Below are 83,850 nucleotides of genomic sequence, written 5' to 3' on the forward strand. Positions count from 1 at the left end.
AGCACGAGGCTTGCAGATGCGCGCAGATCGGTCGCCATAACCTGTGCGCCGGAGAGCGTTTCCACGCCGTGGCAAATCACGGTATTGCTTTCGATTTCTGCGTGAGCGCCCATACGGCTCAGCTCAGGCACATGCATAAAGCGGTTCTCAAACACGGTTTCCGTGATGAAACCCGTCCCTTCTGCCACCAGGTTCAGCAACGTGAACTGGGCCTGCATATCGGTAGGGAACGCCGGGTGCGGTGCCGTGCGCACATTGACCGCTTTCGGACGTTTACCGTGCATGTCCAGGCTGATCCAGTCGTCACCGACTTCGATATCCGCTCCCGCATCACGCAGCTTCGCCAGAACGGCATCCAGCGTGTCAGGTTGTGCATTACGACAGATAATTTTGCCGCGAGAAATTGCCGCTGCGACCAGGAAAGTACCGGTTTCGATGCGGTCAGGCAGAACGCGATACACACCGCCGCCGAGGCGCTCAACGCCTTCGATGGTAATACGATCGGTACCCTGGCCTGTGATTTTTGCGCCCAGCGCAATCAGGAAGTTCGCGGTATCCACGATCTCCGGTTCACGCGCGGCGTTTTCGATGATGGTAGTGCCTTCGGCAAGCGTTGCTGCGCACATGATAGTGACCGTCGCGCCGACGCTCACTTTGTCCATGACGATATGCGCGCCTTTCAGGCGGCCATCAACGGACGCTTTCACATAGCCTTCTTCAAGCTTAATAGTCGCGCCTAACTGCTCCAGACCAGTAATGTGCAGGTCAACCGGACGCGCGCCGATGGTGCAGCCGCCCGGCAGTGAAACCTGGCCCTGGCCAAAGCGGGCAACCAGTGGCCCAAGCGCCCAGATGGATGCACGCATGGTTTTGACCAGATCGTACGGCGCACAGAAGACGTTCACGTCACGTGCATCAATGTGCACAGAACCATTACGCTCAACTTTCGCCCCCAACTGGCTCAGCAGCTTCATTGAGGTGTCAACATCCTTCAGTTTCGGGACGTTCTGGATCTCTACAGGTTCTTCAGCCAGCAGCGCCGCAAACAGGATCGGCAGCGCGGCGTTTTTAGCGCCTGAAATTGTGACTTCGCCCTGGAGCTTGGTTGGCCCCTGAACACGAAATTTATCCATTATTCTGTTCTCTGTTAAGAATTTATCTTCGCTACCGGCATATCACCCGTAGCTCAAAAACCGTTAAGTTTGCGATCGCGCGCCCATTCCGCTGGAGTAAACGCCTTAATCGACACGGCATGAATGCGGTTGTCCGCAATGTACTCCATCAACGGGCCATAGACCGATTGCTGTTTCTTGACCCGGCTCATGCCTTCAAACATCTCACCCACGGCAATAACCTGAAAGTGACTGCCGTCGCCAGAAACGTGGACTTCCTGGAGGGAGAGTGCATTCATCAGCACGCTCTGAATTTCATTATTTTCCATGGGCTCTTCATTCGTCAGATAGTGAAAACAGCCCAACATCTTAGAGCAAAGTGGCGCTGTCATAAATAAGCAAAAAGCCCCGCTGATAAATCAGACAAGGCTTTAGTGGCAGATCCCCCGCAGAGGAGTTGCCGGATGGCGGCACAAGACCTTATCCGGCTTACAAAAATTAACGCGGAAGAATGTCGTCAGGCAAATTGTAAAGCTGCGCCAGCGTGTACACTTTATCGTTAACGCCAGCGAGCGAAACGCTGTTCCCCTGCTGCTTGCCCTCATTAATCAGGTGCAGCAGTAATGCCAGACCACCGGTATCCACCCGGGAAATCTGGTTCAGGTCGATGCAGGATATCCCTTTCATCGCCTCAACTCGCGCATCCCATAATGGGTTTAACACGTCCTGATCCAGCTCTCCCACCAGCACCAGCTTGTCGCCTTCACGCATCCAGGTGAGTGACTGCGTCATTATTTTTTCTCTTCCAGCGTGATTTTCTGCTGAGAAATAGATTTCAGCTGTGCCGTCAGGCCATCAATACCTTTCGTACGCAGCAGGTCGCTCCACTCATTCTGTTTGGTGGTGATCATACTTACGCCTTCAGCAATCATGTCATACGCCTGCCAGTTACCCGTCTGGGAATTTTTACGCCACTGGAAATCCAGACGTACCGGAGGACGACCGTTTGGATCGATGATGGTTACGCGGATAGGCACGATGGTCGCATCACCCAGCGGCTGCTCAGGGGCAATCTGATAGGTCTGGCCGTGGTACATCGCCAGCGCCTGACCGTAAGCCTGCTTCAGATATTCACGGAATGCGGCAAAATAGGCGTCACGCTGAGCCGGTGTCGCATCTTTGTAGTAGCGGCCCAGTACCAGTGCGCCTGCATACTTAACCTGCACGTAAGGCAGCAGTTCCTGATCGACCACCTGACGCAGGTAATCCGGGTTGGAACGGATTTTAGGTTGCTCGTTCTTCAGACGGTCAAACGTCTTCTGCGCCGCCTCATCCATCAGTTTGTACGGGTTCGTCTGGTCCGCTGCGGTTGCCGCGCTAAGTGGAGCAATCACCAGCATAGCCACCATCATCAATCGTTTAAACATACGTCGATTCTCCTGAGATTATTTCGTTGCGCCCGCAGGCGTAGTGGCTTCATTATTGCCTTCAGTTGCGGCTGGCGCATCGCCAGAATTCTTATTGTCATCACCTTTACTGTTGCTGTTGTAAAGGAACTGACCAATCATATCTTCCAGCACCATCGCAGATTTCGTGTCCTGAATCGTACCGCCATCTTTGAGGATAGACGTTCCCAGCTCAGGATCTTCAAAACCTACGTTCAATGCCAGATACTGTTCGCCCAACAGACCGGAAGTACGGATGCTCAGAGAACTGGTGTCAGGAATATGGTTAAAACGCGATTCAATTTCCAGCGTCACGCGCGGCAGGTACGTTTTCTGATCTAACGAGATGTCCGATACGCGTCCTACCACGACCCCGCCAATCCGCACCGGAGAGCGCTCTCTCAGGCCGCCGATATTGTCAAAGGTCGCATAAATCGTATAAGTCGGTTCAGTACGCATTGAGGTGACGTTCGCCGCCTTCAGGCAGACAAACAGCGCGGCCAGCAGCGCAACCAGCAGGAATAACCCGACCCAAATTTCATTTTTTTTCGTTTGCATGAACTCAATTCCCAAACATCAGTGCGGTCAGCACAAAATCCAGCCCCAGAACGGCAAGAGAGGCGTGCACTACGGTGCGTGTCGTTGCCCGGCTAATCCCGGCAGAGGTCGGGATAGCATCATAACCATTGAACAATGCAATCCAGGTGACCGTAATGGCAAACACCACGCTCTTAATCAGGCAGTTGACCAGATCCAGACGCCAGTCGACGGCATTTTGCATAGCCGACCAGAAAAAGCCTGCATCAATACCTTTCCAGCTTACGCCAACCAACGACCCACCCCAGATCCCCACCGCGACAAATATAATCGTCAGCAGCGGCAATGAAATGACACCGGCCCAAAAACGCGGGGAGATCACTCGGCGCAGTGGGTCGACGGCCATCATTTCCAGGCTGGAAAGCTGCTCGGTCGCCCGCATCAGGCCAATCTCTGCGGTTAAGGCCGATCCGGCCCGCCCGGCAAACAACAGCGCCGCAACCACCGGCCCCAGCTCACGTAGCAATGACAGCGCCACCAGCATACCGAGGCTGGTTTCCGCACTGTAGGTCGTCAGCACCAGGTATCCCTGCAACCCCAGCACCATGCCGATGAACACGCCAGAAACAATAATGATCAGCATCGATAAGACACCGACATTATAGAGCTGGCGTATCAGCAGCGGCGCATGTTTGCGAAACTCCGGCTTGCCGACAACTGCATTGAACAACATTAATCCGGCTCGCCCGAACGTCCTGAGGGTTTTTATTCCCCGATGTCCGAGTGATGCCAGCGCATTTAACAACATGGGTGGCTTAACTCCCTGTTTTGAGTAAATCGATGTGGTAGTCGCCCGCCGGGTAACGGAACGGAACCGGTCCATCGGCAATGCCATCGAGGAACTGACGCACACGCGGATCGGCATTTTCTTGCAGCGCCTGAGCACTACCGTAGGCCACTATTTTTTTGTCCGCCATAATATAGGCGTAATCCGCAATACTCAGCACTTCTGGCACATCATGGGAAACCACCACGCAGGTGACGCCCAGCGCGCTGTTCAGTTCAGAAATCAGCTTCACCAGCACGCCCATGGTGATGGGATCCTGGCCGACGAACGGCTCATCAAACATAATAAGGTCTGGCTCCAGCGCGATAGCACGTGCTAACGCGGCACGACGCGCCATCCCACCGGATAATTCAGAAGGCATTAATTTTGCCGCGCCCCGCAGGCCAACGGCCTCGAGCTTCATCATTACCGTGCTTTTCAGCAGCGGCGCAGGCAGTGTTGTATGCTCGCGCAACGGGTATGCAACGTTGTCAAACACATTCATATCAGTAAACAGCGCACCAGACTGGAATAGCATGCTCATGCGCTTACGCACGGTAAATAAACGCGAACGGGACATGGCCGGGACATTTTCGCCGTCAAACAGGATCTCGCCCTTATCGGGGGAGATTTGTCCGCCGATCAGACGCAACAGCGTCGTTTTGCCGATGCCTGATGGCCCCATGATCGCCGTCACCTTACCACGCGGCACCGTCAGGGAAATATTATCAAAGATGCAGCGGTCGCCTCGGGAAAAGCTGACATCGCGCATATCGATTAGATTCGCCACAGACTGACCCATTGATTCATCCTTTACTATTGCCTCGTTGATCGAAGAGTTTGGCGCTCAATTTAGCCCTGAACCCAACATATTTACAGATTATTACCTGTCCTGGTTAGCGAAAGCTGGCATTTGTTTTACTTTTTAGCCGCATAAAGTCAAAATTAAGAATTCGTGACGGCTTCCAGAAATCCTTCAAGTGGACCGGCGAGTATACCTGAAGAAAGGACTTTAGATGCTTTTAGCGACGGCGCTGTTAATAATTGGTTTACTTCTGGTGGTCTACGGTGCCGACCGACTGGTATTTGCCGCATCCATTTTATGTCGAAACTTCGGTATTCCCCCCATTATCATCGGGATGACCGTGGTCAGCATTGGTACATCGTTACCCGAGATAATTGTCTCCGTTGCCGCATCGATGAACGGGCAGCTTGATTTAGCCGTCGGTACCGCCATCGGCTCTAACATTACCAACATTCTGCTTATTTTAGGCCTGTCGGCGCTGATTCATCCTTTTACCGTGCATTCTGATGTTCTGCGTCGTGAATTACCGCTAATGTTGCTGGTAAGCATCTTAGCCGCATCGGTCCTGTATGACGGGCAATTGAGTCGCAGCGATGGTTTCTTTCTTCTGCTTCTGGCCGTGCTATGGCTGTTATTCATTGTTAAAATCGCCCGTCTGGCTGAGCGACAAGGTAACGACAGCCTGACCCGCGAGCAGATCGCGGAACTGCCGCGCGAAGGCGGGTTACCGGTCGCGTTTTTGTGGTTGGGTATTGCGCTAATTATTATGCCAATGGCAACGCGTATGGTGGTAGATAACGCAACCGTACTGGCGAACTACTTCGCCATGAGCGAACTCACCATCGGGCTGACGGTTGTCGCCATTGGTACCAGCCTGCCGGAGCTGGCAACGGCAATTGCGGGTCTGCGTAAAGGTGAAAACGATATTGCCGTCGGCAACATCATCGGCGCGAACATTTTTAATATTGTTATCGTCCTCGGACTGCCGGCGCTGATTACGCCGGGGGAAGTCAATCCGATGGCCTTCACCCGTGACTATAGCGTCATGCTGCTGGTGAGCGTAATTTTTGCACTACTCTGCTGGCGACGTCCGCGCCAGATTGGTCGCGGCGCGGGTGCGCTGCTGACCGGCGGTTTTATCATATGGCTGGCGATGCTGTATTGGTTATCGCCACTTCTCGTTGGATAACTGGAAACGCATTATGTCGCACTTAGAGTTGCAACCGGGTTTTGACTTTCAGCAAGCAGGCAAGGAAGTCCTGGCAATTGAACGTGAAGGCCTGGCGGAGCTTGATCAGTACATCAACCAAAATTTTACTCTCGCCTGCGAGAAAATATTCAGCTGCCCGGGCAAAGTTGTAGTGATGGGGATGGGGAAATCTGGACATATCGGGCGGAAAATGGCAGCAACATTTGCCAGCACCGGCACCCCCTCATTTTTCGTGCATCCAGGCGAAGCCGCACATGGCGATCTGGGCATGGTCTCGCCGCAGGATGTAGTCATCGCCATCTCTAACTCCGGTGAATCCAATGAGATAGCGGCGTTAATCCCGGTGTTAAAACGTCTTCATGTACCGCTTATCTGCATGACCGGTCGTCCGGAAAGCAGCATGGCGCGTGCGGCAGATGTGCATCTGTGTGTTAAAGTGCCCAAGGAAGCTTGCCCGTTAGGCCTGGCGCCGACCAGCAGCACGACCGCAACGCTGGTGATGGGCGATGCGCTAGCCGTGGCATTATTAAAAGCGCGTGGCTTTACCGCGGAAGATTTTGCGTTATCTCATCCCGGTGGCGCACTAGGCCGTAAGCTTTTACTGCGCGTTAACGATATTATGCATACGGGCGATGAGATCCCGTATGTGACTAAAAGCGCCAGCCTGCGTGACGCCTTACTTGAAATCACGCGTAAAAATCTCGGCATGACCGTCATTTGCGATGATGACATGAAGATTGACGGTATTTTCACCGATGGCGATTTACGTCGCGTCTTCGATATGGGCGTTGATGTTCGCCAGTTAGGCATTGCCGATGTGATGACCCCTGGCGGCATTCGCGTGCGTCCGGGCATTCTTGCCGTCGATGCCCTGAACTTAATGCAGTCCCGCCATATCACCTCGGTAATGGTTGCTGATGGCGACCGGTTACTTGGTGTGTTACATATGCATGATCTGCTGCGTGCAGGTGTAGTGTAAGAAACTCAAGGATAAAGAAAATGAGTAAAGCAGGTGCGTCGCTTGCGACCTGTTATGGACCCGTCAGCACAGACGTTATCACCCGGGCAGAAAACATCCGTTTGCTGATCCTGGATGTGGATGGCGTACTGTCTGATGGTCTGATTTATATGGGCAACAACGGTGAAGAGCTGAAGGCTTTTAACGTCCGCGATGGTTACGGAATTCGCTGTGCGCTCACTTCCGGTATCGAGGTTGCCATTATTACCGGACGAAAGGCTAAACTTGTAGAAGATCGCTGTGCCACATTGGGGATCACGCATTTGTATCAGGGGCAGTCAGACAAACTGGTCGCCTTTAACGATCTCCTTAGCAAACTGGCGATCGCTCCTGAAAATGTTGCGTACGTTGGCGATGATCTGATCGACTGGCCGGTGATGGCACAAGTGGGATTAAGCGTGGCGGTGGCGGATGCTCATCCTTTGCTGATCCCGCGGGCTGATTATGTCACCCGCATCGATGGGGGACGCGGCGCGGTACGTGAAGTCTGCGATTTATTACTCCTGGCGCAGGGCAAACTGGACGAGGCCAAAGGGCAATCGATATGAGCAAAACCAGACGTTGGGTTATCATTCTACTGTCGCTGGCTGTCCTTGTGATGATTGGTATTAATCTGGCAGACAAAGACGACACCGCTGAGGTCGTCGTAAATAACAACGAGCCAACCTATAAGAGCGAACATACTGATACCGTTGTGTATAGTCCCGAAGGCGCACTGAGCTATCACTTGATCGCGCAAAACGTTGAATATTATTCGGAACAAGCGGTTTCGTGGTTTACTCAACCGGTATTAACCACATTTGATAAGGATAAAGTACCGAACTGGACGATCAAGGCTGATAAAGCCAAATTGACCAACGATCGGATGCTATATCTGTACGGCCATGTTGAGGTCAACGCCCTGGTGCCCGACTCTCAACTACGCAGAATGACGACCGATAACGCACAGATTAACCTGGTGACACAAGACGTCACTTCCGATGATCTCGTCACGTTATATGGCACAACATTTAACTCCAGCGGACTGAAGATGCGCGGCAACTTACGCAGCAAGAACGCCGAGCTGATTGAAAAGGTTAGAACCTCATATGAAATCCAAAACAAACAAACTCAGCCTTAATCTTGTGCTTGCCAGCTCACTTCTGGCCGCCAGCATCCCGGCATTCGCCGTCACCGGCGATACCGAGCAGCCGATTCACATTGAGTCGGACCAGCAGTCTCTTGATATGCAAGGCAACGTGGTGACCTTTACTGGCAATGTGATTGTGACTCAGGGCACCATCAAAATTAACGCCGATAAAGTCGTCGTAACCCGCCCTGGCGGTGAAGACGGTAAAGAAGTCATTGATGGCTACGGTAATCCTGCAACCTTTTACCAGATGCAGGACAACGGTAAACCGGTTAAAGGCCACGCCTCACACATGCATTATGAACTGGCGAAAGACTTCGTCGTTCTCACCGGTAAGGCTTACCTGGAACAGCTCGATAGCAACATCACAGGCGATAAGATCACCTATCTGGTGAAAGAGCAGAAAATGCAGGCCTTCAGCGATAAAGGCAAACGCGTCACCACCGTTCTGGTACCGTCGCAGTTGCAGGACAAAAACAAGGCTCCGGCAGAGAAAAAAGGTAACTGATTCGTTATGGCAACATTAACTGCAAAGAACCTTGCAAAAGCCTATAAGGGCCGCCGTGTGGTGGAAGATGTCAGTCTGACCGTCAACTCCGGGGAGATCGTCGGTCTGCTCGGTCCTAACGGTGCGGGTAAGACAACGACCTTTTACATGGTGGTCGGCATTGTCCCACGTGATGCGGGCAACATTATCATTGATGACGAAGACATCAGCCTGCTGCCTCTGCATGCGCGCGCGCGTCGCGGCATCGGCTACTTGCCGCAGGAAGCGTCTATTTTCCGTCGCCTGAGCGTGTTTGATAACCTGATGGCGGTGCTGCAAATTCGTGACGATCTTACCAGCGAGCAGCGGGAAGATCGCGCCAACGAGCTGATGGAAGAGTTCCACATCGAACACCTGCGTGACAGCATGGGACAGTCGCTCTCCGGTGGTGAACGACGCCGCGTGGAGATCGCCCGCGCACTGGCCGCGAATCCGAAATTTATCCTGCTGGATGAACCGTTTGCCGGTGTTGACCCGATTTCCGTTATTGATATCAAACGGATCATCGAACATCTGCGCGACAGCGGGCTTGGGGTGCTGATTACCGACCATAACGTTCGCGAAACGCTGGCAGTGTGTGAGCGCGCCTACATCGTGAGTCAGGGCCACCTGATCGCGCATGGCACGCCAACAGAAATACTGCAGGATGAGCACGTTAAACGCGTATACCTTGGGGAAGACTTCAGACTCTGATAGGGTAGAAGACTTCACGTCACCGCAGGAGAGAACAACTCTGAACATGAAGCAAGGTTTGCAACTCAGGCTTAGCCAACAACTGGCGATGACGCCTCAGCTACAACAGGCTATCCGTCTGTTGCAGCTGTCCACGCTGGAACTTCAGCAAGAACTTCAGCAAGCGCTGGAAAGTAACCCACTGCTCGAGCAAACCGATCTTCACGACGAAATTGATACCCAGGAAAAACAGGACAGCGAATCCCTCGACACCGCAGATGCTCTCGAACAAAAAGAGATGCCAGAGGAGCTGCCGCTTGACGCCAGTTGGGATGAAATTTACACCGCCGGTACGCCTTCTGGCACCAGCGGGGATTACATCGACGACGAACTGCCTGTGTATCAGGGGGAGACCACGCAATCACTGCAGGATTACCTGATGTGGCAAGTGGAGCTGACCCCGTTCTCGGATACCGATCGGGCGATTGCGACATCCATTGTTGATGCGGTAGACGAAACCGGTTATCTCACCGTAACCCTGGACGATATTCTCGAAAGCATGGGCGATGACGACGTCGGCATGGACGAAATCGAAGCCGTGCTTAAACGCATTCAGCGTTTTGATCCCGTGGGCGTGGCGGCCAAAGATCTCCGCGACTGCTTATTGATCCAACTTTCACAGTTTGATAAAGCCACGCCGTGGCTGGAAGAAGCGCGCCTGATCATCAGCGATCACCTCGATCTGTTAGCCAACCATGACTTCCGCACGCTGATGCGCGTAACCCGGCTGAAAGAAGATGTGCTGAAAGAAGCCGTCAATCTTATTCAGTCCCTGGACCCCAGACCTGGGCAGTCTATCCAGACCGGGGAGCCAGAATACGTTATTCCGGATGTACTGGTGCGTAAGCATAACGATCGCTGGGTGGTCGAACTCAACGGCGACAGCATTCCACGGTTGCAGATTAACCAGCACTACGCCGCCATGTGCAACAGCGCGCGCAACGATGCTGACAGCCAGTTTATTCGTAGCAATCTGCAGGATGCAAAGTGGCTGATTAAAAGCCTGGAAAGTCGCAATGATACGCTGCTGCGCGTCAGTCGCTGTATCGTTGAACAGCAGCAAGCCTTCTTTGATCAAGGCGAAGAGTTTATGAAACCGATGGTGCTGGCGGATATCGCCCAGGCCGTCGAGATGCACGAATCGACCATTTCCCGAGTGACCACGCAAAAGTATCTGCACAGTCCGCGCGGCATTTTTGAATTGAAGTATTTCTTTTCCAGTCACGTTAACACTGAAGGCGGAGGCGAAGCCTCATCCACAGCTATACGTGCACTGGTGAAGAAATTAATTGCTGCGGAAAACCCCGCGAAACCGCTGAGTGACAGCAAGTTAACCTCTATGCTGTCAGAACAGGGTATCATGGTGGCACGCCGCACTGTTGCGAAGTACCGAGAGTCTTTATCCATTCCGCCGTCGAACCAGCGCAAACAGCTGGTCTGACCCAACCGATAAGGAAGACACTATGCAGCTCAACATCACTGGAAACAACGTCGAAATCACTGAAGCCTTACGCGATTTTGTTAATACAAAATTCGCCAAGCTAGAACAATATTTCGACCGGATTAATCAGGTCTATATTGTGTTGAAAGTGGAGAAGGTGACACATATCTCGGATGCAACACTGCATGTGAACGGTGGCGAAATTCATGCCAGCGCGGAAGGTCAGGATATGTACGCCGCCATTGACGGTTTAATTGATAAACTGGCTCGGCAGTTAACAAAACATAAAGATAAACTGAAACAGCACTAACTTGTCCGGGCAGTTAGCGGGTGCAGGACGGCCTGTTGTGTAGCACAACGGGCCATTTGTACAGTTAGCGCTTAGGTGAAATTATGACAAATAACGATACGACTCTACAACTGAGCAATGTTCTTAACCAGGAATGTACACGCGCTGGCGTTCACTGCCAAAGCAAGAAACGCGCGCTGGAAATCATCAGCGAACTGGCGGCAAAACAGCTCAGCTTGCCCTCTCAGGTGGTATTTGAAGCCATTCTGACGCGTGAAAAAATGGGCAGTACCGGCATCGGTAATGGAATTGCTATCCCGCACGGAAAGCTGGAAGAAGACACGATGCGCGCAGTTGGCGTGTTTGTGCAACTTGAAACGCCAATTGCTTTCGACGCCATTGATAATCAACCCGTCGATCTGCTTTTCGCCCTGCTGGTTCCGGCAGACCAAACCAAGACGCATTTGCATACGTTGTCGCTGGTCGCCAAACGTCTGGCCGATAAAACCATCTGCCGCCGCCTGCGCGCAGCCCAGAGTGACCAGGAGTTGTATCAAATCATCACGGACACCGAAGGTGGACTGGATGAAGCATAACAACCCAATGGCATCCTTTTTTGTCGTTGTGAGGAGAAACAGTACATGGTACTGATGATCGTCAGCGGTCGTTCGGGGTCAGGAAAATCTGTCGCCCTGCGAGCGCTGGAAGATATGGGTTTTTACTGCGTGGATAACCTTCCCGTAGTGCTGTTGCCCGATCTGGCTCGTACTCTGGCCGATCGCCAGATTTCTGCGGCCGTCAGCATTGATGTGCGCAACATGCCTGAGTCCCCAGAGATTTTCGAGCAGGCAATGAACAATCTGCCTGAAGGCTTCTCACCACAGTTGCTGTTCCTTGACGCCGATCGTAACACCCTGATTCGCCGCTACAGCGACACGCGTCGCCTGCATCCTCTTTCCAGCAAGAACTTATCTCTGGAGAGCGCTATCGATAAGGAAAGCGATTTGCTGGAGCCTCTGCGCTCTCGTGCTGACCTGATCGTGGATACCTCCGAAATGTCCGTGCACGAACTGGCGGAAATGTTGCGTACCCGCCTGCTGGGCAAGCGTGAACGCGAATTGACGATGGTATTCGAATCCTTTGGTTTCAAACACGGTATCCCAATTGATGCGGATTACGTCTTTGACGTGCGTTTCCTGCCTAACCCGCACTGGGATCCGAAGCTGCGCCCGATGACCGGTCTTGACCGCCCCGTCGCCGCCTTCCTTGATAGGCACACAGAAGTACACAATTTTATCTACCAGACTCGCAGCTATCTTGAGCTATGGTTACCCATGCTGGAGACCAACAACCGCAGCTACCTCACCGTAGCTATCGGCTGTACCGGCGGGAAACACCGTTCGGTGTATATTGCAGAGCAGCTGGCAGACTACTTCCGCTCACGCGGTAAAAACGTACAGTCACGCCATCGTACGCTGGAAAAACGTAAATCATGACCGTGAAGCAAACCGTTGAAATCACGAATAAGCTGGGTATGCATGCTCGCCCAGCCATGAAACTGTTTGAATTGATGCAGGGTTTTGAAGCAGAAGTTTTGCTGCGTAATGATGAAGGAACGGAAGCCGAGGCAAACAGTGTTATCGCTCTGCTGATGCTGGATTCCGCCAAAGGGCGTCAGATAGAAGTTGAAGCCACGGGTCCACAGGAAGTGGAAGCCCTGGCAGCGGTGATTGCCCTGTTTAATTCAGGATTTGATGAAGATTAGTCGAGTACCTGAAGTGCTGCGCTCATCAGGCCTACACGGCAACGTCACTCTCCCGTAGGCCGGATCCGTATCCGGCAATAAACCCATTAATACAGCTTATTTTCCCGCATAAACGACTCACCGCCTAGCTGGCGCATTTGGCGCATAATCCACGCCTGACGGCTACGTACATAACCAGAAGGCGCATTCGCTTTAAAACGCAAAGGATTGGGTAATACCGCAGCCAGCAAGGCCGCTTCAGACAGACTCAGCCGACTGGCTGGCTTATGGAAATAGCGCTGCGCCGCTGCCTCCACGCCGAAAACCCCATCACCAAACTCAGCAATATTCAGGTAAACGGTCAGAATACGCTTCTTGCTCCAGACGGTTTCCATACCCAGCGTTAGCCCGGCTTCGAGACCTTTACGCACCCAGCTACGTCCATCCCACAGAAAGAGGTTTTTTGCCGTCTGTTGCGATAACGTCGACGCCCCGCGAATACGGTTTTCATTACGTTCGTTGTGCGCCAGCGCTTTCTCTATGGCGGAAACATCGAATCCCCAGTGCTCGGGAAACTTCTGGTCCTCCGCGGCGATCACCGCCAGTCCCATCCACGGTGAGATCTCATCCATGCTCACCCAGTCTGAGTGCGCCACATAACCGAAATCACCGGACAGCCATGCGCTCAGTTGCCGCTCGACCATCACGGCAGAGAAAGGGACTGGCATCACGCTGAAAAGTGCGATGCCCCCGCCCCAGAATACGGCGAGGACAACGACCGCCCGCAGAAAGATACGTCGCAGAAAGGCGGTAACTCCTTTTCTCATTCAGCCAGCACCAGCACACGTGATACCAGTTTATCGATACCACTCGCGGCCTGAGCGATGTCCTGCGCCAGCATATAGGCGGGAGTAGTGACGATTTTGTTGTCTTCATCAACGACAATGTCATCAACCGGACAAGGCACATGCTCAGCGCCCATCACTTCCAGCACCTCTGCCGTATCAATATCAGTACCGATGGTCAGACGCAGCGGAAAGTCAAAAATTTTAGGTAACATGGCAGGCGCAATGCACATAAATCCCAGCGGCTTACCCGCCTGATGCATAGCCACCGCCAGCGCAGCTAAGTCGCTATCAACCCAGCACTCACTTCCCTGGCTGGCAAAATTGCTCAGATTTTTGGCCGCGCCAAACCCGCCTGGCACAATCAACGCATCCAGTTCCGTTGAGACTGCCTGAGCAAGTGGGCGAATATCACCGCGTGTTATACGGGCGGCTTCAATCAGCACATTACGCGTTTCCTGCATCGGCTCACCGGTCAGATGATTAATCACATCCGCTTGTTGTTTATCCGGTGCGAAACAGACGGCCTGAGCACCGTTGCGGGCAATCGCCAGAAGCGTGAGAACAGTTTCATGGATCTCTGCGCCGTCATACACGCCGCATCCGCTGAGCACTACACCCACTTTTTTCATCGTGATACTCCTTTCTCAACTGGCTGAAACATATTAGTTATTATGATTTAAATGCTACGCTTCACACATTTAACTGATTCATGTAACAAATTATTTAAGATTTGCTATCTTAACTGCGTGCGGCCTGAAAATTAGGGCTGCGCCCTTGTAAACAATGATAATAATTTACGGCGCAGCCACGATTTCCCTGGTGTTGGCGCAGTATTCGCGCACCCCGGTCAAGCCGGGGTCATTTTTTTTCCACGCTCGCCACCCAGGCCTTCAATACCGCCACGTCGTGCTGCCACTCCTGCTTCATCTCTTCAATCCATTCAGCAACATTATCTTCCCAGGCTGGAAGGTCTGGCGACTGGATTTGCTGACCTAACTGTTGCAGGTGGCGCAGCCCCACGGAACCTGCCGCGCCTTTAATTTTATGGCCTTCCTCAACAACGCCTTTTTTATCCCGTGCGGTCAGATTGGACTCCAGCACGCTCAAATATCCCGGCATCATCTTCTCAAACACCGCCAGCCCGTCGGTTATTAACTTCGGTCCCACCAGCTCGAGGTATTGTTCCAACATAGGAATATCTAACAGCGCTTGCGATTTACTGCTCTCTTCAGATGTCACAGTGCTCTCCTCTTTGTTTCGGGTATCCCAGTATTTTTTGATCATGGCGGTTAACGCCGGAACCGACAGCGGCTTACTCAGCACATCGTCCATTCCCGCGTCCAGATACTCTTTTTTATCTTTCAGAACGTTGGCGGTAAGCGCAACCAGCGGCGGCAGGTCCTCACGGGCGTATTTTTGCGTCAGCTCGCGCGAGATATCCAGACCGGTCATATCCGGTAGCTGAATATCCAGCAGCACCAAGTCATATTCGCCCGGCGTGAACATTTCCAGCGCGGCTTTCCCGGTCATGGCGACATCCACGCTGTTGCCCAGTTTTTCCAGCACTGAACGCGCGACAATAACGTTCAGTTCGATATCTTCCACCAGCAGCACATTCAGGGCTGGCAGCGGCATGTCGTCGTCTTCAAAGGCGTCCTCAATCTCTTCCGCTACCGCAGGCGCATGCACGGTCAGCGTAAAGATGGAGCCTTTGCCAGCCTGGCTGGAGACCGTAATATCACCGCCCATATTTTTCGCCAGACGCTTCGATACGGCCAGTCCAATCCCGGTTCCCGTTGCCGGTTTGCCGCCATTGCTGTCCTTCACCTGATAATACATGGCGAAGATTTTATCTTGCTCATCCTGCGGAATACCGATCCCGGAATCTTCAACCTCGAAATGCAGTATATTCCCCTGGTCATAGCGCGCCCGCACGGTTACCTGCCCCTGCTGGGTAAACTTCACGGCGTTGCTGATCAGATTCCACAGAATCTGGCGCAAACGCGTGCCGTCGGTAATGACCTTATGCGGTAGTGGTAACGTCGGCTCAAGCACAAAACGCAGCCCTTTTTGCTGCGCCTGCAGGCCAGAGAGGTTTTCCAGATCCGCCATAAAGCTGGTGAAATCGATCGGCTGGTTATCGAGCTGAACTTTACGTCGCTCCATCTTATCCATGTCGATAATATCGTTGAAAATATTCCCCAGCGTCACGGCAGAGACGTGGATTGTTTTCAGGTATTTTTCCTGCTCAGCGGTCAGATCCGTATCCAGCAGGATCCGGCTTAAGCCGACAATGCCGTTAAGCGGAGTGCGCAGTTCGTGGCTGATGGTAGAAATGAAGGTGGTCTTATCGCGGCTGGCACGCTCTAACGCGTCCTGATAACGCTTACGCTCGGTAATATCGCGCCCAAAACCCATCAGACCATGCCGCTTACCTACGCGGTCATAGTAAGGCACTTTGCGAATTTCAAAGCAGGCTTTGCGCCCGTCCGGATAGTCCAGCCACTGTTCGTAGGTGAGCGAGACGTTATGACGGAACACCTTCTCGTCGGTTTCAATGACCTTTTCTGCCGCCTCAGGGGAGTAAACATCAGCCGGTTTTAAATTCACCAACTGCTTTTCGCTCTTGCCGGTCAGCAGTTCCATGGCACGGTTACAGCCGGAAAATTCTTTATCTTCATTACGATAAAAAACCAGATCCGGCGAGGCATCAAGGAAAGAGCGTAAAAAGGAAGACTGCTGCTCAAGCTGAATCTGCGCTTCTTCGCGCTCTTTGATTTCAACCTTCAACTGCTCGAACGTATCCTGGCGCTCCGCTTCGGCTTTTTCGCGCTCAACAATTTCCTGATTAAGCTGGGCAATATTATCTTTCAACTGCACATTGAGCTTGAGATCGCGCTCGCGCATCTCTTCCAGCTTTTGTACCAGTCGTGACAAGCGTTGCCGGGACTCTTCCAGTTGCTCCACCACCACTGACAGAAAATAGACGGCCCAGGGGGTAATTAACAGACCAAAAAAGATAGAGCGGATAACATCAATGCTTTCTACCTGGCCATGCAGCACCATGGTGACAGCCATCTGCACCACAATCGCCAACACGACCAGCGCCAGCGCCAATAACAGCGAAAAGCGCACCAGACCCAATTTCATCATCAGGTCGACGTAATATTGCGCCAGCATACGGATTTGCTTCATAGAGGGTTCCTTCACGACAACTTGGCACAATAATACTCAATTCTCAGCGTGACGTTGAAGATTGTGCAAGAAATGCGGAGGTTATCGGTGAAATGACCGAGGAGAGATTCAACGTGGGCCTGATAAGCGTAGCGTCATCAGGCAAGCAGGCGCAGATTGCCGGATGGTTAGCCCCCAGGCTGAATCCACGGAGTGCCAAGCGCAGAGCCTTGAACACCATGAGCATTGAGATAGCGATCCAGTTCGACCATCCCGGTCCAGCGGTTTTCACACCATAGCGGAGCCAACAGCATTGGGCGACGCGCGCTGGCAGAGATTCGATGATAAATCACCTCTGGCGGCGTATGGCGGATCATCTCCCCGGCGGTAACCGTGTAGTCGTCCAGTTCAATTCCGTTCAGCCGTCCGGCTTCCCAGGCCTTTGCCATCGTACTGCCTTTCACAATATGCAGCGGATGCAGCTTAATACCGTCAACGCCCGTCTCCACCACTCGTTCCATGGTTTGCAGACAGTCTGCCTGTCCTTCTCCCGGCAGACCAACAATCAGGTGTGAGCACACTTTCAGCCCGCGCTCGCGCGCCAGCCGCGTGGTGTTCTGATAGCAGGCAAAATCATGGCCGCGGTTAATCCGGTGCAGAGTTTTGTCATGCGCGGTTTGCAGACCGAGCTCCAGCCATACCTCATAGCCGAGGTCTTTATACTCACAAAGCAGATCGAGTACCGCATCCGGCACGCAGTCGGGGCGCGTCCCAACGCATAACCCGACGATGTTGGCCTGGCTGACCGCCTGTTGATACATCGAACGCAGCACCTGTACTTCCGCAAAGGTGCTGGTATAAGCCTGGAAATAGGCCAGATAGCGTCTGGCGCGATTGACCAACTGCGCCTGATGCTCAAGCTGCTCGGCAATTGAATGGTGCTGCTGTGCTTCATCGGCAAACGAGGCGACATTACAGAAAGTACATCCGCCGCGTCCGATGGTGCCATCACGGTTTGGACAGCTAAAGCCGCCGTGCAGCGTGAGTTTATGAACCTTTTGCCCATAACGGCGAGAAAGATCCCCACCAAACATATTGACTAATTTCTGTAACTGCATAATCTGGTAGACCGCGCCTTGAAAAGAGGCCAAAGCCTGCCATTTTTTGCCCCAGTCGGCGATGACCTGGATCAATCGCCCTGGCGAGCCTTTATTTATTGCATAACAAATCAAAATAATCGAAATTTCATTCACTCAAAATATAATTACTTTTCCTTATATCCAGCTGTTTTTTTTATCTTCTTATACTCTCAGCGTAAAAACAGTATCTTTAAGACGCCAAAACTCTAAAAACCAGCATAAAATGCCAAGTATATCGATAAACAAAGGGAGGACGAGAGATATCCGGCCTCTCTTACAGTGAGACAGATCACACTTCCCAGGGCATCCTCCTCAGGTTATATCAATGTATAAAACCCTTTTATTTCAATATTTTCATAAAGTTAATTGCCCAATAGCACATTTTTGCATAAATAAGATTGCCATTTGACCTGTGTGTGGATTCCCGATAACTTGGAAATCCGCTGGAAGCTTTCTGGATGAGCAGTCTGCTCATCATATTTATGCAGTAATTGAGATTCCCTCTGAAGCAAGTCCTCAAACTTGTTTGACCTGTGCGAAAAGGATAAAGAGGGCGAATGCGAGGTAAGCGTATGACACGCAAACCCCGTCGCCATGCTCTTGGTGTGCCCGTGCGCAACGGTCCAGATGGGAATCCCGCAGAGCCTGGGGAGGTTCACTGATATGTTGTACGATAAATCCCTTGAGAGGGATAACTGTGGTTTCGGCCTGATCGCCCACATAGAAGGCGAACCTAGCCACAAGGTAGTGCGTACCGCCATACACGCACTGGCCCGCATGCAGCACCGTGGCGCAATTCTTGCCGATGGAAAAACCGGCGATGGTTGCGGCCTGCTGTTACAAAAACCTGACCGCTTTTTCCGCATCGTAGCGCAAGAGCGCGGCTGGCGTTTAGCCAAAAACTACGCCGTCGGCATGATCTTTTTAAATAAAGACGCTGAGCTGGCAGCGGCTTCTCGTCGCATTGTAGAAGAAGAATTACAGCAGGAGACCCTGTCGATTGTCGGCTGGCGCGACGTGCCGACTAACGAAGGTGTTCTCGGTGAAATTGCGCTCTCCTCCCTGCCTCGTATCGAGCAAATTTTTGTTAATGCCCCTGCGGGCTGGCGTCCGCGTGATATGGAGCGTCGCCTGTTCATCGCGCGCCGTCGTATCGAAAAACGCCTCCAGGAAGATAAAGACTTCTACGTCTGTAGCTTGTCGAACCTGGTCAATATCTATAAAGGTCTGTGTATGCCGGCGGATCTGCCGCGCTTTTACCTGGACCTGGCGGACCTGCGTCTGGAATCGGCCATCTGCCTGTTCCACCAGCGCTTCTCCACCAACACCGTACCACGCTGGCCGCTGGCGCAACCGTTTCGCTACCTGGCGCACAATGGTGAAATCAACACCATCACCGGCAACCGCCAGTGGGCGCGCGCTCGTACCTATAAATTCCAGACGCCGCTGATCCCTGATCTGCACGACGCCGCACCGTTCGTTAACGAAACCGGCTCCGACTCCAGCTCAATGGATAACATGCTGGAACTGCTGCTGGCTGGTGGGATGGATATCATCCGCGCCATGCGTCTACTGGTGCCGCCGGCCTGGCAGAATAACCCGGATATGGACCCGGAGCTGCGCGCGTTCTTCGACTTTAACTCCATGCACATGGAGCCGTGGGATGGTCCGGCGGGTATCGTTATGTCCGACGGTCGCTTTGCCGCCTGTAACCTTGACCGCAACGGCCTGCGTCCGGCGCGCTACGTCATCACCAAAGACAAGCTGATTACCTGCGCTTCTGAAGTCGGGATCTGGGATTATCAGCCGGATGAAGTGGTTGAGAAAGGTCGCGTCGGCCCAGGGGAGCTGATGGTTATCGATACCCGCAGCGGGCGCATTCTGCATTCGGCTGAAACCGATGACGATCTGAAAAGCCGCCACCCGTACAAAGAGTGGATGGAGAAGAACGTCCGCCGTCTGGTGCCTTTCGAAGACCTGGCTGACGATCAGGTCGGCAGCCGTGAACTGGACGATGACACCCTCGCCAGCTACCAGAAACAGTTTAACTACAGCGCTGAAGAGCTGGATTCCGTTATCCGCGTGCTCGGTGAAAATGGTCAGGAAGCGGTCGGTTCAATGGGTGATGATACCCCGTTTGCCGTGCTCTCCAGCCAGCCGCGCATCATTTATGACTACTTCCGCCAGCAGTTTGCCCAAGTCACCAACCCGCCGATCGACCCGCTGCGTGAAGCGCACGTCATGTCGCTGGCCACCAGCATCGGTCGTGAGATGAACGTCTTCTGCGAAGCCGAAGGTCAGGCGCACCGTCTGAGCTTTAAGTCGCCGATCCTGCTGTACTCCGATTTCACCCAGCTCACCACCATGAAAGAGGAGCATTATCGCGCTGACCGACTGGATATCACCTTCGACGTGACTGAAACCACGCTCGAAGAGACCGTCAAAGCATTGTGCGATAAGGCTGAACAGATGGTGCGTAACGGCACGGTGCTGCTGGTGCTCTCTGACCGTAATATCGCAAAAAACCGCTTGCCGGTTCCGGCACCGATGGCCGTTGGCGCAGTACAAACACGTCTGGTAGAACAAAGCCTGCGTTGCGATGCCAACATCATCGTTGAAACCGCCAGCGCCCGTGACCCGCACCATTTTGCCGTTCTGCTCGGTTTTGGCGCGACGGCCATTTATCCGTATCTGGCGTATGAAACGCTGGGACGTCTGATCGACACTCAAGCGATTGCCAAAGATTACCGGACCGTGATGCTGAACTACCGTAACGGCATCAACAAGGGTCTGTACAAAATCATGTCCAAAATGGGCATCTCGACCATCGCCTCTTACCGCTGCTCGAAGCTGTTTGAAGCCGTTGGTCTGCACGATGATGTTGTGGCTTTATGCTTCCAAGGCGTGGTCAGTCGCATCAGCGGCGCGGGTTTTACCGACTTCCAGCAGGATCTGCTGAACCTCTCCAAACATGCCTGGCTGGCGCGTAAGCCTATCAGCCAGGGCGGTTTGCTGAAGTACGTTCACGGCGGCGAATACCACGCCTACAACCCGGACGTGGTGCGCACGCTGCAACAGGCAGTACAAAGCGGCGAGTACAGCGACTATCAGGAATATGCAAAGCTGGTCAATGAGCGTCCGGCGGCCACGCTGCGCGATCTGCTGGCGATTACACCTGGCGATGAAGCCGTAAGCATTAGCGAAGTAGAACCCGCAACCGAACTGTTTAAACGCTTTGATACCGCAGCGATGTCTATCGGGGCATTAAGCCCGGAAGCACACGAGGCGCTGGCCGAAGCCATGAACAGCATCGGCGGTAACTCGAACTCCGGTGAAGGCGGCGAAGATCCGGCGCGCTACGGCACTAACAAGGTGTCGCGCATTAAGCAGGTGGCTTCCGGTCGCTTTGGCGTAACCCCAGCGTACCTGGTCAATGCTGATGTCATTCAGATTAAAGTCGCTCAAGGCGCGAAGCCGGGCGAAGGCGGTCAGTTACCGGGTGATAAAGTCACCCCGTACATCGCCAAACTGCGTTATTCGGTGCCGGGCGTGACGCTGATCTCCCCGCCGCCGCACCACGATATCTACTCTATCGAGGACTTAGCGCAGCTGATTTTCGACCTGAAACAGGTCAACCCGAAAGCGATGATCTCGGTGAAGCTGGTTTCCGAACCAGGCGTCGGCACTATTGCGACCGGCGTGGCGAAAGCCTATGCGGATCTGATTACCATTGCCGGTTACGACGGCGGTACCGGGGCAAGCCCACTCTCCTCGGTAAAATACGCGGGCTGCCCGTGGGAGCTGGGGCTGGTGGAAACTCAGCAGGCGCTGGTGGCTAACGGTCTGCGTCACAAGATCCGTCTGCAGGTCGATGGCGGTCTGAAAACCGGCGTCGATATCATTAAAGCGGCAATTTTGGGTGCAGAAAGCTTCGGTTTCGGCACCGGCCCCATGGTCGCGCTGGGCTGTAAATACCTGCGTATTTGCCATCTAAACAACTGCGCAACCGGCGTGGCAACTCAGGATGACAAACTGCGTAAGAACCACTATCACGGCCTGCCGTTCAAAGTGACTAACTACTTTGAATTTATCGCCCGCGAAACCCGCGAGCTGATGGCGCAACTGGGCGTGAAACGTCTGGTGGATCTGATTGGTCGTACCGACCTGCTCAAAGAGCTGGAAGGGTTTACCGCCAAGCAGCAGAAACTGGAGCTGTCTCGTCTGCTGGAAACCGCTGAACCGCATCCAGGTAAAGCGCTGCATTGCACTGAAAACAATCCGCCGTTTGATAACGGCGTGCTGAACGCCCAGCTGCTACAGCAGGCGAAACCGTTTGTCGACGAGCGCCAGAGCAAAACCTTCTGGTTCGATATCCGCAACACCGACCGTTCCGTCGGCGCATCGCTGTCGGGCTATATCGCTCAGACGCATGGCGATCAGGGGCTGGCATCTGACCCGATTAAAGCGCACTTCAGCGGTACCGCAGGCCAGAGCTTCGGCGTGTGGAACGCGGGCGGCGTGGAGCTGTATCTGACCGGCGATGCCAACGACTATGTCGGTAAAGGCATGGCGGGCGGCCTGCTGGCAGTGCGTCCTCCGGTTGGCTCTGCTTTCCGTAGCCATGAGGCGAGCATCATTGGTAACACCTGCCTGTATGGTGCTACCGGTGGCCGCCTGTTTGCTGCGGGTCGTGCGGGTGAGCGTTTTGCGGTGCGTAACTCCGGCGCTATTACCGTGGTTGAAGGTATTGGCGACAACGGCTGTGAATATATGACCGGCGGCATCGTGTGTATTCTCGGCAAAACCGGCGTCAACTTCGGTGCAGGCATGACCGGCGGATTCGCCTACGTGCTCGACGAAGACGGTGAATTCCGCAAACGCGTGAACCCGGAACTGGTAGAAGTACTGAGCGTGGACTCGCTGGCTATTCATGAGGAACACCTGCGCGGTCTGATTACCGAGCATGTACAACATACCGGTTCTTCACACGGCGAAGAGATCCTGGCGAACTGGCCAGCATTCTCGGCGAAATTCGCGCTGGTAAAACCGAAATCCAGTGATGTGAAAGCACTGTTGGGTCACCGTAGTCGTAGCGCAGCAGAGCTGCGTGTGCAGGCGCAGTAAGGGGTAGCAGCAATGAGTCAGAACGTATACCAATTTATCGACCTGCAGCGCGTTGATCCACCGAAGAAACCGCTGAAGATCCGTAAGATCGAATTTATCGAGATCTACGAGCCGTTTTCCGAAGGCCAGGCCAAAGCACAGGCTGATCGCTGTCTTTCCTGCGGCAACCCGTACTGCGAGTGGAAGTGCCCGGTACATAACTACATTCCGAACTGGCTTAAGCTGGCGAATGAGGGACGTATTTTTGAAGCGGCAGAACTGTCGCACCAGACTAACACTCTGCCGGAAGTCTGTGGCCGAGTGTGCCCGCAGGATCGTCTTTGTGAAGGATCCTGCACGCTAAACGATGAGTTCGGTGCGGTGACTATCGGCAACATAGAGCGCTATATCAACGATAAAGCGTTCGAGATGGGCTGGCGTCCGGATATGACTGGCGTTCGCCAGACGGACAAGCGCGTGGCGATCATCGGTGCAGGTCCGGCGGGCCTGGCCTGTGCTGATGTGCTGACCCGCAACGGCGTGAAGGCGGTGGTATTTGACCGCCACCCAGAAATCGGCGGTCTGCTGACCTTCGGGATCCCGGCATTCAAGCTGGAGAAAGAGGTCATGACCCGTCGCCGTGAAATCTTCACTGGTATGGGCATTGAGTTCAAACTAAACGTGGAAGTGGGCCGCGACGTGCAGCTTAACGATCTGCTGAAGGATTACGATGCCGTGTTCCTTGGTGTAGGTACCTATCAGTCGATGCGCGGTGGGCTGGAAAACGAAGACGCTTCCGGCGTATTTGATGCCCTGCCGTTCCTGATCGCCAATACCAAACAGTTGATGGGATTTGGCGAAAGCAGTGATGAGCCGTACATCAGCATGGAAGGCAAACGCGTCGTTGTTCTCGGCGGTGGCGATACCGCGATGGACTGCGTGCGGACCTCGGTTCGCCAGAACGCGGCACACGTAATCTGCGCCTATCGCCGCGACGAAGAGAACATGCCGGGTTCCAAACGCGAGGTGAAAAACGCGCGTGAAGAAGGCGTCGAGTTCCAGTTCAACGTCCAGCCTTTAGGCGTGGAAGTGAATGCCAACGGTAAAGTGTGCGGCGTGAAAATGGCGCGCACCGAAATGGGCGAACCGGATGCGAAGGGGCGTCGCCGCGCGGAGATCGTCGCCGGTTCCGAGCACGTTGTTCCGGCTGATGCGGTGGTACTGGCGTTTGGCTTCCGCCCGCACAGCATGGAGTGGCTGAAAGAGCACAGCGTCGAGCTGGATTCTCAGGGCCGTATTATTGCTCCGGAACGCAGCGATAACGCCTTCCAGACCAGCAACCCAAAAATCTTCGCTGGTGGCGACATCGTGCGTGGTTCGGATCTTGTAGTCACCGCGATTGCCGAAGGTCGTAAAGCGGCAGACGGTATCCTGAACTACCTGGAAGTGTAAGTAAGCGTCCTCTGGCATCTCATCTTCAAACGCTGATGAGATGCCAGATTCCTCGCAATACCCCTGCCCCCTCCCCTCTATCAACACCGTGAAAGAGAACTAAAAAAACATACGGAAACGTTTGCTTTATTCTGAGAACTGTATATTATGCGGCGGATTTTTTGGGCAAAATTCATGGAGGCGTTGTGTCGCAGGACAACAATTATAGCCAGGGCCCCGTCCCTCTGGCGGCGCGGAAGGGCGTGATTCCACTAACGTTTGTCATGTTGGGACTCACATTTTTTTCCGCCAGTATGTGGACCGGTGGCACACTCGGTACCGGTCTTTCCTATAATGATTTCTTCCTTGCAGTTCTCTTCGGTAATCTTCTCCTCGGTATTTACACTGCATTTCTCGGTTTTATCGGCGCAAAAACAGGGCTCTCAACCCACCTTCTGGCACGTTACTCATTTGGTTTGAAAGGTTCATGGCTTCCCTCACTGCTCTTAGGCGGTACACAGGTAGGCTGGTTTGGCGTTGGTGTGGCCATGTTTGCTATCCCGGTTGGCAAAGCGACGGGGATTGACGTCAATGTTCTGATTGCGGTTTCCGGTCTGTTGATGACCCTGACTATCTTTTTTGGCATCTCGGCGCTGACCGTTTTATCTATCATCGCCGTACCTGCCATCGTCGTTCTTGGCAGCTACTCCGTCTGGCTGGCGGTGAGCGATGTTGGCGGTTTAGACCATTTAAAAGCGATAGTGCCGCAGACACCGCTGAATTTCTCCACCGCACTGGCGCTGGTGGTCGGCTCATTTATCAGCGCAGGCACGTTAACCGCCGACTTTGTCCGCTTTGGCCGCAACGCCAAAGGTGCGGTACTGATTGCTATGGTGGCATTTTTCCTTGGCAACTCGTTGATGTTTATCTTCGGCGCTGCGGGTGCCGCCGCTGTTGGACAGGCGGACATCTCTGACGTGATGATTGCTCAGGGCCTGCTGCTGCCCGCGATTGTGGTGCTCGGCCTGAATATCTGGACCACCAACGACAATGCGCTCTACGCTTCAGGTTTGGGATTTGCCAATATTACCGGCCTTTCCAGCCGTTCGCTGTCGGTGGCTAACGGTATTATCGGCACACTGTGCGCACTGTGGCTTTACAATAACTTTGTCGGTTGGCTGACATTTTTGTCGGCAGCGATTCCTCCAATTGGTGGAGTGATTATCGCCGACTATCTGCTGAACCATCGCCGATATGCCGACTTCAGCAAAGCACAATTTATTTCCGTAAACTGGATAGCTATCCTGTCCGTTGCACTGGGCATTGCCGCCGGTCACTATATTCCCGGTATCGTGCCCGTCAACGCCGTACTCGGCGGCGTATTCAGCTATATCCTGCTGAACCCACTTTTCAATCGCAGCCTTGCTAAATCACCAGAGGTCAGCCATGCAGAATAATAACATCACCATTCGTCAGGCGCGTTTACAGGGACGCGAAGGATTGTGGCAGCTCACGGTTGAAAACGGACGCTTCAGCCGAATTGAGGCTCAGGACGCCGTTACGTTGCCGCAGGGGGAAGTGCTTGATGCCGAAGGTGGCCTGGCAATCCCACCGTTCGTTGAGCCACATATCCACCTGGATACCACGCAAACCGCGGGGGAGCCGAGCTGGAACCAGTCTGGTACGTTATTTGAAGGCATTGAGCGCTGGGCCGAACGTAAGGCAATGCTCACTCACGATGACGTGAAAGCGCGCGCCATGCAGACTCTTAAGTGGCAGATGGCCAACGGCATCCAGTATGTCCGCACTCACGTTGACGTTTCCGACCCAACGCTGACCGCGCTGAAAGCCATGCTGGAGGTGAAGCAAGAAGTCGCTCCGTGGGTAGAGCTACAGATTGTCGCGTTCCCGCAAGAGGGCATTCTTTCTTATCCCAACGGTGAAGCGTTATTAGAGGAAGCCGTGCGTTTGGGGGCCGACGTCATTGGCGCTATCCCCCACTTTGAATTTACGCGTGAATATGGCGTGGAGTCGTTGCACAAAATTTTCGCCCTCGCGCAAAAATACGACAGACTTATCGACGTGCACTGTGACGAAATTGACGATGAGCAATCACGCTTTGTTGAAACCGTCGCGGCGCTGGCCCATCGCGACAATATGGGCGAGCGCGTGACCGCCAGCCATACTACGGCAATGCACTCCTATAACGGCGCGTATGCTTCCCGTCTTTTCCGCCTGTTGAAAATGTCCGGCATTAACTTTGTCGCGAATCCACTGGTGAATATTCACCTGCAAGGGCGCTTTGACACGTATCCTAAACGCCGCGGCGTCACACGCGTCAAAGAGATGCTGGAGGCGGAGATCAACGTCTGCTTCGGCCATGATGACGTCTTCGATCCGTGGTATCCGCTGGGCACCGCGAATATGCTGCAGGTACTGCACATGGGGTTACATGTGTGCCAGCTGATGGGATACGGACAAATTAACGATGGCCTGAATCTGATCACCACCCACAGCGCGAAAACCCTGCACCTGCAGGACTACGGTCTGAGCGTGGGGAATTCCGCGAACCTGGTGATTTTACCGGCAGAGAATGGGTTTGACGCGGTTCGTCGCCAGACGCCTGCACGTTATTCCATTCGTCACGGGCGAATCATTGCCGAGACTGTGCCGAGCCAAACGACGCTGCATCTGACGCAGCCAGAAGCGGTGACGTTTAAGCGCTAGGTTGTAATATCCGGTGTCGGATGGCGCAAGCCTTGCCATCCGACACCGTCACTCTCATCGTCAGGTGTGTAATAAACTGGCGCGCACCTTGATCACCACCTTTTTGATGTCCATCGGAGCCTGTACCACGCAGCCCGGCTTATGCGGCTCGCCCGGCATAAAAATCACAAATCTTCCCGGCTTCAGTACCATCGCCTGCTCATCGGCAATCTGGCTACACAGCTGATAATCATCCTCCACGTGCATCTCTTCGCACTGACGAGCAGAATCAGCCATCCCGAACAGAATGCGTTCTTCACCAGATAACAGCACCTGAATATCAATGTACTCCCTGTGCAGTTCCGCTTTCTTTTGCTCCGGGCTCTGCGTTGCAAATTGCATAACATTCATAAAAATATTATCGCCCTGCAACTCGTAGCGCCCTGGCGTTTTCTCCTGCGGATTCGCCGCAACAGCCAGCGTTAACGCCTGCTGCAAGACCGGATGTAATCCGGCAGAAGGCAATGAACGCAACTCATCTGACATCATAATCAATCTCCCTGGGCCAACAGCGCGGCCCCCAGTAATCCAGCGTCATGACGGTAATGCGCCGCCCGTAATTCTACGTGGTAAGCCGAAGGCTCTTGTGCCAGATAGTTTTCCACCAGCGCCAGATACCCTTCTGCCAGCCCCACGCTGCCGCCAATCACCACAATCTGGCAATCGATCGTGGCCTTCACATCGGCGACAAGCCTTGCCAATGTACGTGCCGAACGATGGATCAACCGACTGGCCTGCTCATCACCCTGCCCGGCGCGGCTAAAAATGGTTTTGGCGTCGCATCCAGCAAGCGCGCCTTCGGCAGCCGCCGCGATCCCACGACCGGAAGCGATCGCCTCGACACAACCCACACGCCCGCAACCGCACACCGGCCCATGCGGATCAGCCAGCGTATGTCCCAGATGCCCGGCCAGACCGCCAATCCCGGTCAGCAGCTTCCCATCATTTACCACCCCGCCGCCTACACCGGTGGAGACGGTGATAAACACCATATCGCGGTACTCGCCGCCAAGCGCATGATACTCAGCCCACGCCGCGGCCTGCGCGTCATTGACTGCCAGCGTCGGCAAAGCGGTGAGATCTTTTAGCGTTTGCACCAGAGGAAAATGCAGCAGCCCGCCGAGGTTGTGCGGGTTCAGCGCCAGTAGAGAACCGTCGCGGATAATCCCCGTTGAGGCGATCGCCACCCGCGTTGCCTGCCCCTGTAGCAGCGCAACCAGTGCTTGTAACGCGGCACGCAGAGCATCCGGTGTTTTGCTGGCGGGCGTCGGCAATTCATGACGCTCTTGAATTTGCAGGCTGCTGTCTACCAGTGCGACAGCCAGTTTGGTGCCGCCAATATCAATCGACAGCGTGGTCATAGCACCGCCTTTTTAAGCGCTGTGTTGTACCACTGGCAAATGTGCTCCAGCCGGGTAATGGCTGAGCCGACTGTCACCGCCCATGCGCCATGACGCATCGCCTCAGCGGCCTGCGCTGGCGTGTTGTAACGTCCTTCAGCAATCACCCGACAACCCGCGTCGCTTAAAGACTTCACCAGAGCCAGATCCGGCTCTTCGGGCGTTTCTGGCGTGGTATAACCAGAAAGGGTAGTGCCAATGATTTCGGCACCGAGTTTCTGGCAGGCCATGCCATCCGCCATGGACGAACAGTCAGCCATCGCAAGGCGTTGGTGATGATGAATACGTGCCAGTAAGGTTTCTACAGGTACCGGACGTACGCGATCGGTACCGTCGATGGCGATGATGTCAGCGCCTGCCTGCGCTAACGCATCAACATCCTCGAGATATGCGGTGATGCGAACCGGAGAGTCATCAAGGTCACGTTTGAGAATGCCGATAATCGGCACCGAAACTACCGCCCTGGTCGCTTTCAGGTTTTCCACCCCTTCAATGCGTAACGCCACCGCGCCAGCCTGTTCTGCGGCCAGCGCCATCGCCGCAACAATTTCCGGTTTATCTAACGGGCTGTCAGGAACAGGCTGGCAGGAGACAATCAGCCCGCCGTTCGCGGCAATCTTGATATCCAGTTGTTCAAGTAACGACATGCTTATTCCCTTATGACTATTGCCCGGCGCAGGACCGGGCAAACGGATTAACTTTTGGATTTCACCATGGTGCTTTTGTCGCCGCCGAACGGCACGGCCCCGCTAAACGGTTTGCCATCAATGGCATCATGCGTACGCAATGCTTCAGGCCGCAGCCAGCGCTGTACGCGAGACGGCATATCGAGACCAATCAGCAGGATCACCACAAATGTCAGGCCGAAAGAGAGCGATCCCAACGCGGTGCCCAGATCCAGTCGTTGGGCAATCAGCGCACCGATGATCGGTGCCAACGCCCCGCCCAGTGCACCCACGTTGTAGGTGAAGCCCAGACCCGCCGCACGCTGGTCGGTATCGAAATAGCCGCCAATCAGTTTTGGTAAGATCCCGGAGATCCCCTGACCGAGCATTTGCTGGAAAAACAGCAGTAAACCCAGTACCCAGACGTTTGAGCCGCCAATCGCAAACACTGGAATAATCAGCAACTGCGAAGCCAGCAGACTGCAGACATAGGCCTTACGCGTGCCCAGCCAGTCGCCAAGAAAACCACCGACGCAACAACCGACCGCCGCGCCAAAGCCGCTAAAGAAGAGCACCCTGGCGACAGTGGAAGGGTCATACAGCAGTTCAGTTTTCAGATAGGTTGGCAGCAGCGCCTGAATCGGCCATGAGTAAAGGAAGGCAAACAGCACAACCACCATCAGCATGACGCCCGTCGGCCAGCGTTTCCCGCTGCTTTGCACCATAAAACTAATGAAGATAAACGCGCATATCAGGCCAAGGACCGCCACGATAGCCGCATTTTGCAGGTTGCCTGCAAAGCAGAACCACAGCGCGGTTGCGGCGGCGAGAGTCATCACAATATTGATAACCCGATGTTCGCCCCGGTAGAGAATGTCCACCATCGTGCGTACCGGCGCTTTGCCTTCGTGTTTCTCTTTCCAGTCTTCCGCTTCCGGAATATTTTTACGCAGCCAGAGGGCGAAGATAATCGGCAAAATGCCGATGAAGAACAGCGCGCGCCATCCCCAGACCGGGACCACCAGGCTGTAGACCTGGGCGGCGATCACTGCGCCTACAGAGAAGCCGGAAATCAGGAAGCCGCTGGCTTTGTTTCGCAGGTGCCTGGGCCAGCTTTCAATAACATAAGTTGCGCTGGAGCCGTACTCACCAGCCATCCCCATACCGATAACCAGGCGGGCGATAAACATGGTGGTGTAGCCCGGCGCGAAGCCGCAGGCCAGCGTCCCCACAGAGAACAGAATGATACTGGTGACCATCGCCAGGCGGCGTCCATAACGGTCGCCCATCGCGCCCAGCATTAACCCACCAAACCAGCGGGAGATAAAAGCGGCCGAGATCAGACTGGCCGCCTGCACCGTCGTCAGTCCGAATTCGCCTTGTACTTCCGTCAGCACAAGGGCGATTAATACAAAATCAAAACCATCAAGCAAATATCCCAGCCAGGCGGCGGAAAATGCCCGCCATTGCGCCCGATTGAGATGGCGATACCACGGGATGCTCTGGGTAGAAGTACTCATTTTACTCTCCCGACGATCTTTATTTTCGTTGTGGTGCCGGATGGCGGATTCGCCTTATCCGGCCTACGAGTCTTGTTTTTGCAGGCCGGATAAGCATTGTGCTATCCGGCGTCCGATCAGTCGCGTTCCAGCATTAATTGCTGGGCCAGCGCTTTCAGTTCCGGCAGATATTGTTCATCTACCGGGGCAAATGGTTTACGGCACAGCGGAACAGAAACCACGTCCATATAGTGCAATACAGTCTTCAGGCCGCGGAACACGCCAACCTTAATGAGCAGATCGATAACCTTATTGCACTCGGTTTGCAGCTTTTGCGCCGTCCGGATGTCGCCTTCTTTGAGCGCTTTCACAATTCCCTGATAACGCCATCCCATAATGTTGTAAGTGCTACCGATACCGCCATCAGCGCCCGCCAGCAGACCAGAAGCGAAGATCTCGTCATAACCGTTATAAAGCACCAGATCGGGGTGAGCGCGGCGGATCTGTTCCATCTGATAGAGATCGCCTGAGGTTTGCTTCAGCGCGCCAACGCCCGGCAACGTCACCAGCGTGTTGATCTGATCCAGCGTCAGTTTTACGCCGCTCAGCGCCGGGATGTTATAGACCACCATCGGCAAGCCATCAGCGGAATCAATAATTGCGCGGTAGTGATCGCAGTGCTCTTCAAAGCTGAACGGATAGTAAAACGGTGTGACGGCTGAAACCGCATCAAAGCCGTAGCGATGCGCGGCACTCGCCAGCTGTTGGCTCTCTTCGGTACTCACTGTGCCAACGTGAGCGATCAGCGTCACCTTGCCTTTCGCTTCTTCGGCAACAATTTCCAGTACCTGCTCTCTCTCAGCGCGGTTTTGGACAAATGCCTCACCCGTAGACCCACCGACATAGAGCCCGTCGATCCCTTGCCCAATGTTGAAACGCACCAGGCGGCGCAGGCTCTCAATGTCCAGTCGCTGTTGGCTATCGAATGGGGTTAACAACGCTGGCATTACGCCTTTTAAATCTCTTGCCATAGCTACCTCTGATGATGATTAGTGTTATCTGACTGCATACCTTTATACCTGTTATACCAGATCAAATAAGCAGCAATACAATACAGAACGCTTATAGTGCGATCTGCCTCACTAAACGATCGTCAGGATCGCGATTACTTACGCAATTTTTTACTTTTGCTGAAGGCGTGCCAGGTAGCGGAAACGCTGTTGAGATGTTCTTGCAGTGCGCGGTCAGCTTCCTCAGGGTCGCGCTGACGAATCGCGTCCACAATAGCGATATGCTGCTGATAACTCACGTTATTGTGCTCATACAACTCTTGGTCGGCCACGGTCGGACGGGCGGCAATTAGCCAGTCTAACAGCGCAACATGGATAGCCATAAAGATGGGATTGCCCGGGATCTCCGCCAGTATGCGATGAAAATCAACGTCCGAGCGAATGAACAGCGTATTGTCATCGAGCGACTGGCTGTTGATCTCCAGTGCTTTCGCCAGTCTGTCGATTTGCTCATCCGTCGCATGTTCTGCGGCGTATCGTACCAGGCTGGATTCAAAGAACAGTCGCAGCTGTTCGAAGTGGGCAATGCCGCCGGGATGCGCGAGGAAATCTTTCGCCATACCGGACAGCTCGCTGATAATGGTATCAGCTGAAGGACGCGAAACGCGGGCGCGCTCGCCATTGTTGATTTGCACCAGACCTTTGCGTTTTAACGCTGCCAGCGCTTCTCGTACAGAAGGACGGCCCACGTTAAAGAAGGCCATCAGCTCCCGCTCAGACGGCAACTGTTCGCCCTCGCCAAATTCCCGACGACGAATCATCTGCTCCAGTTCTTCTTCAACCATTTCAGACAGCTTTTTACGCGCCAGCGGGCGGTTGCGTAAGCTACGGCCAATGGTGGATGGAGAGTCTTCAGCTTGCGAATCAAATGCGTTCATAGGGCCCATTCAGCTAAGTCGTGGTGACAAATAACAGCGGGTTTATCCTAACACAGGATCGAAAGCAGGGTGAAATGATGGTCAATCAGACTGTCGGGCTTATTGGCGGTCTAACCCATCCGGATATTTTGTTACGCTAAAACATTCAGCTTATCTTTAATTGAAAACAATCATATTCGCTTCGTGAAATTTATGAACATGAACGTGATAAATTATCATAACCATCTATTTTATAACGATAAATAATTTAAACATCGAATTAAAAATAAGATATTCACTCCATAAAAATCGCCCGAAAAAATATAACATCCGTTTGGACAACAGCGTTATTACCGGATTTATCTTCTTCTCTGGCATGGAGTGAAACAATGTTCGGCATCATTATCTCTGTCATCGTTTTATTAACGATGGGTTACCTGATCCTCAAAAACTACAAACCGCAGGTAGTGCTGGCAGCCGCGGGGATCTTCCTGATGATCTGCGGCGTCTGGCTAGGCTACGGCGCGCTGGTCGCTGACGACAAGAGCAGCGGCTATCTACTGGTCGATATTTACAACGAAATTCTGCGTATGCTTTCCAATCGGGCGGCCGGACTAGGGTTATCAATCATGGCGGTAGGTGGTTATGCCCGTTATATGGACAGGATGGGGGCCAGCAGAGCGATGGTTAGCCTGTTAAGCCGCCCGCTTAAGCTAATCCGCTCACCCTATGTTGTTCTTGCCGCCACCTATGTGATTGGTCAGATCATGGCGCAGTTCATCACCAGCGCTTCCGGGTTAGGCATGCTGCTGATGGTGACGCTCTTCCCGACGCTGGTCAGTCTTGGCGTGAGCCGTTTATCCGCAGTGGCGGTCATTGCCACTTCAATGTCAATTGAATGGGGCATTCTGGAAACCAACTCTATTTTTGCCGCGCAGGTGGCGGGCATGAAAATCGCTACCTACTTCTTTCACTATCAGTTACCCGTCGCATCGTGCGTTATCGTCGCCGTCGCTATTGCACATTTTTTCGTTCAGCGGCAGTTTGATAAAAAAGCATTCCCGGAAAGCAACGGATTCGCTGAACAAAAGACGCTGGAAAACGTGCCACCTCTCTATTACGCCATTCTACCCGTCATGCCGTTGCTTCTGATGTTGGGCTCGCTTGCCCTGGCGCATATGGGGTTAATGAAAACAGAGCTGAATCTGGTGGTGGTCATGCTGATGAGCATGACGCTGACGATGTTTGTCGAGTTCCTGCATAAACATAATCTGCGCGAAACGATGGATGACGTGCAGGCCTTCTTTGACGGCATGGGAACCCAGTTTGCCAACGTTGTCACGCTGGTGGTCGCCGGTGAGATCTTTGCGAAAGGGTTGACGACTATCGGGACTGTCGACGCTGTAATAAAAGGTGCAGAGCATTCCGGCCTTGGCGGTATCGGCGTGATGATCATCATGGCCGTGGTCATTGCCGCCTGTGCGATTGTCATGGGGTCAGGTAACGCGCCGTTTATGTCTTTTGCCAGCCTGATTCCAGATATTGCCGCCGGACTACATATTCCTGCGGTAGTGATGATTATGCCGATGCATTTTGCTACTACGCTGGCCCGGGCGGTATCCCCCATTACAGCGGTCATTGTGGTGACATCAGGTATTGCGGGCGTATCGCCCTTTGAAGTGGTAAAACGTACGGCCATCCCGATGGCGGTGGGATTTGTGGTCAATATGATAGTCACCATCACGCTGTTTTACTGATCCCGAAGGCAGAAAACAGAACAGGCCCCAAAGGGCCTGTTTTTTATTTCACTACGCGTAGCGCTGGACGCCCACCGCGAGGCGGCGGCGGAGTGTCATCCGGATCGTTGTCGTCGCCATTGTCAGGCTTATCGCCATCAATGACCGACATGACCGTTTCACTTTCAAAACCAGTTGCGTCGTTGTCGTCATCATTTAAGCTGGCGACATCTTCGTCGTAGGCGGCTTCCGGCTCGAACATAGTACCGGCGCCATTTTCACGAGCATAAATTGCCAGAACTGCCGCCAGCGGTACAGAAACCTGACGCGGCACACCACCGAAGCGCGCGTTAAAGCGCACTTCATCGTTAGCCAGTTCCAGGTTACCCACCGCACGCGGTGCGATATTCAGAACAATTTGCCCATCACGCGCATATTCCATAGGAACCTGCACGTCCTGAAGCGTCACATCCACCACCAGGTGCGGCGTAAGCTGGTTGTCTAACAACCACTCATAGAATGCGCGCAGCAGATACGGACGGCGTGGTGTTAGCTGTGGCAAATCCATACAGGTTAACCCCGGCCCAGACGCATTTCACGTTCAGGCTCAGTCAGAGAAGCCAGGAAAGAATCACGTTCAAAGACGCGAGTCATGTACCCTTTCAGTTCTTTCGAACCTGCACCGTTGAATTCAATGCCCAGCTGCGGTAAACGCCACAGCAGCGGCGCCAGGTAGCAGTCTACCAGGCTGAACTCATCGCTCAGGAAGTAAGGTTTCTGGCCAAATACCGGTGCAATTGCCAGCAGTTCTTCGCGCAGACGCTTACGCGCGACTTCGGCTTCAGAAGCAGAACCGTTCACGATGACGTTCATCAGCGTGTACCAGTCTTTTTCAATACGCTGCATGTACAGGCGGCTTTCACCACGCGCAACCGGGTAAACCGGCATCAGCGGCGGATGCGGGAAGCGCTCATCCAGGTATTCCATAATGATGCGAGATTCCCACAGGGTCAGCTCACGATCCACCAGTGTCGGTACGCTCTGATTCGGGTTGAGGTCGATCAGATCCTGCGGTGGATTGTCCTTCTCCACATGCTCAATCTCGAAACTAACACCTTTCTCAGCCAGCACAATGCGGACCTGATGGCTATAGATGTCAGTAGGACCAGAAAACAGCGTCATTACCGAACGTTTGTTGGCAGCGACAGCCATGAAAACCTCCAGGTATATTCAGAATTTTTACTGCTACCAGCCACTAAGTGGCCAGCCAGAAGTGATGTCACCCATATTCGGGAAAGCCATTACTGTTCAAAATACAAACAAAAAATGAACGATACCGGACATTTGGGCAGAAAATTGGATGATAGTTTACCAGATTTTGTGACCTTTGTGGTGAGTCGATTCTTGAAATGGGGAAAAAGAGGTGGCAATCAGCGGATTACCGTGGTTATACGGAGAGCAGTAACGATAAAAAAACCCGCCGAAGCGGGTTTTTTCGCAAATTGTTGTCTGCCGAAGCAGAGTACAATTAACGTTTGGAGAACTGAGGACGACGACGTGCTTTACGCAGACCGACTTTCTTACGTTCAACCTGACGAGCATCACGGGTAACGAAGCCAGCTTTACGCAGTTCGCCACGCAGGGATTCGTCGTACTCCATCAGAGCGCGGGTGATACCGTGACGGATCGCACCAGCCTGACCAGAGATACCACCACCTTTAACAGTGATGTACAGATCCAGTTTCTCAACCATGTCGACCAGTTCCAGCGGCTGACGAACTACCATGCGGGCAGTTTCACGACCGAAGTACTGTTCCAGAGAACGTTGGTTGATTACGATTTTACCACTGCCCGGTTTGATGAAAACGCGAGCTGCGGAACTTTTGCGGCGACCAGTGCCGTAGTATTGATTTTCAGCCATTGCCTATAATCCCGATTAGATGTCAAGAACTTGCGGTTGCTGTGCCGCGTGGTTGTGCTCGTTGCCAGCGTAAACTTTCAGTTTACGGAACATAGCACGACCCAGCGGGCCTTTTGGCAGCATGCCTTTAACCGCGATTTCAAGCACACGCTCAGGACGGCGAGCAATCATCTCTTCAAAGGTCGCTTGTTTGATACCGCCGATGTGACCGGTGTGGTGATAGTACACTTTGTCAGTACGCTTGTTGCCAGTTACAGCAACTTTGTCAGCGTTCAGAACGATGATGTAATCACCGGTATCTACGTGCGGAGTATATTCCGCTTTGTGCTTACCGCGCAGGCGCAGAGCCAGTTCGGAAGCCAGACGGCCCAGAGTTTTACCGGTCGCGTCAACAACATACCAGTCGCGTTTTACGGTTTCTGGTTTAGCTGTAAAAGTTTTCATTAAAAGCTTACCCAAATAAATAAGTTACACGTTGGTGAACACCCAAACGTTTTGTCAGTTGAGGTTCACACGACATTGTCCAGCAAACCTACCCCTTCGAATAGCCTATGCCGGCGCATAGAAAGTTTTGGGAAAAAAACTCTCTCGTAACGTGGGGTCGCAAGATTATAGAGAAGTCAGGGTCAAAGATCGACCCCTTTATGTGATTTGCGGCAGGTTTAACCGGCTAAATGTTCCCGCTTCAGATACTCTTCGCTTTGCATCTCCTGCAAACGCGACAAACAACGCTGAAATTCAAACTTCAGACGCTCGCCCTGATAAATTTCATAAAGTGGTGAGGCCGCACTGACCACTAGCTTAACGTGGCGTTCGTAGAACTCATCCACCAGTGCGATAAAACGCCGCGCTTCGCTCTCCATCAGAGTCGTCATGACCGGCACATCAGACAACAGCACCGTATGAAAAAGACGCGATAGCGCAATGTAGTCATGCTGACTACGCGCATCGACACAGAGCGTGGTGAACGACACCGCCAGCGTTTGGTTTTCGACGGCCAGCGTCTGCATCGGACGATGATTGATCTCCAGCGTCGGAGCGTGTTCACCTTTCGTTCCCGCTAATGCCAGCCAGAGCTTGTCCATCTGCTGGCGGGTTTCCTCATTCAGTGGCGACAACCACAAATGCGCCTGCGTTAAGGTGCGCAGACGATAATCGACGCCAGCATCGACATTCATGATGTCACAATGCTGTTTGATGGCATCAATGGCAGGAAGAAAACGCGTGCGTTGCAAACCGTTGCGATACAGCTCATCAGGCGGAATATTGGAGGTTGCCACCAGCGTAATACCACGGGCAAACAGCGCCTTCATCAGACCGCCGAGCAGCATGGCGTCGGTGATGTCAGAAACAAAAAATTCGTCAAAGCACAGCACGTCCGTTTCAGCCTTAAAGCGGTCGGCAATGATTTCCAGCGGATCACTCTGCCCCTGCAGGGCCGTAAGCTCTTCATGGACACGCAGCATAAAACGGTGAAAGTGCAAACGCTGTTTACGCCCGCCCGGCAGGCTATGGAAGAACAGATCCATCAGCCACGTTTTTCCTCGCCCGACTCCGCCCCACATATACAGACCACGCACTGGCGCGTTGGTCGGTGACTCACGCTTTCCCAGCAATTTGCCAAAACGCGCCATCAGTCCGCTCTCCTGCGGCGCAGGACGTGCTGGCGTCGAAAGCGCCTGGAAAATTGTTTCCAGTCGATTCACTGCTTCTTGTTGTACGTTGTCGGGCTGATGACTGCCGTCTTTGAGGGCTTGCTGGTAACGCGATGTCGGGGAAAGGCTTTGCATGATGTTATTGTTATTCCTTGAGAATCGATGTGCCGTCGCTCACGGTTGACGAAAAAAAGGCCGTTCTACATTACGTGATATAAACACGGGATTCCACTTCTACGGGATTAGCGGTTATAGTGGCATAATCAGGCGCAGGCATGGAGCCTAAAGCCAACACCCTACGGAAACACAAGACAACGGGAGATGTTCATGACCTGGGAATATGCGCTAATTGGGTTAGTCGTCGGTATCATTATTGGTGCTGTAGCCATGCGTTTTGGTAATCGTAAATTACGCCAACAGCAGGCATTGCAGTACGAACTGGAAAAAAATAAAGCTGAGCTGGAAGAGTACCGCGAAGAGCTGGTGAGCCACTTTGCCCGCAGCGCTGAACTGCTGGATAACATGGCGGACGATTATCGTCAGATCTACCAGCATATGGCGAAAAGCTCCAGCAACCTGCTGCCGGGTATGTCACCGGAAAATAATCCGTTCCGTAATCGTCTGGCAGAATCCGAAGCGGGTAACGATCAGGCGCCGGTTCAGATGCCGCGTGACTATTCTGAAGGCGCATCTGGCCTGCTGCGTAGTGGCGCAAAGCGCGACTAACTGCACATCGTTAAAAAATTTATTGGGCGCAGCAATTGCGCCCTCCGCTTCTCTTCCTGTCCCAGCTATTATTTAGTCGTTAGCCTCATTGTGACCAAACCGAAAATTCAATAACATCAAACTGTTTTGAATCATCTTCCGTTTACTCAAGGTACGAGAGCAGGATCCATGAAAAAACAAACCCAGCTGTTGAGTGCATTAGCGTTAAGTGTCGGGTTAACTCTCTCGGCGCCATTCCCAGCCGCAGCGTCGATTCCCGGCCAGGTTCCCGGCCAGGCTGCGCTCCCCAGCCTCGCACCGATGCTGGAGAAAGTGTTACCTGCCGTGGTGAGCGTAAGGGTCGAAGGCACCGCCGCTCAGGGGCAGAAAGTCCCGGAAGAGTTCAAAAAGTTTTTTGGTGATGAACTTCCCGATCAACCTGCACAACCTTTTGAAGGGCTGGGTTCCGGGGTCATCATTGATGCCGCCAAAGGCTACGTCCTGACCAATAATCACGTCATCAATCAGGCGCAAAAAATCAGCGTCCAGCTTAACGATGGCCGTGAGTTCGACGCTAAGCTTATCGGCAGCGACGACCAGAGCGATATCGCTCTGCTGCAAATTCAACACCCCAGCAACCTGACGCAAATTGCCATTGCCGACTCCGACAAACTCCGCGTCGGTGATTTCGCGGTGGCCGTGGGTAACCCGTTTGGTTTGGGGCAAACGGCCACCTCCGGCATCGTATCGGCTTTGGGTCGCAGCGGGTTGAACCTGGAAGGTCTGGAAAACTTTATTCAGACCGATGCCTCCATCAACCGGGGTAACTCCGGCGGCGCGTTGCTAAACCTCAATGGTGAGCTGATTGGCATTAACACCGCGATTCTGGCCCCCGGCGGCGGTAGCATCGGTATTGGTTTTGCGATCCCGAGCAATATGGCACGCACGCTGGCGCAGCAACTGATGCAGTTTGGTGAAATCAAACGTGGTCTGCTGGGAATTAAAGGCACCGAAATGACCGCCGATATCGCCAAAGCGTTCAAACTGGACGTGCAGCGCGGCGCGTTTGTCAGCGAGGTTCTGCCTAACTCTGGCTCCGCAAAAGCAGGTGTGAAGTCTGGTGACGTCATTACCAGCCTCAACGGCAAACCGCTCAACAGCTTCGCCGAACTGCGTTCACGCATAGCGACAACCGAACCAGGGACCAAAGTCAAACTGGGCCTGCTGCGTAACGGTAAACCGCTGGAGGTTGAAGTAACCCTGGATACCAGTACATCATCGTCCGCCAGCGCGGAGATGATTGCTCCTGCGTTGCAAGGGGCTACGCTCAGTGACGGTCAGCTTAAAGACGGCACCAAAGGCATCAAAATTGATAACGTTGAAAAAAGTAGCCCAGCCGCGCAGGCCGGTCTGCATAAAGATGACGTTATCATTGGCGTTAACCGCGATCGTGTAAACTCGATCGCCGAAATGCGTAAAGTGCTGGAAACGAAACCGTCGATCATCGCTCTGCAGGTAGTTCGTGGTAACGAGAGTATTTACCTGCTCCTGCGTTAACGCATGCAACCGGACATCAGCCTCCCGTGTGATGTCCGGTAAACTCGTGATATGCTGCTGCCGTTCCCTTTATTAATGACGCCGCCATCATGTTTGTGAAGCTTTTACGTTCGGTCGCGATTGGTTTAATCGTCGGCGCTATTCTGCTGGCCGCGATGCCCTCTCTGCGAAAAATAAATACGCTTACCGCGCCACAGTTCGACAGTGCAGATGAAACGCCCGCCAGCTATAACCCGGCGGTTCGCCGTGCAGCGCCTGCCGTCGTTAACGTTTATAACCGTAGTATGAACAGCACAGCACATAACCAGCTTGAGATCCGCACACTCGGCTCAGGCGTTATCATGGATCAGCGCGGCTATATCATTACCAATAAGCACGTCATTAATGATGCCGACCAAATCATCGTCGCGTTGCAGGATGGGCGTGTATTCGAAGCGCTGCTAGTGGGTTCTGATACGTTAACCGATCTTGCGGTGCTGAAAATCAACGCGACTGGCGGACTGCCGACAATTCCAATTAATAACAAACGCGTGCCGCACATCGGCGATGTCGTCCTCGCCATTGGTAACCCGTACAACCTTGGGCAAACCATCACTCAGGGGATTATCAGCGCCACCGGTCGTATTGGCCTGAACCCGACTGGACGGCAAAACTTCCTGCAAACGGATGCCTCCATCAACCACGGCAACTCCGGCGGCGCGTTGGTCAACTCGCTGGGCGAGTTAATGGGTATTAACACGCTGTCATTTGATAAGAGCAACGATGGCGAAACCCCGGAAGGGATCGGCTTTGCTATTCCGTTTCAGTTGGCAACCAAAATCATGGATAAGCTGATTCGTGACGGGCGCGTGATTCGTGGCTACATCGGCATCAGCGGTCGCGAAATTGCGCCACTGCACGCCCAGGGCGGCGGGATGGATCAAATTCAGGGGATTGTAGTTAACGAAGTAGCCCCAGACGGTCCGGCAGCACAGGCTGGAATTCAGGTTAACGATCTGATTATTTCGGTCAATAACAAACCGGCGGTATCTGCGCTGGAGACCATGGACCAGGTGGCAGAGATTCGCCCTGGTTCGGTTATCTCTGTTGTCGTGATGCGTGATGACAAGCAGTTGACGCTGCAGGTAACGATTCAGGAATACCCGGCTACAAACTAAATCACAAACGAAATGATGTAAAAAAACCGGAGATAGCTCCGGTTTTTTTATGCGTCAAATTCGCGATATTTGTAGGACGGATAAAGCCTTAAACACCGCCATCCGGCCTACATAAAGGCGTTATTTAACGAACTCTTCACCCAGGGTGATATCTTTCTTCAGCGTATCCAGCATACCTTCCAGCGAGCTCTGCTCAAATGCGCTCAGCTTGCCGATAGACTGGCGTTCTTCTACGCCGTTTTTACCCAACAGCAGCGGCTGAGAGAAGAAGCGAGCATACTGGCCGTCGCCTTCAACGTAAGCACATTCGACCACGCCTTTTTCGCCGCTCAGCGCGCGAACCAGTGACAGGCCGAAACGTGCTGCAGCCTGACCCATAGACAGAGTTGCAGATCCGCCACCGGCTTTAGCTTCCACAACTTCTGTACCCGCATTCTGGATACGTTTGGTCAGGTCAGCCGCTTCTTGCTCAGTGAAGCTCACGCCAGGGATTTGTGACAGCAGCGGGAGAATGGTCACGCCAGAGTGGCCGCCAATAACCGGGACTTCAACGTCACCAGGCTGCTTGCCTTTCAGTTCCGCAACAAAGGTGTTGGAGCGGATGATGTCCAGCGTGGTCACGCCAAACAGTTTGTTCTTATCGTATACGCCTGCTTTTTTCAGCACTTCTGCAGCGATAGCAACGGTCGTGTTCACCGGGTTGGTGATAATACCGATACATGCTTTCGGGCAGGTTTTAGCAACCTGCTGCACCAGGTTCTTCACGATACCGGCGTTAACGTTGAACAGGTCGGAACGATCCATACCCGGTTTACGTGCGACACCCGCAGAGATCAGTACCACATCAGCACCTTCCAGTGCAGGGGTAGCGTCTTCGCCGCTGAAGCCTTTGATTTTCACAGCAGTAGGGATATGGCTCAAATCAACGGCCACGCCAGGCGTTACTGGAGCGATGTCGTACAGGGAGAGTTCTGAACCTGAAGGCAGTTGGGTTTTTAACAGTAATGCTAGCGCCTGACCGATACCACCAGCAGCGCCGAGGACTGCAACTTTCATCCTAAACTCCTTATTATATTGATAAGCAAAGTGTCTATTGCTCCGCGGCGGCGACCTTAATTCACAAATCCAACGAATACAACAACCACGCGTCAAGAATGCGTAGTCACGCAAATTTGGCTTTTATGCATTTAACTTACGTAAAATAAAACCTAAGTTACGTAATTCAAAACCACCCGCACAGTAGAGCAACTTTCCAACAGGTGCTGACAATATACCCTACCCACCTCTCAAAACAACATCAATTTGATAACATTTAATTTACTTTTAACCTTATTTGCGAGCCGTGACACAGGCATGTTTCTTGATAACGAAATTTGATAAAATTCCGCTCTTTCATAACATTATTTCAGCCTTGAACAAGGCAGACTGTTTGCATAAAAATTCATCTGTATGCACAATAATGTTGTTTCTACCGCCATATTACGGGTGACTTATGCGAAGCTCGGCAAAACAAGAAGAATTAGTAAAGGCGTTTAAAGCGCTGCTTAAAGAAGAAAAGTTCAGCTCTCAGGGCGAAATCGTCCTCGCGTTGCAGGATCAGGGCTTTGATAATATCAATCAGTCCAAGGTTTCTCGCATGCTGACCAAGTTCGGCGCCGTGCGTACCCGCAATGCGAAAATGGAAATGGTGTACTGCCTGCCGGCAGAGTTAGGGGTACCTACAACATCCAGTCCACTGAAAAATCTGGTATTGGATATCGATTACAACGATGCAGTTGTGGTTATTCATACCAGCCCTGGCGCTGCTCAGTTGATTGCACGTCTGCTGGACTCATTAGGTAAAGCGGAAGGTATTCTGGGTACAATTGCCGGTGACGATACCATCTTCACCACCCCAGCTAAGGGTTTTACGGTAAAAGATTTGTACGAAGCCATTCTGGAACTGTTTGAACAAGAGCTGTAATACTTCCTCCCCGTCGCCTCGCGGCGGGGAAAAACCTCTATATCCACCCTCCTCCCTCTATTATCCACTGCCATTGATTTAACAAATGGTGCGTTTAACCGTCAAAAGTCATTCACATAGCGAATATGAAGAGTTAAAAACGCACATTTTGCAAAAATTCATATCTCAATGATTTAATTGAATTTATTATAAAATTGATGCTTAAAACCCTATTTTTAATTCCGTTTTGTTATAAAAAATATTTTTCTTAATACTTAATCCGCATAGAAACAATTAGCGTGGTATTAATTTATCGAGTGATTAGTGTATACTTGATTTTGTGATGAGGGTCACGAAACGCAGACCCCAATAAAAGAATTCGACGAGGTAAATATCATGAAAATCAAAACAACTATTGCAACCTTAAGCCTTCTTTCTGTTCTCTCTTTCGGTGCAAGCGCCGCAGTGACTCAGGTGAACTCACAAGAAGCACAGAACCTGCAATCCATGGGCAGCATCTCCGTATCTCAGATCGGTAGCTCACCAATGGACATGCGTCAGGCTATCGCCGCTAAAGCTGAAAAAGCGGGTGCCAGCAGCTATCGCGTCACCGAACTCCGTGAAGGCGCTCACTGGCACGCGACTGCAGAACTCTACAAATAAACCCTCGTCGTCTAGTCCGACGACTTGCCCCCGCCTGCCGGGGGCTTTTTTATGCCTTACATTGAGTGACGAACGTTAAAGCGCAGCTGTCCTTCCAGCTCTTCTTCCGCTTCATCGAACAGTAAAATCAGCGCGCCGTATCGCCTGCGTAACTTGTCCGGCAAATGAACAAATTCAATCTCCAGCGGCAGCGGTAAAACGTCCCCGATAACCACCTCCCACAGAGAATCTAAATCAACCACCTTTTCCCGGGCGAGACCGAACGCGCGCGTAAACTCACGGTAGAAATCCCCCTGGTCTTCTATCTCGTCAAAATCAAATGTATAGATGTTCATCTATAGCCACCATCCCGACGCCAGTCACTCTACAGACCATCAATATGCAGGAACCTCCTGCATTTTCAGGTAAGTATAGCCATAAAAAAACCGACGCTTTTAGCGTCGGTTTCCAACTCTTAATTACTGGTCAGCGCATGCTGGTATTTGTGCAGCATCCCGCTAAGTCGGTTTACCGGCTCGGTCACCTGCGGTGGAGCTTGCCAGATGTTTAATTTCTCCTGATAGATCTCAAGCTCTTCCAGCAGCTGGCTAAAGTAGCGTCGGCGCTTGTCGTCGTTGCCTGCGGAAATCACGTGATCCGCAGTGCGACGAAGCTGGCGATGGAACGCGGATAGATCCTCGTTTACCGGTATCGGCGCATCGCGCAAGCGCTGATGCGCAATGATCATCGTCAGCGCCAGGCGAAACTTCGCCAGGTCGCCGGGAAATTTGTTCATCAGCAAAAACAGCTGCTGATAAAGCGCCGGGAGATGGTTTTCTTTACGACGTACCACGTTGGTGGTCATCGCTGAAACCGCCGCCGAGACAAACTGGTTGAGCAACACGCGACCCGTTCTGTCACGAGAGTTATCGCGCACCAACAAAATGACGATAAATGCCAGCACGCAGCCAACAATTTGCCCCAGCGCACTGTCAAGGAACTGGCTAAAGTGGAAGGTCATCGGGTTATCCAGCACGATGATATTAATAGTGCTGGCCAGCGCCCCCATTGATCCCAGCCGTCGTTTCTGTACCTCTATACCCAGAAAGAACCCCAGCACCGCCAGGCTCAGGCACAGTAACAACATGCTTTGTTGCGTATTGGGGATAATCACCAGGAAATAGAGCGCCCCGAGCGGTAACGCCGCCAACGTACCGTAAATAAAGTCTATTGCCACCATGCGCGGGTTGGGCAAACGCATTGCCAGCGAAGTGACAACCGCAATCATCACCATTGCGCCGCTGCCGGAGGTCCATCCGGTCCACAGCCAGAATAAAGTTCCCAGCACACAAGAAAGCGTGGTGCGCCAGAAGTTGACCATCGCATGATGGCGCTCGGCAGACTCCACCTTCACTACTGGCTCACCTTGCAGGATCTCTTCTTCCGTGGCGCTAATTTTGGTATTACTCACTACACCGCGTTTGAGCAACAGGTAGCGCGTCGCGGCGCCTGCCCAACTATATATCGTGATCGGCGTTTCGCGTTCGCCGGTCCAGGCAATCACCCGCCGCATCCGCTTCAACTGTTTATGAACATCCTGCACCGTTTCAACCGGCATATTGAACAACTCGCGGAAGGTATCAGTGATCAGTTCGGGTCGAGTGTTCTGAATAAGATAGGTTTCGCAGGACTGCGTGATGAGCGTGAGTGACAGCGTGTTCAATGCTTTGAGTCTGCGGTTAGCCCGCCCCCAGCGTGAGGACTCCATATTCAGGTTACTTCGCATGCCTTCCAGTGCCGCCGTACGCCGGACTAAATCGCCCCAGGCTTTGTCCACTTCTTCACTGTCACCATGCTTAATGCACAGCTGCATAAGCTGATACTGCGCCACCAACAGACTGTCCAGTTCGACATCAATCTCCTGTTTCACCGAACGGGGCGAAAAGAGCAGATCGGCCACAATAGCACAGACAATCCCCATCACTATTTCACTACAGCGTTCGAGCGCAAATTGCGGCGTCAGCAGCGGTTCAGCCTGGATGGTAATGACGATGATCAGCGCCGTATAGCCCGAAAGTCCCCAGGCATAGGAGTTTTCGATCTTCACAAGCGACGAGATCCAGGTACAAAAACCGGCCCAGATACAACACACCAGGATCATCAATAACGGGGCGCGGATCATGCTGATGATAATGATCAGTGCAGCAATACAGCCGATAAATGTCCCGACAATACGCAGCATGCCGCGATAGCGTATAGCACCAGAATAGGGCTCTCCGCCAGCGGCAAAGGCCGGGCCAGCCGCCACAATGGCGGCGGTCAGCACCGCCCAGCGCGGGGTCTCAAGTTGGAAGTGAAAGCCAACGAACAGCGCCAGTACAATCGCGCACGCCAGTTTTACCGCAAAGCGGATATGCTGGTTGGCAATAGAGAAAATGCCCATCACGATTAGCCAAACTCGCGCAGGCGGTGCGCCATTTTACGAAAGAAGGATTCCCGGCTTGCATCGCGATCCTGCTTGCCGGTAATGACGACGGTAGCCGTAGTCCCCGCAGGCCACAGGGTTCCCTGCTGCTCATCAAGACGAATTCGCACCGGTACACGCTGCGCCAGGCGCACCCATTCGAGATTGGAATCAATGGTCGCCATACCCTTTGCGTCCCGCGTGCTGCTGGCATTCGTTACGCCAGCCGCCACGCTATCAACGGTGCCCTTCAGCACATGATTACTGCCCAGCGGGGTGATCTCTGCGCGATACCCAGGGCGGACGCCTTCCAGCTTGGTTTCTTCCATATAGGCCAGCACATAAAAAGAATGCTGTTTGACCAACGCCACCGCCGTAGAGCCGCGAGTAATAAATTCGCCGCTGTAGACGTTCAGGTTAGTCACCCAGCCATCTGCTGGCGCGCGAATGACGGTACGTTCCAGATCTAATTTCGCCAAGTCGCGGGTCGCCTGCGCCTTCGCAAGCTGGTGTAATACGGTTTGCAGGACATTGTTTGACTGGTCGATCTCTTCACGAGACATAGCCTGCACGCCCAGCCGGTTACGACGGCTGGCCTCCTGGCGTTTTTCCTGGGATAACACCTGATAGTAGGCGACGTCTGCTTCCGCTTCTTCGAGCGCTTTTTTATAGCGCGGCTGATCGATGGTAAACAGGACCTGGTCTTTCTTCACCAGTTGATTATCATGAACGTTAACGTTAGTGATAAGCCCGGCGACATCCGGGGCTATTGCCACAACGTCGGCGCTGAAGCGCGCATCACGCGTCCACGGCGACTCGGTGTAGAACACCCATGCGCGGAAAATGGCGATGAAGGCCAGAATGACCAGTACGAGAGTCGTGGCCGTACGGGAGAGTTTTCTTGTTAGTGTTTTCACTTCAACCTCAAACGAACAGGCGCGTTATTAAATAGAACAGGCAGCAATACAGCGCGGTGTTAAACAGAGCCGGGTGCCAGACAAAATCATAGATGCCAGTTGGAACCAGTACCCGGCGCACCAGCCAGAAAATCGCCAGTGACAAAAGTAATTCGAAAAAAATCGGTGGGAAGGACAGACCAAACACCACGATAACGGGAAACAGACTCATGTTGACCTTGGTAGCTTAAGAGAGTGCAGGTGATAGATTTTCTAGCGTATGTCACCGCAGAGAAGGGCAAGGATGAGCCAGGCGAGAGCGACATAGCTGTTATTTGAATAATAATATATTAACGTAACTGTTATGCTGTTATCTATATTATGTGATCTAAATCACTTTTAAGTCAGAGTGAACAATGGAACGATTAAAACGTATGTCGGTGTTTGCCAAAGTTGTCGAACTGGGCTCCTTCACCGCCGCCGCAAGACAGTTACAAATGAGCGTTTCATCGATAAGCCAGACGGTCTCTAAACTGGAAGATGAGCTACAGGTCAAGCTGCTAAACCGCAGCACACGCAGCATTGGGCTAACTGAAGCCGGTAAAATTTATTATCAGGGTTGCCGCCGGATGCTGCACGAAGCACAGGATGTTCACGAACAGCTTTATGCCTTTAACAACACGCCCATCGGCACCTTGCGCATTGGCTGTTCTTCAACCATGGCACAAAATGTCCTCGCTGGGTTGACCGCAACGATGCTGAAAGAGTATCCAGGATTGACGGTAAATCTGGTAACAGGCATCCCGGCACCGGATTTAATCGCCGACGGTCTGGACGTGGTTATTCGCGTCGGCGCGTTGCAGGACTCCAGCCTGTTTTCACGTCGCCTGGGAACCATGCCGATGGTGGTCTGCGCCGCTAAAAGCTATCTCGCGCAGTTTGGCGTGCCGGAAAAACCCGCCGATCTCAGCAACCACTCGTGGCTGGAATACAGCGTGCGCCCGGATAATGAATTCGAACTTATCGCTCCGGAGGGGATCTCTACCCGCCTGATCCCAGAAGGGCGCTTCGTGACTAACGATCCGATGACGCTGGTGCGCTGGCTGGCCGCAGGCGCGGGCATTGCCTATGTGCCGCTGATGTGGGTGATCAATGAGATCAATCGTGGCGAAGTGGAGATCCTGCTGCCCCGCTACCAGTCGGATCCACGTCCGGTCTATGCGCTGTATACCGAAAAAGACAAACTACCGCTCAAGGTCCAGGTGGTGATTAACTATCTGACGGATTATTTTGTCGATGTGGCGCAGCTGTTTCAGGGGATGTACGGCCGGGGCAAAGAGAAATAAAAAAGCCCGGTAGCGCTTTGCTTACCGGGCCTACATTCAGTGCCAACGCACATTCCAGGCCGGATACGCTGAGCGCTATCCGGCGACCGGGTCGTTACGCGGTGCCACCTACGGTCAAGTTATCCACCTTCAGCGTCGGCTGGCCCACGCCCACCGGCAAGCTCTGTCCTTCTTTACCGCAAACGCCAACCCCGTTATCCAGTTTCAGGTCGTTACCCACCATCGAAATCTGCTGCATCGCTTCGATACCGGAGCCAATCAGCGTTGCGCCTTTCACCGGTTTGGTCACTTTACCGTTTTCAATCAGGTACGCTTCGGACGTCGAGAATACAAATTTCCCGGAGGTGATATCTACCTGACCGCCGCCAAAGTTAGGCGCATAAATACCGTATTCAACGGATTCGATGATTTCCTGCGGCGTGGATTTCCCCGGCAGCATATAGGTGTTGGTCATACGCGGCATCGGCAGGTGCGCGTAAGATTCACGGCGACCGTTACCCGTTGGCGCTACGCCCATCAGACGCGCATTCAGTTTGTCCTGCATGTAGCCTTTCAGAATGCCGTTTTCGATCAGCACGTTGTACTGACCCGGTGTCCCTTCGTCATCGATAGCCACAGAACCACGACGGTCCGCCATTGTGCCATCATCCACAACGGTACACAGTTCTGATGCCACCAGTTCACCCATGTGACCACTGAATACCGAGGTGCCACGGCGGTTAAAATCACCTTCCAGACCATGACCGACCGCTTCATGCAGCAGAACGCCAGGCCAACCAGCGCCGAGTACCACCGGCAGCGTACCAGCAGGCGCTGCTACCGCGGACAGATTGACTAACGCCATGCGTACGGCCTCTTTCGCCCACGCGTCGGCACGGACTTCACCATCGAGGTCGCCAAGGAAATAGTCATAGCCAAAACGACCGCCGCCACCGCTGGCGCCGCGCTCACGCTTACCGTCCTCTTCGACCTGTACGCTTACGGACAAACGTACCAGCGGGCGGACGTCAGCGGCCAGCGTACCATCAGTCGCGGCCACCAGGATCAGTTCATAAACACCGGTCAGGCTGGCGGTCACTTCCTGGACGCGTTTGTCGGTGGCACGGGCCACGTTGTCTACGCGGCGCAGGATATCGAGTTTTTCTTCACGGCTCATGCTCTGCAACGGATCAACCGAGGTGTAAAGCGCCTGATGCTCCACGGCCCCCAGCGTTTTTACTTTGCCGTCACCGTTGTCACGCACGATAGTACGCGCGGCATGAGCGCTTTGTTCCAGCGCCAACAGGCTAATCTGGTCTGCATAGGCAAACCCTGTTTTCTCGCCGCTGATGGCGCGCACGCCAACGCCCTGATCGATATTGTAAGAACCATCTTTAATGATGCGGTCTTCTAAAACCCAGGATTCGTGATAGCTCGACTGAAAATAGAGATCGCCGTAATCAAGACGGCGTTCGGCCAGTTGGCCCAGGATGGCAAACAGATCCTGATGTTTCAGGCCATTTGCCGCTAGCAATTGTTCACTTACCAGGTTCAGACTCATCGTTTTGATTACTCATTTAATTCTGCCGGATAGCGGAAAAAAACGCCTTATCCGGCCTACGTTGTTAGGCTGCTGTAGGCCGGATAAGCGCTGCGCCATCCGGCAATACTATGTACTGAGATTGGGGCAATTACTCGCCCCCGTCAAATCATTGCTGGCTTTCTTTGCGCGGCTGACGCAGAACTTCGTTAATTTGCGGCTTATCGACCGGACCAGTGATGCGATAGCGCAGAATCGAGACTTTGCTCCACAGCGGCCCCAGCACCTTACTGGCGGCAAACACCGCCGCACCAACAATCGGGTTGACGGCAAACGCGGCGGCAACGCCTACGGTGGCAGATATTTCTGGTGCAACAATGGCTTCCATGTCCAGATCCCGGCGTACCAGGTTCACTGAACCTTTCATCGCAATGTCGGCTTCCAGACCGTCCACCAGCGTGTCGTCGGTATGCATCACACCATCTTTGATCCACGCCGTGCTGCGAATCGAGTCGAAATAGAAGCCTTCGCTGAAGGTGTCGCTAAAATCAAAGCGCAGTTTACGCAGTAACGCATCGAAGCTTAGCAGACGTAACAGTTGCCCCGCATGTCCGGTACTGAGTTCGGTAAGTTCGCCTTTGCCCAGCCGGGTACGCAAAATACCATTCAGCGAGGCTACATCAGGATCCCACGGCGGATTACGCCAATGCAGATCATACTCCACGTTGAATGAAGAATTGCGAATCGGCGTTGATACGCCAAAGAAACCGGCTGCGGAGTCAATTTTATTGCCGCTCAGTTTACCCTTCAGCGACGTTCGCTCCTTGCCCGGCGCATTCACCCACACGCCGTCGGTGGTCAGTCTGGCAAAACCTGTATCCAACAGACCGTTACTCAAGGTCAGCGTGTCGCCTTTAATCGCTACATCGGCGTCAATGCGCCCGTATTTCTGTCCCCACATCCAGCACTCGGCACAGCGCAGCTGAAGGTCCGGCCAGCCACGGAAGCTGACGTTGTCGATGGCTGAGAACGGCGAGGCTGGCGTACTATTTTGTGACGGTTTTGCCGCGCTTGGGTTGTAATAAAGATACTTAATATTGGCCAGCCACGGCGCATTATTGCGCATAGCCAGCGTGGCGTTAATTTCACGGCCCTGCGCCTGCACGGTGGAGCCATTGCTCGCAGGCTCAGAAACGATACTCAAATTATTCCACTGTTGACCGCCCAGGGATAACGATGGGGTACGCACCGTGATGCGCTGCGGGAAGTTAGCGTTGCTGCCCACGTTATCCACAGCGCCTTTCTGGAATAACGCCAGCCATTGCGCGCCATCCATAGGGGGAAGATTAAGCTCTATGCCTTGCTGATCGGGTAACGCTGGCACGGTGCGGCTTTCCGACGCCCAGATTGCGCGGTCAAGCGTCAGTTTCTGATTCAGTAGCCAGCGGCTATTAAAATGATTCTTGCTGCCAGCGTTGCCGGTCAGATCAAAGCTGCGCAGATTGCCGTTGGCCTTAACGTTCACCGGCAACGCCTCACCGGCCGCCTTATTCAGCGGAGAAGGTAAGTGACTACTTACATTCTTGAGGTCGCCCTTTAACTCAACGTTGTAGGTCGGCCCGGCATGATACGGAAGATCGATTCCTACCTTGCCATTCCACGCTATGCTACCGTTCAACGCGTCGTTGACCTGCGCCGGTAAAATCCCCATGCGGCTTGGCTGCCAGTCACCTTGCAGATTCACGGCTACCTGATAGGCTTTCGCCCCTTCGGTCGTGGAAAAGTCGACGTTCAGCGGCTGATTAAACCAGTTCGCGGTCATCGGCTCGCTCTTCAGATCACCGTTGATAAAGCTGAAATTACCATTCAAATTCTTCAGCGTGCTGTCGAGCGGTTTAATAAACAGGCTGTTATTACGCAGGTTGACGTCACCTTTGGCGGTAACCAGCGAGCCGTCTAGCGGAATATCAAGATGTAAGCGAGCATTCACATCGCCGTCAATCTGCAACTGCTCAAGCGTAGCGCCGAGTGAATCCTTCAATGGCGTCTCATCAAAATAAGGTCCAACCGCCTTGCCCGGCCCGTTGATGTCGGCATCAATCAGCAGTTTTTCTTTGGCATAGTCGGGGATGTTAGCCGTCAGATTACTGGCCTTCACACCGCCCAGATTAACGCTATCGGTCTTCATCCACAGACCGTCGTTAATGAAGTTCAGTTCAATATTAAGGTCAGTCAGCGCGGGCCAGTCGGGCTGGAAAGCAAACTTCGCATTGCGAAGCGGCACCAGTACCTGGAACTGCCCTTCATTGTGTAGATACGGGAACAAATGCGGGTCGCCGCCATACACCAACGTGGCGTTATCCGCTTCGCCGCCCTGAATAGCGCCGCTGAGGTAATCAACAAGCTCTTTGCCCATCAGGTTTTCCGGGAAGTAACGCCAGGCCTGAGAGCCATCGTCGGTGCTGATACCTGCCAGAATGCCCAACCATGGCTCATCATTGGCGGGCTGCAGATAGCGAAAACCACCGCGTGCGTGTACCGCTTTCGCTTTAACATCAATATTGCGCCCATCTAACTGGAAACCTTTATCATTCTTCAGCCAGCTTAGCGTCGCTACGCCATCCTCTATTTCCAGCGGTGCGCGAAAGACGGTTTCATACGGCATTTTAGCTTGCTTCATGGAAGCAGTGAGCGCCCCGTTTTCAACGCTGCCCGCGAGCGTACCGGAGAAATGTTCTGCCCCTGGCAGCAGCTTCCACTGTTTCCAGGCCAGATTGGTCCACGAGGACTGGAAGCGAGTTTTTTCTGTTGCCTGTAACGGGATATCCAGCGCCAGCACATCTATTTTGCCGCTCGGCTGCGTGGCCCGCCAGATATCACCCAGCGCAGGCGATAACTTGGCCGCCATCGGACGCAGCCCTTCTAACCCGGCCAGCTCCAGATTGCTGGCGCGGATGCGTAGCTCGTCGCTGCGTTTGTTATTCTCGCCGCCGACTTCCTGTTCAGGGATCCAGGCCAGCGTTAACGCCCCGCTTGGCCAGGGTTTATCATCCATCGTGATACGGGTATCGGGAATGGAGAATTGCCAGCCCGACTGTTCGCGGCTGATGTGCGCCGTCAGGTTATCGACGGAGAGCGTGTGCGTACGACTCTCTCCCAGCCAACTGGCCCCACCTTTTTTCAACCAGACATCGCCGCCGGAAACGACACCTTTTCTGATCGTCATCCATGCTTCCAGGCTAAAACGCGCGGTTTGCAACGCGACATTATCCTGCATCCATTTACCCAGCCACGGCTTGACGTCGATATCGTCGGCCTGCAGCCAGACCCGACCGTTATTCAACAGCCCGTTGTCATCACGCAGATCCATTCGAACCTGCATAACACCGTGCTGCCCGGTCAGACTGGAGAGACTGACCTGCCCTTCAGCGCGATGTCGGTTTTTACCGTTAAGCCAGGTAAGCTGCGGGATCGCCAGTTCTGCACGCTGGCCTGAGAGGGTTAAAAAGCTAATCTGGCTGTCGCGTAGATCGAAATGATCAAACTGACGCAGGAAGAGATCGCTCAGGTGGCCGGCTTCAATTCCATCACCGCTTTCGCTGCGCTGGATGGGGGTATTGGTACGCAGCTGCAACTGCCAGAAGGTGAGATCGCGAAACTGCCAGCGCATGTGCAGCAAGCTTTGCCAGACATCCAGCGCTAATGTAACGCGCTTTACCGAAAATTCACCGCCATCTTTAAGCTGCGCATGGATATCGCGCGCTTCAAGAGTAGGCCCGAAATTTTGCCAGCTAGCGGAAAGTTGGCTGGCGGAGACGGGCAGACCGGTGGCGGATTCAATCTTGCCAAGGATGGCCGGACGCCAGCTATCAAGATGAGGCAGCGCAAGGCGCAGCCCACTGACCAGCAGCGCTGCGATGACAACGAATGCGGCTCCAGTGAGCAGTAATATCCCCGGCAATCGCCTCACGCGCCTCTCCTTGTCTACCAAAAAATGTGACTCACAAAACCGTCTTGCCGGATGGCGGCGTGAACGCCTTCTCCGGCCTGCAAGGTATCGCCATTGGGCGTTTACCAGGCCAGATTACATCATGACAACGTCGAACTGCTCCTGGTTATACAGCGGTTCGACTTGTACTTTAACCTGTTTGCCGACAAAGATTTCCACTTCCGCCAACGCATGTGACTCTTCACCCTTCAGGGTTTCAGCCACTGCCGGAGATGCATAAACCAGGAAACGATCGGAGTCATATGCATGGTGTACCCGCACGATTTCGCGCATGATTTCATAGCATACAGTTTCCACGGTTTTCACCGTACCGCGCCCATGACAGGTCGGACACTCGTTGCACAACACATGCTCCACGCTTTCACGCGTGCGTTTGCGCGTCATCTCCACCAGGCCCAGCTGTGAAAAACCGTTGATGCTGGTTTTTACGCGATCCTTGCTCAGCGCCTGTTCCAGAGAGTGCAGCACCCGTCGACGGTGATCTTCATTATTCATGTCGATAAAATCGATAATGATAATGCCGCCGAGGTTACGCAGACGCAGCTGACGAGCAATGGCCTGCGTTGCTTCAATATTAGTATTAAAGATAGTGTCGTCGAGATTACGATGCCCAACAAACGCTCCGGTATTGATATCGACGGTGGTCATTGCTTCAGTTTGATCGATGATCAGATAGCCGCCGGATTTCAGTTCAACCTTGCGTTCCAGCGCGCGCTGGATTTCATTCTCAACGTCAAAGAGATCAAAAATGGGCTGGCGCCCGCTGTAATGTTCCAGCTTGCTGGTCATCTCGGGGATATATTCCGCTGTGAACTCCAGCAACGCTTCATAAGTAAGACGAGAGTCAACGCGGATCCGGTCAAGCTGGGCATCAGCAAAATCACGCAACACGCGCTGCGCCAGCGCCAGTTCGCCGTACATCTGGTAGCGCGTTTGCGGGCGCTTTTTACGCTCCATGACTTTAGTCCAGACGCGCTTCAGGTAGGCAGCATCTGAGGCTAGATCCTCCTCGCAGACGCCTTCCGCCGCTGTGCGAATGATGAATCCGCCCTGTTCATCGCAGTAATCCGCCACCACTTTTTTCAGGCGTTCGCGTTCGGTTTCGCTTTCGATACGTTGGGAAACGCCAACGTGCGAAGCACCTGGCATAAAGACGAGGTAACGGGAAGGAAGCGTGATGTCCGTCGTCAGGCGTGCGCCCTTAGTACCCAACGGATCTTTTACCACCTGCACCATCAGATCCTGGCCCTGGCGCACCAGTTCAGAAATGTCGCGCACGGTGAACTGTTTTTGTTCTTCACCCGCCACGCATTCGGTGTGCGGCATGATGTCTGAAGCGTGAAGAAATGCGGCTTTATCCAGTCCAATATCTACAAAAGCCGCCTGCATACCCGGAAGTACACGACTTACACGACCTTTGTAGATATTGCCTACGATTCCGCGTCGCGCCTCACGTTCAATATGAATTTCCTGCAGAATACCGCCATCAATGTAAGCCACCCGAGTTTCCGATGGCGTTACGTTTACCAACAATTCAGCCGTCATGTTTATCCCTTTTCTCACGCAGTGCGTTAAAATTGGTCAGCAACTCATACGTTTCTACCAGCGGTAAGCCGACTACGGCGTGATAGCTGCCATTGATCTTCCTGACAAAACAGCCACCCAACCCTTGAATACCGTATGCACCTGCTTTATCCATTGGTTCACCGCTGGCAATATAGCCCGCGATGTCCTCATCGGTTAGTGCTCTGAACGTCACTTCCGTCACCACCAGACAGTCCAGACTGTGCCGGCGGTCGGCCAATGCCACGGCGGTCATGACCTGATGCGTTTTGCCCGACAGTTTGCGCAGCATTACTGCGGCATGGGCGGCGTCGTGTGGTTTTTCCAGCACTTCGCCATTAAGGATAACAATGGTATCCGCACCCAATACCGGCAAATCGCGCTGCGCCAGCGCCACGCCAGCCTGCGCTTTTTCGCGTGCCAGACGCGAAACATACTGCTGCGCGCTCTCCTGCGGGTGTCGCTGTTCTTCAATCCCAGGCACCAGCCGTTCAAACCTAACACCAAGCTGAGCGAGCAGCTCCTGACGACGTGGAGAACCTGAAGCAAGATACAGAGTATTCATATCAACCTTATTGCACCGCAAACTGCTGACGGACTTTACGCATCAGTAAGAATAGCCATGGCCAAAGCACACCATTCACTACACTACTCCAGAACACTTCGGGTCTGAAAGAGACATTGATCACTAAAAACTCGGCCCAGAAAACAATAATATCCACGACCAGTGATAACAACATGACCACCAGCGCCTGTTGCCAGAGCGCGAGGTTACGGAATAGCTGGAATTTCAGCGCGACCAGATAAGCAATGATACTCATCGACAATGCGCGCACGCCAAGCGTGGAGCCGCTGATGAGATCCAGTATGGCACCCACCACAAACCCCGTGCCCACATTTACGCGATGCGGCAGCGCCAGGATCCAGTACAACAAGATGAGCAGTACCCAGTTTGGCCGGAAAACCAGAATATCGTCCGGCCAGGGCATGACTTGCAGCAACAGTGCAATAAGGAACGAGAGCCAAATCACCCAACGTCCCTGGCTACGATAGCTTGCCACTTACTGTCCTCCCGGCTTACGCGGAGCAGGTTGTGGCGGCGTGGTACCCGCAGGCGCTGGAGTCACGCCTGCTGCGGGAGCTGGCACTGGCGCAGGCGGCCCCATGGCATCTGGTGCAGGCAGAACTTGCGGCATCATTTGCATCAGACGTTCATTGGCAACGCGGTGCACTTCTTCTGGCGTCATCGGATTTGCGCCGTTACGATCGGCGCCCCACAACAGCAGCAGATAACGCAGACGCTGCAGACCTGCGGTCGGGCGTGCCTGAATCACGGTATAAGCGCGCTGAGTGTCCAGCTTAACGGAAGAAACAACACCAACCGGATAGCCTTCAGGGAAACGTCCCCCCAGACCCGAGGTAACCAGCACATCGCCAACGCGAATGTCGGTGTTGGCCGGCAGGTGTTCGAGCTGAAGATCGTCGGTGCAGCCGTTACCGGCAGCGATCACGCGGATATCGTTACGCAGTACCTGAATGGGCAGAGCATGCGTCGCATCGCAAATCAGCAGCACGCGGCTGGTCAGTTTAGCCACCGCTACGACCTGACCCACAACGCCTTTGTCGCTAATAACCGGCTGACCTTCGTAGACACCGTTAACGCTCCCTTTGTCGATCACCACCTGATCGCTGTAAGGGTCATTAACCGTTGAGATGACCTGCGTCACCATCTTTTGTTCGTCCTGACGCAGCGGCGATCCCAGCAGCTCACGCAAACGCGCGTTCTCCTGTTTATATTGCCCCAGCATCAGCAGCTCGCTGTTTTTCAGCAGCAGTTCCTGACGCAACGCCCGATTTTCAAGTTCGAGTTGGTCACGCGAAGCCAGCGTTTGCGAAACGCCGTCGAGTAATTCACGAGGACCATTTGAGATAAAGTAGAAAGGACTGACGGCGGTATCCATGTACGTTCGGATTTGACTAAACGTACCCAGGCGGCTGTCGGCAATAATAACGCCGAGCGCCACCAGCACCGCCAGAATAAGGCGAATCTGTAGCGACGGGCCACGGCTAAAAATTGGCTTCATAGTCTATGCGTATTCTCGTATCAGAGCGGAAGGGCAACCCGCGGGCTACCCTACCTGCATCCGATTACTCTTCGCTGAACAGGTCGCCGCCGTGCATATCGATCATTTCCAGCGCCTTGCCGCCACCGCGCGCCACGCAGGTCAGCGGATCTTCAGCAACAACAACTGGAATACCGGTTTCTTCCATTAACAGACGGTCAAGGTTACGCAGCAGAGCACCGCCACCGGTCAGTACCATGCCGCGTTCGGAGATGTCAGACGCCAGTTCTGGCGGACACTGTTCCAGTGCAACCATCACCGCGCTCACGATACCGGTCAGCGGTTCCTGCAGGGCTTCCAGAATCTCGTTGGAGTTCAGGGTAAAGCCGCGTGGAACACCCTCTGCCAGGTTACGGCCGCGAACTTCGATCTCGCGTACTTCGTCGCCCGGATAAGCGGAACCGATTTCGTGTTTAATACGTTCTGCGGTGGCTTCACCGATCAGAGAACCGTAGTTACGACGAACATAATTAATGATGGCTTCGTCGAAGCGGTCACCGCCAATACGTACAGAAGAGGAGTAAACCACGCCGTTCAGGGAGATAACGGCAACTTCAGTTGTACCACCACCGATATCCACAACCATAGAACCGGTTGCTTCAGAAACTGGCAGACCCGCCCCGATCGCAGCCGCCATCGGCTCTTCGATCAGGAATACTTCACGGGCACCTGCGCCCTGAGCGGATTCACGGATCGCGCGGCGTTCAACCTGAGTTGCTCCAACCGGTACACATACCAGTACGCGCGGGCTTGGGCGCATGAAGCTATTGCTGTGCACTTGTTTGATAAAGTGCTGGAGCATTTTTTCAGTCACGAAGAAGTCAGCGATAACGCCGTCTTTCATTGGGCGAATGGCAGCGATATTGCCCGGTGTACGACCCAGCATCTGCTTCGCGTCATGGCCCACTGCGGCTACGCTTTTTGGCGAGCCGGCACGATCCTGACGAATGGCCACAACAGAAGGCTCATTCAATACGATGCCTTGTCCTTTTACATAAATAAGGGTATTCGCGGTACCCAGGTCAATGGACAGGTCATTGGAAAACATGCCACGAAATTTTTTCAACATACTAAGGGATAATCCTGAAAGCTGGGGCGGAAAACAAAATCCGCTTACTTTACCAACCACACGCAGCAGCGACAAGGCGCAAAAATCATCTGCTACGGTGAAAATTAGTGCAGTTCGTTTCCTTTGTTACAAAATCGGCCTGAGTCCATCAGGGCTGAATAAATCAGCAGCACTCCTCGCTTTTGTTTGCAACCTGTCAAAGGTCATTCACCTGCATGTTTGCTGTTACAACCTGGCGAGCAGACAAGCACACCCCCAGAAGGCACAGCGCGCGTTATTCTACGTGAAAACGAATTAAACGGCAGGTTAAACCGAGTATCTTTGCGAATATTTTTTCACGTTAGTGTCAAGTGGCTGTGATGCGGCAAAAAAATCCCCTTGCCCACCCGCAACTCCGCGTTCCGTCAGCGTATGCCACTCGCTACGCGAACGAACGCCCGTGGCGTAAACCTGCGTTGGTGTTCCAGAACAAGCTTCCACCAGGCTTTGCACCAGGAGCTGGTTTTCGGTTCGCTTATCAATATTCCTCACCAGGCTTGGATGCAGCTTCAATAACTCAACGTTAAGCTCTTTGATCCAACTGGTGCTCACCAGCGTTAAACCCGCCTGCGTAACGGCAATTCGCACACCCAGCGCATTCATCAATCTGATGACGGGCTGTAACCGGCTGATATGTTGACAGACATCTGCCTCAGCAAGTTCAATAATTATGCGTTTGCGTAATGATTTTTCGCACTGCATCAGCGTATCACGTAGCCAGCGCTGAAAACGTGGGCGAATTAGCGATTCAACCGTTGTCTGCATCGCCAGGTTTTCCTGCGGCCAGTAGCCCAACAGTAAGATCAGACGGCTGATTTGCAGACGGTCATATTCTTCTGCCAGGCCAAACTGCAGGACCATCGGCATATATTCCGCCGAAATAACCTCTTCGCTACCATCAAAAATACGGCACATCAGCTCCCGGTGGTGCACCCGTCCTTCACGGGTTACCGCAGGCTTTTGATAAATTCTTGGTCCACCCCGGCTGAGCATCTGTTCGATCAGCGTTCGCCAGCGTACGTTACCCCGACCTTTTTCCGGTAGTGAGTCATCATAGACCGACCAGCTGTTCCCACCCTGCAATACCGAGTTCCTCGTGGCGGCTTCGGCGTGATCCATCACTTGTTCCGTCGACTGGCCGCTGCGGCAAACACAAATGCCAATATGAACCATATCGGCACGGTCGATCATTTTATTAGCCGGAAGCGCATCTACCGCTTTTAATAATTGCCCGGCAATACTTTCCGCCTCTTTCAGCGTGCGGTGTGGCAACAGGATGGCAAAATCGCTACGGTGGTAGCGCGCCAGCAACGCGCCCGGATAGCGCGTCATAAAAGTCGACAACAAATTGATTAACGTTGAAATTTGTTCTTCAGCAAGGGTAATTCCCCAGCTATCGCGCAGCAGCGTAAAGTCCGGCAGGCGTACCATCATCACGACGCCATGCGATCCCACTTTTTCCTGATCTTCCAGCAGCGTTGCCAGTTGGTTATCAAAGAACAGGCGGTTGCTTAGCCCGGTTTTTGTATCCTGCGCCACATAGGAACGAATCAGCGTATCCAGTCGGCTACGTTGCTCGCGGGCACTTTGAATTTCGGTCAGCAGCATATCGAGCGCGCTACTGGTACGCGCAGGCCATTCATAAACAGTCCCCCGCACGTTCGGTCCACGTTCGCCGTTAAGAATGCGCGTTGAACGAATCTCCAGCAACTCTTGACCTGAAAGCTGACGCTGAAGCCAGCGCACAGACAAAAAGAGCATCAGTATAATGAAAGCAATCGCCAACGTGAGTGGCGCGGTAGTCATCAGCGAATGGAAATAGTTGCCCATTGGATCCTGATAAACCAGACGCAGCGACATGCCCGGGTGTTTGACCAACGGGACGGTGACATCACGATACAGATTGTTCGTCCCCGCCGGGCGGTAGCTACTGGTTCGGGAGTGGTCATACACCACGTGTTCGCCCTGTAGCAGTTCGACGCGCACGATATCAACCGAAACCATCAGTTCATCGATTTGCGGGGTTAGCGCAACGACATCGCGGGAGACAAGGTGCGTATCAATCGCTGTCGCCACCGCCTGAACACGGGTGGTGAACTTATATTGAATCGCGTTATAGAAACTCAGCGAGCAACCGATCAGAGTTACGAAGATCGTTAACCCTGTAAGCAGCGTCACAAAAGCTGAAAATTTCGTCGTTAATCGCATCCTTGTGTTAACTCCGACAGTTATGAAACAGGCATGAAAGTGATAAAGCGGCGCGAAAATGCAAAACTGAACGCAAAATCCGTCCATTTATACAAACAGTGTGGGCATACTACCAAATTAGGTATATCTGGCAATTTATTGCGCGGAATCGGCATCATGTTTTGATTAGCGAGTATAGTCTTCATTAATAATTTTCCAATCCACTATACGAATTGAGGACAGGTTATGCAGGCTTTGATCTTAGAACAGCAGGACGGAAAAACCCTCGCATCCGTTCAACCCCTCGACGAAAACCAGCTACCGGAAGGCGATGTGACGGTGGATGTCCACTGGTCAAGCCTGAACTATAAAGACGCCCTGGCTATCACCGGCAAGGGTAAAATCATTCGCAATTTTCCGATGATTCCTGGTATCGATTTCGCCGGTACCGTGCGCACAAGCGAAGATCCCCGTTTTCATGCAGGTCAGGAAGTTTTACTGACCGGCTGGGGCGTGGGTGAAAATCATTGGGGTGGACTGGCCGAACGCGCACGCGTGAAAGGCGACTGGCTGGTTGCGCTGCCACAAGGGCTGGACGGACGGAAAGCCATGGTCATCGGGACCGCTGGCTTTACCGCCATGCTGTGCGTCATGGCGCTTGAAGATGCAGGTATTCGCCCGCAAGACGGTGAGATTGTCGTCACCGGCGCCAGCGGCGGCGTGGGCAGCACGGCCGTGGCATTACTGCATAAGCTGGGTTATCAGGTTGCGGCGGTTTCGGGTCGCGAAAGCACTCACGACTACCTGAAGAGCCTGGGCGCTAACCGTATCCTTAGCCGTGATGAATTTGCTGAATCTCGTCCGTTGGAAAAACAGCTGTGGGCTGGTGCGGTTGATACCGTTGGCGACAAAGTTCTGGCAAAAGTCCTGGCACAGATGAACTACGGTGGCTGCGTTGCCGCCTGCGGCCTGGCTGGCGGTTTCGCTCTGCCGACGACGGTGATGCCATTCATTCTGCGTAACGTTCGTTTGCAAGGGGTCGACTCGGTGATGACCCCGCCGGCACGCCGGGCAGAAGCCTGGGCGCGTCTGGTTAAGGATCTGCCGGACTCTTTCTATGCTCAGGCCGCCACGGAGATTACGCTGGCAGATGCGCCGAAGTTTGCCGATGCCATCATCAATAACCAGGTGCAAGGTCGTACGCTGGTGAAGGTGAAGTAACAAGCTCTGGCGCAGAAATTTACACTTAATTAACGAAATTTCGCGGCATATCTACAGACTCCCTGCCATATTAACTACGCGTCCCCTGTCAGTTATGACGCGTAAGCCGGGAGTCTGTTATGAAGAAATTACGTCCATTTACAGAAGCCGACGTCACTGACGAGTCGGCTTTTTTTATGCAACGCCGCCAGGTACTGAAAGCATTAGGGTTCAGCGCCGCCGCGTTGTCTTTCCCCCTCTCTGCACAGGCTGACCTTCTTAGCTGGTTTAAGGGGAATGACCGCCCGCCCGCGCCCGCGGGTAAGCCGCTTGATTTCAGTAAACCCGCCGCCTGGCAAAATTCGCTTCCTTTAACGCCAGCGGATAAAGTTTCTGGCTACAACAACTTCTATGAGTTCGGTCTCGATAAAGCGGATCCGGCAGCCAATGCTGGCAGTCTGAATACCGATCCGTGGACGTTAAAAATCAGTGGTGAGGTGGCAAAACCACTCACCCTCGATCACGATGCGCTGACCGCCCGTTTCCCACTGGAAGAACGGATTTACCGGATGCGCTGTGTGGAAGCCTGGTCAATGGTCGTGCCGTGGATTGGTTTTCCGTTACATAAACTGCTGGCGCAGGTTGAACCCACCAGCAACGCAAAATATGTCGCCTTCAAAACGATCTACGCACCGGATGAGATGCCAGGACAAAAAGATCGCTTTATTGGCGGCGGGCTGAAGTATCCCTATGTTGAAGGACTGCGTCTGGATGAAGCTATGCATCCACTCACTTTGCTTACCGTGGGGGTTTATGGAAAAGCTCTTCCCCCACAAAATGGCGCGCCCATTCGCTTAATTGTGCCGTGGAAATACGGATTTAAAGGCATTAAGTCGATCGTGAGTATTAAACTAACCCGCGAACGCCCCCCGACAACCTGGAATCTGGCCGCCCCCAATGAATATGGATTTTATGCCAACGTGAATCCGCATGTCGATCACCCGCGCTGGTCCCAGGCCACTGAGCGTTTTATTGGCGCAGGCGGTATTCTGGACGTTCAGCGCCAACCCACGCTGCTGTTTAACGGTTACGCCGACGAGGTCGCTTCGCTGTACCGTGGTCTTAACCTGCAGGAGAATTTTTGAGTGCGCCTGACTGCAAAGCACATTACCGGGCTGAAAGTTTGCCTGCATCTTGCCGGCTTTTTACCGTTTGTCTGGCTATTTTGGGCGGTGAATCACGGTGGTCTGAGCGCAGACCCGGTCAAAGATATCCAGCACTTTACCGGTAGGACAGCTCTGAAATTCTTGCTGGCGACCTTGCTGGTCTCTCCCCTCGCGCGCTACGCTAAACAGCCATTATTGATACGCACACGGCGCCTGTTAGGGCTATGGTGTTTCGCCTGGGCAACGTTGCATTTAACCAGCTACGCACTCCTGGAACTGGGCATTCATAATCTGGCGCTGTTAGGACGGGAATTAATCACGCGACCTTATTTGATGCTGGGCATTGCCAGTTGGGGCATATTATTCGCCCTCACGTTAACCTCCACCCAGTCGGCTCAGCGAAAACTGGGCAAAAATTGGCAGTATTTGCACAACTTCGTCTATCTTGTGGCGATCCTGGCACCCATACATTATCTGTGGTCGGTAAAAATTATCTCCCCTCAACCGATTATTTATGCAGCACTCGCTGTGGTGTTGTTAGCCTGCCGTTACAAGAAGTTTCGCCAGTGGTGGCGGTAGTTTCACGTTATGTGCAGTGCGTTACAAAATGTGGACGATCCGATTTTCTTTACATGTTAACGGTTGATTATCTTCCCTGATAAGACCAGTATTTAGCTGCCAATTGCTACGAAATAGTTATAATGTGCGACTTTGCTATCCCCGGTAGCGTTTTTAGAGCGCTGAAAGGGTGACATTCGCATGTTGAAGGTATATTTTGTCTTTTACCCGAAAATGGCAGAAGATAGCCGCACAATGACTAACAAGTCTGGCAATCTCACTTAATGGCAACCGCACCCAGTGCAATGCCTGAGATGCGTGGCATCTTGTCACTCACTGTTATAAAAATGCTATACAGACGGCGGTAAAACGCTTGTCACAATCTCACTAAACAAAGAGTACGGAACCCACTCATGGATATTCGTAAGATTAAAAAACTGATCGAGCTGGTTGAAGAATCAGGCATCTCCGAACTGGAAATTTCTGAAGGCGAAGAGTCTGTACGCATCAGCCGTGCGGCGCCAGCTGCAAGTTTTCCAATGATGCAACAGGCTTATGCTGCACCAGTGATGCAGCAGCCAGCTCTGTCTAACGCTGTCGCACAAACTGCCTCTCCAAGTATGGAAGCTCCGGCAGCAGCGGAAATCAGTGGTCACATCGTACGCTCCCCAATGGTTGGTACGTTCTACCGCACCCCGAGCCCAGATGCGAAAGCGTTCATCGAAATCGGCCAGAAAGTGAATGCGGGCGATACCCTGTGCATCGTTGAAGCCATGAAAATGATGAACCAGATCGAAGCCGACAAATCCGGCGTAGTGAAAGCGATTCTGGTAGAAAGCGGTCAACCGGTAGAATTTGACGAGCCGCTGGTCGTCATCGAATAACGAGGCGAACATGTTGGATAAAATTGTTATCGCCAACCGCGGTGAGATCGCCCTGCGTATTCTGCGTGCCTGTAAAGAGCTGGGCATCAAGACTGTCGCTGTGCATTCAAGCGCGGATCGCGATTTAAAACACGTATTGCTGGCGGATGAGACGGTCTGTATTGGCCCGGCTCCGTCCGTAAAAAGCTATCTGAACATCCCGGCTATCATTAGCGCTGCTGAAATCACCGGCGCAGTGGCAATTCACCCGGGCTATGGCTTCCTCTCTGAGAATGCCAACTTTGCTGAACAGGTAGAACGTTCCGGCTTTATCTTCATCGGCCCGAAAGCCGACACCATCCGCCTGATGGGCGATAAAGTGTCCGCAATTACCGCGATGAAGAAAGCTGGCGTACCGACAGTCCCAGGCTCTGACGGCCCGCTGGGCGACGACATGGACGCTAACCGCGCTCATGCGAAGCGCATCGGTTATCCCGTTATTATCAAAGCCTCCGGCGGCGGCGGCGGTCGCGGTATGCGCGTCGTGCGCAGCGATGCCGAACTGGCACAATCCATCTCCATGACCAAAGCGGAAGCGAAAGCGGCTTTCAACAACGACATGGTTTACATGGAGAAGTACCTGGAAAACCCACGCCACATCGAAATTCAGGTGCTGGCAGACGGTCAGGGTAACGCGATTTATCTGGCAGAACGTGACTGCTCCATGCAGCGTCGTCACCAGAAAGTCGTCGAAGAAGCACCAGCACCGGGCATTACTCCGGAACTGCGTCGCTACATCGGCGAGCGTTGCGCCAAAGCGTGCGTTGATATCGGCTATCGCGGGGCAGGTACTTTCGAGTTCCTGTTCGAAAACGGCGAGTTCTACTTCATTGAAATGAACACCCGTATTCAGGTTGAACACCCAGTAACCGAAATGATCACCGGCGTTGACCTGATCAAAGAGCAGCTGCGCATCGCTGCGGGACAACCGCTGTCCATCAAGCAGGATGAAGTTGTGGTTAAAGGCCATGCGGTAGAATGCCGTATCAACGCCGAAGACCCGAACACCTTCCTGCCAAGCCCGGGTAAAATCACGCGTTTCCACGCGCCGGGTGGCTTTGGTGTGCGCTGGGAGTCTCATATTTACGCAGGCTACACCGTACCTCCGTACTATGACTCAATGATCGGTAAGCTGATCTGCTATGGCGAAAACCGCGACGTAGCAATCGCCCGTATGAAAAACGCATTACAGGAACTGATCATCGACGGTATCAAAACCAACGTTGATCTGCAGATCCGCATCATGAATGACGAGCATTTCCAGCACGGTGGAACCAATATCCACTATCTGGAGAAAAAACTCGGACTTCAGGAAAAGTAAGCGTGCGTTAACTGAAAAGGCCGGAAATTCCGGCCTTTTGTTTTTCTCCCCTCCCGCACGTGCCATAAGGTACAATCCCCGCTTTCTTTATCCACAAGGGACAAAAAATGGACGCTCGTTTTGTTCAGGCCCATAAAGAGGCGCGCTGGGCGCTGTGGCTGACCCTTTTATATCTTGCCACATGGTTAGTGGCCGCTTACTTACCAGATTCCACGCTCGGTTTTACCGGCTTACCACACTGGTTCGAAATGGCCTGCCTGCTAACGCCGCTGGTTTTCATCGTGCTGTGCTGGGCGATGGTGAAGTTTATCTATCGCGACATTCCGTTGGAGGATGACGATGCAGCTTGAAGTTATTTTGCCGCTGGTCGCCTATCTGTTGGTGGTCTTCGGTCTTTCCGTTTACGCCATGCGTAAGAGATCGACCGGCACTTTCCTGAATGAATATTTCCTCGGCAGCCGCTCGATGGGCGGGGTCGTATTAGCCATGACGCTAACGGCAACCTACATTAGCGCCAGCTCGTTTATTGGCGGTCCTGGCGCCGCTTACAAATACGGGCTGGGATGGGTGCTGCTGGCGATGATCCAGTTGCCCGCCGTTTGGCTTTCTCTGGGGATTCTTGGTAAGAAATTCGCGATTCTGGCGCGCCGTTATAATGCCGTTACCCTCAACGATATGCTGTTTGCCCGCTACCAGAGTCGCCTGCTTGTGTGGCTGGCAAGCCTTAGCCTGCTGGTCGCGTTTGTCGGAGCAATGACCGTACAGTTTATTGGCGGCGCACGTTTGCTTGAAACCGCTGCGGGTATACCTTACGAAACCGGTTTGCTTATTTTTGGCGTCAGTATCGCATTGTATACGGCGTTCGGCGGTTTTCGCGCCAGCGTACTGAACGACACCATGCAGGGTATGGTGATGCTGATTGGTACTATTGTTCTGCTGGTCGGCGTCGTTCATGCTGCCGGTGGCCTCAGCAATGCGGTGGTAACCCTGCAAACTATCGACCCTAAACTGGTCTCGCCGCAAGGCGCGGATGACATTCTGTCACCCACGTTCATGACCTCATTCTGGGTACTGGTGTGCTTTGGCGTAATTGGGCTGCCGCATACAGCAGTACGCTGCATCTCTTATAAAGACAGCAAAGCTGTACACCGCGGCATTATCATCGGCACCATCGTAGTGGCGATCCTGATGTTTGGTATGCATCTGGCGGGTGCGTTGGGGCGTGCGGTGATCCCTGATCTGACAGTGCCGGATCTGGTTATCCCTACGCTAATGGTCAAAGTGTTGCCGCCGGTAGCTGCTGGGATCTTCCTCGCGGCCCCCATGGCCGCGATCATGTCGACGATCAATGCCCAATTGCTGCAAAGTTCCGCTACGATCATTAAGGATCTGTACCTGAACCTGCGTCCGGAACAGCTGAAAAACGAAACCCGGCTGAAGCGCATGTCGGCAGTGATTACCCTGTTGCTCGGCGCGTTACTGCTACTGGCCGCCTGGAAACCACCAGAGATGATTATCTGGCTTAACCTGCTGGCATTTGGCGGGCTGGAAGCTGTCTTCCTGTGGCCGCTGGTACTGGGCCTGTACTGGGAGCGGGCAAACGCCGCGGGCGCTTTGAGCGCGATGATTATCGGCGGCGTTCTTTATGCCGTACTCGCTACATTTAACATTCAGTACCTGGGTTTCCACCCGATTGTGCCCTCGTTACTGATAAGCTTGCTGGCTTTCCTGATCGGCAACCGTTTCGGTTCTGCCGTCCCGCAAGCCGCCATATTGACTACTGATAAATAAAAGAGTTTTGCCATGCCATGGATCCAACTGAAACTGAACACGACCGGTGCCAACGCTGAAGAGTTGAGCGATGCGCTGATGGAAGCGGGCTCCGTTTCCATTACTTTCCAGGACACGCATGATACGCCGGTATTTGAGCCTCTGCCGGGCGAGACTCGCCTGTGGGGAGATACCGACGTTATCGGCTTGTTCGATGCAGAAACCGACATGAAAGAAGTGGTTGCCATCCTGGAGCAGCATCCGCTGCTGGGTGCAGGCTTCGCGCATAAAATCGAACAGCTCGAAGACAAAGACTGGGAACGCGAATGGATGGATAACTTCCACCCGATGCGCTTTGGTGAACGTTTGTGGATTTGCCCAAGCTGGCGCGATGTCCCGGATGAGAATGCCGTCAACGTGATGCTGGACCCGGGTCTGGCGTTTGGTACCGGCACTCACCCCACCACCTCCCTATGTCTGCAATGGCTGGACGGTCTCGATCTTAACGGCAAAACCGTCATCGACTTCGGCTGCGGCTCCGGCATTCTTGCCATTGCGGCACTGAAGCTGGGTGCGTCAAAAGCCATCGGCGTAGACATCGATCCGCAAGCAATTCAGGCCAGCCGTGATAACGCCCAGCGTAATGGCGTTTCTGAGCGTCTGGAGCTTTATCTGCCGAAAGACCAGCCAGAGGCGATGAAAGCCGACGTGGTGGTCGCAAACATCCTCGCAGGCCCATTACGTGAACTGGCACCGTTAATCAGCGTACTGCCCGTTGAGGGCGGTTTACTGGGGCTTTCTGGCATTCTTGCCAGCCAGGCGGAAAGCGTCTGTGAGGCCTATGCCGAACTCTTTACGCTCGATCCGGTTGTCGAGAAAGAAGAGTGGTGCCGCATTACCGGTCAGAAAAAATAATCCCTTCCGGCGTGGTTGCCTGACCACGCCATTTTCAGACAATTGACCAGCATACTGAGACGTTCTCCAGCGATATAATAATTTATTGATTTTGTTAATATTTATATTGATTTTCGTTGAGTAAACGTATGCGCTTCAACCTATTTATCACAACTTTACTGACAGCATACCTGATGCCACTGACCGCGCTGGCCGCGCCATGGGGTTATAGCGGAGAATCTGGTCCCGCACAGTGGGGAGAAATCAGCAAAGAGTATGCAACGTGCCAGACCGGAATAAATCAATCACCCATTGATATCCAGACCGCCAAAACTCGTAAACTTGGACTTCCTTCACTCAACATGCGATATGTTGATGGTCCGACAAGATTTCAGAGCATTAACCATACTCTGCAGGCAACAATGAGTAGCTATACCTCAAACTCCATTGAAGTTGATGGAAAGATTTATTATCTAAAACAATTAGATTTTCACGCCCCGAGCGAGCATACCTTCAACGGTAAAACCTATCCGCTGGAGTTGCAGTTAGTCCACAAAAACCAACACGGAGACGTCACTATCGTGGCGGTCATGTTTGACGTCGGCGAACCTAACCAGGCGATTCAAAATCTGTGGGAGTCATTTCCAACCATGGAGGACAACAGTATGCCCATCTTCTCGCCAGTCGATATCAACCAACTTTTACCCGACGATAAAACCTACTGGCGCTATAGTGGTTCGCTAACTACACCTCCCTGTACTGAAGGCGTCAGCTGGACTGTCCTGAAAACGCCTGTTGCCCTTTCCGCCGAACAACTGGATAAATTTCACTACATTGTTGGGCCTGCGAACAATCGCCCACCGCAGCCAGTAAATGAACGCAAGATCATCGACAGCCATTCAGGAGATATCGAGATCCTGTACTAAAATGAGGTAGAGATCACACAATGGCGAGACAATTTGCTGATTAATTCAGCAGAATATCTTGCCAGCACCTTCTGCGGCTGAAGAAAAAATGAGAAGTTACGCAAAATTATATGTGTATATAAAATCGACACATCTTTATAATGCAATGATTTATATGATTAAATATTTTCATGCGTTCATATTTACGGCAATTCATTGATCCACCTCAGTGGATTGGTCAAAGTTTGGCCTTTCATCTCGTGCGAAAAATGCGTAATATACGCCGCCTTGCAGTCACAGTATGGTCATTTCTTAACTCATGCGCATCGGACAATACCAGCTCAGAAATCGCCTGATCGCAGCACCTATGGCTGGCATCACTGACAGACCATTCAGGACGCTGTGCTATGAGATGGGAGCAGGATTGACGGTATCCGAGATGATGTCTTCTAACCCGCAGGTTTGGGAAAGTGACAAGTCTCGTTTACGGATGGTGCACGTTGATGAGCCAGGAATTCGCACGGTGCAAATTGCCGGTAGCGACCCTGTTGAGATGGCCGATGCCGCACGTATTAACGTGGAAAGCGGCGCCCAGATTATTGATATCAATATGGGGTGTCCGGCTAAAAAAGTGAATCGCAAGCTCGCAGGTTCAGCCCTCTTGCAGTACCCGGATCTAGTGAAATCAATACTAACCGAGGTCGTCAATGCAGTGGACGTTCCTGTCACACTCAAGATTCGCACCGGCTGGGCTCCGGAACACCGTAACTGCGTAGAGATTGCCCAACTGGCTGAAGACTGTGGCATTCAGGCTCTGACCATTCATGGACGCACCCGCGCCTGTTTGTTCAATGGAGATGCTGAGTACGACAGTATTCGGGCAGTTAAGCAGAAAGTTTCCATTCCGATTATCGCGAATGGCGACATTACTGACCCGCATAAAGCCAGAGCTGTACTCGACTATACGGGGGCGGATGCCCTGATGATAGGACGTGCAGCTCAGGGAAGACCCTGGATCTTTCGGGAAATCCAGCATTATCTGGACACTGGGGAGCTGCTGCCCCCGCTGCCTCTGGCAGAGGTGAAGCGCTTGCTTTGTGCGCACGTTCGGGAACTGCACGACTTTTATGGTCAGGCAAAAGGGTACCGAATTGCGCGTAAACACGTATCCTGGTATCTCCAGGAACACGCTCCGGATGACCAGTTTCGGCGCACATTCAACGCCATTGAAGATTCCAGCGAACAGCTGGTGGCGTTGGAGGCATACTTCGAAAATTTTGCGTAAACAGAAATAAAGAGCTGACAGAACTATGTTCGAACAACGCGTAAATTCTGACGTACTGACCGTTTCTACCGTTAACTCTCAGGATCAGGTAACTCAAAAGCCCCTGCGTGACTCGGTTAAACAGGCACTGAAGAACTATTTTGCTCAATTGAATGGTCAGGATGTTAACGATCTCTATGAGCTGGTACTGGCTGAAGTAGAACAGCCCCTGTTGGACATGGTGATGCAATACACCCGCGGTAACCAGACCCGTGCTGCCCTGATGATGGGCATCAACCGTGGTACGCTGCGTAAAAAACTGAAAAAATACGGCATGAACTGATACTAATCAGCGAAATGTTTGTTTTAAAAGGCGCTACTCGGCATGGGGAAGCGCCTTTTTTATTAACGTCACACGGGAGGCTTTGGCGATGAACGCAAGATGTGAACCTGTCTATTTTGGCGATGAATCTAAAAAGATAATCCTGGGTGATGCTCTGACCGAACTGAAAAAGCTGCCGTCAGAAAGCGTCGATCTCATTTTCGCCGACCCACCTTATAACATCGGTAAAGACTTTGACGGGATGGTGGAATCCTGGGACGAAGAGGCATTTTTGGCATGGCTGTTTGAGTGCATTGACGAGTGCCATCGCATTCTCAAACCACACGGCACCATGTACATCATGAACAGTACGGAGAACATGCCGTACATAGATCTCAAATGCCGCCAGCTCTTTACCATCAAGAGCCGTATCGTGTGGTCATACGATAGCTCCGGGGTGCAGGCCAAAAATCACTTTGGTTCGATGTATGAACCGCTTCTGATGATGGTAAAAGATCAGAAAAACTACACGTTTAATCGTGATGATATTTTGGTTGAAGCCAAAACGGGCGCTAAACGTGCACTGATAGACTACAGAAAGAACCCGCCCCAACCTTACAACCAGAAAAAAGTACCAGGCAATGTCTGGGAGTTTCCACGCGTTCGTTATCTGATGGACGAATACGAAAATCACCCGACTCAAAAACCCAAAGCCCTCCTTGAACGCATCATTCTGGCTTCCTCCAGTCCAGATGACAGCGTGCTGGATCCGTTTGCCGGTAGCTTCACTACCGGTGCCACTGCCGTGGAATTAGGTCGCAAGTTTGTCGGGATTGAAATCAATGCCGAGTACGTAAAAATGGGGCTCAGAAGAATGAGCATTGGTTCGCATTTTTCAGAGAATGAACTTGCAAAGGTGAAAAAGCGGAAGACAAAAAATCTGTCTAAAAAGAGTCGATTAACAGCAAAGAGCGGCGATCTTTCAGCAAAGTAAAGGCATTGTAAGTCTGCTTTTCAGCTTGCAGATTTCGTGTATATTCCCTGCACGCTTGGGCATGAATACACAGGGTTTGGTAATGATTCGCAAGTATTGGTGGCTGGTTGTTTTTGCGGTCTTCGTTTTTCTCTTTGATGCGCTGCTCATTCAGTGGATAGAGCTGATGACAACGGAGCACGATAAGTGCCGGAATATGAATTCTGTGAACCCCCTCAAGCTGGTCAACTGCGTCGACCTCGAATAGCACGACGAAAAATACATCGACAGCCGTCAGGCCCTGGCGGCTAAAACTCCCCTGGCTGATTTTCACTCTGCATTAATTGCATTACACAGCCATCTGGGCTTAACATTTTTAATACGTTATCAACTAATACTGGTGCTTGCCCATACAAATCATAACTCACTGGATTCATTAACCAGTTTTTTATTATTCCGCTAAAGCTACCGTGCAGAATAATGATGATGACATCTAAATCCAGACTGGTAGCAATCAGATTTTCATCCACGCATTTTTGCAGTGAATCACGAATGCTTTGATGACTGAGACCTATTTTATCGCGAATGGTCTGTTCTGATATCATATCGTTATGAAATTCACATTTATGATATAAAATTTGCATTAATGCCTGCTGGCGAGGATTCTGTACAATATATTGCAATCCCACTACAAACTTTTCACGCAGTCGCTGTAAAGGATTATCCCCCCAACGACCAATAAGCTTATCCTGAATAAGATCGCGTAATGAAGGTTGTTGTAACCATAGCGCATTGAACAATTGCGTCTTATTTTCAAAATGCCAATAGAGCGCCCCCCGCGTCACGCTGGCGGCATCCGCAATGTCGTTTAACGTCGTATTGCTAACACCACGCACGGCAAACTGCATAATCGCTGTTTCTATCAGGTGCTGTCGTGTTTTGAGGGCATCAGCTTTCGTTTTTCTGGCCATGGTTTCGACTGTCTGAGGTAAGGTAGAGAATGATTAACTTTCTTATGTAATATTTGCTAAACGGAACAAATGTATCACTTAGCGTTTATTTAGACGAGTTCTAAAACGGTTAATTATGGACATTGCACACGAATAAACAAAACAAATAACAACCACCAATATATTCACCAACCAAATACTTATTTCAATATGTGTTTATGCGCATCATAGCATTACTATTAAAACCATAATGAAACAACCGAAGATTAATCCTTTTTTGTTTTTACGTGCCGTGTATCGCGCCCATAAATAAGTATTGCTTACATCGCAAGCTAATAATTTGTAGGATAGCCAACCATTATTTTCACTTGTGCGCGTTATCGCCTCTGCGTTACCCGGTTAATAACGAGCGTTCGGTTTTTTAAGGAATAGAAATGACGAAAAATGCCAGGTTTTCACTCCTGCCCTCATTCATCATCATGTCCGCTGTATTACTCGCCGGTTGTAACGATCAGGGAGAAACACAAGCTCACCCCGCAGAGCCGCAGGTGACTGTCCATGTCGTCGAAAAGGCTCCTTTAGCCGTGACGACCGAATTACCAGGGCGCACAACAGCATTTCGTATTGCTGAAGTCCGTCCTCAGGTCAGCGGGATTGTACTTAAACGGAATTTTACCGAGGGAAGCGATGTTGAAGCCGGTCAGTCGCTTTATCAGATCGATCCTGCGACTTACCAGGCTGACTACGACAGCGCCAAAGGCGAACTGGCAAAGAGTGAAGCGGCAGCAGCTATAGCACATTTAACGGTAAAACGTTATGTCCCGCTGGTTGGCACTAAGTACATCAGCCAGCAAGAGTACGATCAGGCCATTGCTGATGCTCGCCAGGCCAATGCCTCCGTTATCGCGGCAAAAGCGGCGGTCGAAAGCGCTCGTATCAACCTGGCCTACACCAAAGTGACATCGCCCATTAGCGGACGTATCGGTAAATCTAACGTCACCGAAGGCGCATTAGTCACGAATGGCCAGGCAACTGAGCTTGCTACCGTGCAACAACTTGATCCTATTTACGTCGACGTAACACAGTCCAGTAATGACTTTATGCGCCTTAAACAGTCCGTTGAGCAAGGGAGCCTGCATAAAGACAGCGCCAGCAGTACCGTCGAACTGGTGATGGAAAATGGTCAGTCGTACCCGCTGAAAGGTGCGTTGCAGTTCTCTGATGTCACCGTTGATGAAAGTACCGGATCCATCACCCTCAGGGCCGAATTCCCTAACCCACAGCACACGCTGCTGCCGGGCATGTTTGTGCGTGCTCGTATTGATGAAGGCGTCCAGCCGAATGCCATTCTCGTTCCCCAACAAGGGGTAACGCGTACGCCACGCGGCGATGCAACGGTGATGGTTGTCAATGACAAGAGTCAGGTCGAGGCTCGCACCGTCGTTGCTACTCAGGCGATAGGTGATAAGTGGTTAATCAGCGAGGGCTTACAGCCTGGCGATAAGGTTATCGTCAGCGGATTGCAGAAAGCGCGTCCCGGCGTAAAGGTTAAAGCAACCACCGATACCGAAACTCCAGCCGCAAAAACTGCGCAATAAGGTAACCGGACATGGCTAACTTTTTTATCAATCGCCCTATTTTTGCCTGGGTTCTGGCCATCATTCTGATGATGGCAGGGGCTCTGGCAATCATGCAACTGCCCGTTGCACAGTATCCGACCATTGCACCTCCTGCGGTCGCTATTTCTGCCACCTACCCAGGTGCGGATGCGCAGACAGTACAAGACACGGTTACGCAGGTTATTGAACAGAATATGAACGGTATCGATAACCTGATGTATATGTCCTCCACCAGCGATTCCTCCGGGAGCGTCACCATTACTCTGACTTTCGAGTCGGGTACTGACCCGGATATCGCACAGGTCCAGGTGCAAAACAAATTACAGTTAGCGATGCCCTTACTGCCACAGGAAGTACAGCAGCAGGGGATCAGCGTCGAGAAATCCAGTAGCGGTTTCCTGATGGTGGCGGGTTTTGTCTCCGATAATAACAATCTGACGCAGGATGATATTTCCGACTATGTGGCGTCTAACGTTAAAGACGCAATAAGCCGAACAGCCGGTGTCGGCGATGTCCAGATGTTTGGTGCACAGTACGCAATGCGCATCTGGCTCGACAGCAACGCAATGAACAAATATCAGTTGACTCCTCTGGACGTTATCAATCAACTGAGAACGCAAAACAATCAGATTGCCGCAGGCCAACTGGGAGGCGCACCATCCGTCCAGGGTCAACAACTTAATGCCTCCATTATTGCTCAGACACGCCTGAAAACGCCGGAAGAGTTTGGCCGCATAACGCTGAAGGTGGGCCAGGATGGTTCAATGGTTCACCTCAGAGATGTAGCCCGCATCGAACTCGGCGGCGAAAACTATAACATGGTGACGAAAATTAATGGTCAGCCTGCAACAGGCCTGGGCATTAAGCTGGCGACCGGTGCAAACGCGCTGGATACTGCCGCAGGCGTCAAAGCAAAGCTGGCTGAGTTACAACCTTTCTTCCCGCAAGGTTTGCAAGTGGTTTACCCCTATGACACTACACCATTTGTAAAAATCTCGATTAACGAGGTGGTGAAAACGCTGTTTGAAGCCATCATCCTCGTCTTCCTGGTGATGTACCTGTTCCTGCAAAATCTGCGCGCCACGCTGATTCCAACTATCGCAGTGCCTGTCGTGCTGTTGGGAACATTCGCGATCCTCGCCGCATTCGGATTCTCCATCAACACGCTAACGATGTTCGGAATGGTGCTGGCCATCGGCCTGCTGGTCGATGACGCCATCGTGGTAGTAGAAAACGTCGAACGCGTCATGGCGGAAGAGAAACTGCCGCCCAAAGAGGCGACGCAGAAATCCATGGTCCAGATCCAGGGCGCACTGGTCGGGATCGCGATGGTGCTCTCGGCGGTATTTATCCCCATGGCGTTCTTTGGCGGCTCGACCGGCGCCATTTACCGCCAGTTCTCTCTGACCATTGTTTCAGCGATGGCGCTTTCTGTTCTGGTCGCCCTCATTCTTACGCCAGCGCTTTGTGCAACGCTGCTAAAACCCGTTTCCGCCGGACATGTTGAAAAGAAAGGCGGTTTTTTCGGATGGTTTAACGCCCTGTTCGATAAAAGCGTCGGGCATTACAGCAATAGTATCAGCGGTATTCTGCGCAAAACCGGACGCTACTTGTTGCTATATGTTCTTATCGTCGGCGGAATGGCTGTTCTGTTTTTACGCCTCCCTACCTCCTTCTTGCCCGAAGAGGATCAGGGGGTCTTTATGACAATGGTGCAACTTCCTGCCGGTGCGACACAGACGCGCACACAGCAGGTGCTGGATCAGATTCAGAATTACTACCTGAACCAGGAAAAAGCGAACGTAAAATCGGTGTTCACCGTTAATGGCTTCAGCTTTAGCGGCCAGGGACAGAACTCCGGTATCGTCTTTATTAGCCTCAAACCATGGGAAGAGCGTTCGGGCGATGAAAACGGCGTGACGGCTATTGTTGAACGCGCGACCAGGGCGTTCAGCCAGATCAAAGATGGACTGGTGTTCCCGTTCAATATGCCTGCCATTCTTGAACTGGGTACCGCGACCGGCTTTGATTTTCAGTTAATTGATCAGGCTAACCTCGGTCATACAGAACTGACGAAAGCCCGGAACCAGTTGCTGGGTATGGTGAGAGAACATCCAGATTTGCTGGTGCGCGTGCGCCCTAACGGTCTGGAAGATACCCCACAATTTAAGCTGGATATTGATCAGGAAAAAGCCCAGGCATTAGGCGTAAGTCTGTCGGATATAAACCAAACGATTTCCACGGCCCTTGGCGGCACCTATGTGAACGATTTTATCGATCATGGCCGAGTGAAAAAGGTATACGTTCAGGCTGACGCGCCGTTCCGTATGTTACCCAATGACATCAACAATCTCTACGTACGTAGTGGGAATGGTGAAATGGTGCCATTCTCTGCGTTCAGTTCGTCGCATTGGATTTATGGTTCACCCCGCCTGGAGCGTTACAACGGTATGCCATCAATGGAAATACTGGGAGAGGCCGCGCCGGGTCGAAGCACCGGTGAAGCCATGGCGCTCATGGAAAACCTGGCAGCACAGCTGCCAACCGGTATCGGCTATGACTGGACGGGGATGTCATATCAGGAACGGCTCTCCGGCAATCAGGCACCTGCGTTATACGCTATTTCGTTAATCGTCGTCTTCCTGTGTCTCGCCGCATTGTATGAGAGCTGGTCTATTCCATTTTCAGTCATGTTGGTTGTACCGCTCGGCGTGGTCGGTGCGCTTCTGGCGGCGTCCATACGCGGTCTGAATAACGACGTTTACTTCCAGGTAGGTCTGCTGACTACCATCGGTCTTTCCGCCAAAAACGCTATCCTTATCGTGGAGTTTGCCAAAGACCTGATGGATAAAGAAGGTAAAGGGTTGATTGAAGCCACACTGGAGGCGTCACGCATGCGTCTTCGTCCAATCCTGATGACATCTCTGGCGTTTATTCTGGGGGTTATGCCTCTGGTTATCAGCCACGGAGCAGGTAGCGGGGCGCAGAATGCGGTTGGTACAGGCGTAATGGGAGGCATGCTGACCGCGACATTGTTGGCAATCTTCTTCGTCCCCGTCTTCTTCGTTGTCGTCAGACGCCGTTTTAGTCGGCGCAACGTTTAATTTGTAAAATAAAGGCGTCTTAGGACGCCTTTTTAACCCAAGATGCCCCTCTTTATTTATTAATAAGATAGCCATTTATTTCTGATAAACCCTTCCTGAAAAACTCGCCAGTCACCTTTCTTTTTATCCATTATTTTTACAATCCACATGAATTGAGAGTATTCCTCATGTCAGTATTTTTTTAAGAAGTGGTAAAATAATCGCCGAGTTCGCAGATGGCTTAGCGTTTGTCTTTGCTCAATTAGCGAAACGCTTATTTTTGAGGTAACACCATGAAAAGATTAATATCCGTTGCATTGCTTACCGTATTCCTGGCCGGCTGTGCACACGATTCTCCTTGCGTACCTGTATACGACGATCAGGGGCGCCTGGTTCATACCAATACCTGTATGAAAGGCACCACGCAGGATAACTGGGAAACAGCCGGAGCCATCGCCGGTGGCGCAGCAGCCGTTGCCGGGCTGACGCTTGGGATAGTCGCCCTGACCAAATAAATCTTCTTAAAAGCGCGGTGGGTACCGCGCTTTTTGCAATAAGAATTAAATCTTCATATAAGACAAAACGTTGGTATATAGCACTCAACGTATAATGAAATTATTATAGATTTTCCTCACATATCCACGATTTGAAATTAGCATTTTTTCAGTTCTTCGTAACAGCGCGCTTTCTTTTCATTATTCTCACGTCATCAATATTAACGTACGAAATCGTTATCACGCGTCCGGTTTGATTTTTAAATTTTTTGCGCCGAAATGTGGCTTACGTTTCAATTTTGCACCACTTCAGGGCGCTGCATTTATTTTTTCCTGTCTACACTCTGGATATTGCGTCGAATAATCGTGCGCAAAAACCTGGCACTACCTTTGCTTAAAAGAGTATGGCCATAGCCACAGACAGGTAAAAGACGTTTTCAGAACGTTTCCATAACAATAATTCCTCCACACAGGATGCTCTATGAAAAAGATGATAATAGCCAGCCTGGCTGCGGCCGGCGTGCTGCTTGCGGTTGCAAATCAGGCACATGCCGGCGCAACACTTGATGCCGTAAAGAAAAAAGGTTTTGTGCAGTGTGGGATCAGTGACGGGTTGCCTGGCTTTTCTTATGCCGATGCAAGCGGTAAGTTCTCAGGAATTGATGTCGACGTATGTCGTGGCGTTGCCTCCGCCGTATTTGGCGATGATAGCAAAGTAAAATATACCCCGCTCACCGCCAAGGAACGCTTTACCGCACTACAATCAGGTGAAGTCGACATGCTCTCTCGTAATACCACCTGGACCTCCTCTCGTGACGCAGGAATGGGAATGTCTTTCACTGGCGTAACGTATTACGACGGCATTGGTTTTCTTACCCACAATAAAGCGGGTCTCAAGAGTGCTAAAGAGCTGGATGGCGCAACGGTTTGTATCCAGGCAGGAACAGATACCGAACTGAACGTGGCTGACTACTTTAAAGCCAACAACATGAAGTACACCCCTGTCACCTTTGACCGCTCGGATGAATCAGCTAAAGCTCTGGAATCTGGACGCTGCGACACGCTGGCTTCCGACCAGTCTCAGTTGTACGCCCTGCGAATCAAGCTGAGTAATCCTGCGGAGTGGATTGTCCTGCCAGAAGTTATTTCTAAAGAACCGCTGGGACCTGTCGTACGTCGTGGGGACGATGAGTGGTTCTCCATTGTTCGCTGGACGCTGTTCGCCATGCTGAATGCGGAAGAAATGGGCGTTAACTCGAAAAATGTCGATGAAAAAGCGGCTAATCCTGCAACGCCAGATATGGCGCACCTGTTAGGCAAAGAAGGGGACTATGGCAAGGATCTGAAGCTTGATAACAAATGGGCTTACAACATTATCAAGCAGGTAGGTAACTACTCGGAGATCTTTGAGCGTAACGTGGGATCGGAAAGCCCACTGAAGATCAAACGTGGACAGAACAACCTCTGGAATAACGGTGGCATTCAATATGCGCCACCGGTGCGCTAATGCGTAGTGATGTAACGGGCGCCGCGACTGCGGCGCTCAGTCCAGAGTCATAGTTACCGAGGTTTTCTTATGTTCCATCGCCGCTCAATCGTAAAAGGATCGTTATCCTTTTCTAACCCTGCGGTCCGCGCCTGGTTATTTCAAATACTTGCCGTCATTGTGGTCGTCAGTATTGCGGTCTATCTCATTCATAATACGATAAATAACCTGAACAATAGCGGTATTACCTCGGGATTCTCTTTTCTCGATCGCAGCGCCGGATTTGGTATTGTCCAGCATCTGATCGATTACGAGCAAGGCGATACGTATGGCCGTGTCTTTATCGTTGGCCTACTCAATACGCTATTGGTTTCTGCACTGTGTATTGTTTTCGCATCAATTATTGGTTTCTTTCTCGGACTGGCACGCCTGTCAGATAACTGGTTATTACGAAAGCTCTCGACGATCTACATCGAAACGTTCCGCAATATACCGCCGCTGCTGCAGATCTTCTTTTGGTATTTCGCCGTATTACGTAACCTGCCCGGCCCACGTCAGGCCGTTAACGCGCTGGACTTGATGTTTCTGAGTAACCGGGGGCTCTATATTCCGGCACCGCAAATGGGAGAAGGATTTTTTGCCTTTTGCGGCGCTGTAATTATCACTATCGTCGTCACTATCGGGCTATTTCGCTACAACAGAATGCACCAGACTAAAACCGGTCAGCTACGCCGGACCTGGCCCACGGCTCTGGCGCTGATCGTGCTTTTACCGATGATCTCACAGTGGCTGTTTGGCGCAGCGCTTCACTGGGATATCCCCGCCCTTCGCGGTTTTAACTTCCGTGGCGGTATGGTGCTTATTCCCGAACTGGCTGCCCTGACGCTGGCGCTTTCAGTGTATACCTCGGCGTTTATTGCAGAAATTATTCGAGCGGGAATCCAGGCCGTTCCTTATGGCCAACATGAAGCAGCACGCTCGCTGGGTCTGCCAAATCCGGTGACACTGCGCCAGGTGATCATCCCACAGGCGCTGCGCGTCATCATTCCCCCATTAACCAGCCAGTATCTGAATATCGTCAAAAACTCCTCACTTGCGGCCGCCATTGGCTATCCGGATATGGTTTCACTGTTTGCTGGCACGGTACTCAATCAAACAGGGCAAGCCATTGAAACCATTGCTATCACGATGTCGGTGTACCTGATCATCAGCCTGAGCATTTCTCTGCTGATGAATATTTATAACCGCCGTATTGCACTGATTGAGCGCTAAGGAGCCATGATGACAAAAGCACTGCTGTCTCACCCCTCGCGTCAGAACAGTAACCCGGCAAGCCGCAGTCTACTCTGGGTGCGTAAAAACCTGTTCTCCAGTTGGTCAAATAGCCTGCTCACGCTGCTGTGCATTTGGCTGATTTGGTCATTTCTTCCGCCACTGCTGAACTGGGTATTCTTTCAGGCCAACTGGGTCGGTTCAACCCGCGCAGACTGCACCAAAGCAGGGGCTTGCTGGGTGTTCATTCATGAACGCTTTGGGCAATTCATGTATGGACTTTATCCCCACGATCAGCGCTGGCGCGTAAATCTGGCCCTGATCATTGGCCTGGCCTCTATCGTCCCTATGTTCTGGAAATCTATGCCTCACCGTGGCCGCTATATCGCCGTCTGGGCCGTCGTTTATCCCGTGGTGGTCTGGTGGTTGATGTACGGTGGTTTTTTCGGACTTGAGCGCGTAGAAACCCGACAGTGGGGCGGATTAACACTGACGCTTATCATTGCATCCGTGGGGATTGCGGGCGCGCTTCCGTGGGGTATTTTACTGGCGCTTGGACGTCGGTCTCATATGCCAGTCGTGCGGATTTTATCCGTCATTTTCATTGAGTTCTGGCGCGGTGTGCCGTTGATTACCGTCCTTTTTATGTCCTCGGTCATGCTTCCTCTGTTTATGTCCGAAGGGACCAGTATCGACAAACTTATCCGGGCGCTGGTCGGCGTGATTCTTTTCCAGTCGGCGTATGTCGCAGAAGTGGTTCGCGGAGGGTTACAGGCCCTACCAAAAGGTCAGTATGAAGCCGCTGAATCACTGGCGTTAGGGTACTGGAAAACGCAAGGGCTGGTCATTCTTCCGCAAGCCCTCAAGCTGGTTATTCCGGGTCTGGTTAACACGATTATCGCCCTGTTTAAGGATACCAGTCTGGTCATCATCATCGGCCTGTTTGATCTCTTCAGTAGCGTGCAGCAGGCAACTGTAGACCCTTCATGGTTGGGTATGTCGACGGAAGGATATGTTTTCGCTGCACTGATTTACTGGATCTTCTGTTTTAGCATGTCGCGTTACAGCCAACATCTGGAAAAACGTTTTAACACCGGGCGTACACCGCACTGAGGAATTTATGAGCCAATTATTAATGCCGTCTACCGACGCGATGATTACGCTGGAAAACGTCAACAAATGGTACGGACAGTTTCACGTCCTGAAAAACATCAACCTGAAGGTAAAGCAGGGAGAACGCATCGTATTATGCGGACCTTCCGGTTCGGGTAAATCGACAACTATCCGCTGTATCAACCATCTGGAAGAGCATCAGCAAGGACGTATTGTGGTGGATGGGATCGAACTCAATGAAGATATCCGCAATATTGAGCGCGTCAGACAAGAAGTTGGCATGGTCTTTCAGCACTTTAATCTCTTTCCTCATTTGACGGTCCTGCAAAACTGCACGCTGGCACCGATCTGGGTGCAAAAGATGCCAAAAAAAGAGGCTGAAGCTCTGGCAATGCACTACCTTGAGCGAGTTCGCATTGCTGAACATGCGCATAAATATCCCGGGCAAATCTCTGGTGGGCAGCAACAGCGCGTAGCCATTGCACGCTCACTGTGCATGAAACCCAAAATCATGTTATTCGATGAACCCACATCAGCGTTGGATCCTGAAATGGTAAAAGAAGTGCTTGATACCATGATAGGTCTGGCACAATCAGGCATGACCATGCTGTGTGTTACCCATGAAATGGGCTTTGCCCGTACAGTGGCCGACCGGGTGATCTTTATGGATCTTGGCGAGATTGTTGAACAGGCAGCACCGGATGAGTTTTTTGCTCACCCCAAATCTGAACGCACGCGTGCGTTTTTGTCGCAGGTTATCCATTAAAGCCATGCGCCGGATACAGCACTGGCGTTTAACAGATAAAACAAAAGGCCCAGTCGAAAGACTGGGCCTTTTGTTTTTATTTGATGTCTGGCAGTTCCCTACTCTCGCATGGGGAGACCCCACACTACCATCGGCGCTACGGCGTTTCACTTCTGAGTTCGGCATGGGGTCAGGTGGGACCACCGCGCTACAGCCGCCAGACAAATTCTTTTCTAAGTGCCAAACTTTAACCGAAAAACTGGTGCTGATACCCAGAGTCGAACTGGGGACCTCACCCTTACCAAGGGTGCGCTCTACCAACTGAGCCATATCAGCACACTAAATTTGATGCCTGGCAGTTCCCTACTCTCGCATGGGGAGACCCCACACTACCATCGGCGCTACGGCGTTTCACTTCTGAGTTCGGCATGGGGTCAGGTGGGACCACCGCGCTACAGCCGCCAGGCAAATTCTG

The 83,850-nt window shown here is 52.6% G+C and carries 78 protein-coding genes, 1 tRNA gene and 2 rRNA genes (1 of these 81 only partly in view); 42 read left to right on the forward strand and 39 right to left on the reverse strand.

Annotation, left to right across the window (positions count from 1 at the left end; genetic code table 11):
* The 7 genes from murA to mlaF form a co-directional block, all read right to left on the reverse strand.
* A protein-coding gene (gene murA, locus BZK42_RS16850; RefSeq protein WP_003839949.1) for a UDP-N-acetylglucosamine 1-carboxyvinyltransferase crosses the window boundary here: on the reverse strand, positions 1–1,133 show its 5' portion. Its footprint begins 127 nt before the window's first position; the window shows 1,133 of its 1,260 coding nt (coding positions 1–1,133); it begins with the start codon at positions 1,131–1,133; its stop codon lies beyond the left edge, outside the window.
* Between the two features lie 53 nt (positions 1,134–1,186).
* Positions 1,187–1,441 (reverse strand): BolA family iron metabolism protein IbaG, encoded by a 255-nt coding sequence (ibaG, locus tag BZK42_RS16855; protein ID WP_003025040.1) that lies wholly within the window; start codon positions 1,439–1,441, stop codon positions 1,187–1,189.
* A 169-nt stretch (positions 1,442–1,610) separates the two neighbouring features.
* Complete coding sequence (gene mlaB, locus BZK42_RS16860) at positions 1,611–1,904, reverse strand: lipid asymmetry maintenance protein MlaB (protein ID WP_080859547.1); 294 nt, start codon at positions 1,902–1,904, stop codon at positions 1,611–1,613.
* Positions 1,904–2,539, reverse strand: a complete 636-nt coding sequence (mlaC, locus tag BZK42_RS16865; RefSeq protein WP_016154681.1) for a phospholipid-binding protein MlaC — start codon at positions 2,537–2,539, stop codon at positions 1,904–1,906. The genes mlaB and mlaC overlap by 1 nt, the downstream gene beginning before the upstream one ends.
* Positions 2,540–2,557: 18 nt before the next feature.
* Positions 2,558–3,115: an outer membrane lipid asymmetry maintenance protein MlaD gene (mlaD, locus tag BZK42_RS16870; protein WP_016154682.1), complete on the reverse strand. Its 558-nt coding sequence runs from the start codon at positions 3,113–3,115 to the stop codon at positions 2,558–2,560.
* A gap of 4 nt (positions 3,116–3,119) precedes the next feature.
* Entirely contained in the window at positions 3,120–3,902 is a 783-nt protein-coding gene (gene mlaE, locus BZK42_RS16875) for a lipid asymmetry maintenance ABC transporter permease subunit MlaE (RefSeq protein ID WP_003025053.1), read from the reverse strand.
* Between the two features lie 7 nt (positions 3,903–3,909).
* Positions 3,910–4,722, reverse strand: coding sequence for a phospholipid ABC transporter ATP-binding protein MlaF (mlaF, locus tag BZK42_RS16880; protein ID WP_016154683.1), 813 nt, complete (start codon positions 4,720–4,722; stop codon positions 3,910–3,912).
* A gap of 214 nt (positions 4,723–4,936) precedes the next feature.
* On the opposite strand from mlaF, the gene BZK42_RS16885 reads away from it, so the two are divergent.
* The 11 genes from BZK42_RS16885 (at position 4,937) to npr (ending at position 12,856) form a co-directional block, all read left to right on the forward strand.
* Complete coding sequence (locus tag BZK42_RS16885; protein WP_016154684.1) at positions 4,937–5,914, forward strand: calcium/sodium antiporter; 978 nt, start codon at positions 4,937–4,939, stop codon at positions 5,912–5,914.
* 13 nt (positions 5,915–5,927) lie between these two features.
* The gene (kdsD, locus tag BZK42_RS16890) at positions 5,928–6,914 is read left to right on the forward strand and encodes an arabinose-5-phosphate isomerase KdsD (protein ID WP_080859548.1); all 987 of its coding nucleotides are present in this window, start codon (positions 5,928–5,930) and stop codon (positions 6,912–6,914) included.
* A gap of 20 nt (positions 6,915–6,934) precedes the next feature.
* Positions 6,935–7,501, forward strand: a complete 567-nt coding sequence (kdsC, locus tag BZK42_RS16895; protein ID WP_046276014.1) for a 3-deoxy-manno-octulosonate-8-phosphatase KdsC — start codon at positions 6,935–6,937, stop codon at positions 7,499–7,501.
* Positions 7,498–8,073: an LPS export ABC transporter periplasmic protein LptC gene (lptC, locus tag BZK42_RS16900; RefSeq protein WP_080859549.1), complete on the forward strand. Its 576-nt coding sequence runs from the start codon at positions 7,498–7,500 to the stop codon at positions 8,071–8,073. The genes kdsC and lptC overlap by 4 nt, the downstream gene beginning before the upstream one ends.
* Complete coding sequence (gene lptA / locus BZK42_RS16905) at positions 8,042–8,590, forward strand: lipopolysaccharide ABC transporter substrate-binding protein LptA (protein ID WP_047358523.1); 549 nt, start codon at positions 8,042–8,044, stop codon at positions 8,588–8,590. Before lptC ends, lptA begins: the two co-directional genes overlap by 32 nt.
* Positions 8,591–8,596: 6 nt before the next feature.
* Complete coding sequence (gene lptB, locus BZK42_RS16910) at positions 8,597–9,322, forward strand: LPS export ABC transporter ATP-binding protein (RefSeq protein ID WP_003025073.1); 726 nt, start codon at positions 8,597–8,599, stop codon at positions 9,320–9,322.
* Positions 9,323–9,368: 46 nt separating this feature from the next.
* Positions 9,369–10,802 carry an RNA polymerase factor sigma-54 gene (gene rpoN, locus BZK42_RS16915; RefSeq protein WP_016154689.1) on the forward strand — a complete coding sequence of 478 codons (1,434 nt, stop codon included), beginning with the start codon at positions 9,369–9,371 and terminating at the stop codon, positions 10,800–10,802.
* A 22-nt stretch (positions 10,803–10,824) separates the two neighbouring features.
* Positions 10,825–11,112 carry a ribosome hibernation promoting factor gene (gene hpf, locus BZK42_RS16920; RefSeq protein WP_003025078.1) on the forward strand — a complete coding sequence of 96 codons (288 nt, stop codon included), beginning with the start codon at positions 10,825–10,827 and terminating at the stop codon, positions 11,110–11,112.
* Positions 11,113–11,195: 83 nt separating this feature from the next.
* The gene (gene ptsN, locus BZK42_RS16925) at positions 11,196–11,687 is read left to right on the forward strand and encodes a PTS IIA-like nitrogen regulatory protein PtsN (protein ID WP_016154690.1); all 492 of its coding nucleotides are present in this window, start codon (positions 11,196–11,198) and stop codon (positions 11,685–11,687) included.
* A 45-nt stretch (positions 11,688–11,732) separates the two neighbouring features.
* Positions 11,733–12,587, forward strand: coding sequence for an RNase adapter RapZ (gene rapZ, locus BZK42_RS16930; RefSeq protein WP_003025085.1), 855 nt, complete (start codon positions 11,733–11,735; stop codon positions 12,585–12,587).
* The gene (gene npr, locus BZK42_RS16935; RefSeq protein WP_003828770.1) at positions 12,584–12,856 is read left to right on the forward strand and encodes a PTS phosphocarrier protein NPr; all 273 of its coding nucleotides are present in this window, start codon (positions 12,584–12,586) and stop codon (positions 12,854–12,856) included. Before rapZ ends, npr begins: the two co-directional genes overlap by 4 nt.
* A gap of 86 nt (positions 12,857–12,942) precedes the next feature.
* Here npr and mtgA read toward each other — a convergent pair whose 3' ends face one another.
* The 4 genes from mtgA to mnmL all read right to left on the reverse strand — a co-directional run bounded on the left by mtgA (position 12,943) and on the right by mnmL (position 17,975).
* On the reverse strand, positions 12,943–13,662 hold the full coding sequence (gene mtgA, locus BZK42_RS16940; RefSeq protein ID WP_016157575.1) for a monofunctional biosynthetic peptidoglycan transglycosylase: 720 nt from the start codon (positions 13,660–13,662) through the stop codon (positions 12,943–12,945).
* The gene (gene elbB, locus BZK42_RS16945) at positions 13,659–14,312 is read right to left on the reverse strand and encodes an isoprenoid biosynthesis glyoxalase ElbB (protein ID WP_080859551.1); all 654 of its coding nucleotides are present in this window, start codon (positions 14,310–14,312) and stop codon (positions 13,659–13,661) included. Before elbB ends, mtgA begins: the two co-directional genes overlap by 4 nt.
* A gap of 229 nt (positions 14,313–14,541) precedes the next feature.
* A complete protein-coding gene (gene arcB / locus BZK42_RS16950; RefSeq protein ID WP_016154693.1) occupies positions 14,542–16,878 on the reverse strand; it encodes an aerobic respiration two-component sensor histidine kinase ArcB in 2,337 nt (778 codons plus the stop codon).
* 167 nt (positions 16,879–17,045) lie between these two features.
* The gene (gene mnmL, locus BZK42_RS16955; protein ID WP_143329703.1) at positions 17,046–17,975 is read right to left on the reverse strand and encodes a tRNA modification radical SAM protein MnmL/YtqA; all 930 of its coding nucleotides are present in this window, start codon (positions 17,973–17,975) and stop codon (positions 17,046–17,048) included.
* Between the two features lie 684 nt (positions 17,976–18,659).
* Between mnmL and gltB the strand changes: the two genes are divergently transcribed.
* The 4 genes from gltB to BZK42_RS16985 all read left to right on the forward strand — a co-directional run bounded on the left by gltB (position 18,660) and on the right by BZK42_RS16985 (position 27,257).
* Positions 18,660–23,120, forward strand: a complete 4,461-nt coding sequence (gene gltB / locus BZK42_RS16965; protein WP_049040924.1) for a glutamate synthase large subunit — start codon at positions 18,660–18,662, stop codon at positions 23,118–23,120.
* A gap of 12 nt (positions 23,121–23,132) precedes the next feature.
* A complete protein-coding gene (locus BZK42_RS16970; RefSeq protein ID WP_016154696.1) occupies positions 23,133–24,551 on the forward strand; it encodes a glutamate synthase small subunit in 1,419 nt (472 codons plus the stop codon).
* A gap of 185 nt (positions 24,552–24,736) precedes the next feature.
* Entirely contained in the window at positions 24,737–25,987 is a 1,251-nt protein-coding gene (codB, locus tag BZK42_RS16980) for a cytosine permease (RefSeq protein WP_016154697.1), read from the forward strand.
* On the forward strand, positions 25,977–27,257 hold the full coding sequence (locus tag BZK42_RS16985; RefSeq protein ID WP_047358528.1) for a cytosine deaminase: 1,281 nt from the start codon (positions 25,977–25,979) through the stop codon (positions 27,255–27,257). Before codB ends, BZK42_RS16985 begins: the two co-directional genes overlap by 11 nt.
* A gap of 60 nt (positions 27,258–27,317) precedes the next feature.
* Here the strand turns inward: BZK42_RS16985 and nanQ are convergent, their stop codons facing one another.
* From nanQ to nanR, 6 genes are all read right to left on the reverse strand, one after another.
* A complete protein-coding gene (nanQ, locus tag BZK42_RS16990; protein ID WP_047358529.1) occupies positions 27,318–27,785 on the reverse strand; it encodes an N-acetylneuraminate anomerase in 468 nt (155 codons plus the stop codon).
* Between the two features lie 2 nt (positions 27,786–27,787).
* Complete coding sequence (gene nanK / locus BZK42_RS16995) at positions 27,788–28,657, reverse strand: N-acetylmannosamine kinase (protein WP_053389264.1); 870 nt, start codon at positions 28,655–28,657, stop codon at positions 27,788–27,790.
* Complete coding sequence (locus BZK42_RS17000; RefSeq protein ID WP_019077794.1) at positions 28,654–29,343, reverse strand: N-acetylmannosamine-6-phosphate 2-epimerase; 690 nt, start codon at positions 29,341–29,343, stop codon at positions 28,654–28,656. The genes nanK and BZK42_RS17000 overlap by 4 nt, the downstream gene beginning before the upstream one ends.
* 47 nt (positions 29,344–29,390) lie before the next feature.
* Entirely contained in the window at positions 29,391–30,881 is a 1,491-nt protein-coding gene (nanT, locus tag BZK42_RS17005) for a sialic acid transporter NanT (RefSeq protein ID WP_016154702.1), read from the reverse strand.
* Between the two features lie 116 nt (positions 30,882–30,997).
* On the reverse strand, positions 30,998–31,891 hold the full coding sequence (gene nanA, locus BZK42_RS17010; protein WP_016154703.1) for an N-acetylneuraminate lyase: 894 nt from the start codon (positions 31,889–31,891) through the stop codon (positions 30,998–31,000).
* A 134-nt stretch (positions 31,892–32,025) separates the two neighbouring features.
* Positions 32,026–32,817 carry a transcriptional regulator NanR gene (gene nanR / locus BZK42_RS17015; RefSeq protein ID WP_016154704.1) on the reverse strand — a complete coding sequence of 264 codons (792 nt, stop codon included), beginning with the start codon at positions 32,815–32,817 and terminating at the stop codon, positions 32,026–32,028.
* 359 nt (positions 32,818–33,176) lie between these two features.
* Here nanR and dcuC point away from each other — a divergent pair, with 359 nt between their 5' ends.
* Positions 33,177–34,544, forward strand: coding sequence for an anaerobic C4-dicarboxylate transporter DcuC (gene dcuC, locus BZK42_RS17020; RefSeq protein ID WP_080859555.1), 1,368 nt, complete (start codon positions 33,177–33,179; stop codon positions 34,542–34,544).
* A gap of 43 nt (positions 34,545–34,587) precedes the next feature.
* Here the strand turns inward: dcuC and sspB are convergent, their stop codons facing one another.
* The 5 genes from sspB to zapE all read right to left on the reverse strand — a co-directional run bounded on the left by sspB (position 34,588) and on the right by zapE (position 38,234).
* Positions 34,588–35,091 (reverse strand): ClpXP protease specificity-enhancing factor, encoded by a 504-nt coding sequence (gene sspB / locus BZK42_RS17025; protein ID WP_047358534.1) that lies wholly within the window; start codon positions 35,089–35,091, stop codon positions 34,588–34,590.
* 5 nt (positions 35,092–35,096) lie between these two features.
* Positions 35,097–35,735 carry a stringent starvation protein SspA gene (gene sspA / locus BZK42_RS17030; protein WP_003025132.1) on the reverse strand — a complete coding sequence of 213 codons (639 nt, stop codon included), beginning with the start codon at positions 35,733–35,735 and terminating at the stop codon, positions 35,097–35,099.
* A 316-nt stretch (positions 35,736–36,051) separates the two neighbouring features.
* Positions 36,052–36,444, reverse strand: coding sequence for a 30S ribosomal protein S9 (gene rpsI, locus BZK42_RS17035; RefSeq protein ID WP_003025138.1), 393 nt, complete (start codon positions 36,442–36,444; stop codon positions 36,052–36,054).
* Positions 36,445–36,459: 15 nt separating this feature from the next.
* The gene (gene rplM / locus BZK42_RS17040) at positions 36,460–36,888 is read right to left on the reverse strand and encodes a 50S ribosomal protein L13 (protein WP_003025141.1); all 429 of its coding nucleotides are present in this window, start codon (positions 36,886–36,888) and stop codon (positions 36,460–36,462) included.
* A 218-nt stretch (positions 36,889–37,106) separates the two neighbouring features.
* Positions 37,107–38,234, reverse strand: coding sequence for a cell division protein ZapE (gene zapE / locus BZK42_RS17045; protein ID WP_053390106.1), 1,128 nt, complete (start codon positions 38,232–38,234; stop codon positions 37,107–37,109).
* A gap of 192 nt (positions 38,235–38,426) precedes the next feature.
* On the opposite strand from zapE, the gene zapG reads away from it, so the two are divergent.
* The 3 genes from zapG (at position 38,427) to degS (ending at position 41,518) form a co-directional block, all read left to right on the forward strand.
* Entirely contained in the window at positions 38,427–38,825 is a 399-nt protein-coding gene (gene zapG, locus BZK42_RS17050; RefSeq protein ID WP_003025147.1) for a Z-ring associated protein ZapG, read from the forward strand.
* A gap of 168 nt (positions 38,826–38,993) precedes the next feature.
* Entirely contained in the window at positions 38,994–40,361 is a 1,368-nt protein-coding gene (degQ, locus tag BZK42_RS17055) for a serine endoprotease DegQ (protein ID WP_046276025.1), read from the forward strand.
* Between the two features lie 89 nt (positions 40,362–40,450).
* Positions 40,451–41,518: an outer membrane-stress sensor serine endopeptidase DegS gene (gene degS / locus BZK42_RS17060; protein ID WP_003025154.1), complete on the forward strand. Its 1,068-nt coding sequence runs from the start codon at positions 40,451–40,453 to the stop codon at positions 41,516–41,518.
* Positions 41,519–41,638: 120 nt separating this feature from the next.
* Here the strand turns inward: degS and mdh are convergent, their stop codons facing one another.
* Positions 41,639–42,574 carry a malate dehydrogenase gene (gene mdh, locus BZK42_RS17065; protein WP_008785953.1) on the reverse strand — a complete coding sequence of 312 codons (936 nt, stop codon included), beginning with the start codon at positions 42,572–42,574 and terminating at the stop codon, positions 41,639–41,641.
* A 436-nt stretch (positions 42,575–43,010) separates the two neighbouring features.
* Between mdh and argR the strand changes: the two genes are divergently transcribed.
* Complete coding sequence (gene argR, locus BZK42_RS17075) at positions 43,011–43,481, forward strand: transcriptional regulator ArgR (RefSeq protein WP_003025162.1); 471 nt, start codon at positions 43,011–43,013, stop codon at positions 43,479–43,481.
* 375 nt (positions 43,482–43,856) lie between these two features.
* The gene (gene yhcN / locus BZK42_RS17080; RefSeq protein ID WP_003025165.1) at positions 43,857–44,123 is read left to right on the forward strand and encodes a peroxide/acid stress response protein YhcN; all 267 of its coding nucleotides are present in this window, start codon (positions 43,857–43,859) and stop codon (positions 44,121–44,123) included.
* 56 nt (positions 44,124–44,179) lie between these two features.
* Here yhcN and BZK42_RS17085 read toward each other — a convergent pair whose 3' ends face one another.
* The 4 genes from BZK42_RS17085 to aaeX all read right to left on the reverse strand — a co-directional run bounded on the left by BZK42_RS17085 (position 44,180) and on the right by aaeX (position 47,694).
* Positions 44,180–44,458, reverse strand: coding sequence for a barstar family protein (locus tag BZK42_RS17085; RefSeq protein ID WP_016154709.1), 279 nt, complete (start codon positions 44,456–44,458; stop codon positions 44,180–44,182).
* Between the two features lie 119 nt (positions 44,459–44,577).
* Positions 44,578–46,545: a p-hydroxybenzoic acid efflux pump subunit AaeB gene (gene aaeB / locus BZK42_RS17090; protein ID WP_080859557.1), complete on the reverse strand. Its 1,968-nt coding sequence runs from the start codon at positions 46,543–46,545 to the stop codon at positions 44,578–44,580.
* Positions 46,546–46,550: 5 nt separating this feature from the next.
* Complete coding sequence (gene aaeA, locus BZK42_RS17095) at positions 46,551–47,483, reverse strand: p-hydroxybenzoic acid efflux pump subunit AaeA (protein WP_016154711.1); 933 nt, start codon at positions 47,481–47,483, stop codon at positions 46,551–46,553.
* A gap of 7 nt (positions 47,484–47,490) precedes the next feature.
* Positions 47,491–47,694 carry a p-hydroxybenzoic acid efflux pump operon protein AaeX gene (gene aaeX, locus BZK42_RS17100; RefSeq protein ID WP_003025177.1) on the reverse strand — a complete coding sequence of 68 codons (204 nt, stop codon included), beginning with the start codon at positions 47,692–47,694 and terminating at the stop codon, positions 47,491–47,493.
* A 184-nt stretch (positions 47,695–47,878) separates the two neighbouring features.
* Between aaeX and aaeR the strand changes: the two genes are divergently transcribed.
* Positions 47,879–48,808 (forward strand): HTH-type transcriptional activator AaeR, encoded by a 930-nt coding sequence (aaeR, locus tag BZK42_RS17105; RefSeq protein ID WP_016157586.1) that lies wholly within the window; start codon positions 47,879–47,881, stop codon positions 48,806–48,808.
* Positions 48,809–48,902: 94 nt separating this feature from the next.
* Here the strand turns inward: aaeR and tldD are convergent, their stop codons facing one another.
* From tldD to csrD, 8 genes are all read right to left on the reverse strand, one after another.
* Positions 48,903–50,348 carry a metalloprotease TldD gene (tldD, locus tag BZK42_RS17110; protein WP_019077799.1) on the reverse strand — a complete coding sequence of 482 codons (1,446 nt, stop codon included), beginning with the start codon at positions 50,346–50,348 and terminating at the stop codon, positions 48,903–48,905.
* A gap of 148 nt (positions 50,349–50,496) precedes the next feature.
* Positions 50,497–54,297, reverse strand: coding sequence for an AsmA2 domain-containing protein YhdP (gene yhdP / locus BZK42_RS17115; RefSeq protein WP_080859559.1), 3,801 nt, complete (start codon positions 54,295–54,297; stop codon positions 50,497–50,499).
* A 114-nt stretch (positions 54,298–54,411) separates the two neighbouring features.
* A complete protein-coding gene (gene rng, locus BZK42_RS17120; protein WP_003828822.1) occupies positions 54,412–55,881 on the reverse strand; it encodes a ribonuclease G in 1,470 nt (489 codons plus the stop codon).
* On the reverse strand, positions 55,871–56,464 hold the full coding sequence (locus BZK42_RS17125) for a Maf family protein (protein ID WP_047358540.1): 594 nt from the start codon (positions 56,462–56,464) through the stop codon (positions 55,871–55,873). The genes rng and BZK42_RS17125 overlap by 11 nt, the downstream gene beginning before the upstream one ends.
* A 7-nt stretch (positions 56,465–56,471) precedes the next feature.
* Positions 56,472–56,960 carry a rod shape-determining protein MreD gene (gene mreD / locus BZK42_RS17130; RefSeq protein ID WP_003025196.1) on the reverse strand — a complete coding sequence of 163 codons (489 nt, stop codon included), beginning with the start codon at positions 56,958–56,960 and terminating at the stop codon, positions 56,472–56,474.
* Positions 56,961–57,983 carry a rod shape-determining protein MreC gene (mreC, locus tag BZK42_RS17135; RefSeq protein WP_046275078.1) on the reverse strand — a complete coding sequence of 341 codons (1,023 nt, stop codon included), beginning with the start codon at positions 57,981–57,983 and terminating at the stop codon, positions 56,961–56,963.
* A 64-nt stretch (positions 57,984–58,047) separates the two neighbouring features.
* Positions 58,048–59,091 (reverse strand): rod shape-determining protein MreB, encoded by a 1,044-nt coding sequence (mreB, locus tag BZK42_RS17140; RefSeq protein WP_000913396.1) that lies wholly within the window; start codon positions 59,089–59,091, stop codon positions 58,048–58,050.
* A 306-nt stretch (positions 59,092–59,397) separates the two neighbouring features.
* A complete protein-coding gene (csrD, locus tag BZK42_RS17150; RefSeq protein WP_016154717.1) occupies positions 59,398–61,338 on the reverse strand; it encodes an RNase E specificity factor CsrD in 1,941 nt (646 codons plus the stop codon).
* A 225-nt stretch (positions 61,339–61,563) separates the two neighbouring features.
* Between csrD and acuI the strand changes: the two genes are divergently transcribed.
* The 13 genes from acuI (at position 61,564) to BZK42_RS17220 (ending at position 72,881) form a co-directional block, all read left to right on the forward strand.
* Positions 61,564–62,538 carry an acrylyl-CoA reductase (NADPH) gene (gene acuI / locus BZK42_RS17155; protein ID WP_016154718.1) on the forward strand — a complete coding sequence of 325 codons (975 nt, stop codon included), beginning with the start codon at positions 61,564–61,566 and terminating at the stop codon, positions 62,536–62,538.
* Positions 62,539–62,657: 119 nt separating this feature from the next.
* Complete coding sequence (msrP, locus tag BZK42_RS17160) at positions 62,658–63,662, forward strand: protein-methionine-sulfoxide reductase catalytic subunit MsrP (protein ID WP_080859561.1); 1,005 nt, start codon at positions 62,658–62,660, stop codon at positions 63,660–63,662.
* Positions 63,663–64,262, forward strand: a complete 600-nt coding sequence (gene msrQ / locus BZK42_RS17165; RefSeq protein WP_016157592.1) for a protein-methionine-sulfoxide reductase heme-binding subunit MsrQ — start codon at positions 63,663–63,665, stop codon at positions 64,260–64,262.
* A 392-nt stretch (positions 64,263–64,654) separates the two neighbouring features.
* Complete coding sequence (accB, locus tag BZK42_RS17175) at positions 64,655–65,125, forward strand: acetyl-CoA carboxylase biotin carboxyl carrier protein (protein ID WP_003025210.1); 471 nt, start codon at positions 64,655–64,657, stop codon at positions 65,123–65,125.
* Between the two features lie 10 nt (positions 65,126–65,135).
* Positions 65,136–66,485 carry an acetyl-CoA carboxylase biotin carboxylase subunit gene (gene accC / locus BZK42_RS17180; RefSeq protein WP_003828838.1) on the forward strand — a complete coding sequence of 450 codons (1,350 nt, stop codon included), beginning with the start codon at positions 65,136–65,138 and terminating at the stop codon, positions 66,483–66,485.
* 107 nt (positions 66,486–66,592) lie between these two features.
* Positions 66,593–66,835, forward strand: coding sequence for a YhdT family protein (locus BZK42_RS17185; protein ID WP_016154721.1), 243 nt, complete (start codon positions 66,593–66,595; stop codon positions 66,833–66,835).
* Positions 66,825–68,276 carry a sodium/pantothenate symporter gene (gene panF / locus BZK42_RS17190; RefSeq protein ID WP_016157593.1) on the forward strand — a complete coding sequence of 484 codons (1,452 nt, stop codon included), beginning with the start codon at positions 66,825–66,827 and terminating at the stop codon, positions 68,274–68,276. Before BZK42_RS17185 ends, panF begins: the two co-directional genes overlap by 11 nt.
* A 12-nt stretch (positions 68,277–68,288) precedes the next feature.
* Positions 68,289–69,170 (forward strand): 50S ribosomal protein L11 methyltransferase, encoded by an 882-nt coding sequence (prmA, locus tag BZK42_RS17195; protein WP_080859563.1) that lies wholly within the window; start codon positions 68,289–68,291, stop codon positions 69,168–69,170.
* Positions 69,171–69,343: 173 nt separating this feature from the next.
* Positions 69,344–70,075, forward strand: coding sequence for a carbonic anhydrase (locus tag BZK42_RS17200; RefSeq protein ID WP_391510061.1), 732 nt, complete (start codon positions 69,344–69,346; stop codon positions 70,073–70,075).
* A gap of 298 nt (positions 70,076–70,373) precedes the next feature.
* Entirely contained in the window at positions 70,374–71,339 is a 966-nt protein-coding gene (dusB, locus tag BZK42_RS17205) for a tRNA dihydrouridine synthase DusB (protein ID WP_047359094.1), read from the forward strand.
* Positions 71,340–71,364: 25 nt separating this feature from the next.
* Positions 71,365–71,661 carry a DNA-binding transcriptional regulator Fis gene (gene fis / locus BZK42_RS17210; protein ID WP_000462905.1) on the forward strand — a complete coding sequence of 99 codons (297 nt, stop codon included), beginning with the start codon at positions 71,365–71,367 and terminating at the stop codon, positions 71,659–71,661.
* An 88-nt stretch (positions 71,662–71,749) separates the two neighbouring features.
* Positions 71,750–72,634: an adenine-specific DNA-methyltransferase gene (gene yhdJ / locus BZK42_RS17215; RefSeq protein WP_047413935.1), complete on the forward strand. Its 885-nt coding sequence runs from the start codon at positions 71,750–71,752 to the stop codon at positions 72,632–72,634.
* Between the two features lie 82 nt (positions 72,635–72,716).
* Complete coding sequence (locus BZK42_RS17220; RefSeq protein WP_003025279.1) at positions 72,717–72,881, forward strand: DUF2556 family protein; 165 nt, start codon at positions 72,717–72,719, stop codon at positions 72,879–72,881.
* Between the two features lie 40 nt (positions 72,882–72,921).
* Here BZK42_RS17220 and envR read toward each other — a convergent pair whose 3' ends face one another.
* Positions 72,922–73,584, reverse strand: coding sequence for an acrEF/envCD operon transcriptional regulator (envR, locus tag BZK42_RS17225; protein WP_080859567.1), 663 nt, complete (start codon positions 73,582–73,584; stop codon positions 72,922–72,924).
* A gap of 413 nt (positions 73,585–73,997) precedes the next feature.
* On the opposite strand from envR, the gene BZK42_RS17230 reads away from it, so the two are divergent.
* The 7 genes from BZK42_RS17230 to BZK42_RS17260 all read left to right on the forward strand — a co-directional run bounded on the left by BZK42_RS17230 (position 73,998) and on the right by BZK42_RS17260 (position 83,396).
* On the forward strand, positions 73,998–75,161 hold the full coding sequence (locus BZK42_RS17230) for an efflux RND transporter periplasmic adaptor subunit (protein WP_080859568.1): 1,164 nt from the start codon (positions 73,998–74,000) through the stop codon (positions 75,159–75,161).
* A gap of 11 nt (positions 75,162–75,172) precedes the next feature.
* Positions 75,173–78,286, forward strand: coding sequence for an efflux RND transporter permease subunit (locus BZK42_RS17235; protein ID WP_016157598.1), 3,114 nt, complete (start codon positions 75,173–75,175; stop codon positions 78,284–78,286).
* A 272-nt stretch (positions 78,287–78,558) separates the two neighbouring features.
* Positions 78,559–78,780 carry a lipoprotein gene (locus BZK42_RS17240; protein WP_046275048.1) on the forward strand — a complete coding sequence of 74 codons (222 nt, stop codon included), beginning with the start codon at positions 78,559–78,561 and terminating at the stop codon, positions 78,778–78,780.
* A gap of 460 nt (positions 78,781–79,240) precedes the next feature.
* Positions 79,241–80,266 carry an amino acid ABC transporter substrate-binding protein gene (locus BZK42_RS17245; protein WP_003025295.1) on the forward strand — a complete coding sequence of 342 codons (1,026 nt, stop codon included), beginning with the start codon at positions 79,241–79,243 and terminating at the stop codon, positions 80,264–80,266.
* Positions 80,267–80,335: 69 nt separating this feature from the next.
* Complete coding sequence (locus BZK42_RS17250; RefSeq protein ID WP_046275047.1) at positions 80,336–81,517, forward strand: amino acid ABC transporter permease; 1,182 nt, start codon at positions 80,336–80,338, stop codon at positions 81,515–81,517.
* A 9-nt stretch (positions 81,518–81,526) separates the two neighbouring features.
* Positions 81,527–82,630, forward strand: coding sequence for an amino acid ABC transporter permease (locus BZK42_RS17255; RefSeq protein WP_047359098.1), 1,104 nt, complete (start codon positions 81,527–81,529; stop codon positions 82,628–82,630).
* Between the two features lie 7 nt (positions 82,631–82,637).
* Positions 82,638–83,396, forward strand: a complete 759-nt coding sequence (locus tag BZK42_RS17260) for an amino acid ABC transporter ATP-binding protein (RefSeq protein WP_016154732.1) — start codon at positions 82,638–82,640, stop codon at positions 83,394–83,396.
* A gap of 85 nt (positions 83,397–83,481) precedes the next feature.
* Here the strand turns inward: BZK42_RS17260 and rrf (BZK42_RS17265) are convergent.
* From rrf (BZK42_RS17265) to rrf (BZK42_RS17275), 3 genes are all read right to left on the reverse strand, one after another.
* A 5S ribosomal RNA gene (rrf, locus tag BZK42_RS17265) occupies positions 83,482–83,597 on the reverse strand.
* Between the two features lie 38 nt (positions 83,598–83,635).
* A tRNA-Thr gene (locus BZK42_RS17270) sits at positions 83,636–83,711 on the reverse strand.
* A 14-nt stretch (positions 83,712–83,725) separates the two neighbouring features.
* Positions 83,726–83,841: ribosomal RNA gene (gene rrf, locus BZK42_RS17275) — 5S ribosomal RNA — on the reverse strand.
* Between the last annotated feature and the right edge of the window lie 9 nt (positions 83,842–83,850).

Source organism: Citrobacter braakii (assembly GCF_002075345.1).
GTDB lineage: Bacteria > Pseudomonadota > Gammaproteobacteria > Enterobacterales > Enterobacteriaceae > Citrobacter > Citrobacter braakii.

Excerpts from the sequence above, each read along its gene's own strand:
- dusB (WP_047359094.1), top strand. The coding sequence starts at position 70,374 with ATGCGCATCGGACAATACCAGCTCAGAAATCGCCTGATCGCAGCACCT.
- mdh (WP_008785953.1), bottom strand. The coding sequence starts at position 42,574 with ATGAAAGTTGCAGTCCTCGGCGCTGCTGGTGGTATCGGTCAGGCGCTA.
- elbB (WP_080859551.1), bottom strand. The coding sequence starts at position 14,312 with ATGAAAAAAGTGGGTGTAGTGCTCAGCGGATGCGGCGTGTATGACGGC.
- mreB (WP_000913396.1), bottom strand. The coding sequence starts at position 59,091 with ATGTTGAAAAAATTTCGTGGCATGTTTTCCAATGACCTGTCCATTGAC.
- BZK42_RS16885 (WP_016154684.1), top strand. The coding sequence starts at position 4,937 with ATGCTTTTAGCGACGGCGCTGTTAATAATTGGTTTACTTCTGGTGGTC.
- BZK42_RS17125 (WP_047358540.1), bottom strand. The coding sequence starts at position 56,464 with ATGAATACTCTGTATCTTGCTTCAGGTTCTCCACGTCGTCAGGAGCTG.
- msrP (WP_080859561.1), top strand. The coding sequence starts at position 62,658 with ATGAAGAAATTACGTCCATTTACAGAAGCCGACGTCACTGACGAGTCG.
- fis (WP_000462905.1), top strand. The coding sequence starts at position 71,365 with ATGTTCGAACAACGCGTAAATTCTGACGTACTGACCGTTTCTACCGTT.
- accC (WP_003828838.1), top strand. The coding sequence starts at position 65,136 with ATGTTGGATAAAATTGTTATCGCCAACCGCGGTGAGATCGCCCTGCGT.
- mlaC (WP_016154681.1), bottom strand. The coding sequence starts at position 2,539 with ATGTTTAAACGATTGATGATGGTGGCTATGCTGGTGATTGCTCCACTT.
- BZK42_RS17230 (WP_080859568.1), top strand. The coding sequence starts at position 73,998 with ATGACGAAAAATGCCAGGTTTTCACTCCTGCCCTCATTCATCATCATG.
- BZK42_RS17000 (WP_019077794.1), bottom strand. The coding sequence starts at position 29,343 with ATGTCGTTACTTGAACAACTGGATATCAAGATTGCCGCGAACGGCGGG.
- rng (WP_003828822.1), bottom strand. The coding sequence starts at position 55,881 with ATGACGGCTGAATTGTTGGTAAACGTAACGCCATCGGAAACTCGGGTG.
- mreC (WP_046275078.1), bottom strand. The coding sequence starts at position 57,983 with ATGAAGCCAATTTTTAGCCGTGGCCCGTCGCTACAGATTCGCCTTATT.
- prmA (WP_080859563.1), top strand. The coding sequence starts at position 68,289 with ATGCCATGGATCCAACTGAAACTGAACACGACCGGTGCCAACGCTGAA.
- mlaE (WP_003025053.1), bottom strand. The coding sequence starts at position 3,902 with ATGTTGTTAAATGCGCTGGCATCACTCGGACATCGGGGAATAAAAACC.
- envR (WP_080859567.1), bottom strand. The coding sequence starts at position 73,584 with ATGGCCAGAAAAACGAAAGCTGATGCCCTCAAAACACGACAGCACCTG.
- panF (WP_016157593.1), top strand. The coding sequence starts at position 66,825 with ATGCAGCTTGAAGTTATTTTGCCGCTGGTCGCCTATCTGTTGGTGGTC.
- BZK42_RS17185 (WP_016154721.1), top strand. The coding sequence starts at position 66,593 with ATGGACGCTCGTTTTGTTCAGGCCCATAAAGAGGCGCGCTGGGCGCTG.
- tldD (WP_019077799.1), bottom strand. The coding sequence starts at position 50,348 with ATGAGTCTGAACCTGGTAAGTGAACAATTGCTAGCGGCAAATGGCCTG.
- kdsD (WP_080859548.1), top strand. The coding sequence starts at position 5,928 with ATGTCGCACTTAGAGTTGCAACCGGGTTTTGACTTTCAGCAAGCAGGC.
- dcuC (WP_080859555.1), top strand. The coding sequence starts at position 33,177 with ATGTTCGGCATCATTATCTCTGTCATCGTTTTATTAACGATGGGTTAC.
- BZK42_RS17085 (WP_016154709.1), bottom strand. The coding sequence starts at position 44,458 with ATGAACATCTATACATTTGATTTTGACGAGATAGAAGACCAGGGGGAT.
- gltB (WP_049040924.1), top strand. The coding sequence starts at position 18,660 with ATGTTGTACGATAAATCCCTTGAGAGGGATAACTGTGGTTTCGGCCTG.
- argR (WP_003025162.1), top strand. The coding sequence starts at position 43,011 with ATGCGAAGCTCGGCAAAACAAGAAGAATTAGTAAAGGCGTTTAAAGCG.
- aaeR (WP_016157586.1), top strand. The coding sequence starts at position 47,879 with ATGGAACGATTAAAACGTATGTCGGTGTTTGCCAAAGTTGTCGAACTG.
- BZK42_RS17235 (WP_016157598.1), top strand. The coding sequence starts at position 75,173 with ATGGCTAACTTTTTTATCAATCGCCCTATTTTTGCCTGGGTTCTGGCC.
- yhcN (WP_003025165.1), top strand. The coding sequence starts at position 43,857 with ATGAAAATCAAAACAACTATTGCAACCTTAAGCCTTCTTTCTGTTCTC.
- hpf (WP_003025078.1), top strand. The coding sequence starts at position 10,825 with ATGCAGCTCAACATCACTGGAAACAACGTCGAAATCACTGAAGCCTTA.
- lptA (WP_047358523.1), top strand. The coding sequence starts at position 8,042 with ATGAAATCCAAAACAAACAAACTCAGCCTTAATCTTGTGCTTGCCAGC.
- zapE (WP_053390106.1), bottom strand. The coding sequence starts at position 38,234 with ATGCAAAGCCTTTCCCCGACATCGCGTTACCAGCAAGCCCTCAAAGAC.
- nanQ (WP_047358529.1), bottom strand. The coding sequence starts at position 27,785 with ATGATGTCAGATGAGTTGCGTTCATTGCCTTCTGCCGGATTACATCCG.
- csrD (WP_016154717.1), bottom strand. The coding sequence starts at position 61,338 with ATGCGATTAACGACGAAATTTTCAGCTTTTGTGACGCTGCTTACAGGG.
- lptB (WP_003025073.1), top strand. The coding sequence starts at position 8,597 with ATGGCAACATTAACTGCAAAGAACCTTGCAAAAGCCTATAAGGGCCGC.
- nanA (WP_016154703.1), bottom strand. The coding sequence starts at position 31,891 with ATGGCAAGAGATTTAAAAGGCGTAATGCCAGCGTTGTTAACCCCATTC.
- mlaB (WP_080859547.1), bottom strand. The coding sequence starts at position 1,904 with ATGACGCAGTCACTCACCTGGATGCGTGAAGGCGACAAGCTGGTGCTG.
- degQ (WP_046276025.1), top strand. The coding sequence starts at position 38,994 with ATGAAAAAACAAACCCAGCTGTTGAGTGCATTAGCGTTAAGTGTCGGG.
- mtgA (WP_016157575.1), bottom strand. The coding sequence starts at position 13,662 with ATGAGAAAAGGAGTTACCGCCTTTCTGCGACGTATCTTTCTGCGGGCG.
- ibaG (WP_003025040.1), bottom strand. The coding sequence starts at position 1,441 with ATGGAAAATAATGAAATTCAGAGCGTGCTGATGAATGCACTCTCCCTC.
- BZK42_RS17255 (WP_047359098.1), top strand. The coding sequence starts at position 81,527 with ATGACAAAAGCACTGCTGTCTCACCCCTCGCGTCAGAACAGTAACCCG.
- nanK (WP_053389264.1), bottom strand. The coding sequence starts at position 28,657 with ATGACCACGCTGTCGATTGATATTGGCGGCACCAAACTGGCTGTCGCA.
- lptC (WP_080859549.1), top strand. The coding sequence starts at position 7,498 with ATGAGCAAAACCAGACGTTGGGTTATCATTCTACTGTCGCTGGCTGTC.
- aaeX (WP_003025177.1), bottom strand. The coding sequence starts at position 47,694 with ATGAGTCTGTTTCCCGTTATCGTGGTGTTTGGTCTGTCCTTCCCACCG.
- BZK42_RS17240 (WP_046275048.1), top strand. The coding sequence starts at position 78,559 with ATGAAAAGATTAATATCCGTTGCATTGCTTACCGTATTCCTGGCCGGC.
- BZK42_RS17200 (WP_391510061.1), top strand. The coding sequence starts at position 69,344 with ATGCCACTGACCGCGCTGGCCGCGCCATGGGGTTATAGCGGAGAATCT.
- kdsC (WP_046276014.1), top strand. The coding sequence starts at position 6,935 with ATGAGTAAAGCAGGTGCGTCGCTTGCGACCTGTTATGGACCCGTCAGC.
- rapZ (WP_003025085.1), top strand. The coding sequence starts at position 11,733 with ATGGTACTGATGATCGTCAGCGGTCGTTCGGGGTCAGGAAAATCTGTC.
- mlaF (WP_016154683.1), bottom strand. The coding sequence starts at position 4,722 with ATGGGTCAGTCTGTGGCGAATCTAATCGATATGCGCGATGTCAGCTTT.
- aaeB (WP_080859557.1), bottom strand. The coding sequence starts at position 46,545 with ATGGGCATTTTCTCTATTGCCAACCAGCATATCCGCTTTGCGGTAAAA.
- accB (WP_003025210.1), top strand. The coding sequence starts at position 64,655 with ATGGATATTCGTAAGATTAAAAAACTGATCGAGCTGGTTGAAGAATCA.
- mlaD (WP_016154682.1), bottom strand. The coding sequence starts at position 3,115 with ATGCAAACGAAAAAAAATGAAATTTGGGTCGGGTTATTCCTGCTGGTT.
- yhdJ (WP_047413935.1), top strand. The coding sequence starts at position 71,750 with ATGAACGCAAGATGTGAACCTGTCTATTTTGGCGATGAATCTAAAAAG.
- rpsI (WP_003025138.1), bottom strand. The coding sequence starts at position 36,444 with ATGGCTGAAAATCAATACTACGGCACTGGTCGCCGCAAAAGTTCCGCA.
- degS (WP_003025154.1), top strand. The coding sequence starts at position 40,451 with ATGTTTGTGAAGCTTTTACGTTCGGTCGCGATTGGTTTAATCGTCGGC.
- sspA (WP_003025132.1), bottom strand. The coding sequence starts at position 35,735 with ATGGCTGTCGCTGCCAACAAACGTTCGGTAATGACGCTGTTTTCTGGT.
- BZK42_RS17220 (WP_003025279.1), top strand. The coding sequence starts at position 72,717 with ATGATTCGCAAGTATTGGTGGCTGGTTGTTTTTGCGGTCTTCGTTTTT.
- BZK42_RS16970 (WP_016154696.1), top strand. The coding sequence starts at position 23,133 with ATGAGTCAGAACGTATACCAATTTATCGACCTGCAGCGCGTTGATCCA.
- npr (WP_003828770.1), top strand. The coding sequence starts at position 12,584 with ATGACCGTGAAGCAAACCGTTGAAATCACGAATAAGCTGGGTATGCAT.
- rplM (WP_003025141.1), bottom strand. The coding sequence starts at position 36,888 with ATGAAAACTTTTACAGCTAAACCAGAAACCGTAAAACGCGACTGGTAT.
- rpoN (WP_016154689.1), top strand. The coding sequence starts at position 9,369 with ATGAAGCAAGGTTTGCAACTCAGGCTTAGCCAACAACTGGCGATGACG.
- BZK42_RS16985 (WP_047358528.1), top strand. The coding sequence starts at position 25,977 with ATGCAGAATAATAACATCACCATTCGTCAGGCGCGTTTACAGGGACGC.
- arcB (WP_016154693.1), bottom strand. The coding sequence starts at position 16,878 with ATGAAGCAAATCCGTATGCTGGCGCAATATTACGTCGACCTGATGATG.
- zapG (WP_003025147.1), top strand. The coding sequence starts at position 38,427 with ATGACCTGGGAATATGCGCTAATTGGGTTAGTCGTCGGTATCATTATT.
- mnmL (WP_143329703.1), bottom strand. The coding sequence starts at position 17,975 with ATGCAGTTACAGAAATTAGTCAATATGTTTGGTGGGGATCTTTCTCGC.
- sspB (WP_047358534.1), bottom strand. The coding sequence starts at position 35,091 with ATGGATTTGCCACAGCTAACACCACGCCGTCCGTATCTGCTGCGCGCA.
- nanT (WP_016154702.1), bottom strand. The coding sequence starts at position 30,881 with ATGAGTACTTCTACCCAGAGCATCCCGTGGTATCGCCATCTCAATCGG.
- BZK42_RS17250 (WP_046275047.1), top strand. The coding sequence starts at position 80,336 with ATGTTCCATCGCCGCTCAATCGTAAAAGGATCGTTATCCTTTTCTAAC.
- ptsN (WP_016154690.1), top strand. The coding sequence starts at position 11,196 with ATGACAAATAACGATACGACTCTACAACTGAGCAATGTTCTTAACCAG.
- acuI (WP_016154718.1), top strand. The coding sequence starts at position 61,564 with ATGCAGGCTTTGATCTTAGAACAGCAGGACGGAAAAACCCTCGCATCC.
- nanR (WP_016154704.1), bottom strand. The coding sequence starts at position 32,817 with ATGGGCCCTATGAACGCATTTGATTCGCAAGCTGAAGACTCTCCATCC.
- BZK42_RS17260 (WP_016154732.1), top strand. The coding sequence starts at position 82,638 with ATGAGCCAATTATTAATGCCGTCTACCGACGCGATGATTACGCTGGAA.
- BZK42_RS17245 (WP_003025295.1), top strand. The coding sequence starts at position 79,241 with ATGAAAAAGATGATAATAGCCAGCCTGGCTGCGGCCGGCGTGCTGCTT.